General features: G+C 39.4%; 76 protein-coding genes and 1 tRNA gene. 34 read left to right on the top strand and 43 right to left on the bottom strand.

Annotated features, from left to right (window positions below; genetic code table 11):
- The 5 genes from ACIQXP_RS21940 to ACIQXP_RS21920 form a co-directional block, all read right to left on the bottom strand.
- A partial coding sequence (locus ACIQXP_RS21940; RefSeq protein ID WP_387507692.1) for a lantibiotic dehydratase family protein occupies positions 1–1,841 on the bottom strand: 1,841 nt, incomplete at its 3' end.
- A 5-nt stretch (positions 1,842–1,846) separates the two neighbouring features.
- Positions 1,847–3,028 carry a lanthionine synthetase LanC family protein gene (locus ACIQXP_RS21935; RefSeq protein ID WP_387507695.1) on the bottom strand — a complete coding sequence of 394 codons (1,182 nt, stop codon included), beginning with the start codon at positions 3,026–3,028 and terminating at the stop codon, positions 1,847–1,849.
- Between the two features lie 63 nt (positions 3,029–3,091).
- Entirely contained in the window at positions 3,092–3,406 is a 315-nt protein-coding gene (locus tag ACIQXP_RS21930; protein WP_387507697.1) for a hypothetical protein, read from the bottom strand.
- 135 nt (positions 3,407–3,541) lie between these two features.
- Positions 3,542–4,708 carry a lanthionine synthetase LanC family protein gene (locus tag ACIQXP_RS21925; protein ID WP_387507700.1) on the bottom strand — a complete coding sequence of 389 codons (1,167 nt, stop codon included), beginning with the start codon at positions 4,706–4,708 and terminating at the stop codon, positions 3,542–3,544.
- A 53-nt stretch (positions 4,709–4,761) separates the two neighbouring features.
- Positions 4,762–7,008, bottom strand: a complete 2,247-nt coding sequence (locus tag ACIQXP_RS21920) for a S41 family peptidase (RefSeq protein ID WP_387507702.1) — start codon at positions 7,006–7,008, stop codon at positions 4,762–4,764.
- A 570-nt stretch (positions 7,009–7,578) separates the two neighbouring features.
- Between ACIQXP_RS21920 and ACIQXP_RS21915 the strand changes: the two genes are divergently transcribed.
- The 5 genes from ACIQXP_RS21915 (at position 7,579) to ACIQXP_RS21895 (ending at position 10,950) form a co-directional block, all read left to right on the top strand.
- Entirely contained in the window at positions 7,579–8,340 is a 762-nt protein-coding gene (locus tag ACIQXP_RS21915) for a hypothetical protein (RefSeq protein WP_387507705.1), read from the top strand.
- Positions 8,341–8,551: 211 nt separating this feature from the next.
- Positions 8,552–8,812 (top strand): helix-turn-helix domain-containing protein, encoded by a 261-nt coding sequence (locus ACIQXP_RS21910; protein ID WP_387507707.1) that lies wholly within the window; start codon positions 8,552–8,554, stop codon positions 8,810–8,812.
- The gene (locus ACIQXP_RS21905) at positions 8,809–9,117 is read left to right on the top strand and encodes a hypothetical protein (protein WP_387507710.1); all 309 of its coding nucleotides are present in this window, start codon (positions 8,809–8,811) and stop codon (positions 9,115–9,117) included. Before ACIQXP_RS21910 ends, ACIQXP_RS21905 begins: the two co-directional genes overlap by 4 nt.
- Positions 9,118–9,425: 308 nt before the next feature.
- Entirely contained in the window at positions 9,426–9,974 is a 549-nt protein-coding gene (locus tag ACIQXP_RS21900) for a BfmA/BtgA family mobilization protein (RefSeq protein WP_387507712.1), read from the top strand.
- A 1-nt stretch (position 9,975) separates the two neighbouring features.
- The gene (locus ACIQXP_RS21895) at positions 9,976–10,950 is read left to right on the top strand and encodes a DUF5712 family protein (RefSeq protein ID WP_387507715.1); all 975 of its coding nucleotides are present in this window, start codon (positions 9,976–9,978) and stop codon (positions 10,948–10,950) included.
- A gap of 837 nt (positions 10,951–11,787) precedes the next feature.
- Here the strand turns inward: ACIQXP_RS21895 and ACIQXP_RS21890 are convergent.
- Genes ACIQXP_RS21890 through ACIQXP_RS21880 form a run of 3 tightly spaced genes read right to left on the bottom strand, consistent with a single transcriptional unit; the run spans position 11,788 to position 13,701 of the window.
- The gene (locus ACIQXP_RS21890) at positions 11,788–12,885 is read right to left on the bottom strand and encodes a hypothetical protein (protein WP_387507718.1); all 1,098 of its coding nucleotides are present in this window, start codon (positions 12,883–12,885) and stop codon (positions 11,788–11,790) included.
- A gap of 1 nt (position 12,886) precedes the next feature.
- The gene (locus tag ACIQXP_RS21885) at positions 12,887–13,108 is read right to left on the bottom strand and encodes a hypothetical protein (RefSeq protein WP_387507720.1); all 222 of its coding nucleotides are present in this window, start codon (positions 13,106–13,108) and stop codon (positions 12,887–12,889) included.
- A 2-nt stretch (positions 13,109–13,110) separates the two neighbouring features.
- Positions 13,111–13,701 carry an RNA polymerase sigma factor gene (locus ACIQXP_RS21880; RefSeq protein ID WP_387507722.1) on the bottom strand — a complete coding sequence of 197 codons (591 nt, stop codon included), beginning with the start codon at positions 13,699–13,701 and terminating at the stop codon, positions 13,111–13,113.
- A gap of 422 nt (positions 13,702–14,123) precedes the next feature.
- On the opposite strand from ACIQXP_RS21880, the gene ACIQXP_RS21875 reads away from it, so the two are divergent.
- Together ACIQXP_RS21875 and ACIQXP_RS21870 are read left to right on the top strand one after the other, a co-directional pair.
- Positions 14,124–14,333 carry a helix-turn-helix transcriptional regulator gene (locus tag ACIQXP_RS21875; protein WP_387507725.1) on the top strand — a complete coding sequence of 70 codons (210 nt, stop codon included), beginning with the start codon at positions 14,124–14,126 and terminating at the stop codon, positions 14,331–14,333.
- Between the two features lie 665 nt (positions 14,334–14,998).
- A complete protein-coding gene (locus ACIQXP_RS21870) occupies positions 14,999–18,019 on the top strand; it encodes a KAP family P-loop NTPase fold protein (RefSeq protein ID WP_387507727.1) in 3,021 nt (1,006 codons plus the stop codon).
- A gap of 256 nt (positions 18,020–18,275) precedes the next feature.
- Here the strand turns inward: ACIQXP_RS21870 and ACIQXP_RS21865 are convergent, their stop codons facing one another.
- The 6 genes from ACIQXP_RS21865 to ACIQXP_RS21840 all read right to left on the bottom strand — a co-directional run bounded on the left by ACIQXP_RS21865 (position 18,276) and on the right by ACIQXP_RS21840 (position 25,338).
- Positions 18,276–19,586 carry a DUF6602 domain-containing protein gene (locus ACIQXP_RS21865; RefSeq protein WP_387507730.1) on the bottom strand — a complete coding sequence of 437 codons (1,311 nt, stop codon included), beginning with the start codon at positions 19,584–19,586 and terminating at the stop codon, positions 18,276–18,278.
- 161 nt (positions 19,587–19,747) lie between these two features.
- Positions 19,748–20,074 (bottom strand): hypothetical protein, encoded by a 327-nt coding sequence (locus ACIQXP_RS21860; RefSeq protein WP_387507733.1) that lies wholly within the window; start codon positions 20,072–20,074, stop codon positions 19,748–19,750.
- Between the two features lie 737 nt (positions 20,075–20,811).
- Complete coding sequence (locus ACIQXP_RS21855; protein ID WP_391527804.1) at positions 20,812–22,011, bottom strand: site-specific integrase; 1,200 nt, start codon at positions 22,009–22,011, stop codon at positions 20,812–20,814.
- A 257-nt stretch (positions 22,012–22,268) separates the two neighbouring features.
- Positions 22,269–22,342, bottom strand: a tRNA-Asp gene (locus ACIQXP_RS21850).
- A 104-nt stretch (positions 22,343–22,446) separates the two neighbouring features.
- Entirely contained in the window at positions 22,447–23,520 is a 1,074-nt protein-coding gene (gene prfA / locus ACIQXP_RS21845) for a peptide chain release factor 1 (protein WP_090983623.1), read from the bottom strand.
- A gap of 1,068 nt (positions 23,521–24,588) precedes the next feature.
- Complete coding sequence (locus ACIQXP_RS21840; protein ID WP_387507739.1) at positions 24,589–25,338, bottom strand: UDP-2,3-diacylglucosamine diphosphatase; 750 nt, start codon at positions 25,336–25,338, stop codon at positions 24,589–24,591.
- Positions 25,339–25,596: 258 nt separating this feature from the next.
- Here ACIQXP_RS21840 and ACIQXP_RS21835 point away from each other — a divergent pair, with 258 nt between their 5' ends.
- From ACIQXP_RS21835 to ACIQXP_RS21825, 3 genes are all read left to right on the top strand, one after another.
- Positions 25,597–27,723 carry a prolyl oligopeptidase family serine peptidase gene (locus ACIQXP_RS21835; RefSeq protein WP_387507742.1) on the top strand — a complete coding sequence of 709 codons (2,127 nt, stop codon included), beginning with the start codon at positions 25,597–25,599 and terminating at the stop codon, positions 27,721–27,723.
- 344 nt (positions 27,724–28,067) lie between these two features.
- Positions 28,068–29,078 carry an NAD(P)/FAD-dependent oxidoreductase gene (locus tag ACIQXP_RS21830; RefSeq protein WP_090983616.1) on the top strand — a complete coding sequence of 337 codons (1,011 nt, stop codon included), beginning with the start codon at positions 28,068–28,070 and terminating at the stop codon, positions 29,076–29,078.
- Positions 29,079–29,114: 36 nt separating this feature from the next.
- On the top strand, positions 29,115–29,441 hold the full coding sequence (locus ACIQXP_RS21825) for a 2Fe-2S iron-sulfur cluster-binding protein (RefSeq protein ID WP_025141835.1): 327 nt from the start codon (positions 29,115–29,117) through the stop codon (positions 29,439–29,441).
- Positions 29,442–31,239: 1,798 nt separating this feature from the next.
- Here ACIQXP_RS21825 and ACIQXP_RS21820 read toward each other — a convergent pair.
- The 5 genes from ACIQXP_RS21820 to ACIQXP_RS21800 form a co-directional block, all read right to left on the bottom strand.
- Positions 31,240–33,846, bottom strand: coding sequence for a glycoside hydrolase family 2 protein (locus ACIQXP_RS21820; protein ID WP_387507746.1), 2,607 nt, complete (start codon positions 33,844–33,846; stop codon positions 31,240–31,242).
- A gap of 318 nt (positions 33,847–34,164) precedes the next feature.
- Positions 34,165–35,490: an alpha-L-fucosidase gene (locus ACIQXP_RS21815; RefSeq protein ID WP_387507749.1), complete on the bottom strand. Its 1,326-nt coding sequence runs from the start codon at positions 35,488–35,490 to the stop codon at positions 34,165–34,167.
- 24 nt (positions 35,491–35,514) lie between these two features.
- The gene (locus tag ACIQXP_RS21810) at positions 35,515–37,206 is read right to left on the bottom strand and encodes a S41 family peptidase (RefSeq protein ID WP_293742353.1); all 1,692 of its coding nucleotides are present in this window, start codon (positions 37,204–37,206) and stop codon (positions 35,515–35,517) included.
- Between the two features lie 191 nt (positions 37,207–37,397).
- The gene (locus ACIQXP_RS21805) at positions 37,398–38,249 is read right to left on the bottom strand and encodes a carboxylesterase family protein (RefSeq protein WP_293742354.1); all 852 of its coding nucleotides are present in this window, start codon (positions 38,247–38,249) and stop codon (positions 37,398–37,400) included.
- Between the two features lie 70 nt (positions 38,250–38,319).
- Positions 38,320–38,535: a hypothetical protein gene (locus ACIQXP_RS21800; RefSeq protein ID WP_145857900.1), complete on the bottom strand. Its 216-nt coding sequence runs from the start codon at positions 38,533–38,535 to the stop codon at positions 38,320–38,322.
- 243 nt (positions 38,536–38,778) lie between these two features.
- Between ACIQXP_RS21800 and ACIQXP_RS21795 the strand changes: the two genes are divergently transcribed.
- Positions 38,779–39,381, top strand: a complete 603-nt coding sequence (locus ACIQXP_RS21795) for a porin family protein (RefSeq protein ID WP_293742355.1) — start codon at positions 38,779–38,781, stop codon at positions 39,379–39,381.
- Between the two features lie 47 nt (positions 39,382–39,428).
- Here ACIQXP_RS21795 and ACIQXP_RS21790 read toward each other — a convergent pair whose 3' ends face one another.
- The 4 genes from ACIQXP_RS21790 to ACIQXP_RS21775 form a co-directional block, all read right to left on the bottom strand.
- Positions 39,429–42,059, bottom strand: coding sequence for a T9SS type B sorting domain-containing protein (locus tag ACIQXP_RS21790; RefSeq protein ID WP_387507754.1), 2,631 nt, complete (start codon positions 42,057–42,059; stop codon positions 39,429–39,431).
- A gap of 68 nt (positions 42,060–42,127) precedes the next feature.
- A complete protein-coding gene (locus ACIQXP_RS21785; RefSeq protein WP_293742357.1) occupies positions 42,128–42,934 on the bottom strand; it encodes a DUF4397 domain-containing protein in 807 nt (268 codons plus the stop codon).
- A gap of 20 nt (positions 42,935–42,954) precedes the next feature.
- Complete coding sequence (locus ACIQXP_RS21780) at positions 42,955–44,505, bottom strand: SusD/RagB family nutrient-binding outer membrane lipoprotein (protein ID WP_293742358.1); 1,551 nt, start codon at positions 44,503–44,505, stop codon at positions 42,955–42,957.
- Positions 44,506–44,516: 11 nt separating this feature from the next.
- Positions 44,517–47,600 (bottom strand): SusC/RagA family TonB-linked outer membrane protein, encoded by a 3,084-nt coding sequence (locus ACIQXP_RS21775; RefSeq protein ID WP_387507757.1) that lies wholly within the window; start codon positions 47,598–47,600, stop codon positions 44,517–44,519.
- A 237-nt stretch (positions 47,601–47,837) separates the two neighbouring features.
- Between ACIQXP_RS21775 and ACIQXP_RS21770 the strand changes: the two genes are divergently transcribed.
- Positions 47,838–48,584 (top strand): DeoR/GlpR family DNA-binding transcription regulator, encoded by a 747-nt coding sequence (locus tag ACIQXP_RS21770; RefSeq protein WP_293742360.1) that lies wholly within the window; start codon positions 47,838–47,840, stop codon positions 48,582–48,584.
- 140 nt (positions 48,585–48,724) lie between these two features.
- Here the strand turns inward: ACIQXP_RS21770 and ACIQXP_RS21765 are convergent, their stop codons facing one another.
- Positions 48,725–49,921, bottom strand: a complete 1,197-nt coding sequence (locus tag ACIQXP_RS21765; protein ID WP_387507761.1) for an anhydro-N-acetylmuramic acid kinase — start codon at positions 49,919–49,921, stop codon at positions 48,725–48,727.
- A gap of 151 nt (positions 49,922–50,072) precedes the next feature.
- On the opposite strand from ACIQXP_RS21765, the gene nagB reads away from it, so the two are divergent.
- The 3 genes from nagB to ACIQXP_RS21750 all read left to right on the top strand — a co-directional run bounded on the left by nagB (position 50,073) and on the right by ACIQXP_RS21750 (position 54,428).
- On the top strand, positions 50,073–51,998 hold the full coding sequence (gene nagB, locus ACIQXP_RS21760) for a glucosamine-6-phosphate deaminase (RefSeq protein ID WP_293742362.1): 1,926 nt from the start codon (positions 50,073–50,075) through the stop codon (positions 51,996–51,998).
- A 210-nt stretch (positions 51,999–52,208) separates the two neighbouring features.
- The gene (locus ACIQXP_RS21755; RefSeq protein WP_387507764.1) at positions 52,209–53,369 is read left to right on the top strand and encodes an acyltransferase family protein; all 1,161 of its coding nucleotides are present in this window, start codon (positions 52,209–52,211) and stop codon (positions 53,367–53,369) included.
- Positions 53,370–53,408: 39 nt separating this feature from the next.
- Complete coding sequence (locus ACIQXP_RS21750) at positions 53,409–54,428, top strand: LacI family DNA-binding transcriptional regulator (RefSeq protein ID WP_293742364.1); 1,020 nt, start codon at positions 53,409–53,411, stop codon at positions 54,426–54,428.
- Positions 54,429–54,434: 6 nt separating this feature from the next.
- Here the strand turns inward: ACIQXP_RS21750 and ACIQXP_RS21745 are convergent, their stop codons facing one another.
- Positions 54,435–55,979 carry a glycoside hydrolase family 10-like protein gene (locus tag ACIQXP_RS21745; RefSeq protein ID WP_387507766.1) on the bottom strand — a complete coding sequence of 515 codons (1,545 nt, stop codon included), beginning with the start codon at positions 55,977–55,979 and terminating at the stop codon, positions 54,435–54,437.
- Positions 55,980–56,183: 204 nt separating this feature from the next.
- On the opposite strand from ACIQXP_RS21745, the gene ACIQXP_RS21740 reads away from it, so the two are divergent.
- Entirely contained in the window at positions 56,184–57,086 is a 903-nt protein-coding gene (locus ACIQXP_RS21740) for a hypothetical protein (RefSeq protein ID WP_293742366.1), read from the top strand.
- A gap of 40 nt (positions 57,087–57,126) precedes the next feature.
- On the opposite strand, the gene ACIQXP_RS21735 is transcribed toward ACIQXP_RS21740, so the two are convergent.
- From ACIQXP_RS21735 to ACIQXP_RS21720, 4 genes are all read right to left on the bottom strand, one after another.
- Entirely contained in the window at positions 57,127–60,858 is a 3,732-nt protein-coding gene (locus ACIQXP_RS21735; protein WP_387507768.1) for a sensor histidine kinase, read from the bottom strand.
- An 89-nt stretch (positions 60,859–60,947) separates the two neighbouring features.
- Positions 60,948–61,829, bottom strand: coding sequence for an ACP S-malonyltransferase (fabD, locus tag ACIQXP_RS21730; protein ID WP_387507770.1), 882 nt, complete (start codon positions 61,827–61,829; stop codon positions 60,948–60,950).
- Positions 61,830–61,908: 79 nt separating this feature from the next.
- Complete coding sequence (gene folE / locus ACIQXP_RS21725; protein ID WP_090983580.1) at positions 61,909–62,544, bottom strand: GTP cyclohydrolase I FolE; 636 nt, start codon at positions 62,542–62,544, stop codon at positions 61,909–61,911.
- Between the two features lie 12 nt (positions 62,545–62,556).
- Positions 62,557–62,967 (bottom strand): 6-pyruvoyl trahydropterin synthase family protein, encoded by a 411-nt coding sequence (locus ACIQXP_RS21720; protein WP_387507772.1) that lies wholly within the window; start codon positions 62,965–62,967, stop codon positions 62,557–62,559.
- A 205-nt stretch (positions 62,968–63,172) separates the two neighbouring features.
- On the opposite strand from ACIQXP_RS21720, the gene mqnB reads away from it, so the two are divergent.
- Positions 63,173–63,796, top strand: a complete 624-nt coding sequence (gene mqnB, locus ACIQXP_RS21715) for a futalosine hydrolase (RefSeq protein WP_293742369.1) — start codon at positions 63,173–63,175, stop codon at positions 63,794–63,796.
- Positions 63,797–63,914: 118 nt separating this feature from the next.
- Positions 63,915–64,763: a menaquinone biosynthesis family protein gene (locus ACIQXP_RS21710; RefSeq protein ID WP_387507774.1), complete on the top strand. Its 849-nt coding sequence runs from the start codon at positions 63,915–63,917 to the stop codon at positions 64,761–64,763.
- 94 nt (positions 64,764–64,857) lie between these two features.
- On the opposite strand, the gene ACIQXP_RS21705 is transcribed toward ACIQXP_RS21710, so the two are convergent.
- The 3 genes from ACIQXP_RS21705 to ACIQXP_RS21695 all read right to left on the bottom strand — a co-directional run bounded on the left by ACIQXP_RS21705 (position 64,858) and on the right by ACIQXP_RS21695 (position 68,140).
- On the bottom strand, positions 64,858–65,553 hold the full coding sequence (locus ACIQXP_RS21705; protein WP_293742371.1) for a response regulator transcription factor: 696 nt from the start codon (positions 65,551–65,553) through the stop codon (positions 64,858–64,860).
- Between the two features lie 159 nt (positions 65,554–65,712).
- Positions 65,713–67,533 (bottom strand): sensor histidine kinase, encoded by a 1,821-nt coding sequence (locus tag ACIQXP_RS21700; RefSeq protein ID WP_293742372.1) that lies wholly within the window; start codon positions 67,531–67,533, stop codon positions 65,713–65,715.
- A gap of 241 nt (positions 67,534–67,774) precedes the next feature.
- Complete coding sequence (locus ACIQXP_RS21695) at positions 67,775–68,140, bottom strand: DUF3127 domain-containing protein (protein ID WP_293742373.1); 366 nt, start codon at positions 68,138–68,140, stop codon at positions 67,775–67,777.
- A 71-nt stretch (positions 68,141–68,211) separates the two neighbouring features.
- Between ACIQXP_RS21695 and ACIQXP_RS21690 the strand changes: the two genes are divergently transcribed.
- From ACIQXP_RS21690 to ACIQXP_RS21640, 11 genes are all read left to right on the top strand, one after another.
- The gene (locus tag ACIQXP_RS21690) at positions 68,212–69,390 is read left to right on the top strand and encodes a THUMP domain-containing class I SAM-dependent RNA methyltransferase (RefSeq protein WP_387507806.1); all 1,179 of its coding nucleotides are present in this window, start codon (positions 68,212–68,214) and stop codon (positions 69,388–69,390) included.
- A gap of 62 nt (positions 69,391–69,452) precedes the next feature.
- The gene (locus tag ACIQXP_RS21685) at positions 69,453–69,947 is read left to right on the top strand and encodes a hypothetical protein (protein WP_090983565.1); all 495 of its coding nucleotides are present in this window, start codon (positions 69,453–69,455) and stop codon (positions 69,945–69,947) included.
- Positions 69,948–70,240: 293 nt separating this feature from the next.
- Positions 70,241–70,516, top strand: coding sequence for a helix-turn-helix domain-containing protein (locus ACIQXP_RS21680; protein ID WP_293742374.1), 276 nt, complete (start codon positions 70,241–70,243; stop codon positions 70,514–70,516).
- Positions 70,517–70,587: 71 nt separating this feature from the next.
- The gene (locus tag ACIQXP_RS21675) at positions 70,588–71,238 is read left to right on the top strand and encodes an HD domain-containing protein (RefSeq protein WP_293742375.1); all 651 of its coding nucleotides are present in this window, start codon (positions 70,588–70,590) and stop codon (positions 71,236–71,238) included.
- A 94-nt stretch (positions 71,239–71,332) separates the two neighbouring features.
- Positions 71,333–72,589: a putative DNA modification/repair radical SAM protein gene (locus ACIQXP_RS21670; RefSeq protein ID WP_293742376.1), complete on the top strand. Its 1,257-nt coding sequence runs from the start codon at positions 71,333–71,335 to the stop codon at positions 72,587–72,589.
- A gap of 172 nt (positions 72,590–72,761) precedes the next feature.
- Entirely contained in the window at positions 72,762–73,523 is a 762-nt protein-coding gene (locus tag ACIQXP_RS21665) for a TIGR03915 family putative DNA repair protein (protein ID WP_387507781.1), read from the top strand.
- 233 nt (positions 73,524–73,756) lie between these two features.
- Positions 73,757–74,047, top strand: a complete 291-nt coding sequence (locus ACIQXP_RS21660) for a co-chaperone GroES (RefSeq protein ID WP_025141798.1) — start codon at positions 73,757–73,759, stop codon at positions 74,045–74,047.
- A gap of 104 nt (positions 74,048–74,151) precedes the next feature.
- Positions 74,152–75,786, top strand: coding sequence for a chaperonin GroEL (gene groL / locus ACIQXP_RS21655; protein ID WP_293742378.1), 1,635 nt, complete (start codon positions 74,152–74,154; stop codon positions 75,784–75,786).
- Between the two features lie 292 nt (positions 75,787–76,078).
- The gene (locus ACIQXP_RS21650; protein WP_293742379.1) at positions 76,079–82,042 is read left to right on the top strand and encodes a PKD domain-containing protein; all 5,964 of its coding nucleotides are present in this window, start codon (positions 76,079–76,081) and stop codon (positions 82,040–82,042) included.
- A 3-nt stretch (positions 82,043–82,045) separates the two neighbouring features.
- A complete protein-coding gene (locus ACIQXP_RS21645; RefSeq protein WP_293742380.1) occupies positions 82,046–83,059 on the top strand; it encodes a PorP/SprF family type IX secretion system membrane protein in 1,014 nt (337 codons plus the stop codon).
- 23 nt (positions 83,060–83,082) lie between these two features.
- Positions 83,083–83,742 (top strand): MgtC/SapB family protein, encoded by a 660-nt coding sequence (locus ACIQXP_RS21640; RefSeq protein ID WP_293742381.1) that lies wholly within the window; start codon positions 83,083–83,085, stop codon positions 83,740–83,742.
- Here ACIQXP_RS21640 and ACIQXP_RS21635 read toward each other — a convergent pair.
- Entirely contained in the window at positions 83,723–84,214 is a 492-nt protein-coding gene (locus ACIQXP_RS21635) for an RDD family protein (protein ID WP_293742382.1), read from the bottom strand. The genes ACIQXP_RS21640 and ACIQXP_RS21635 overlap by 20 nt on opposite strands.
- A 112-nt stretch (positions 84,215–84,326) precedes the next feature.
- On the opposite strand from ACIQXP_RS21635, the gene ACIQXP_RS21630 reads away from it, so the two are divergent.
- Positions 84,327–85,754: an L-serine ammonia-lyase gene (locus ACIQXP_RS21630; protein ID WP_293742383.1), complete on the top strand. Its 1,428-nt coding sequence runs from the start codon at positions 84,327–84,329 to the stop codon at positions 85,752–85,754.
- 111 nt (positions 85,755–85,865) lie between these two features.
- Positions 85,866–87,059, top strand: a complete 1,194-nt coding sequence (locus ACIQXP_RS21625) for a C1 family peptidase (protein WP_293742384.1) — start codon at positions 85,866–85,868, stop codon at positions 87,057–87,059.
- Positions 87,060–87,307: 248 nt separating this feature from the next.
- Here the strand turns inward: ACIQXP_RS21625 and ACIQXP_RS21620 are convergent, their stop codons facing one another.
- The 10 genes from ACIQXP_RS21620 to ACIQXP_RS21575 form a co-directional block, all read right to left on the bottom strand.
- Positions 87,308–88,219 (bottom strand): AEC family transporter, encoded by a 912-nt coding sequence (locus tag ACIQXP_RS21620; RefSeq protein ID WP_293742385.1) that lies wholly within the window; start codon positions 88,217–88,219, stop codon positions 87,308–87,310.
- A gap of 69 nt (positions 88,220–88,288) precedes the next feature.
- Positions 88,289–89,509 (bottom strand): DEAD/DEAH box helicase, encoded by a 1,221-nt coding sequence (locus ACIQXP_RS21615; protein WP_293742386.1) that lies wholly within the window; start codon positions 89,507–89,509, stop codon positions 88,289–88,291.
- Between the two features lie 184 nt (positions 89,510–89,693).
- Positions 89,694–90,146, bottom strand: a complete 453-nt coding sequence (locus tag ACIQXP_RS21610) for an Hsp20/alpha crystallin family protein (RefSeq protein WP_293742387.1) — start codon at positions 90,144–90,146, stop codon at positions 89,694–89,696.
- Positions 90,147–90,199: 53 nt separating this feature from the next.
- Positions 90,200–90,589, bottom strand: coding sequence for a glycosyltransferase (locus ACIQXP_RS21605; RefSeq protein WP_293742388.1), 390 nt, complete (start codon positions 90,587–90,589; stop codon positions 90,200–90,202).
- Between the two features lie 4 nt (positions 90,590–90,593).
- The gene (locus tag ACIQXP_RS21600; RefSeq protein WP_293742389.1) at positions 90,594–90,824 is read right to left on the bottom strand and encodes a hypothetical protein; all 231 of its coding nucleotides are present in this window, start codon (positions 90,822–90,824) and stop codon (positions 90,594–90,596) included.
- 5 nt (positions 90,825–90,829) lie between these two features.
- Positions 90,830–91,096 carry a hypothetical protein gene (locus tag ACIQXP_RS21595; protein WP_293742390.1) on the bottom strand — a complete coding sequence of 89 codons (267 nt, stop codon included), beginning with the start codon at positions 91,094–91,096 and terminating at the stop codon, positions 90,830–90,832.
- A gap of 513 nt (positions 91,097–91,609) precedes the next feature.
- Positions 91,610–91,960 (bottom strand): HMG-box domain-containing protein, encoded by a 351-nt coding sequence (locus tag ACIQXP_RS21590; RefSeq protein WP_293742391.1) that lies wholly within the window; start codon positions 91,958–91,960, stop codon positions 91,610–91,612.
- A gap of 10 nt (positions 91,961–91,970) precedes the next feature.
- On the bottom strand, positions 91,971–92,522 hold the full coding sequence (locus ACIQXP_RS21585; RefSeq protein ID WP_090983535.1) for an RNA polymerase sigma factor: 552 nt from the start codon (positions 92,520–92,522) through the stop codon (positions 91,971–91,973).
- 610 nt (positions 92,523–93,132) lie between these two features.
- Positions 93,133–93,894, bottom strand: coding sequence for a DUF4197 domain-containing protein (locus ACIQXP_RS21580; RefSeq protein ID WP_293742392.1), 762 nt, complete (start codon positions 93,892–93,894; stop codon positions 93,133–93,135).
- A complete protein-coding gene (locus tag ACIQXP_RS21575; protein ID WP_387507793.1) occupies positions 93,881–95,782 on the bottom strand; it encodes a vWA domain-containing protein in 1,902 nt (633 codons plus the stop codon). The genes ACIQXP_RS21580 and ACIQXP_RS21575 overlap by 14 nt, the downstream gene beginning before the upstream one ends.
- Before the next feature lie 102 nt (positions 95,783–95,884).
- Here ACIQXP_RS21575 and ACIQXP_RS21570 point away from each other — a divergent pair, with 102 nt between their 5' ends.
- From ACIQXP_RS21570 to ACIQXP_RS21560, 3 genes are all read left to right on the top strand, one after another.
- Entirely contained in the window at positions 95,885–96,463 is a 579-nt protein-coding gene (locus tag ACIQXP_RS21570; protein WP_145857969.1) for an RNA polymerase sigma factor, read from the top strand.
- Positions 96,456–97,760 carry a carboxypeptidase-like regulatory domain-containing protein gene (locus ACIQXP_RS21565; protein WP_387507797.1) on the top strand — a complete coding sequence of 435 codons (1,305 nt, stop codon included), beginning with the start codon at positions 96,456–96,458 and terminating at the stop codon, positions 97,758–97,760. Before ACIQXP_RS21570 ends, ACIQXP_RS21565 begins: the two co-directional genes overlap by 8 nt.
- A gap of 125 nt (positions 97,761–97,885) precedes the next feature.
- Positions 97,886–98,500 carry an FMN-binding negative transcriptional regulator gene (locus tag ACIQXP_RS21560; RefSeq protein ID WP_387507800.1) on the top strand — a complete coding sequence of 205 codons (615 nt, stop codon included), beginning with the start codon at positions 97,886–97,888 and terminating at the stop codon, positions 98,498–98,500.
- Positions 98,501–98,961: the final 461 nt, after the last annotated feature.

Below are 98,961 nucleotides of genomic sequence, written 5' to 3'. Positions count from 1 at the left end.
AATAAACCAGCTGTCGCTGGTAACCTTTGCGTCGGAAAACCTGGTAAGGTTTCAAAGCGGAAATACTGGTAAACTTTTCTCGGAATATCCAGCAAATCACAAAGAAACTTATAAATTGGAAGATTGCTTGCACTTTGAAAGTTGTGAGCAGTTGTTAGCCTTGGAATAATTTGTCTGTTATGTTTTTTACTTCTGAGCAGTACTTTTCCATCATTTATACTGATCATAATATCATCAATAGGAATCTGAAATTCCTCATTGATTCCAGATTTACCCAAATAAGGAATCTCGTATTGTCTTAGACGTGGGCGTAATAATACATTCCCCAATCTATCTTCCGGTAGGTGAACGATTTCAGCGTAAATGGCCTCTTGATTTAATGCTTCTTCACTTGTGACTATTTCTGAGCATAAGCCCTTTAGTTCATTACTACTAGCGGTAAATCGACCGATTAAATTTGCCGCAGATGGCCCCCCAACTCCTAAAAGGCTAAATAAAATTGGGACATCATGATTTTCAACAATATTAAAGAGACTTCCCATTAAGTACATGCTGTCAGGAAAAACGTGTAGTTTGTTATTATCTTCGAAATTTGTTAATTCTTCGTCCAAAATTTCAATAATTGTTCTTTTACCTAAAATATAATCCTCGTACTTTTTAAGCGAGAATTCTTTAATGAAATCAAATTCATTTAAGTGATTCGACGATACACTCGGAGACGGAGTCAGCTTATCAATCCATTCAGATGGGTTTCCTGTATTATCATCTATGCCAGCATAACCGATGCCAGTATCAGAATCAAGTGCCTGAACAAGGGATACCTCGCTTCTTTCATAAATTAAATCAAATCGTTTCTTAAACTCTTCAATACTGGAGTTTTTATTTTTTCTAGCAAAGCATGATAACTTCTTAATTTGTTGAAATATGGTCTCAATCAAATCCTTATTGATTTTCCTACATTCGGTATTGAGAAACAGATCGACCTGTAGTGAGTTTTTTATTGGCTTGTCAAAGATTGTTGATAGGTAACTTTCAATTTCATTATAATGGTCAACACCGAATTTTTCACTTTTAAAAAAGGCTACAAGCGTTGAAATGTGATTTTGTATATCCGATATCCCTTTGAACCTCTTAACTTGCTCCAGTAAATTTGTTAGGGGATCTTCTCCTGTAATAGTAACCTCTAACTCAGATATCAAAACTTGAGAAGAAATGATTTCGCTTGCGAAACTTTTTGCATCGTCATCGGTAACCTTTTCCTCTTTAATCAGGATACCGCAAATGTCTTCAAAAGAGATTCCCTCTTTTGCCTCCTCCAATATTCTTTCAATGTAAGTCGTTTTTTTAATAGAAACTAGTCCATATTTTCTTCGTCCGTTAATAAAAACATATTCAGCGTATCTAAATTCACCCCCTTGTTCATATAAACTATTATTCAAAAAAAATAGAAGCTGACTTTTAATTTTTTCTTGGCTTTCGATCCACTTTATTAGCATTATAAGTGTATTCATATCCAATCTAACAGAACGTTTGTGATGGCTCCGCTCTCCTAGTACTAAACTTGAATCTCCTTCAGTTATGTCAGCTAAAAAAACCCCTGCAAATGTCCCGTAAGGAGTACATCGAGAGATACTTCTGAGCCAGTACTTATGTAACGTGTTTTCTAGTTTGCTATCTTTAGGTTTGGAGAATTTAGTATGTTTCATTATTTCCTCCAAATAACTAGGAGAGGCTAAAAAAAGCCCCTCTTCAAAAGTATCAGGAAGGTTTGTAAGTTCTGGATTTTTGCTATCTAAACTAAATGTCGGTGTTCTAATCAGAACTTTATTAAAATGTATCATGTAATTCAATTTAACATTAAAGAGTAGTCCCAATGATGTTTTCCTGTTAGATAACTTAAATAAGCCAAGCCAACACCCGCTGTTCCATCTAGAATTGCATAGCTTTTCTCATAACCATCAGACGGTAGGTACCTATCGTAAAAACAAGAATCACCTGAGAATTTAGTGTATCCAATCGTCTTTTCTAACCAAAAAAGACTTGCCTGTTCAAAAACTGTTTCATTAGTTAGCTTCCATATTCTATTGTAAATGTGAAATAAACCTGCGCTTCCGTGGCAAAGTCCAGCATCAAGGATAGAGGCTTCGTAAGAAGTTTGCAAACAGTGCTTCCTTAAGATATTTAATGAGAATTTTTGGAGCTTTTGATCCTTAAAGCTATCGCCAGCTTGGTAAAGAATTATACCAATTCCAAGATCTCCATAACACCAGCTAGGCCTTCCTGAGACCTGAGATTCACTCCCTTTTACAATTACATTTGGAAAAAAGCTAAATGACGTGTCAGAATTTACATTTAGCATCAAATAACGGATTATTTTCTGGGATAAGTCGAGTGATTGCACTTGGCAAACATTCTTATTATAACATTCTATAGAAAATTTCAAAACACTGGTGATTCCATGAGCCAGTCCCAGATTAACTTTACCATTATCTAGTTCAAAATCATCAAAATCAAAATGAGGTATCATTCCCAATTCCTCATCTATCAAACTGTTTAAACCTTGGAATACTACAGAAAAAAAAGTATGATCAATTTGATTTTCCGCATACAAAATGAAGAAAGCTATTCCTAACCCGCCATGAAGAAAGTCGTAGTTACCACTCCCTATAAAAGCTAAGCATTCCCGTTTGTAAATGTTAAAATTATGTGAAATCAAATCATACACTTCATCATCTAACACTCCAGACTTTAAAAGGTATGATAAAAGCCATAACACGCCAGAACTTCCATTACAAAAACCAGTAAGAACAGAATTCTGTAAATTTTCCAAGAGATATTCTAAATCAACTAAAAAATTTTCAGACTGCTCTAACTCCCCAATAAAATCTAGATAATGGTATTTAAATAAAAGCTTGCCTGCCTCCCCGCCTAGCAGGCCAAAATTTGAATTACGCTCGTCATCTAGCCCGTTATAAATCTTCTCAAGTATTTGAATTATTTGATGATTATCCTTCAGTATATCAGTCATAGACTATAGATTAAGGGCAAGAATTTTAAAAATTCTTGCCCTTAATAAGTTAAAAGATAGAATTTAACAGCAGGTTGCAGCGCCTCTTTGAGTGTAGATACCACCAGCAATACACGCAAAATCTAGAGTATGCGAACTTGCACACTGAGATGTTCCACTACCACCGCCGCCAACGCAGTCGCCAGGACTACATGGGGTACCTATGCTTGTTCCTGAAGGTGTATTGGTTGAACAAGCAACTGAATCATTACAAACTGTAAAGCCAGAAGCTACTGGTGTATTACCCCCTAAGAAAGATTGTAAATCTTCCTTGGTTAAATTCGCTACAGTTTTTTTCCCTAAGTCTAATTTTTTTGCGTTTAATTTGAGTTTTTTCATTTTGAAGAGATTTAATAAGTATATATTGTTTTGTAGTAATAGGCTTTTTTTTGCTTACATTAATCTGATATAATTTAGACCACGAAGTACAAATACAGCCACAATATAAATACTTCTTTTAAATCAACCAAATTTTTAGTTTAAAAAAAAGCAATCATCCCATTCTGTGTCGGAATTTATGTAAGAAAGCAAAGCGAGTCCAACTCCGGCGGAGCCAAATATGAGAGAATAGTCATCAATATTTGAGGTTTCTTTTATAGTCAATCTACTTTTAATCTGATTAAATTCCTTTAATGTTTTTTTTACACAAAAAGTACTTGCTTCCTTAAAGCTAAATCTTCCTGTCAATAACCACATTTTATTGAAAATATGTAGAATTCCAGCCCTTCCATGGCATAGCCCTATGTCATTAATCTCATTATTGTTAGCAATATTAATGGCGTGCTTTTCCAGGATTTCTACAGCGAAAGACATGAGTTCCGTATCTTTAAAACATTTACCTACCTGATACAGAATAAAGGAGATTCCCAAGTCCCCATAACACCAACTAAGCCTGCTATTGATTTCTTCACTTTTAGCTCGCGTATTTATCATTTTTGGAAAATAAGAAACACTATGGTTCTGATTTACGTTTTTCCTTAAATAGAGAACGAGTTCCTTGCAAAGTGATGCAGATTCATTTTTGCATACCCCTCTTCGCTGACATTCAATACAAAACTTTATGATTCCTGTTATCCCATGAGCTAATCCCAAATTAACTCTAGTTAAATCCTGACTCAAAATACTAAAATCAAAATGATGAACCAATCCATTGTTTTCTAAAAGATTCGTGCGGATGCGCTGAAATAAATCCACGAAAAAACTCTCATTATTAGATAGGTTTGTAGAGTTTAGTATAGCATAAGCAACACCAATAGCTCCATGGAGAAATCCATAATTCCCCATTTGGGCAAGGCGCATACACTCCATTTGGAGTTCATCATTTTTAAATCTAATGATCAAATTATCTTTTTTTTCTAGAATATTATTAAAGGTAAGATAGGAAAACAGCCAGTTTATCCCAGATCGGCCTGTACAGTGGCCAGGATAGGTGATAAAATTTAGGGATTCAGTTAACCTACCAAAAGAGTCTGAAAATTTTTGGTCTTCATTTATATTATGATAATTCAAGTAGTTACACATAAATAAAATATGCCCGGCTTTTCCGTTCATCAGCGAGTTGTCGGAAAATGAAGGTGTATCCAATGTGTCAAAAATAAATCTTAAAATGTGCTTTATTTCGGATGTTAACTGATTTTCCATTGTACTGAATTATCTAATGTTTGAAGGTTCAAAATTCTTTAGTGACTAGATCTTCAATTTGTTATTTTTTTTATGGCAAAATCTAGAACTTCGTCATTACCTTTGATGATTCCGTTAATGGTGGGACTAACCTCATAATCAATTTTAATCCCTTTTTGCTGTGTTCCAATAAGATTTGGATAATAAATACCAGTTCCCGAGATATAGGTATCTATCCGACCTGGGAGAGAGATTTTTGATATGTCCCCATCTGCGCCTGCTGTCTGACTCCCTACAACATAAGCATTTTTTGCAGATCTTAATGCCATAACCGTAAATTCAGCTTGACTTTGAGTTTCTGAATTCACTAAAAAAAATAGTTTACCCATATAATTTTTTGAAGAAAAATCACCATTTGAAAAATAGTTTGAGTATACTATTTTACCTGGCAGATTAATATCAATTTTTGATGCCCTTGCAAAAGGCGAAACATCTGCTTTTACCCATGCTCCGTAGGTATATGGCATAAAAATAGCTGGAGCTGTTCTAAAATCGAAAATTATCCCTTTTGTATCTTTCATTAATTTAATGACATTTTGCAGATCATTGTTTTTCAAATTATTAACATTGATCAAACCGATATTCTTATTGATAAGTCTATACCCTTGTACCACTGCATTTCTACTAAAATATTTACGAAGATAAACCTCTAAATCCTTGATTTTAAAACATCTAACCCTTGTTTTAAATGATTTTTTTTCTCGCTTAAAATTTAAAGAAGCGAAACCCTCATGAGATCTGGACAAAAAGCCGTCTACCGACGCTAAATTTCTTTCCTTTACGGAGATATTAGAGCCTGGGGTTAAAGGAATATATTTGTGATATAATTCATCAATGGAAATACCGTTTATATGAGTTATAATATCTCCTCTTTTTAATGGCGTTTTATTGACCTTCACATCCTCATAGCTTGATATCACAACTAATTTTTTCTCAATGAATTTCATTTCGATTGGCATGAAATTTGTCCCTTTTATCGAATCTAATAATTCATTAGGGTGGCCTATAATGGCGTGTGAATCGTTAAGGGTCGTAATTAGTTTAAGACAGCAAATAAGATACTCCTCTTTATTTCTTGCATTCAAAAATTCCGGAATGTATTTCGATAGTCTGCTGTTCCAGTCATTTATAAAAGGTCTATAAGGGTAAAAATATTGTATTTTATTCCAATAACTGAATAAGGACAGTAACCTCAATCCTGCATCGGGGTATAATTCTCTATTATACTTCAGTTCGTTTGTGAAAATCGGGTTCCCTATGCGATCGGCTTGTTTTATATAATAACTTTCTGAGGAGATCTGATAATTTTCACGAATATTTTCCAATTTTAGAGCAAGCGATTTTGGCAAGTTATGTTTAGAAAAAATATAACCGTAGTCAGGCTTAGCTTGATCATCTTTGCTATTGGTTTTATTGCTTTTACTTTTTATCGGTATTGGCCCTAAGCCATCTATCCACCTTTCGACGACAGCATATCTTGAATCATCGGATTTTAGTCTCGAAACTTTCGGGATCAATCTAAATAATGCTGCGTCCCAGTTATATTTCCCCTTTATTATGGCTGGATGATAGTACTTTAAAAATCCCCAGATCATCCCCAAATTTGCATAAAAATGGACGTCATTCTGGTTGATCTTTAAATTCTCTATACCTGATTTATCGCGAAATTCGTTATCAAAATCGGCATCAAAATGGACATTGTTTTTATTGTCCAGAATGTTAATGTCATCAACAAATAAATTTAAATTATCCGCCCAGAGCTTACCCTTGCCAGCTATTTGGGCTCCTACTAAAATCTTTTTTGCTCCTTGGGGCACAGGAAAACTAATTTTATAATCTTTCCATTTCTTGCCTATGATTTTTTCACTAATGATTGGTTTTTCAAACATTTCATCCCCAAGTTCATCCTCAAAATTGATTAAAAGACTCGCATATCCTCCTATAACATCCTCCTTAAGGGTACCCTTAAATAGGACTCGTCGCGAATTCTCTGGGATCCTAATAAACTGCTTTAGTATAATGTTATTATTATCTGCTCCACTTACTAACAAGGCAGAATATCGCCCCTTCAAACTCGATGAATCGTGCGTCACAAAGCCATTTATCTCAGTCTCTAAGCTATTTTCGACCTCCCAATTTGAAAATGTATTTTTGTTTTTTAATGTTTCAAAGTCAAAATTATAATTTGGTTTCTCTTTCTTAACAAAATCACATCCGCAAGATAAAATAACTATGAATAAAAGAAGTTTATAAAGTCTCATCTCTAAATTTATATACAGATTCAAAAATAGCCTTTAGTTTTTAATAAAAATAATTCCCGCTATTATGAGTATGAGATCAAATTTGTTCATAAGTTTTTCTGTCTCAAATAAATTAAGTATGCGCCATGCCAACAAATGGAGGTGTACGTAGACTAATTTACTTGCGCCAAATTTATCTGATTACAAATCACCCTTCGTTTACCCCCGCCTCTCCCAACAATTTTTTCTACACTATAAAAATTTTCTAAAAAATTCTGTGAGTTCAATCTCTTGCTTTAAAAAATATGTACCGCATAGTGCACCACTTGATTTTAAAAAAATTAAAACAACGATTGTATAATCATGATAATCTATTTATAAAGATGGTTCTTTTCAAATTTATGATGATTTAAATGCAGAAAAAAGTTTAATTCAATAAAAGTAATTTTTTCTTCAACTTTAAGTTCTAGTTTCGATATTGTTTATTGTAAATTGGGACACATAGTAACATTAACTTGCCTCATACCAAATGAATAAAGCTAATGTGACCTAAATAATTGAACGCACTATAGATTGACATAAACGATAATTATGAGTATTAATTATTTCAGGCCTCGTGACTGTTTTGATTTTGCGGCAGACACATTAGATGTTGGTAACCCAATTACCTGGAAGCGTTCGCATTTCCTAAAACATTTTTTCAAGAGGATTTTTGCAATACATGAAACCCGCCTAAATGAATTTTACCATCACCATCTGAATTATTATTTGGCGAACAACGCTGATGTTAATGAAGAGCTTTTCTTTAAACACCTTTGGGAGATTATCGAGCGGCAATTGAAAGTGTTAATGGGTAGAGATATCTATGGACAAAACCACGCCAGGACGCAGAGGGAAATTGAACACTTAAGAAAATTTACAATCCTCTTGATCTCGTTGGATCAATGGAATGTACACAAGTCTAATGACTCGGTGATTGCTAAACAGGAGTCTGAGATCCTCGCCCTAAAGAAACAAATAGTAAAGTTAAAGTCAGATTTACAAATAGCGACCAATCTCGAAACTAAACAATATATAAATATTCCCAAGGGCGGTCTTCTTAGCTTTCTTGATCTGTGTATCCAGATGCAGGATATCAAACTTCCTACCGGGAGGGAAATAGTTTTTACAGAGTTTCAAATTGTGTGGGTCAAACTTATATGCAGATATTTCCGGGAGGAAAATGAAGAAATCGACTTTAACCGTGTACGACGATATTTCCCAAAGGACAGACGAAATCCCGGCAGCCGTTCATCCGCCATACCTTTAGATCAACATCTATTTGAGATCAAAGGAGTAAAAAAAAGAAATTGAGAATCTTAACTCAAATAGTCAATATCAGAATGCATTAATTGGTGTAAACTAATATTGGGTAATTTTACTCCAATAAATTTTAGTCTGATACCTCACCAAATTACCATGCAGATCTGCGTGGTAATGGAAAAACATTCTATCTTCATTTCTTTGTTCCAGAAAGACTGCTAAAGCATCATGCAGTTTTCAAATTCAATTAAGGAGGAATAAAATGAATGTAGAACTTATCACAAAAGAGGATCTAAAAAACTTAAAAGCAGAAATACTAAATGAGATCAGGGAGCTTATTAGACCGGGGCAAACTGAACACAGGCAGTGGCTAAAAAGTGTTGATGTGCGAAAGCTGCTCAACATTTCACCAGGTACCCTGCAGAACCTTCGAGTAAACGGAACACTGAGGTATACTAAGATTGGCGGAATGATATATTATAAGATGGAGGATATAACCAAGCTGCTTGAGGGAAATCAATGATTGATGAAGAAACCAAAAGAAACGAAGGTTTCAGCATTTCCAGGATTGCACAATTGGAATCGGACAGCAGATTGCTATCAACCCACATCAGTATCCTCACCGCAATATTTATATGCTGGCAGCATAACGCTTTCCGAGAGCCATTTTCAGTTACAAGGAGAAAACTGATGGCTCTCTCAAAGGTAGCCTCGATTGCCACCTATCATAAATGCATGCGGGAACTGATTGCTTTTGGATATATCACCTATCAGCCATCTTTCCACCCGCAGAAAGGAAGCCTGGTCGGGTGGTCAGAACCAAAATAAAGTTTCTAAATTGATTTGTGAGATATATAGACATCAACCTATTCAAATATCTACATATCTCCGGGATAGTGTTGAATCTAAACTTTGAGGGGATTTTGGATCATGCAGAAAGGTCCTTTTTCATTTTCAGTCAAAGGAGCAAGCGGAAGTTGGGCAGAGCCCTACTTTGCTTGCCGTGTGCTACGCAAACGGGTTTAAAAGAACCCTCCAGGGGTTCTTTGCCTTTATTGAATGATCATGAGGCTTAAAAAAGGGATTCCATTAGGAGTCCAAAATAACAGGATATAAAGCTAAACAGATATACGGATATGCAGCAAAGTTTGAGAACGGTAAAATACTCGGTGCAGGATGATGCCAAATTTGAAAAGATAGCGCTTAAACTCGGGAGGTCGAAACGGCAGGTATTCTCTCAGATGATTGATTACTTCTACCGTAGCAAAAAGGATCCGCTCGATTTTAATGACGAGCTTTTAAAAAACACAATACTGAAAGGCCAAAAGGAATATATAGGATTTATCAAAACACAGGAAAAAGAGCTGCTCATACCGATAAAAAGGGATGCGGTAAGAATGATCGAAACGCTGAAAAAGATCGTGGACTGTTTTAATGGCCAGGTACTGAAACATAATGATGAGGTTATCGGAAACCAGTTGGCACAGGCGAAAAACCTGTCCGCCCTGAATATGTCAGTGGAAAGAATAGAAATTAAAATGGAAACCAAGCAGAAGTTGAAGGAAAGGTTTCTTTTTCTCCTGAACAATTACATTAAAGAAAGGGACTCTTTTAACATGATGACGTCTTCGAAGGAAAAAGAGGAACTCGCAAAACTGACACGTAAACAGATAGAACTTCTTTAAAATGTTTATTAATATCACAGATAGTGCAACGGCAAAAAATAAGGCCAGCAGCGGAGAGCTTGTTAATTATCTTGAGAAAGAAAATAGGCTCCTTAACAAGAATGAACCGGAAAACTGGTTTAACCATACCGCAGCCAACATAGAACCTTATGAGGTGAGGCGCTCTATAGACAACAATATTGCAAAACTCTGCAAGACTGATGCAAAGTTTTTTTTGATCAACATTAGCCCAAGCCAAAAGGAACTGAAACACCTTACGGATGTGTTTGGGGCATCTGGGGTAAAAGACCAGATGAAGTTCTTTGCCGAAAAGATAATGGACGAATATGCTAAAAACTTCAAACGGGACGGGATTAGTTCGGCGAAAGACCTTTTATGGTTTGGAAAAATAGAAAACAACCGCTATTACACTTATAAGGACAAAGAAGTTGTTAATGGTGATAAAAAACGTGGCGAGATTAAAGGCGGCAACCAGATGCACATACAGATAATTGTTAGCCGTAAGGATATAAATAACAAGCTAAAGCTTAGCCCGATGAACACTTCCAGGGGGAAAAACCTGGAACACTCGAAGAAGTTGGGCCAGTTTAACCGTCTAGGTTTTAAGCAGTCAGGTGAAACGCTCTTCGATCAACTGTTTGGCTTTGACAGGAAGTTAAATGAAACACTTGCCTTTGCCAATATCCAACAAAACGGAAATATTGCGCAGAGAGAGCAGCTGGATCTATTAGAATTTGGGAATGCACAAAACAACAATGCCAATTCGTTTACTAACAGACTGGCAGGGGATGTATCGTTGGGACTATTCAATAGCACAAATGATTTGCTACAGACAGTGGGAAAAACGGTTTCGGGTTTTATAGAAATCATGATGGAACCTGTTTATCCCTCTTCTCTCGGGCCAGGTTCAGTTGACCAGGCTGAAAAGAAGAGAAAGAAAAAACGCAAAGGGCAAAATCAGGGAATTAGTAGGTAACCGGACTACTATGGACAATAGATTTCCCCCCCCGCGCATCTGCGGCCTGCAAAAACCCTTGACACTTAGCCCGCCGCTGGTTTTTGCTTTTGCATTTACGGAAAAAACTTGAGGAACAGCAGCATCTCTTATATATTAGAATTGGGATGATATTTCAACATCCCGGCCGGGGTCATCCCTGCCCTACCCTATGGTTTTCAAAAAGCTCCCAATTTTTATATACGTAATCGTAAAGCTTAACTTTTTCTCTACGGTTTTATTCCATCTGTTCTAACATGAAATCCGCCATTGCATACCTTGTAATTAGGCCCATGAGTACATAGCTGTCTCACTCTACGGTTCTGCAAAAAACCTCTCTTTTTTTTATCGTAGTCTATATAATTATTTGTACCACATTATAGCTGAGCTTTCATTTATAACTAAGCGCATCATTACCAAATATACTCTAATATTTTGCTACTAACTGATAGGTAAACAGCCTGATATCAATATCGCTCTCGGTTTCTCACACGAAGCCCGCCATTGCATGCCTAGGTATTAGGCCCGTGAGTACATAGCAGTCTCACCCTACGGTTTTGCAAAAAACCTCTTTTTAATTCTATTGTCAACTATGAGCGTTCTTTTGCATTATCATAGCTGAACTTTCCTCTATAACTGACCGGGCGTTAATAGATTTATCTCGATATTTCTACAATTATCCCTCTCGATCTGGAGACCGTTTGCCATCAAAATCATTCATCATTTCTGACATGAGAGTCGCCTTTGCAATGCCCTATCTGTGGGCTTGTGAGCACTTAGAGTCCCACCCTACGGTTATGCAAACAACCTCTTCATTATCTATTCGGTGATGACCTGTATGCCTGCCAATGCTGCCTTGTAGCTAATCTTTTCCTTAAGGCTGTAATAGCTCCAATTGTGCAGCAAATAATGGTCTTCCTTTGCGAGTTCCTCTTTCTCTTCCTGGTTGAGGAGCAGAAGCGTTGCAGCGCCGTGCTTAATGCAGAAATCGATCAGCATTCGGCTATAAACATGAAGCTTCTGCTCTACGTAGCGTTTTTCCATGTGCCTATAATCTTGCACGCTTTTTATTTTCTTTTTTTTGCCGTGACCGCCACTGTTGAAGGGTACTGCCCTTTTAACCCTGTTTACTGCGGCCTGTATAGCCAGCCTGCGGTGGAGGAACTCTTCCCTATTGCCGATTACACGTTCATGTTGCCCGATCTTTACCGTTACCGGATGTTCGATGGAAAGAGAAGCTTCGGCAATGACCGCAGGGTCAAGGGAATGATGTTCTTTTTCTATCGGTACGGATGCGAGCAGAAATATTTTCCCTTTATCAAGTTGTATTTGGCTTGCACGAAGTTTTAATGTGCCGTTGATCATCCGCTCAAATATCTTCTTTTTGCCCGACCTGTCCTTTCCAAGGTATGTCTTAAACGGGATCTGGAAAAGCTTAAAGGTGAAATCACGGTTGTCGGCCGTCCTAGACAAACGGCAGATGATCTCTGCGCCAAAGGGCAGCGGTATGTTACGCTGGTAATTGCGCAGGGATTTTTCACCTCTCCAGTAGGCATCCTTTTCCTGATTAAAATAGGCAATCAGCGTATTATTGAGGTTGCTCAGTATGTTTGTTGGTATCTGCCCCTTGAAATGGTCGGAAAGCAATCGGTATGTAGTATTTTGCCGCGAGGATTTTAATATGCCGTTTTCCTCTTTTTTTGCATCGGCAATCTTTAGTTTGATCTCTTCGGTCAGGTAGAAAAAGTCCTTCACCTGTTCCTGTATAAACTGGTGGCTCATGATCATATTGGCCGCCCGGTAGCAGATCGTCTGCCAACCGTAAAGCTGTCCGAGCGTCTGCTTTACCATTTCCTTATCAACGGAATCGATCCGAAGCTGTATCTTTCGGGTTATGATCATCATGTTCTTTTCCATATTATTTGGCCCTGTTTTTTTTGATCCTGAGCGAAGCTGCGGCGAATGACCGCTGTATATGGCCTTGGTCAAGGTTTAATGCTTCTGCGATTTCGCTAAAGCTGTATTGAAGTTCATAGCGCATATTGAGGATTATGGATTCTTCTTCGCTCACCTCTCCCTCGAAACTGAATCTACTGGTATTCTCTAGTTTATTGAATTTTTCAGTATCGCTTATAAGCACTTTCAGACATTCAAGTGTGCACTCAACCTTTCTTGCCACCTGATAATCGGAAATACCACCGATATGCCAAGCAATACGTGGATAGTCAAAAGAATATTTGATGCAGAGGCGGATAAAAAGCTGTGGTCGGGGCTCAGGTTGGGCAGAATAGCCTCTACTCTCTCCCATTGTTTCTTTTCTTCTTCCCATTGCTCATGGTAATAAACGACATCAGTTTCCAAATCGTAATCCGGATTGTAACCACCAATAAAATCCTGATAATCTTCTATTCCATCCAGTCTAAGCATACTGCGCTGGAAATTGTTGGCATTGGTTTTATAATATGCCCTGCAACCATCAGCAGTAACCTTTCTCAGGAAGGTTTCGATGTGCTCGGGACAGCTAATATTTTTCCGGCATAACCAGAGCCTGAGGAAAGCTTCGCTTACGATGCAGTCCGCACTGATATCATCCTTGATGTACTTAAAGCCGTAGAAGTATACCCACGGGTATAACCGATTATAAAAGAATTCAAATCCTTTTTCATCACCTTCCTTGAATCTGTTGAAATATTTTTTCTGATCTGATACGGCTGAAACCCTAGTTGATTGCATGCTGGCCTTATTTAATGTTTATCAAATAAGCCTCAACTTAGGATTTACCAGATTAAATAGGGCTGGTAACTCACTTAGTACGCTGCAGCATGGTTCTGGTAAACCGCCAAACCTTACGGATTGGATCTCAACAACAGACATAAGCGAGCACCAGCCCTATTTTGTATAGGGTGGCATTGCTACACTTACGCTCGCTGAGATTAAATTTACCAGATTTAGCTGCGAGGCTCGTATGCAATCCTTCTAGTTCTCGGATTGCAAAAGTATAACTTTAATTTATTATCATTTTTTTCAAAACTAAAAATTAATAATGTAAAAGCAAAATTTAAAAATTTAAAAACATATTTTATTGACTTATAGCATTATTTGATGCGATTAAAACATAATTTTTCTAATCTTATATTTGTTTCACGACAGCTACAATGAGTAAAACAATCTATAATCGCATCAAATCGGTACTGGCCGAAAAGGGAAAGACAAATAAGGATTTGGCCGATGCTTTAAAGATAGCACCCGAAACTGTTTCCAGTTGGTGTACAAATTCAGCCCAACCCTCAATAAAAAGATTGTTTGAAATTGCTATATATCTAGATACTCAGGCTGGAGATTTGCTCATTTCAATCAAAAAATAGGCGAGCTATCGGTGACCTTTAACTCCATTCTGCCAACAGTGGGGATTTCGCTAAAAGTGTGCAGTTATTCTCATTTCAAACTGTAAACCCCGTTTTTTACCATCTAGTCTTAATGATATCCTAAAGACTGACCCAAAGATATCCAATCAGGCAAAATCTGATCTAGTCATTTTTGAAAAGTATTCGTAGTTGTTGGTATATTGATCCTTCGCCTGATTCCTTAGAAGGCAATATTCAGCTTCTAGAAGGTCTTTTTAGACTTGGATTAACAGAAAATAACCGTCTATAATAAATACTCCAACAATAGATTTATAAGTTCGATTTTAAGGGCTTTAGCGCATCCACAATTTAAGTTGTCGAAGAATACACTCAATGAGTCTGGTAAGGCTTCCGAAAAGGTTAAAACTGTTTAAAATAAGTCGATCGGGCATTTTGGAGCGAAATAGAGTGAACGATGTAGTCCGAAAAAACTGGCCATAATGCACGAAACAGAAGGATACTATTGCCGAAATCCCTAGTCTTCCCAAAAGCATTAAATTCAATCTGAGTAATTAAAAAAAAGAGATAGCAAAATAATAGTATATTTAGTTGAACCTTATGACTTCACAATGCCCATCGCATTTGGTCGCGCTTTTTTGAGCTGAAGGTCTTTTTAAGATATTATTATGAATATTTCTTTTGGCGACTTTTTGAAAATCGAGGCGGACATCTTCGTTATTCCGCATTCAACAGAAGGACTAATGGACGAACTGTCACGTGCCTGGCTTTCCGAACGCGACCTAGAAGGATCTATTCCCGTCAATGTCGCGCTCGGACATGTACAATATCTGCAATTATCTGATAAAAGCAAACCTAAGTTTATCGCATTTGCATGCACGATACAAAATCAGAAGAGTAGTTATTCGGCCCTGCGCCAGATTGCTCGTGACCTGATTCGCTTATGGCCAGACGCTTTATGCAAAACGATAGTTCTGCCCGTTTTGGGGGCCAGTGGAAAAAATGTAAAGGAAGTCCAGTGTTTTCAAATATTAAAAGCCGCTTTTGAGGAGTCTCAAGTACCCGGCTATAATGTCGAGATGTATTGTTTGAGTAGAGAATCTTACGAAAGTTTATCATCTTTACCGAATAAAAGCCGAGGGCCAAGCGCTCTGATTGTGCTGGAGCTACTTGCCAAGGAAGTCATGGCTGCCAAATGGGTAACCGAACTCACTCATCCGAATACATACTATTTTGAACACGCACTCAGAAAGTTCAACGACTACCTCAATTTTGACGCACCTCCGGATTTTTTTTACAGCTTACTAAATAAATTTCAAACTGCGAAAACGACTTTCAGCAAGTTCATTCAGTTTCTTCCGGCGAACGAAAAAAATACGCAGTTTCTGGTTATTTGTGGCCAACTGATCGCCTATATTGATAAACATGCCTATTTGAAAAAAGAGTGGAACGAATATGAAGATAAACGAACGATGGCTGCATCTTCAGTCAACCAAACCCGTTGGATAGAAGGCCTGATCAGATACCGCATGAACGGAAACACTTTTGAAAATATTTCTCCAAGCATTGTCCACGCGCTTAGTTATTTACAGGTTCCCGAGAGTAACTTGACCATGTTGTCTTTGACACACCGTACTCTCTGCTTCCGTGCCTTGCTGAATATCCGGTACACCACTGAAGAACTTCCGACCCTATTTGAAATGTTCGATAAATTAGGTTTCGTCTGCGAAAACCCACTAAATAAGGGGTATCTGATCAGCAGGATATTATATTCACCTGAAATTAAGGCCCTTTGGCTGGAAAAAAGTGAAGATATATCAGAAACGATAACAATCACTGAGACTACAACTACCACAATGCTGCCTCCTAACGATCCGCCGGCTGAAAAGCTACGGTTAATGGCGTTGAGCATGCACCCAGATGTTTATTCAAAGATTGATCTTTTGAATTACGAATCTTATGCTACTGTGATTGCCAGAATGATAACTTCTGGCTTATCGAAGCCTCCGTTGAACATCAGCATTATGGCTCCATGGGGAAAGGGTAAAACCACGCTCATGCGATTTATCGCGCAAAAGATTAGTCAAACCCAGGCAGAAAAAAAACGTTTTGCCGGAGAAAACACAGGCGGTCCAGTAATCAAAGAATGGCCAAAAGTTTCCGTCTGGAATTTATTTCAATGGCTCGGAAAAAAAGGTGAAAATCTTTTCACCCCCAACAAACTGAGTTACCCTGTAATATGGTTTAATGCATGGAAGTTTCAAAAAAACGAGCAGATATGGGCAGGTCTGGCACATGAGATTATTACTCAAATGGCAGACCAGTTGCCAGATCTGGAACGAGAAAAATTTTGGCTTCGGCTTAACATTAAGCGGCTTGACAGGGAAAAAATTAAACGCGAAATTATCTTCCAGGCTATCCAAAAGTCCTGGTTCCCTTTAGTGGTCACATTATTGTGCGCTGCTCTCGGGGTCGTCGGCGAACTAAAAAACTGGTTGCAATCGTTGCCCCAGGTCGCCAACTGGTTACCACTGGTGGGATCAGCGATCTGGCTAACCACCACCCAAGTGAAAAAATGGAAAGCTCCGCCAGAAATTGAGATCGGAAAATATGTATTACAACCAGAATACAAAAGCAAAATGGGCTATTACAGCGAAGTAGAAGAAGACCTACGGCATGCTTTTGAACTGCTCGCCAACCCTAAAGAACCGCCAGTGATTTTTATTGATGATCTTGACCGCTGTTCACCACCGACCGTTGCAGAGGTAGTGGAAGCAATCAATCTTTTTATCAGCGGCGATATGTCGGATTGCTATTTCATCTTGGGACAAGATGCACAGATCGTGGCCGCTGCGCTGGATGTTGCTTACGAAAATGTTGCTAAAAAAACTGTGAATATCGAAAAACACCATGGCTCGATGGGTTGGTATTTTATGGAGAAATTTATCCAATTACAACTGAATATTCCCACAATGACCTCCCAGCAGTCAAGCCAGGTACTTCAAAATCTGTTTGCGATCCGAGATGAAGAAGCATTATTGGATGAAGCCACGAAATATAAGTATTATAAAACGTATGAAGCTTTGGAAGAGCGAATAGCCAAAGACCCAGATTTGGATGAATTGTTGGATGAAGCTGAACGCGAAAACATTTATGCGAACATATTACTCATAGATGCCAAGAAAGTACAGGGATTTCAGGAAAAGATAATCGATCGGGTGATTGCTAACTGTGAAGTAGATGATAACGAACTCAAAGATATAATTACTTGGGCTGCTCCATTTTTGAGTAATTCGCTTAGGGAGATCAAACGTTTTGCAAACTTATTCACTTTTTACAGTATCCTGAAATATACTGCCAGCGGTAAAAGTTTAAGAGAATTTGAACCCGAAGTTTTAAGTAAGTGGATACTAATTATGATTCGCTGGCCCCAGTTAGTTCGCGCCATCCAGTGGGATACCGAGAAAACAATGCTTTCAGGTGAAACACCATTGGAAAGAGCAAAAGATTTTGAAACGTTAATTATAGATTGCGTAAACCTCGACTTGTGGAAAGCGAAATTAAAAACCCGTATAATGGATGAAAAAGACATCACTTGGCAACATGATGTCCAACTCGTTGAGTTTTTTAACGAAAATATTGATAAAAATTGTAACACGGTAAAAGCCGTTGAAGTCGGATTATGGTAACAAAAAAAGAATCGAAATAAAGCATTGAGTTGCTACATTTGACTAGAGGGATTTAGTCGTCAGATCTAGAAAGAAGCTTTTAAAGTTGATTATATGAGCAGATGAGTGTTTAATTGATCCTGAAACCCCATCACCTAAATCATAAATTAAATAGTTTGCGAGTTTCTGGCCTAATGGCGTTATTTGGAAAATGAGTGCTGGATGGATCAGCCAAAAAGTTATTTTGCCTAGGCTATTGAAATACTTCAAAATTGTCTTACCAATTTGGTTTAGGGTAATTTTTAGCAAGCCATCTCGTTAATCTGCCCGTATTATTATCGGCACAAAAGATACCGTCTCTGGTCACCCTAGCTTGACATTGCTTAGTGGCCAAAACAATAGTTTTTTGATCTATCAGGTAAACCAACCCAGTTGCCATGAACTCTTCAATAAACGAACCCACATCTACTTTCAAATTATAGTCATGCAGATAATTATTAACTCTATTGATTGCGAGCTTTCCATTTTCGCACAGATATTCAATGATACGGAATTGTTCTTTAGTAAGTTTCACAGGTGCCCACTCTTTATCTGCCGACACTTTTGACAATCTCTCTTTAGAAACATTTTGATATTGAAAACACCAGCCACGTTGTCCATCAATGTTTACCACGTTAGCCTTCATGAAATTATTAACACCTTTGATGGTCAGGTCTTCACCGAAGATAAGGGGATCCAGACCATACATATGGCACATTCTAGCCCAGATTACCTCAATCAAGTGCCGCATGGGATTGCCAAAGGTAGAGGTGTAAACCGTCCATTGGTCATCTTTCATTGGCATGGTGTAAGGAAGCGCATTGTTCTTAATAATAGCGGAATTACCACTGATAATCAGATTTGGAAAATGTAATGGACTGTAGCCATGAGTTCTTACCTCACCAGGGGTCTTTTTTGATGTTAGAAATTTGGTAAATGCGTCACGCAGCCCACCTTCTGTTTTATAGCCATCATAGGATAGCAATATCCTGGCAGGCATAAGCGCCTCCCATTTCATCGCATAGAATACTCCTTCCTTTGTTACGCTACTGAATTGATTACGCAGCTTATTTTTTAACACCAGGCTTTCTCCTGTAATGCCATGGTATGCACCTTTGTACATATCGAACTGATATTTTGTTGAAATGTCAAGATCTGTATGATCAAGTATTTCAAAAATACTCCTTAGGTTCAGAAAGCCCTCTTCCAACTGCTTTGGGTTTAGGGTTTTCTTGACCTGAATGATTGCAATAACCTGCAAGAATTTTACCTCGAACTGGCTTTCTGTGTGGGGTATTAGTCTGCCCTCACCCTCAATAATCATAATATCAAATTCTTTACTTCGCAATCCCTGTCCATATTCTATAAAAGAATTCTTAATCACGCTCATTCCAAGGCCATCGAAAAGGGTTTCATTCAACATCGCCTGGGTTAATCCTTCATACATCGCACCGATGGTGGGTGCGTGTTTAAAACCTTGGGCATCTATAATTGTCCTTTCTGCATCACAAATTTCAATAAGTAAATCAGCTACGGTATTGATGACCATATTATATAATTGATTAAAGCCTAAGCAACAACATATTTGTAAACTTCACAACTCATAATATAATGTGATTGCTCCATCTGAAACTCTTAAAAATCGTAGAAAGCTTAAATACCCATGTCATAATGGTCTTCTACCTTTTGACAGGTTGTTATAAAGAAAAACTATTCAGTTACAAAATAATTTGTTAATTCAGCAAGGTTTTGCATAAACTTTTCGCTGCGAAATCCAACAAGTATAGCGTTGAGGTCATTCTCGGCATCAATCGGCTCCCATTTATAATCTCTCCATGTAATTTCTGACCATAGTGGACGGCCCTCACCGTACATCCTAAGGTCTTCACCCTTATATGATTTCATTTCGACTGGGGATGTATTTGCAATTGTATAAACTTCAAATTTATCAATCACTTTTGACTCATCTTCGCCAACAATAGCCAGAACCTGTCCGGCATCTTCCCCAGTTGCTTTCCTATATAATTTATATTCCATGTAACAAATTTATTTTTTTTTAATTGGACAATCCACTAAAAGTGATATTAATTTGAGAACACTATACTCGATTCACCCTAAATTATACATTTTTTTTACTGGTGCTATTTTGTCTACCCTTCAGCGCTTTTTATCCTTTTTTTATAAATTTTCTATGCTTAAAGAATAAGTATTACTCCTGTCTGCCATCCAATCAATAAGCTTCAAGATCCCGACATAATTTAAGGCAATGCCAAGCGGAATTCGAATTAAGTAGTTATTCAAACTAATCAGACCTTCGGAATAGACAAGTGAACGGAAAAAACAAAAGTTAAATTTGATTCATTTCAGTGAAAATTGTCCCTTTGCTCTGTAAGATTCAGAGTTACTCTATATCAAGATAATGGTGAGTATTTCGGTGCGTAGAAAATCGAAAGCCATTTAAGAAGTTGAAAACCATTAGGTTAAAATAACTAGGTTATTTCCCTACGAACCATGTAAGTCAGGGAGATTCCAACGTAATCGGCAAAGCTTGCCGAACTTAAAATATTAGCAGCAGTAGCATTGCAATATCAGATTAATATTTACATATTGCGAAAGCAAGGGGTGAGAGCCTTGCATCAATCATAGATTGAGAGCGTTAATTTAGATAAAAAGGATGCAACAGCGAGTGTTACATCCTTTTTTGCTAATAGATTCTGATGGCAGATTTAAATAAAACATCGGGGAATACAGCCTTATTTGCTGAAAGCTTTAGATTACTCTACTTTTCCAATGATTTTCTGCATATCAGAACCAATCTTATGGTCCAACACCTTTGCGTAAATCTGCGTTGTTTTAATGCTGGTGTGGCCGAGCATCTTCGATACACTTTCTATAGGGACGCCATTATTCAATGTTATAGTCGTGGCAAAGGTGTGCCTAGCGATATGAAAAGTCAGCAACTTATTGATATCACATAGATCTGCTATCTCTTTTAAGTAAGCATTCATTTTCTGATTGCTCATCATGGGAAGCAGGGTATCTTTGACAATACACTGGGGATGGTTTTCATAAGTTTTGATTATGGACAGAGCTGCCGGCAACACGGGAATCCTTGAAAGTACGTCGGTTTTCTTTCTGCTTGTGTATATCCATAAATTACCATCAGCGCCCTTAACCAGTTCAGAACGTTTTAATTTACATACATCTACATAAGAAAGCCCTGTGTAACAACTGAAAACAAACATATCCCGGACTGTACCAACCCTCTCCATACTGAACTTCTTGTCCTTAATACGGCTTAGCTCTTCTTTTGTGAGAACTTCACGATGAACCGCATTCTGTTTTGGCTTGTAATTGAGATACGGGTCAATAGCCAACCATCCGTTACCTAAACATATGCGAACAATTTTGCCGAGGTTTTTGATGTATTTGATTGCAGAGTTATTGCCGCAGTTTCGGACGCTCTTAAGATAGTATTCAAAATCGACTAAGAAAGTAAAGTTGATCTTTGTAACGGGGATATCTGAAAGGTGATAATCTAACTCCATAAAGTCTTTAACATGCATTAGGCAGGTTTCATAGCGCTGAAGGGTACTTTTTTCATATTCCCTTCCGATGAGGCTTTTCATTTTTGAGTTGTGATCTTCAAAAACAGTAACAAGAGTTCGTGATTGCAGAGCTTTTCCGATAAAACGATTTTTAACCGTTTCTGCCGTTGCGGTTTCGTTTGCTATCGTCATTACCTGGTGAAGCTCCTGAGCCTTTGACTGCAACTTATCCAAATAAGCATTCAAAACCCTGGTATCTTCTTTGGTACCAGCGGCCCGCCCAGCCTGTGCGTTCCAGCGATTGGGATCACATGACTTTCCCGTTGAGATTTCTGCCCGTCTACCATTTACCGTAAACCTTAAATAGATGGTTACCGGACCGTTTTTGTAAGTGGAGCGCTTTTTTAAATAAAAAAGCAAATTCATGTTTGTTCTCATGACAAATGATTAAAATGAAACAAAATTGTTAATTCTGTCACTTACAGTCAAGATGTTTAATGATTGAACTAGCTTATAAACAACTGTTTAAGCCAAAATTGGTGAGCATTTATGTCGTTTAATGTGCTCACCGAATTGCTCACCTTTATCTTGCAAAAAAATGAACAATTTGGTGCTTCCAGAAAACGAAAAAGCCTGTAAACATATAATTTACAGGCTTTTAGTCAAATTTAAAACTATTTTTGCGGAATGGACGGGACTCGAACCCGCGACCTCCTGCGTGACAGGCAGGCATTCTAACCAGCTGAACTACCACTCCTTTTGTTCTTCTTTAAAGTTCGAACCTCTTGTCTCTTTCGAGGTTGCAAATATAGAGACTATATCTTAATTCGCAAACTTTTTTTTTAAAAAACATTTAACTCCTTAACCAACAGCACCTTCCTGCATCTTCTCTGCGTTTTCTGCAAATTGAAGCGCATCAATAATTTCCTGGATGTCGCCATCCATAATCGCCGGCAGGTTATACATCGTTAAGCCGATACGGTGTTCGGTAACACGGCCCTGAGGGTAGTTATAAGTTCTGATCTTGGCCGAACGATCTCCGGTTGATACCATTGTTTTACGCTTAGCAGCAATATCGCCATTCTTTTTCTGCAATTCGATATCGTAAAGCTTACTGCGCAGCATCTCCATTGCAATTATACGGTTACCTAGTTGCGAACGTTCACGCTGGCAAACCACTACGATACCCGATGGTTTATGTGTTAACTGCACCTTGGTCTCCACCTTGTTTACATTCTGCCCACCAGCACCACCTGAGCGTGAGGTCTGCAGTTCAATATCAGCAGGGTTAATATAAAGATCAATTTCTTCTGCTTCCGGCAAAACAGCTACCGAGGCAGCTGAAGTATGCACACGGCCCTGGGTTTCGGTATCCGGTACACGCTGCACACGGTGTACACCACTTTCGTATTTCAGTTGACCATAAACATCCTCACCGCTCACTTTTAAGATAACCTCTTTGTAACCACCCGCTGTGCCTTCAGTCACATCAACCACTTCAACATTCCAGCCTTTAGATTCGAAATATCGGGTATACATGCGGTACAAATCGCCGGCAAATAAAGCTGCTTCATCGCCACCCGTACCACCGCGGATCTCAAAAACGGCATTTTTAGCATCTTCCGGATCTTTAGGAATCAACATCAAACGGATATTACTCTCCATTTCTTCCTGTTGTTTCAACAGCAGATCGAGTTCCTCTTTTGCCATTTCGCGCATTTCGGGATCCTTTTCAGTAGCTAAAATTTCTTTGTTGGCATCGATGTTGCTCATCACATTTTTGTAGATTTTGTACTCGTCTACAATCTTGCCCAAGTCTTTATATTCTTTATTTAAAGCTGCAAAACGTTTCATATCCTGAATTACATCCGGATTGCTCAACGATTCCTCTACATCTTCCCAACGCAGCTTTATAGCTTCTAATTTATCTAACATATTTATTGTTGTTGAAATTCCTGATGGTTGGCAAAAGCCCAAAAATTCAGGAAATGCAAAAATAAGGAAAAAAGATGAATTAGTTAGTTGGAGAGAATGGTTAATTGGTTAACTGTTCAAATCGGTTAACTGTACAGGCACTCAGCAAAGGAATGGAAAAAAGGAAAGTTATTTTAAAGGTTTTGGAAATGAGCAGTTCCTCCGGCGACCAGCAATTCCGCGATCCCTTCAGGTCCTCGCTGCGCTCCGGGCTTTCCGTTCTATCCGGTTTAGAAAATACGAATGGTTCAAACAGGCACCATGCAACTCCAAATAGTAGTACTTACCCGACTAACTAAACGGGATTGCAGTGGCAGCTTCCGATTTTTCATCGGAACTATAACGGAAAGCCCGACGAACGTTAAACAATGCTGCAGACACTGCTTTCCAAAAAACACATCAGTTTTCAGTTTAAAGATCGATTAACAGGTGAGGCATTATTTTAGCAGTTTTGAAAATGGACGGTTCCGACACTATGGCGGCCAGCAGTCCCGCTATCCCTTCAAGTCCTCGCTGCGCTCCGGGCTTTCCGTTCTATCGGGTTTAGGAACAAAGTATGGTAGATTTTAGGCTTAATACAACCTCAAATAGTAGTACCAGCCTGCCTTAATAAACGGCATTGCAGTGGCAGCTCCCGATTTTTCACCTGGACTATAACGGAAAGCCCGACGAACATTAAACAATGCTGCAGACACTGCTTTCCAAAAAACACATCAGTTTTCAGTTTAAAATCGATCAACAGGTAAGACATTATTGTAGCAGTTTTGAAAATGAGCGGTTCCTCCCCTATGGCGGCCAGCAGTCCCGCTATCCCTTCAAGTCCTCGCTGCGCTGCGGGCTTTCCGTTCTATCGTGTTTAGGAACAAAGTATGGTAGATTTTAGGCTTAATACAACCTCAAATAGTAGTACCAGCCTGCCTTAATAAACGGCATTGCAGTGGCAGCTCCCGATTTTTCACCTGGACTATAAAGGAAAGCCCGACGAACATTAAACAATGCTACAGACACTGCTTTCCAAAAAAATAGAAGTCATGGTTTTGGCTTATAGTATTCAAGTTTTAAATCTACCCCATCAAACACCCCGTAAGAGTTATAATTAAGCCATTCGCCAATATTTACATACCGGCTACCATTGACTAAATCAATATCAAGCGGCAGGTGTCTGTGTCCGAAAATAAAATAATCGAAATGTGCTTTCTGGAGTTGCTCTTTAGCATAAATGGCCAACCACTCTTTATCTTCTCCTAAAAACACCTCTTTTTCCGTTTGTGCAGCCCTGCTACCCTGGCTCCACGCGCTTGCGATACCAATCCCGAGGTTTGGATGCAAACGCGCAAATAACCATTTGCAAAACCTGCTCCTGAAAATCTTTCTCAAAAATTTATATTTATGATCTCCAGGCCCTAAGCCATCGCCATGGTGAAGGTAAAACTTCTTCCCACCCCGCTCAATCACCAGTTCATCACTGATGATTTCCATGCCAATTTCCTGAGTGAAATAATTACGCACCCACATATCATGGTTACCCTTAAAAAAATAGATTTTTATTCCCGCATCAGTCATAGATGCCAATTTACCCTGTAAACGAATAAAACCCTTGGGGATGACTTTAGCATACTCGAACCAGAAATCGAAAATGTCGCCCATCAAAAACAACTCACTGCAATCTGGTTCGATAAAATTCAACCAATCTACAATCCGCGCTTCACGGGCGCGGCTTTCAGCATAATTGGGTGTTCCTAAATGAAAATCAGAAGCGAAATAAATATTTTTTGTCATGGATTCCTCAAAGTTAAGGGAAAAAGATTAAAGCGGAAAGATGAAAACCTAAAGGTACAGGATTCTGTGTGCACTTAGCCCGGTATAAATCTGTGTTTTCGTAGCTAAAAAACACCTACTTATCAGAACTAAACAATCTCAAATCCGTACCATGATTCCGAAGACAAAAAGCTTAGCTCTTAAGCTGTGTAATCTTAAAATCTGTGTAATCAACCCGAAGGAAAAAAGACATATATTAGTAAACAAATCTCGCTAAAAATGAAAAAACAAATTCTATTGAGCTTATTTGCATTAAGTATGTTTGCCTGTAACCAGGGTAAAAAACCTGCAGAAAAAATAACATTGATGAAATATCCTGAAACAAAAAAAGACAGCACAAAAGATAATTATTTCGGTACAACCATTGCCGACCCCTACAGGTGGTTAGAGAACGACACCTCGGCAGAAACAAAAGCCTGGGTAATGGCCGAAAACAAAGTCACTCAAAATTACCTGGAGCAGATTCCCTATCGTGCCGATATAAAAAAGCGGCTAACTGAATTATGGAACTACCCGAAAGAAAGCGCCCCGTTTAAAGTTGGTGAGTATTATTTTTTCACCAAAAACGATGGTCTTCAAAACCAGAGTATCTGGTTTATTAAAAAAGGGTTAGAAGGCAAAGAAGAAGTTTTTCTCGATCCTAATACACTTACCAAAGATGGTACAGCGGCCGTTTCACTACTCGGTTTCTCGCACGATAAAAAATACCTGGCCTATTCGGTTGCGCAGGCCGGATCAGACTGGAGCAAAATTTATGTAATGAATATTGCAACCAAAACCAAATTAGCCGATGAGTTAAAATGGACCAAATTCTCAGGCGCAGCCTGGAAAGGTAATGGCTTTTATTACAGTAAATTTGACGAGCCTGCCAAAGGAACCGATCTTTCTGCAGCCAACAAATCGCAAAAGGTGTATTTCCACAAACTGGGTGATGAGCAGCAGCATGATCAGTTGGTCTTTGAAGATCAAACCAATCCGAACCTCTATCTGGGTGCTAGCGTTACAGAAGACGAACGCTTTTTAATCGTTTATGCCAGTGCGGGAACCTCTGGGAATGCGCTATATTGCCAGGATTTAAAAACGCCAGATAGCAAAATTGACTTATTGATTAAAGGTTTTGAAAACAACCACAGTGTTATTGACAATGTCGGAGATAAATTATTGGTCAATACCGATCTTGGTGCTGAAAACAAACAGGTTGTTTTAGTCGATCCAAAAAATGCAGATCCTAAAAACTGGCAGAAAATTATCCCTGAATCCAAACTGGCTTTGGAAGGTGTTGGAACTGGCGGAGGGTTTCTTTGGGCAACCTATTTAAAAGATGCGAGTACCAACATTATTCAGTTTGATTTAACCGGAAAGAAAATCGGCGAAGTAAAACTACCGGCAATCGGAACCGTGGGAGGTTTTGGGGGTTACAAAGAAGATAAAGAATTTTTTTATACTTTTTCTAATTTTACCACTCCTGGCAACATTTACCGTTACGATGTAGACAAGAACGAATCAGTCTTATATAAAAAGTCAGAGCTAAACTTCAATACAGATAATTATGAAACCAAACAGGTATTTTATCCCTCGAAAGATGGCACCAAAGTACCCATGTTTATCGTGCACAAAAAAGGCATCAAACTGGATGGCAATAATCCGGTTTACCTTTATGCATATGGTGGTTTTCAGGTAAGTTTAACACCAGGATTCAGTCTCTCCAGGATGTTGTTCCTGGAACGGGGAGGCATCTACGTTCAACCTAGCTTACGTGGAGGTAGTGAATATGGCGAAGCCTGGCACAAAGGCGGCATGTTAGCTAAAAAACAAAACGTTTTCGATGACTTTATAGCCGCAGCGGAATACCTCGTAAAAGAAAAATATACCAATCCAGCCAAAATTGCGATTTCAGGCGGGTCAAATGGCGGTCTGCTGGTTGGGGCTTGCATGACCCAACGGCCTGATCTTTTCAAGGTAGCTTTACCTGCCGTTGGTGTGCTTGATATGCTTCGCTACCACAAATTTACCGTCGGCTGGGGTTGGGCAGTTGAATATGGCAGCAGCGATAAAAAAGAGGACTTTGATTACCTAATCAAATATTCGCCGTTGCATAACATCAAAAGCGGCGTTAATTATCCGGCAACTTTAATAACCACTGCGGATCATGATGACCGTGTAGTACCGGCACATTCATTTAAATTTGCAGCAACACTACAGGAAAAATATAAAGGTAAAAACCCGGTTTTAATCCGGATAGAAACCAATGCAGGACATGGGGCAGGTAAACCCACAACCAAATTGATTGAAGAAGCAACCGATGTATGGAGTTTTGTATTTCAGAATTTAGGGATGAGTTGGTAGAACTTACGAGACATCACCCTGATCCGATAGCAATCGGATTTATTTCAGGGTCCTTTCGCGAGAAGATGCGGACCAGCAACTAGCTGCAAGGCAGGTGAAAATACCAGTTCTAACTTGTGAAATAAATTTAGCATACGTTTATTGATGACAAAACATTATCCCACTAAACCTATAGACCAATTATAATTTGCTTTAAAACATCAAAAACCTTTAACTTTTGCTTTCGGTTAGCTCAAAGCATATAAAATACTGAATATAATAGGATTGCAAAATTATCTAGAATATTTCTAAATAGCTGATTTGGTAAGACTTTATTTTGTAACTTTGCGTCAAATTTTTCTTTAATGATCACTACTGATATAGCCGTAATAGGCGCTGGTCCGGTTGGTTTATTTGCCATTTTTGAAGCCGGTTTATTAAAAATGCGTTGTCATTTAATTGATTACCTTCCTCAGGTTGGTGGTCAGCTGTCTGAAATTTATCCTAAAAAACCGATTTACGATATCCCTGGTTATCCTTCTGTACTGGCACAGGAACTTATCGATAATTTAATGGAGCAGGCCAAACCTTTCCATCCTACGTTTACTTTAGGTGAGCGTATTGAAGGTTTGGAAAAGCGTGGTGAAGCTGATTTTGTTTTAACGACCAATATGGGTACCGTTATCGAAGCTAAAGTTGTAGTTATTGCAGGCGGTTTAGGTTGTTTTGAGCCGCGCAAGCCTGCTGTAGAAAATTTAGAAAACTTTGAAAATGGTAAAGGTGTAAACTACATGATCCTTGATCCGGAGAAATACCGGGATCAGAAAATGGTGATTGCCGGCGGTGGCGACTCTGCTTTAGACTGGACCATTTACCTGGCGGAAGTTTGTTCTGAACTGACTTTAGTGCACAGAAGCGAAAGTTTCCGTGGTGCCCCTGATTCGGTTGCAAAAGTAATGGCGTTGGCAGAAAGTGGAAAAATCAATCTGATTTTAAACAGCAACCTACAGGCCGTACACGGAACAGATAAATTGGAAAAAGTTGAAATTGTACAGAACCGTACCATGGAAAAAACAGTTGTTGAGGCCGATCACTTAATTCCTTTGTTTGGTTTGAGCCCTAAATTAGGTCCGATTGAAGACTGGAACTTAAACATCAGCAAAAGTGCAATTGAAGTAAATGTTGATGATTACTCGACCAATATCCCAGGTATTTACGCTATTGGTGATATCAATACCTATACCAACAAGCTCAAATTGATTCTCTGTGGTTTCCACGAGGCGGCATTAATGAGCCACAGCGCTTATTCTTACATGAATCCTGGTGTGAAATATACGATGAAATATACCACTGTAAACGGAGTTTCAGAATTTTAAGCTTTCTGTTATATTTGCGATAAGAAAGAAAGCAAAATGGAAAACAACATTAATATATATATGCAGGAGCCGGATGGCTCAGTTACAGAACACGTTGCCCCAACCGATATGGGCCTGAGTCTGATGGAGTTCTTAAAAGCATCAGAATACGATATTCTTGCTACTTGTGGCGGAATGGCTTTATGTGCAACCTGCTGTGTTGATGTATTGGAAGGCGAAGAAAAACTTAATGAAATGACAGATGATGAGTATGCCATGCTGGATACTCTACCTGACCTGTTACCAAACTCACGTTTAGCCTGCCAATTGCAATTAAACAATAATATGGATGGATTAAAAGTGAAATTGCACGGCGTAAGTTAAGTGGTAAAAATCATAACAAGAAAATGGCGATATCAAAAGTATCGCCATTTTTGTTAGCTAAAATTAGACCTCCCAGGTTTAAAAAACCTGAGAGGTCTGGAGCATTTGGTGCAGCTGCCCTTGTTGCTAAACCTGATAAAGCGAAAAGCCCGGAGTGCAGCGAGGACTTGCAGCGATAGCAGGACTATCATCCGCCAAGACACCAGAACCCATCATTTCCAAAAAACAAATCACGCTATCAACTTTGAGGATTAAAAATCTTTAAGTCTACAGCCGGGATTACAAATCCCGACTAATAGTGTACACCTACAATTCCTTACGCAAATCCAGCGCGACTTGAGTTTACAATCCCGGCCCTTCTTATTATGGAATTTTAATCCCCACGAAATACAGCAAAAGTTCTTGAGTACCGGCCTTTGTTGCTAAACCTGATAAAGCGAAAAGCCCGGAGCGCAGCGAGGACTTGCTGCGATAGCAGGACTACAATGCGCCAAGACAACAGACCCCATCATTTCCAAAAAACAAATCACGCGATCAACCTTTGAGGATTAAAAATCTTTAAGTCTACAGCCGGGATTACAAATCCCGACTAATAGTGTACACCTACAATTCCTTACGCAAATCCAGCGCGACTTGAGTTTACAATCCCGGCCCTTCTTATTATGGAATTTTAATCCCCACGAAATACAGCAAAAGTTCTTGAGTACCTGCCTTTGTTGCTAAACCTGATAAAGCGAAAAGCCCGGAGCGCAGCGAGGACTTGCAGCGATAGCAGGACTACCATCCGCCAAGACAACAGAACCCATCATTTCCAAAAAACAAATCACGCTATCAACCTTTAAGGATTAAAAATCTTTAACTCTACAGCCGGGATTACAAATCCCGACTAACGGTGTACACCTACAATTCCTTAAGCAAATCCAGCGCGACTTGAGTTTACAATCCCGTCCCTTATTATTATAGAATTTTAATCCCCACGAAATACAGCAAAAGTTCTTGAGTACCGGCCTTTGTTGCTAAACCTGATAAAGCGAAAAGCCCGGAGCGCAGCGAGGACTTGCAGCGATAGCAGGACTACCATCCGCCAAGACATCAGAACCCATCATTTCCAAAAAACAAATCACGCGATCAACCTTTGAGGATTAAAAATCTTTAACTCTACAGCCGGGATTACAAATCGCGACTAACGGTGTACACCTACAATTCCTTACGCAAATCCAGCGCGACTTGAGTTTACAATCCCGGCCCTTATTATTGTAGAATTTTAATCCCCACGAAATACAGCAAAAGTTCTTGAGTACCGGCCTTTGTTGCTAAACCTGATAAAGCGAAAAGCCCGGAGTGCAGCGAGGACTTGCAGCGACAGCAGGACTATCATCCGCCAAGACACCAGAACCCATCATTTCCCAAAAAAAAATCACGCTATCAACTTTGAGGATTAAAAATCTTTAAGTCTACAGCCGGGATTACAAATCCCGACTAATAGTGTACACCTACAATTCCTTACGCAAATCCAGCGCGACTTGAGTTTACAATCCCGGCCCTTCTTATTATGGAATTTTAATCCCCACGAAATACAGCAAAAGTTCTTGAGTACCGGCCTTTGTTGCTAAACCTGATAAAGCGAAAAGCCCGGAGCGCAGCGAGGACTTGCAGCGATAGTAGGACTACAATGCGCCAAGACACCAGAACCCATCATTTCCAAAAAACAAATCACGCGATCAACCTTTGAGGATTAAAAATCTTTAACTCTACGGCCGGGATTACAAATCCCGACTAACGGTGGGGTTCTTTGTTATTATTGAATATTTACTTTCTGCTTTTCTACATTCCAGCCATATACCTCTATCGCCAGATTACTTTGTTTACCTGCATATTCTACATTTATCGTTTTGCTTTCTCCAGGTAAAATGCTTACATAGTTATCATTATAAAATGCCGGGAGTATACGTTCGCCGGTATTCCCATTTATTAACGCAATCCGGTTAAAAAATGCTACAGGATTTCCGGCTGCATTACTTAAGGTTGCCGATACTTTTCCATTTTTCTGATGGATAGCCGCAATTTTTAAAGGCGTTCTTTTGATATTTTTCAAGCCCGAATACTCGCCATCTTTTCCGGGGAGCCAATATAAATTCTCGCTTAAAATATTTTGCTTCTGATCTAAAATTCTTAATGAAACAAATACACCCTCCTTTTTATCCAGTTTGGTTAAAAACTCATTCATAGGAAAAAGTCTTCTTACTGAAGATGGACCAACGGAATTAAAGACCTGAGAATAAAAATAATCTTTGCCGTCCATATCGTAAGCTTTTGCCTGGACCATCAGGTTATTTCTTGTAGAAAACCCATTATTCACAATCGTAACCATGCTATCCAAAGGGTTCATCATCACGTGCAAAGGCTCACTTCCTTTCCTTAAGCCATATAAACACGCATTAGGATCAAGGTAATAATCATACATCTGCCCGCGCATGGCCGTCCATGGGTTTTGTGTTTTCCAGATGATGGAGCCGGTATACCAATCCCACATTTTGTTAGAGAAACCTTCCATCAAAGCCCGGTATTGATCGTAATTAGCCAGTTGCGCCTTCATTGCAAAATCTTCGGCACTTTTTGGCTTACCATATGGGTTCAGGTATTGCTCATATGAGATATATTTATGATAATCCCACACCGAATCGGGTTTAGATTTGTATTGTGGTGCAATCAGGTTTTCCTCTGGAATAAAACGGAGCAAGGAAGCATAATCACCCACCCCTACAGAACCGACCTCCGAGTTGTAAGGAAAAGTTCGCGTTCCCCAGAAAGTTTTAATATCCTGAATACCGTACGGACCATCGCCGTTTCCGCCAATGGAATTATACGACATTTCATCACTGTTAGAAAAATCGAAAAATTTCCTGGTACCATCCAGGCGTGGCAGTATATCGTTTTTCAATGGCTCTAAAATATCTTCGGGTGGGGTAATTTCATTCCCTCCGCACCAAAAAGCAAGGGAGGCATGATTTCGGATCATTTTGATCTGATCTTCCATAGCAGCTAAGGTTAGATGATGGTCATCCGGATAATTTCTGCGTGTCCACTGGTCTTCCTTTTTCATTGGGTCTACCCAGCGGCCGTTACAATCGCCACTAAACCAGAAATCTTGAAAAACCAGCAAGCCATACTTATCACATGCATTGTAAAACTCAGGTCTTTCAAGAATCGCCCCACCCCAGATTCTGATCAGGTTAAGATTCATATCTTTATGGTAACGCACTTCTGCATCGTAACGGGCATCGCTAAAGCGTAACATGGCATCACTAATGATCCAGTTACCACCTTTAATAAAAATTTTTTGTCCGTTTACAAAAGCACCCATACTCCCGGTATGCTCATTCCAGATGTTATCAATCTGGCGGACCCCAACTTTAAGCTGATCCTGATCCAATACCTGATTGGACGCTATAAATTCAATTTTCACATCATACAGATTCTGCGGTCCATATCCGCTCGGCCACCATAATTTCGGATTTTCGAGCTGTAAATCAGGAAATTTAACCGCTGTAGTTTTATTTGCGGCAATAGTTGCACGCTGTTTAACCAATTTTCCAGCAATCTGGTATTGTAAAATACCTGAAACAGATTGATTGGTTGGGTTTTCTACTTCAACCGAAACTTTAATCGTGGCAGGGCTTTGCTTGCCTTCCGGCAAACGTTTACCCGGCACCAAAGTGATTACCTGCGGATTTTGAATGTTGATGCTTTTGGTTTTCTCGATGGTTACCTTATCCCAGATGCCCGTGTTGCGATCTCGGGTAGGCCGAATCCAGTCCCAGCCTGCAGTATATTGGGTGGTTAAACCCTTGGCAATCATTCCATCGCCCCCCTGGCCACCATTCGGGTTGCCGGGAAAATCTGGCGGGTAAACAATTACAGCAAGCCTGTTTTTTCCATTGGGAGATAACAATCTGGTAATATTATACTGCGCCCTGAGGTGCATGCCCACCTGCGTTTTCGGATTGACCTTTTTCCCGTTTAAATAGATTTCGGCTTTATAATTTATCCCCCTGAACTGTAACCAAACCTGTTCATTCCCGATTGCGCGCTCCTGAAAATCTTTTACAAACCAATAGGTATAATAGTCGTTGCCTGTGTGATATACATCAGGAATCTTTTCGTTATTCATTCCATAAAATGGATCAGGCACTTTTTTATTGTTCAACAAAGTGGTTAAAACCGTTCCAGGCACCGTTGCGGGCATCCAGCTGTTAAGCGAAAAACTAGTCTTAGAAATTTCCAGACCGCTGGATTGGGTATTTTTGATGTTGGCACAAACCCAGCCCGAGTTTAACTCGTATCGTTGCTGTGCATTGACTAAAAAGGCTGAACAACATATGAACAGTAGAAATATATTTTTCATTTATTTAAAGTAGAATCGATAATGTTTTTTGAATTGATGTATGCTTATGGTTTCCAATAACAGATTAACGCGCTAAAAATAAAACGTTTTACCTTTATTTTAACTTAAAAGGATCAAAAATTGTGGGTTTTACTTAAAAGCCTTGGTTCTTAACCCTTTTTGAAAGAAAAAGATTATTAACTGCAGGCGACTACTATTAATAAAACGATTGATTTAAAATTGAATGCCATATTTTACGATATGAAAATATTTAAGCTGGCTGGCCGTTAAAAATATTGGTAAAAAGATCCTTCACTATGTTCAACGATTACAAATGCCTTACTCAATATCCAAAACAATCACCTGATCTGGTGCATCTGTATTTGGTACCGTATCAATAGTGAGTTTCGATTTTTTGAAAACAAAGTTTACTCCGCTTTTATCTTTTAGCAAATATGCTTTTTTTATTTTCTTTACCGGAATGTTTTCCAAATCAAGCCTGGTGGTTTTGCCATCCAGAATGTGGATATAAATTTTCTTATTGGTTTGCGTAATGCTTCCCCAGTTCTGAGGTTTAATATACCCTGCTTTTGTCCCATAAATGCTTTCACCGTAAATTTTAAGCCAGGCACCTAAGCCCGCCAAACGGTCTTGAAATTCCGGCTGGATTTTGCCACTCGGCATCGGGCCGATGTTCAGTAAAAGATTGGAACCCAAACCGGCTGCTTTAACCAACATATGCACCAGCTCTCTATCGGATTTGTAGTAGGTATCGCTCAAATTATAACCCCACGAATTTGAAATGGTTTCACAGGTTTCTAATGGCAGCTTATCTGATGCTTTTTGAAAACTTAGCCCGGATTTATTCTCGCCTGGAAGATCGCGTTCAAACATCTGGAAATCCTCACCTGGAAATGGCGTTAAGTGGTGGTTATTACCGATCATGCACTGTGGCTGAAGTTTGTGGATCAAACCATAGATCTCATTGTATTTCCAATCAATCCTGGAGGTTCTGTCTTTCGATCCTTCTGGTTCGGTCTGATCCCAGTGCCCATCAAACCAGATCCCCCCTATTTCGCCGTAATTGGTCAAGAGCTCGGTTAACTGGTTTTTCATAAACTGCAAATAACTGGCGTAATCTCCTTTACCGGTCCGGCCTGAATGCTGCCCTGTACGTCCGGTTTCATGCGGATAATCGTCTCTGCGCCAATCTAGAAGCGAATAGTATAAATACAATTGTACACCTTGCTTATGGCATTCATCAGCCATCATTTTAACAATATCTTTTTTATAAGGGGTATTCATGATATTGAAATCAGAATATTTCGTATCCCACATGCTAAAGCCATCGTGGTGACGGGTAATTAATGTAATGTACTTCATTCCGGCATTTTTTGCCATGCTTACCCATTCTGCCGCATTAAATTCTACAGGGTTAAAAAAATCTTTAAGGTTGGTATAATTATGAACGGTAAGCTTTCGATCATTCATTACCCATTCGCCACTTCCGGGTATACTAAAAGGTCCCCAGTGGATGAATAAGCCGAACCGGGCTTCATTAAACCACGCTCTTTGTTTTAAATTAGCGGCTGTTGGTGTATAATCCTGCGCATTTAACTGTAATGCAATAAATAGCACAAGGCCCAATAAGGTCAATTTCTTCATAAGAAATGGTATAGGTTTTTAGGTTTAATCTATTGACGCAGTGGCTCTGGTTGGTTTTCCGATCACCTTATAGTTCCCATCGCCTTTCAAAATGGCCAGCATTTGCGATTGATTAGCAAAAAGATTCTTCGCCGCAGCCAATTCTTTATCGTATTGAAAGCTCTGCTCAATCCTTCCTTTCTCGTAAAAATAACGACTTACGATCTGTGTTTCCAAAACCCGCTTAATTTCTGCTTTATGGCTTACGAGGTCGGTTTTTTTAGACGAAGTAAGTTTATATTTAAGATTTTCGAGATCGGTTTTTACTTCTTCAGATTTATTTTCTTTTTCAGCCTCTGCACGCAGATCGGATAGTAACCGCTCGGTCCGGCTTTGGTAAGACAGGTCTTTATCGGCAAGGCTACTGGAGAAGGCGGCATAATCTGCATCCGACAACCGGAAGGTTTTGGCCGAAGCTAATGTTGGTTTTTCTTTCCTGTATTGATTGGCATAATTAAAGAAAAGGCTTTTATTGATCATCGAAATGGTAATTGGGCTTAACTTGGCAGCATCCACCACAATATCCGGGTAAACGCCATTGCCGCTATATACATTTCTACCTGCTTTAGTTGGATACATTACCATGGTAGAATCGGCAAAACGCTCCGCTACACCGTCGGCATTTTTATGTGCATAATCCAACTTTTGAATGCACCTGCCGGAAGGTGTATAATATTTGGCAACCGTTACTTTAACCAGGCTGTTGTAAGGGAGATTAAATGTTTGCTGAACCAGGCCTTTACCATAGCTCCGCTGCCCGATCACGATGGCACGGTCTAAATCCTGCAGAGAACCCGCCACAATTTCTGACGCTGAGGCAGAATTTCCGTTTACGAGCACCACCAATGGAACTGACGTTGAAACCGGGGTTGAAAGTGTTCTGTAGGCAATGGTTTTCTCAGCATTTTTACCCTTTTGGGTTACAATAAGCTGATCTTTATCTACAAAAAGGTTCACAATTTTAACTGCTTCCTGCAAAATGCCACCTCCATTGTTTCTTAAATCTAAAACAACTCCTTTTGGATTTTCTTTTTGAATGGCTAACAAAGCATCTTTAACCTCTTGTCCGGAATTTTCCAAAAATTTATCAAGTTTGATATAACCGATTCCATCACCTACCATTCCTGAATAAGAAACATTGGGCTGTTTGATTTCCTCTCTTACCAGTTTTTTCGTTATTTCCTTACCCTCTCTAACCACCAGCAAATCTACCGCTGTGCCTTTGGGGCCACGTAAAAGCTGACTAATTTCCTGACGGTTTTTGCCCTTTACCGGGATTCCGTTAATGCTCACCAGCTGGTCGCCTGCTTTAAGCTCGCTTTTATTAGCCGGATAACCTTCACTGATATCGTTAATAAAAAGCTTCCCATCAATAAAAACAGTACTGGCACCAATACCACCATACTGCGTGCTTACATATTTCAGCTTATAATCTTCAATTTCAGATTCAGGCACATATTCGGTATAAGGATCCAAACTATCCAACATGGCATCGATACCGGTTTTCATCAGTTGAGGAGCATTGGTATCATCAACGTAGTTGATATTGATTTCTTTGTAGAGCGAAGCAAAAATATCGAGGTTTTTAGATACCAGAAATAAATCTTCTTTAAACGAAAAAGATAAAACAGCCACCCCAAAACCTGCTGCTAAAAGACCGTATTTTAGTTTCTTCATTCCCCTTTTATTTAATTTCGCTGATGCGGGCCAATAATCTACCGCCTTTTTGAAAGATATTTAGTGTTATATACAATGTAAATGTACAAAAAGCGATAAATATAAAAAACGACCGCTAGAGGGCAAAGCGTAAATTGAGCGTTACGCAACAGGCCATTTAAATACCAGCTTCAAGGCCAAGGCAGTGTATTCTATTGATGCTGGGAAAACAACCAGGCCGGTATTTGAGGTGTAAGCAATAATGGAATTGTAATCAGGTTATGATCTAACTTATTATAAGTCGTAAACAATAGATTACGATTGCCTTTTAAAGCGCGATATAAATACTCGCTCCCCTCATAAGGATTGTCATAATCCTGCCTGCCATGAATTAACCAGATCGGCTTCTGACCTATTGCTTTTATATTAACAAAATCGGGAACTGCAGCAATTGAAAGCATGGCGGCAAAAGTTTCAGGAGCCATGTTCATCAGGTTCTGTGCCGTAGATGCCCCCATAGAATAACCGACCAGATAAATACGGTTAGTATCTATCTGAGGATATTTATTTTTTACCTCACGGATCAAATCCAATAATAAATGTACATCGTCAGATGGCTTCGAGATTAAGCAATTTCTTACAGAATCCGGATAATAATTTGATGACCGTGTTTGAAACTGCGGAGCAATTACAAATGCCTGGTACCTCCGGCGTATGTCTGGCCGTAACCAGATCCTGGCTAATGGTTCTAATTGCTTTTCATTATCTGTCCCTATCCGTGTTGAGTTGTGAAACGTAATCACCAGTGGATACTTCTTCTGATTGCTGTTCTTCGCCGGCAATAGCAATCTGTAATTAATCGATTGCTTTCCTTTTCTTAAAGTTTGCTTAAGGTAGTCATTGGCAGATAAATTATTTAATTCTTTTCTTGTCTGCGCTGAGGTTAAACTATCTGTGAAAGCATCGTTAAACACCTGTTTTTGTGCGGTTGCTGTAAACGCCACTAACCAAAGTAAGAATGCTAATGTTAAAGTACTTCGTTGTATAACAAGGGCAAAATACATGGAGCGGCTTACGTGTTAAATGGCCAACAGAAAGTTTAAACAAAAATGAGATGCTGAAAAAATGAAAATCTTAAAGCCTGTTTCCTTTAGTATCGGCAAGTGCTTTTTGGATGGTAAATTCGATGTAGGTACGGTCGCGTTTTACCAAACGCATTAAATCTTCAACCAATTGATCTTCTTTGCCAGGTGTAAATTCCAAAGGCTCATTTGCCAGATCGCGGTATTTTCTTAAAAATTTAGTTTTTACCTTAAATGCGGTTTCGGGAGTAAGTTGAAAATTAGCCATGGCATATTTTGTTTGATGCAAAAGTAAAAATTATTTTTTCAGGTTGATACCTTTTTATGTAACGGAATAAAAAAAGTAGCTATCCGCAAAAAAAAATTGCACGATAATTGTGTTAAATGCGCGTTATAAAACCAAATCCCGGAACAGAAAACAGCAAGGATATAAAAGAAACCATGAGCGCAAACACACATAAAATCTCTTGAACACTGTTTTGGTATCACAACTAAAAAACAAATTAACAACATGAAAAAAATCATTTTCTCCATTGTTTTCCTAACCCTGGGTTGGGCAACATCAAAGGCACAAACTTTTAACCTTGGGGTTAAAGCAGGTGTAAATCTGGCTAAGTTAAATGCAGATTTCGCAAGTGAAGAAAACCGCTTAGGTTATCAGATCGGTGCCTGGGCGCGTATTGGTGGCGCCAGTTTTTATGTACAGCCTGAGGCTTATATTGGCAGCAAAGGCAATAAATTTATCAGCATTCAACAGGATAATGGCAATGAGGTATCTGCAGAAGGGAAAGTAAAATTCACGACTTTGGATATCCCTGTTTTATTGGGAACAAAATTTGGCGCTAAAAATTTAAATTTCCGTTTAATGGCCGGTCCGGTTATTTCATTTGTTCTGGATGAAAATTCTTCTTTTAGTTCTGCCTATCAGCAAGCCACAGATTTTAGCAATTATAAAAACCAGGCATTGGGTTTACAAGCTGGTGCAGGTGTAGATGTGGGTAGCATTTCGGTTGATTTACGCTACGAGGCTGGTTTATCAAACATCAGCAAAAGCGAAAAATACAGCCAAAAACCAAACCTTTTTCAATTGAGTTTAGGGTTTAAGATTTTGTAGTTTTTACAAGAGAACAAGTAATAATAGGCGGCTAAGGGCTGCCTTTTTTATTGCAAAATGGTCAAACTGCCGCTAATGATGCCACAATCTGTTTTCAAATCAATTACATAGTAGTATACGCCAACAGCAAGTAGCTGATTTTGATAAACCCCATCAAAAGGTTTAGGATATCCTTTAGAATAAAATATCCGCATTCCTAATCTGTTATAAATAGAGAATTCAGCGTTTGGATAATTATCTGATCCGGTGATCTGCCAGGTATCGTTTATACCGTCTCCGTTAGGTGTTATAGCATTCGGTATCTGAAGCGGTATATTTTTAATCTGGTTAAAATCAATAAACCTACTCCTTACTTCGCAACCAAATTTATCGGCTACAAGAAGCTGGTATTTACCGATTTTCAATCCCTTAAAGAGGAGTTCAATAGAAACAACGTCATTATTTTCATCAATCCACCTGTAATGATATGGTGCCGTAGTGCCATTTACCTCTATTCCCGTTATACTTAGATTTTTTCCATCGCAGCTATTGTGAGACTGTAAGTTCGTTAAATCAATAATTGGCAATATTTCATCCCCCACCGTAAAAGTACCTGCAATGTCAGCGCAATTATTGCCATCAGAAACATTTAAAGTATACGTACCCGGAAGAACATCAATTAAATTTTCATCATTTCCAACAAGTTCTCCGCTTTGACTGGTCCACTCAAATTTCGTTGGTATATCAGCTTGATAGTTGCTGATTATTATTTTCCCATTTTTTTTACCACAACTAGACGGAACTATTTCAAAATTTTTAACCTTAAAGTTTTTAATGGTGTTTTTAACCATGTATACTTCCGAAGTAATCTCACAAACACCAACGCCTGCTTTAAAATAATAACTGCCTGCCGGCACATTTTCAAGATCGTCAGCTGTAGTCAGAAAATTTCCAGAAGCACTATACCACCTTTTTGGAAGATCGTTAACTATACCAATTCCTTTGATACTTCCATTTGATGCACCACAAAGTTCATCAGTAATTATTTTCTTCGTATCATCTATCCCATTATCTTTCGCATCAATGGTATACGACGCCGATGTTACATCGCAAGCCCCGTCTTGTCCTGCTTTCAAGTAATATGTACCGGCAGTAACACCTTCCAAATTTTTTGAAACACCAACCAAATTGCCAGCTGCATCGTACCATCTGAAAATGTTTGCATCATATACTTCTAAATTTTTAATAGCTGCCGTTGATAAACCACAATAAGTGCCAAATTTCTGAACTCCGCTATCATTGATAAAAGGCTTTGAAAAAGTAGAAGTTGCACCGTCCTGATTGGTTCCTGTACTCGTAACTTTACCCGTTATTGAACCGCTGTAAGCCCATTTGCCTACATTATCTGTCGCGATGGTGGCAATCCATGTCTTACCTTCGCAATCGCCACAATCATCAACATAAAATAATTCAATTTTCGAATTAGGCAGGTAAGTCCCGCTAACAGTTGTAGCATTTATCGTTGTAATCCTCGACCGGGTAACTACCTTACCCAAAGGGAGGTTTTTTAAAGTAATGGCTGCATCATTACAATATATACTATTTTTTAAAATGGAAATAGGATACGATATCTCAACTATCACAGCTGTTTTATTAAAGGCAATTGTATTTGCATCCGAATTATTTAATCCGCCAATCGTTCCAGCTAAACAAAAATTAATATGAATACCAATTTCATTAGGGTAGCTTTCTGTACCTAATAACCCGGTCCCAATATGATTATCAACGATGGTGAAACCTCCATTTACATAATCAAGTAAAATACCCTTTGCCTGACCTGCAATTGTATTGTTAAAAATATTGGGAATACAGGTTGAACCATTGACATAAATTCCATTTGCTGCCATTGATGCTTTGAGTACAAGGTTTTTATCCAGCCCAACAATATTATTGGCTATTTTAATTGTTCCGTCTGCACCTCCAAGTGCAATGCCGTTTCGGAGATTGTTCGCAATCAGATTACCTTCTTGTGGGCTATCTCCACCAATCACGCTGTTTTTTAAAAAACTGACATCAATTCCTGATTCGTTGGCCACATTATTGATCCCATTTTCCCCTAAACCGAAGATATTGGAAGATATTTTAATCCGCTGAACATCTTTACGTGGAATAACAAAGGGAGACAGAATTCCGGCATAATTTCCCCCAAAGCAATTTGGTTTACCGGGCGCGCCGATAATGATATCTGCCGAATTGTAAAGATAAATTGCACCTTTTTTTTCCTCGATAGGACCCAAAGGATCAGCTCTGAAATTACTGAAGCTAATTCCGTATATTTCTACATGATTGGCATTATCCAGTCTTAAACCATTAAAGTAAGGGTCAACAACCCTCAACAAAGCAATTTTAATATTCGGATTCAAAAATGCAGAAAAAGGCTGAGAAGTGCCGTCAATAATCAGGTTAGAACTCAATATAGGAAGTTCGCTCTCTAAGGTGATGGTTACATCTGATGCATTGTTTCCAGACAAATTAAAATGGATATAATCGGTAACAGTTGTTCCATTTGCATTTGCCAGACTAATCGCTTCACGCAGGCTTCCTGCACCGTCATCTGCATTAGAGACCACAGTGAAAACGGCAGCATTTAAGCTTTTGCTAAAAATAATCAGAAGGAAAATCAGCAATAGTTTTCTCATGTAATCATAACCTTATACAAAAAAACCAAGACGATAATCGACTTGGTTTAAAACAGAGACAGTTTTAACTAATAAAATGTGGTGTAACTGGTAATGGTTGGCGGAAAAGCTGTATTACCAACTACTCCTTTTAGATACAGTGTATAAGCTCGCCCCTTTGATAAAGACAGGGTAAATGTACCTGCAATAACCGCTCCTCCCGTTGCGGTGTTATATAAAAGATATTTAATGCTTGGTGCCGTGCCAGAACCTGGGTTAGGTACTTCTGCCCAGCCAGAAGATGTTCCATAAGCCACGTTTGAAATAATTTTTGGTCCGGTAGGAACATCACCTTTAATCAGATCAACATTGGGGCTACCATCATATAAGTTAATAACACGAACAAAAACCTTCGAGGTATCCAAAGCTGGCTTGATATCTTCAACTACCAGCGATGACGGTATTTGCTTTGTGGTGGTATTGTATTGCCCTGTAGTAAAAATTGTATAATATTTTCCTGCCTGCGGATTTATCGAGGTATTAAAAACCTCCAATCCTGCATCGGTTTTTGCCGAAGCTATGATTTTTGCTGTTAACTTGTGTGATCCTGGAGTGGTAGTTGCGTAACCAAGATCTGGAAATAAGGACGTAGCTGTTGCGTAATTATACCCTGCATTTTCGACACCCAAAGATGAAAGTCCTGCAGAAAACTTGGTCCCATCTACAAAAAAGTTAACGGTTGGGCTATTTGGCGTTACATTCAAAATTTTTATGTAAGAATATTTCGGATCACCCGGCTGGATTTTTTCGTATACGGTATTTTCAACTAAAGCCTGCTTTTTACATGCGGCACATAATAATGTAGAAACCGCAATTAAGTATAATATTTTTTTCATTTTCTTTTATTTATGATCCGTTACGGTTGAGAAAACCACATTTTAAAAGTGTGATAATTAGGTTGGTCGCCCCCTATTTTTTTAAGCGCCTCTAAATTCCAGATGTACTCCGAATTGTAACGTGGGCGGTAGCGCTGAATTGGCTTACCTCCGTTATCAGCATAAAACGAAGCAGGAAAAAAGAAGGTGCCTAAATATGGATTATTTCCTTTAGAATCACCATCAAAATAGTTGTACTTACGCAGATCGCTCCACGTTTCGACGAAACCATAAGCATAAAGTGCCAAATATTTCTGCAACATGATATCCTTTAATGTCAATGTTGCTGCCGTTTGTTTTACCGCCGCGCTGGTTAAATAAGCCGTTTTATCAGCAGAAGTAATTGGTGTACCCAACGCGCTAACAAAATCTATACTGGCCGAAATCCCTTTGGTATAAGCATCTAACGCTAAGCTTGTATTTCCACTTCTGAATGCAGCCTCTGCCTTAATAAACTGCATTTCCGAATAGGTCATGATTGGAAAGCCTGCATTATCTTTAAACAGGTATTTACCAAAAGTAGGACCAGGATTAGCCGAGCCTAAACTACCCCAGGGATTAGGAATTTGGTTTTTAGCAGCAGCAGTTCCAGGATCTGAAGTATTTGGTGCAGTACCCCTGAAAACACCATCAGCAGAAGCGGTAATCATATTGTTTCTACGTGGATCAATCACGGCGCCCGGTGTTCCAACCAGATAGGTTCCATCTAACAAACCAACAATAATTCTCGTTTGGCGGTATGATGCTAAATTCGCTCTTAATGGGCCAAAGAAATTACCATTTGTGGCTGTTGTGCCCAAATTCGGAACGATAAAATTATCTGCATTGCTCGTTAGGGATTTATCTACATACTCAATAACCTTAGCTGGATCATAACTTGCTTTATTAATAAGGTTGTTGGCGTTTCTTGCCAAAATACCGTAATTAAACCTGATCCATTTGGCGTTGTCTCCTGCATATATTAAATCAGCTGGCGCCAATTTAGCTACAGTTCCAGCGCCATCCGTTCTGCTAAAATTAGCAATTGATAGATTAGCTAATCTTACCACTTCAGCGTACACATCAGATTGTGGGTCGTAATCAAACACATAACGGTTTGGCTCGTAAGCCTCTTTCAGGATAATATCGCCATGGTAATCAGTTGTAATCTGCCAACTCCAGGCTTTAAGGGCCTGAGCCAAGCCTACGTAGTTCCACTCTGTTTTAGCCGTTGATTTATCAATAATCAGGTTTAAATTAGCGCCTAAACCATAATAATTTGTCCGCCAGATTTCGCCTGCAGCATCACTCGATGGGATCCACCCGTGAGATTCTCCAACATTTACAGCGCCACCGAAGTACTGGATAACGCCTCCCAGATACCTGGAGTCGAACTGAACCCCTCTTTCCATCTGCGCAAATAACGGTGGCGTCAATGTCCTGCTTTCAGGATCCTGTGGTGTTGCCGGATCGGTGTTAATATCCAAATACTTTTTACAACCCGAGCCGATCATGATTGCGGTAGCGACAAATAATATATATATCTTTTTCATTTTAATTCGAATTAAAAACCAAGTCTAAGACCAAAATTATAACCTCTTGGCTGACCTGCAGAACCATAATCGATTCCCGATCCACCTAAACCACCTGAAGATGCATTGAGCCCGTTTACCTGAGGATCTACTCCATTATAATTAGTGATTAAAAGCAAGTCCGTACCCGTAAAGAAAACACTTGCATTTTTAACTACTTTACTTTTTGTAAATAAGCTTTTAGGAAGGTTGTAGCTCAAGGTAATATCTTTTAATCTGATCCAATTCACATCTTTTTGAAGAAAATCGGCAGTATTAAAGTAGGTAGAATAGTAAGAGGTAGTGATATAAGGAATTACCACTATATTATTTTTTGTTGGATTAGCGCTATTTTCTAAACCATCTCTGAAAACCCCTTCAATAATGCGTGGCGTTTCGCGATCTAAACTTAACTTAGACAAGCCTCTTTGATAGAGATATTCTTCTGTCGCATTATAAATATCACCGCCTTTCCTGATGTCGAGCAGAAATGATAAGTTAAAGTTTTTATAAGTGAAGCTATTGGTGACACCAGCACCAAAATCAGGAGCCCGATCGCCAATAGGTGTAAAATTGGTATCGCGTATCGGCATACCGTTACTCGGATTGATCAGCACCTGACCGGCATTATTACGAAGATAATTCTGACCTGCAAATGCTGAAATTGAAGAGCCTACCGTGTATTGCGCCCTAACGTCATCTGTTAGCCAGGTATCTGATAGGTAGAAAACATCCTGGCCAGCTGGAAGAGACAGAATATAACCGCGGTTACGTGAAATATTTGCAGAAATATCCCAGGTAAAATCTTCGGTTTTAATAGGTGTTCCTTTAATCAGTAGTTCGAATCCCCTATTCCTGATTTTCCCACTATTGATATAGCCTAAAATTGCACCTGTTGCATAACTTAAACGTGGTGCAGTAATTTGCTTATCAGAAAGGTTTTCATACAATGAAAAATCGAACGACAATCTATTATTAAAAAAGCCCAATTCCATACCCACCTCTTTTGAGGTGGTAAATTCTGCAACCAAATCAGGGTTGCCTGCCGTTACATCTGTAGCGAAACCACCGCCAGTTGTGGTTTGTGCAATAAGCTTGGTTTTGGTAATGTAGGCTGTTCTGGCATCTTTGCCAGACTGACCCCACGAAGCTCTTAATTTACCAAAGGATAGCCAGTTTAATTTTTTTACGGCAGGCAGCTCTGTAAAGACAAAACTTAAAGATGTTGCCGGATAAAAGAAACTATTGTTTTTAACCGGAAGTGTTGATGAAACATCTTCACGACCAGTGAATGTTAAGTAAAGAAATTCATCATAACCCAACTCTGCCTGTGCAAAACCTCCAAATTTACGTTTAACAAAATCAGAATAGGCTACACGCTGGGTTGTTGGATCGGTATTATTGATACTGTAATAATCCTGTTCAAAAAATCTTGTTCCAAACTGAGCGTTGGTAGCATCGTCATCATCGGTTAAATCCCCCCCTATCCTCAGAATAGGTTTAAACTTACCGAAATCCTTTCTAAAGGTACCAACAACTGACGCGTTAAATAAACGCTTGATATTCTGATAAGTGTTAATACCTCCTCCAGAATAGACCGTACCACTCACATTAGATGCGTAGGATTGCGGGTGATAAGCAGATAAACCTGTCTGGGCATACATATCTGCGCCAACCCTACCTGTAACTGAAACCCATTTGGCTGGTGTATAATCTAAACTCACATTGGTTAAAACGCGGTTTAATTTGTCGTAATTAGGATTTTTATTTACGCCCCAGTAAGGATTATCCAATTCAGCACCTAAGCTTGTACCTAAAATTCTCCTACCTCCGGTTTGAGGATCGATATAATTGCGCATATCATCAACCCTGGGCCATGATAATGAACTTAACATCGGGCTACCTGCCCCCCTATATGTTTTATCTGTTTTGGACGAGATGAAATTTAAAGATGCATTAAGGCTTAATTTATCACTGATTTTCGAAACACCACTTAACTTAAAGTTCAAACTGTTAAAACCGGTACCAGGAATATATCCTTTCTGATCTGTATAACCTAAACTGGTTCTTACAGATAGTTTTTCTGATCCACCTTCTACAGAGGCATTGTGTTTTTGCGTGAAGCCTGTTTGGTAAAAATTTTGAAGGTTATCATAGGTCGGCAGCTTTTCTGGATATTTTGCTCCAAAATAAGTTCGTGTCCTTACTTCTTCATCAAATATACCACCAGCACCGCCGCCATAAACTGTTTGATAATCAGGAAAACGATAGATATTTTCTACCCTGAACGAGTTGCTATATGTAGCCCTCGCAGTACCCGCTTTAGCTTTTTTTGTGGTAATCACAACTGCACCTGAAGCCCCTTCCGTACCGTACAATGCAGCCGCTTCAGGTCCCTTCAAAATGGTTATGGATTCAATTTCTTCCGGGTTAATATCCATTACACGGTTACCGTAATCATTAGTACGGTTAAAACTACCTTGTCCAACCAAACTGTAATCAGAAAACGTTTTGTTAGAGATTGGTAGCCCATCTACCACAAACAAAGGTTGATTATCGCCATCCAGTGAAACACCTCCCCTGATGATAATCTGCGAAGAAGATCCCGGCAAACCGGTTGTAGGTGTGATAATCGCACCAGCAACCCGTCCCTGCAACGCATTAAGAAAGTTGTCGCGTTGTGTATCAGCAATTTCAGCCCCCTTGAGTATCTGAGCAGAATAACCCAACGCCTTTTTGTTACGGGTAATTCCCTGACCAGTAACCACCACCTCTTCAAGGTTGCTGGCATCGCTGGCCATCACTATATTGATGGAAGCATTTCCCCCAACCGCTTTCTCCTGTGTTTTAAAACCTATGTAAGAGAAAACAAGTACATCGGTTTTTGACGCTTTAATGGAATAATTTCCATCTGCATTGGTTTGTGCAACCACAGTGCTTCCTTTCACACGTATAGAAACACCAGGTATAGGCCCGTCAGTAGACGTAACCTTACCGGTAACGGTTATTTGTTGCGCGAAAGCATGGGCCAGCAACAAAAACGTACCAATAAAAATTAGTAGTAATTTTTTTTTCATAAACTGCCTGTTTAAGGAATGATTGATTTGTTAGTTGTAGTTAGTTAAATAGTTGTTTGCCAAACACGCATAATAACGCATTTTTATGCTAATATCATAAATGTTTTGGAATAAAAAAACAATTTAACAAACTATTTACCAGCACCTAATCCCATTAACACGCATCAACACGCAAAAACGCGCAGCATGTAGAAAATCTAAAAATCTTTTATACTTTCGCTTAAGCCAAACATCACTATGCTAAAAAAAGAACGCCACGACTTCATCATGCGACAGATTAATTTGCACAACCGCGTGTTAACCTCCGATCTGGTGCAGCAGCTTAATGTTTCAGAAGATACCATCAGAAGGGATTTACAGGAACTTGTTGACGAAAACCTGCTCTATAAGGTTCATGGAGGTGCATTATCCAAGTCGTATCATAGTTCTTTTGATGACAGTACGGTATATGCCCGCGATAGCAAAATTGCTATCGGCAAAAAAGCTGCTCGCCTGATCAAGGATGGAATGGTGATTTTAACCGGTGGCGGAACAACAATTCTGGAGTTTGTAAAGCTGCTTCCGCAGGGATTATCAGCCACTTTCTTTACCATTAGTCCGCTGGTTGCTGTAGAACTGGCGAAATACAACAATATTGAAGTGATTTTGATTGGCGGCCTGTTTTCAAAAAATTCACAAATAACTTACGGCGGACAAGTAATTACTCAACTATCGGAAATTAAAGCCGATTTATGCCTGATGGGAACAAGTGCCATCCATCCTGAAGAGGGCTTAACCGACACCTACTGGGAAATTAACCAACTTAAAAAAGCCATGTTGGCCTGCGCAAAAAAAACAGTAGTACTTTGCATTTCAGAAAAACTCAATATTGCTTTACGCTTAAGAGTTTGTCCGATAGAAAGCATTAGTTATTTAATTACCGAGCTGGATATAGATCATGAATCGCTTTCGGCCTACCGCCAAAAGGAGCTGAATATTTTATAAACTTAATTTTCCATCTTTTACTGATCTACCGATAGTTGAAATGATTGAAAAGTCAAAACAGCTGAAAGTACGAGGTGCCAATCTGAGTGTCAGCTCAACTTTCGAATGAACACTAAGATACTGAAAACTAGTCCACAAACCTACTTTGGCAAACTGATTTTACCCATGCAAACCGATGGCACACCTTGCCGGTTGCCGAAATCAATCGGCTCACCGCATAGCGTTTCATTGGCCAGAACAGCGAATAAAACAGCCTCTTTTGCATCAGGATTAACATTAAGATCTTCAGTGCTTAAGAATCTGCAAAATGGCAGCTTGATTTGAAGAAGCTGAATAAGCAGCGGATTGTGCATCCCGCCCCCGCTCATAAAGACCTGCAACGTGGCGTCGTCTCCAAAACAACGTTTTATCGCATTGGAAATAGCTTCTGCGGAAAAATGACATAGGGTGGCCATTACATCCTCCTGACCTAAATGCGTTGTTGCAGATTTTTCTTGCGCCTTTACCAAATATTCCAGGTTAAATAATTCCGGCCCGGTAGTTTTCGGAAAATCCAACATGAGGAATTCACAATCGAGCAATGCCGCCAATAGGCCGGGATTTGAATGACCGCTCCGGGCAACAGCCGCATGCTTATCATAAAATTGATTAAACTGTTGTTGCATATACTGATCCATCAACGTATTACCTGGCCCAACATCTGTCGAAAAAATTTCGCTGGCATCGGTGCTCCCGGGCAGGTAAGTGAAATTTGCTATTCCTCCAATATTTAACATTACCCGATCTTCCCCCGCTTTTGAAAACATCAGATAATCACCATAAACAGCTAAAGGAGCACCTTCACCACCTGCAGCCAAATGTTTCTGCCTAAAATCAGATAAGGTTATTATTCCGGTTTTAACAGCCATGTGGTCGCCATCTCCAATCTGTAACGTACCATTAGGATAATCGGCCAGTTGGTGCAAAGATTTTGGTGCGTGGAAAATAGTTTGTCCGTGGCTGGCAATAAAATCGATGTCATCACTTTTATACCCCCATTCCTTTAGGGCTTCATTGATTAATTGGGCATGGGTGTTTGCAATGTACTCGTTCATCAGGCAAACCAATTGTAGATCAACTTCCTTTTTAGAGAATATGGCTTTTATTTTCGCCCTGAAATCAGCTGTATAATCACCTGTTTTAAATTTTAAAACCCTGATATCGGTTTCGGCACCACTTTTCTTAACCGAACAAAGGGCAATATCCAGCCCATCCATAGAAGTTCCACTCATCAACCCGATAATCAGCCGTTCCGGCTTGCCTGCTTTAGAATATAACTTTTGGATCTGTGCGTTCATATTGATTTTATCGTAAAAAGATCAAACGTTTGTGTAACCCCATTAATGGATTTTATGCAAATACTCGCAATAAATGTAAATAACCTTTATTATAAATTGGGCATAACTCTTTATATTTACTGCTCCGTACATTAAAATCCATATAAAAAAAATGGCTAGATTAAATCTACTGGAGGAGACACGTTTTGAGAAATTACCCGTAAGCGTGTTCGAAAATCCAAAAATTGCTTCAATTAATGTTGCACATCGCATTGCCGGGCTCATTAAATCAAAACAAGCAAACAACGCACCTGCAGTACTGGGCTTAGCAACAGGTGTTACCCCAATTGCAGTTTATGCCGAACTGGTTAGACTGCACAAAGAAGAGGGCTTGAGTTTTAAAAACGTAATCACTTTTAACCTGGATGAATATTATCCAATGGCGCCAACTGCGGCACAGAGTTATGTGACGTTTATGAACGAAAACCTTTTCAATCATATCGATATTGACAAAAAAAATGTCCACATCCCTGATGGTACGCTTGCACTGGAAGATATTCCGGCTTTCTGCGTGGAATATGAAAAGAAAATAGGCGATCTTGGCGGCCTTGACATCCAGATTTTAGGAATCGGCCGTACTGGTCACATCGGGTTTAACGAGCCAGGTTCTGCACCAAATTCTGGCACCCGTTTAGTTACTTTAGATGACTTGACACGCCGGGATGCGGCACGCGATTTTGGTGGAAAAACTTTTGTACCAACAAAGGCTATTACCATGGGTATCGGTACAATTTTCAAAGCAAGAGAAATTATATTAATGGCCTGGAGCCGTAAAAAAGCTTCCATTATCAAAAAAGCTGTTGAAGGCGAAATTTCGGGTGAAGTTCCGGCAACATACCTTCAGCTTTCTGATCATGTAGAATTTATACTTGATGCTCCCGCAGCTTCAGAACTTACCCGTTTTGATACCCCATGGCTCGTTAAAGATTGTATATGGACAGATGCTTTGATCCGAAAGGCAGTAATCTGGCTGGCCAATACATTAAAAAAACCTATCTTAAAATTAACTGAAGACGATTATAACAATAATGGTATGGCGCAACTGGCTACTGAAAAAGGACCGGTTTATAACATCAACATCCATATCTTTAATAAGTTACAACACACCATAACCGGGTGGCCGGGAGGCAAACCAAATGCCGACGACTCCCAACGTCCGGAAAGAGCCATACCTGCTCAAAAAAATGTGATTATATTCTCTCCTCACCCGGATGACGATGTGATTTCGATGGGCGGTACTTTTTTACGCCTGGTTGATCAGGGGCATAATGTACATGTAGCATACCAAACTTCAGGCAATACTGCCGTATGGGATGACGATGCACTTCGTTTTGTGGAATTTAATGTAGATTTTACAGAGAAAATGGGCATGGACAATACGCAGTTAAAGGAGCTTTATAACAATATGAGAACCTTTATTGAGCAGAAAAAACCAAACCAGATCGACACTCCTGAGATCCAGACGGTTAAAGGGCTTATCAGAAAAGGTGAAGCAATTGCCGGGGCAAGATATTGCGGCTTGGAAGATGATCACATCCACTTTCAGGCACTTCCTTTTTATGAAAGCGGAAAAGTTCAGAAAAACCCGGTAACCGACGCCGATATCGAACTTACAATAGCCCTGTTGCAGCAGGTAAAACCTCACCAGATTTATGCTGCCGGTGATTTTGAAGATCCTCACGGAACACATATTGTTTGTTTCAAAATTGTTTTAGAAGCCCTGAAACGCTTACGTAAAACCGAAGCCTGGGCGCAGGATTGCTGGCTATGGATGTATCGCGGTGCATGGCATGAATTTGAAACCCATGAAATCGAAATGGCTGTTCCAATCTCTCCGCAAGAGCTTGAGCGCAAAAAATATGCGATTTTTAAACACCAGAGCCAGAAAGACAGGGCGGTTTTCCCTGGCGATGACGCAAGAGAGTTCTGGCAACGGGCTGAAGACCGTAACCGGGATACGGCAAAAGCTTATGACGAGCTTGGACTAGCAGAATACGAAGCGATGGAAGCTTTTGTTCGCTGGAAATTTGAAGATTAATAAAAAATAATTCAATCCTGCTTTGTTAGCTCAAAGCAGGATTTTTTTATCCTCCGAAGTTTCAAAGACCGTGGACGGGGAAAGACTTCGAAAATTTTTCATAGACTTACGAAGTTTACTGCTCACTGCTGTCCGCCTAAAGTTTGCAAGTAATTTCTCATTCTAAGAACAATAGTCTAAATTAGTTTGCTAAACCAAACCCAGCTAATCATGACTGAACCTAAACAACGCTTGCTATCTCTGGATTTTTTTAGAGGTTTAACCGTAGCCGCGATGATCTTAGTGAATAACCCTGGTAGTTGGGGCCACATTTATGCACCTTTGGAGCATGCAGAATGGAACGGCTGCACACCTACCGATTTAATTTTTCCGTTCTTTTTATGGATTGTTGGTGTTTCCATCGCTTTTGCCATGAGCAACAGTAAAGCAGATCACTCTACACATCAAAAAACAATCATAAAAGCGGTTAAGCGTGGTATTATCCTATATTTACTGGGCTTCTTTCTAGCTATCTTCGGGAAAATCATCGGTGCATTAACAACCGATAGTACCATTGTCGAAGCTTTTAAGACGGTTAGGTTACTGGGTGTTTTACAAAGAATAGGAATTGTTTTCATAATCAGCAGTATCATTTTCATTAAATTTTCGAACAAAACAATATTTAAAACATTAATTGTGGTACTTGCCGTTTACTGGGCATTAATGACTTTTATCCCAGTACCGGGAGTTGGATACCCGAATTTGGAAAAAGAAACAAATTTAGCAGCCTGGATTGATCGTGGAATTTTAACAGAGGCACATACCTGGGCTTCATCTAAAACCTGGGACCCTGAAGGAATTCTAAGCACATTGCCGGCAACAGGTACCTGTTTATTTGGCATTCTGGTTGGCGTTTGGATGCGCAGAAAAGATGTAGATAATCCAACAAAAGTGGCCTGGTTGTTTACCACTGGAATTGTTGCAGTTATTTTAGGCTTACTCTGGGACCTCCAGTTTCCGATTAACAAATCGTTATGGACCAGTTCTTTTGTGTTATATACAGGTGGCCTGGCCTCTATTGGATTGGCGCTCTGCTACTGGATCATTGATGTGCAGGGTTACAAAAAATTCACTACCCCTTTTGTTGTGTATGGTGTAAATGCCATTACAGTTTTCTTTCTGGCCGGATTAATGCCCAGAGTATTAAACCTCATTCGGATTACCAAGACAGATGGCACCAAAAAAGGCATCCTGGTTTGGGTTTACGAGACTTGTTATACACCATTTTTCAGCCCGATAAATGCTTCACTGGTTTGGGCCATAACCTATATACTTGGTTTTTATGTATTATTATATTTTATGTACAAAAAAAACATTATCATTAAGGTTTAGTAAAAAAATGCTATAATTGATTGTCCCTCTCTTACCCAATTGAAAAAGAAAACTACCATATACGACATTGCCAAGGCGCTTGACATTACAGTGTCAACTGTTTCCCGGGCGCTCAGTGGCTTTCCGGCGATAAGTGATACGACCAGAAAAGCCGTTGTTGAAATGGCTAAAAAATTAAATTATAGCCCGAATAAACTCGCATCGGCATTAAAATCCGGCAAAACCCATATTATTGGTGTAATTGTGCCAAGTGTACAGGCACATTTTTTTGCATCCATTATCCACTGCATAGAGGATGGCCTGAAAGACAGCGGCTACCGCGTGATTATCTACCAGTCTAATGAATCAGTTGAAAATGAAATTAATGGCGTAAGAACTTTATTAGAAGCACAGGTAGATGGTATTATGGCTTCAATGTCTTTAGAAACAGAAGATACGGCCCACTTTAGCGAAATTATCAAGCAAAACAAGCCCCTGATTTTATTTGACCGCGTAAACACCGATTTAAAAGTACCAACCGTTACACTCGATGATTTTAAGGCCGGTTATATTGCTACAAAACACTTAATAGATCAGGGTTATCAAAAAATTGCGTTTGTAACCACTGTTCACCAGATTAAAATATTTAACGATCGGTTAGAAGGGTACAAAGCAGCTTTGGCAGACCATAACCTTCCGGTAATAAAAAACCATATTATTTTTGGCGGTTTATCTATCAAAGATGGTCGGTTTGGCGCAGGAAAATTAATGCGCAGCAGTGATAAACCCGATGCAATTATTGCGGGTGATGATTTTACGGCTTTAGGCGTAATTAAAAAGTTGAAAGAAATAAATGAAACTCCACCTCAAATAGGGGTAATCGGTTTCGCAAATGAAGCATTTTCCGCTTACATTACACCCAACCTGTCCACTATTGATCAGCATGCCTCAAAAATCGGCCAGGAATGTGCTAAAATGTTTCTGAAAATGATTAATCAGGAAAGCCCATACGCCAACATGGAACATATTGTGCTCGATCCGGGTGTTGTAGAAAGAGAATCGACCAATAAAAAAAACTAAGAGCTTTTATTCCTTTGCCAGCGGAATTTCTACACCAACAGGCCCACTCGGCTCGCTTTCATTCTTTAACCGATCTAATGCCGTTACAAGATAGCTGTACCGTTTTCCGCTTTCTACACTCGTATCAATAAATGAAAGATAATCTTCAAAGCTTATTTTAACAATGTTCTTCGGGTCGAGTATCGAAATTTTCTCTCCTTCATCAAATCTGTAAATCACAAATCCCGAAGCTGTTTCTCCATCCTTTGCCTTCAATGGAAGCTGCCATTTTAAATGTACGCCATCTCTCAATGCATCGGCAGTTAAAACCTGAGGTTCGTTTGGCGGCACTTCATCCAGCCATGGCATTTGCGGCGGCAAAGCAGGGTATTTATAAAAGTCGTTCTTTAACGAATCCCCAACTGCCTTAGCAACTGTACTTAATGATTTTGAACTGAAAAATACGCTGCCCTGAATGCGGCTATTCTCTCTCAGATATCTAATCTGTCTCGGTATTTCGCTCAGGTTTCTCCACGCGGCTTCTGCCCTTGAGTTTACCAGGTAAGCGCCCTGCCCGATATAAACATGTCTGCCAAAAGTATTATTGCTCCACCAGTCAACCAAAACGCCATAAGGCGCCACTCTTCTGGTGAACGTAAAGTAAATCTGAGGATTAATGTAATCCACCCAACCTTCTCTCACCCATTTACGGCTATCGGCAAAAAGTTCAGCATAGTTAGATAGCCCGCTGGTAGCAGAGCCTTCGGGATCCTCATTTTTATTTTTCCAGATACCAAACGGACTGATCCCAAATTTTACCCATTTTTTATAGTGGTGGATACTATCATCAAGTTGTTTGATAAGCAGATCGACATTATTGCGCCTCCAATCTTTTATGTCTGAGAAATTATTAAGGTATTTGTTAAAAGTATTGTTATCATTAATGGTTTGCCCTTCTAATTTATATGGATAAAAGTAATCGTCGAAGTGAATACCATCAATGTCATAGCCTTTTACTACATCTAAAATTACCTGTACGATATATTCCCTCACTTCCGGAATACCCGGATCGAACTGCTTTTTACCACCATAGGTAAAAAACCACTCGGGGTGTTTACGATAAGCATGGTTTTCGCTTAACACGGCCGAGCTACTCATGCTGGCTCTGTAAGGGTTAAACCAGGCATGCAGCTCCATTCCCCTGAAATGGGCTTCTTTGATGGCAAAAGCCAGAGGATCATAACCAGGTGCCGGCGCCAAGCCCTGCCTACCCATTAACCATTGGCTCCAGGGCTCTCTGGATTTCGCGTAAAATGCATCGGCTGCGGGTCTGACCTGCAATATAATGGCATTCATTCCCTGGCTTTTATGTCTTTCTAAAATACCAATCAACTCCTGCTTCTGCTGATCAATGGTCAACCCAGGCCTAGACGGCCAGTCTATATTGGTAACAGTAGCCACCCAAACGCCTCTAAATTCCCTTTTTGGTGCAATTTTTGATAAAGGTTGTGCATTTAATATATATGGTATTACAGTTAGCGATAAAAGTGCGTATAGGAAGTTTTTAAGCATTATTTCTTATCTTATTTTTTTCAGGTTGTGTGTTTGTGTAGATTTGTATACAAATTGAACATTAGCAAGTAAACGATTTTTTTTAAAAACTCTTATAACTTTATTAAAAATTTTAATTTGCGCCTTGATAAAATTAATTGTGTACCCCCATTTACCTATGGAGAACAAAAGTATATTAATTTATAGAAGATACAGTGTTATTAAATGGAACCACAAAAGATTAATAAGGGTGATAGAAACAAAATTTACTTCCTTGTCATCGTTATTGCCGCTCTAATTGGCACAAATGCTTACTTGTTTTTTAAAGACCGAAAGCAAAGTGAAAGATTTGTTACCGTTAGTGCAGAAAAAGATAAACTCCGGCTTGAAGTAGAAAAGATTGAGGTTGAACTTGATAAGGTTAATGCTTTGAATCTTGATTTGAACGAAAAACTCATTGAGGAGCAGAAGCTTGCGCGAACAAAAATAGAAGAGTTAAAGAAAGCTTTAGAAAAGAATCAGATTACCCAGGCCGAAATCGACAGGGCCAATGCAAAGATTAATGAACTGAAAACATTTGTAAAAAACTACAACGATCAGATTATTCAGCTACAGAAAGATAATATCTTCCTAAAAAACAGCCGCGATAGCTTACAAAATACGCTCAGAAACATCAGTAACAAGGCGGCGAACTTAGAGAGCGAAAACTCCAATTTAAATGCAAAAGTTAAAACGGCCGCAGCATTAAAGTTACAATGGGCCGAAATTATTGCTTTCAGAACAAAATCAAGCGGCAAAAAAGTTGAGGTTACCAAATCATCTACTGCCCAAAAGTTAAGCGTACGTTTTAACATTGTACCTAATCAGTTGGCAGAAAAAGGGCATCATAACATTTATCTTCGGGTATTTGATCCGGCAGGAAACCTGCTTGCCAACGAGGAAAACCATTTTGAGGCTGACGGACAGGATATGCAGTTCAGCCATTCTATTTTTATCAATTACAATAATGACGATAGCACCTACGTTATCGATTGGACAAATCCCAAGCCATTTATAAAGGGGATATATACCGTTATTTTATATGCTGATGGCAATACCATGGGCAAAGCGCAAGTGGAGTTGAAATAACATATCCACCATCAGATTAATCCATCTACCTTATTTTAACTTAAATCAAAGGAAAGTTCAGATAGAATGTTGTTCCTAAACCGTTTATTGAGGTAAACTTAACTGAACCGCCAGCATTTTCTACAGCCTGCTTAACAAAAGCCAAGCCTAAGCCTGTACCCGATGTCTTAGTCGTGAAATTCGGCACAAATATTTTATCTTGCAGTGAAGGTGGTATGCCTTTCCCATTGTCCTTTATTTCTATATATGCATTTTTCATATCGGCATATATAATGATGGTAATGCAGCATAACGATTCTTCGTCTATAGCTTCTATCGCATTTTTAAGCAGGTTGTTAAATGTTCTTAGCAGCTGATCATGGTCTGCCAGGATCATGATATCCTTTTCGCTCTTGTTCTGCACGTCGATAGTTACATTTTCAGTACTTTTAAATACTTCTCTTGCCTGTTCGATAATTGGAAGTAAAGAAAGTCGTTCCAGATTGGTATCGGGCATTTTGGCGAAATTAGAAAACTCGGAAGCAATTTTAGAAAGGCTGTCAATCTGTTCTATAAATGATTTGCTGAACTTATTAAACTTTTGTTCGAAATTTGGATCTTTCTCTCTCCATGATTTTTCCAACAACTGAACACCTAACTTTAACGGGGTTAGCGGATTCTTGATTTCATGAGCCACTTGTTTGGCCATTTCACGCCAGGCACTCTCTCTTTCTGATCTGGCCAGTTTGATTGCACTCTCTTCCAAAGCAGCAATCATATGGTTGTATTCCTTTATTAAAGACCCGATTTCATCATGCCTCCGCCAAACAATGGGCTCGTTCTTCTGCCCTATTTTGGTCTTACTGATACTCTCCTGAATGAAGGTTAAAGGATTAGTAATCTGATTAGCTAAAAATACAGCCAATACGCCAATAGCTACAAATACCAGCGCGTACAGATTAATCAGGTTACTTACAAAAAGTGCCAGTTTATCGCTATACTCCTCTTCGTTAGAATAGTTCGGCAAACCGATATAAGCAATCGTTTTGTTCTGGGCATTCCTGATGGGGGCATAGGCGGCAGCATAAATTAAGCTTCCAATGTTCTCCTTAGGGTTAATATATTCTGAACGGTGCAGACCACTTAATGAAAAGAACGCTTTTGGTCCCATTTTCTTACCAATAATTTTATAATTATACAGCTTGGGATAAGTGGTCATGATCAGGTTTCCCCTCAGATCGTACAAGTTTAAATCAGCATTATTGATATCGGCAAAATTATTAAAATCTGCTGCGGCATTCTCATCGTTTGCAATAATACCATTGCTGAACACCTGCTTTTCAAAATTCTGCTGAACTTTTCTTATCTTATCTTTTAATATCGTGTCTTGCTGTCCGCGATATTCATTGTTCATATAGTAGTAGGTTCCCCAACCCACAATAACCAATGTGGCCACTACAGCCAATACAATAGATACCTGGATTCTGGTTTTATACAAAATCTTATTGGCATTAATCATTAAAGACCTGTTGATGCTAAACCAGCCTACTTTATCATCATCGAGATTTTTGATTAACCATATTAAACCATAGAGCACCAGGGAGAAAATGATAAATATCAAAAAGAAAAACGACAGGGCGGCCAAACGTTCTACATAATCTACTTTCTCTTTGCTAATCACAACCATTTTGCTTTCAGTAGGCTTATAGATCAAATGGCTGTAATGCTGCTCATCATCATTATTAATGATGAAATCGTCCTTTTTACCTTTAAATATGCTTCCATCTAAAGGATAGGTATAGTTTCCCGACTGATTCAGCAATTTATTATTGCTGTATAAAGCAATAGAATAACCTTTAAAATCTTCGTCTTTGATCATTTTCTGATCTCCGAGAAGATCGGGTAGCCGGTTATTATAATTATATGGTTTGGACCTGAGTTCGATAACCAGTGTACCCAGTAAACTACCATTGTTTACCACTGAGATGATTCCAAAATAATCCTGATAACCAAATGTATTGTTTACCTGATAAAAAAAGTTAGATCCATCTATTTTAACTGAACCAGCCTCCACTAGCTTTTTATACTTATCGATCGGGGGTGTATCAGCGTTTTCGATTGCTGCCCCCAGTTTGTTATAGGGATAGATCTGATAGTCGTAGCGGCTTAAATAGCCATCTAAATAATCTTTAATGTGATTTTTGAGCACAGCATAATTACCTTCCCTATTTTGACTAAAGTAGCTCGTCAGAAAGCTATCTTTAACAATTTCATTGCCTAAAGTACCTAAAGCAACAATAGCATTCGGATCTTCAGAAGATTGTACTTTTCTGGCCAGAGGTTCACGTAAACTTCTTTCTTTAATGTCTTTATACTTGGTATACTTAATAGATGTATTGAAAGCGAGACAGAAAAACACAATGGCAAACATGCCGATTGAAAAGTTCTTCTCCTTTAAATAAACAGCCCTCGCCACAATAAATAATACGAGTGAAAAAACGATAAAAAATGCATTGAAACCTACCACTAACTTGTAGATAAAAACGCCAGTAAAGCCGAACAGGAAGATAATTACGCGCATCCTGTTGCTTACGTTTAACTGGCTGCTTACCGTTGCTGAGATAGCGGTGATCAGGTAAATCTGAAACCATGCCAAACATAAAATCACAATACCTACCCAGCTTGTTCCGCTAAGCTTAAGGATATTAACGATATCAAAATTAATTTTCGAGTTAAATATCAATCCAAAAAAGATATCATCTGTATCCCAAACAATTCGCCCTATCAATACCATTAACACAGCCTGGATAATAATTCCGATTGTTTTACTCCGCTTAATCCATTCCGGAAATTTGTATTGTTCCTTATGATTATACATAAAAAGGAGTAGCCAGGTGAGCGCGATAACGTTTAAGAGAAAATCGCCTAAAGAAGGCATCAGAAAATTATCTGCATATATCCTCGGATCAAACAGATCCAAGGTAAACCGGTGGTTGAACCATCCATAATACAGATCTGTTAACCGAAAAGCCAAAAAGAAAAACAACAGCAAAAACGTACCCCAAACAATATGGCCACGCCTGGCAATGAATGAACTTAAAGAATTGAAGAACATGCAGATGCACAACATGCCCGCAACAAACAACCACAATTGTGTACCTGAATAATGGGTTTCAGCATAACCAGGTTTTACCTTTAATCCGAATAAAAACTTATTTTCCAGATTTTTGATAACATAAACATCCTTATCTGTAAAAGAGGCAAAGGTTAGTATTTTTGTTTTGGATAAAATAGGGTCAATATCACTCTTAAAATACTTGGTTTCTTTAAAAGGATATTGTGATTGAATGGAAATCAGGAAAACAAGACTGAAATTGCCCTGCGTACTTTTAATGACCTCATACCAGCCATTATAAAAAAACAGTACCGAACTGCCTTCCTTTAAAGTAGCCGGGTCTATTTCAGAAACTTTATAAGTACTCCAGAACTTGAGCTGGTTATTTTCAAAGGTCAATAAATTTATTCCATTACTCTCGCGATAGGTTGTAATGAAATCAATGGCATCTTTAGGGTTCAGATGAAACTGTTTGGCTTTAGCCACTTCCTGCTTATTGGCCAAAAATGTTTGTACGGCTTTTTCTTTAAGCAAAAGGTTTTGCTGGATTTCCGCTCCATCGTGTTCTAACAGTTCACTTTTAGTGGTAAACCTGCTCAGCGAAATAGAGGTTACAATAAGGCAACAGCCCAAAACAAGCAATAGAAATCTTATTTTTATACCAAAGCTCATTTTCATCTACGGATAAAGATATTAAATATTGATAAAAAACAACGCCATAAACTTCTCGTTTATGGCGTTGGCACTATTCATTCTATTTGAATAAATTAAGCTAAAACAGCACTGCTTGTCTGTACTTCGCGGCTTACTTTTTTAACCAATCCCTGCAATACATTGCCCGGACCAACCTCTACAAATTCAGTTGCGCCATCTGCAAGCATGTTGCCTGCTGTTTGTGTCCAACGCACAGCACCGGTTAATTGTTTAATTAAATTGGCTTTTATTTCAGCGGGGTCTGTATATGGCCTGGCATCAACATTCTGATAAACCGGGCAGATTGGAGATGCGATGTTAGTGGCTTCAATAGCAGCCTGTAATTCAATTTTTGCCGGTTCCATTAAAGGGGAGTGAAATGCACCGCCAACATTCAACTTTAACGCTCTTTTTGCTCCTGCTTCCGTTAATTTGGCACAAGCCAAATCAATACCTTCAATACTCCCTGAAATAACCAATTGGCCAGGGCAGTTATAATTTGCTGGCACTACCACGGCATCAATCTCTGCGCAGATTTTTTCAACCACCTCATCAGCTAAACCCAAAATTGCCGCCATGGTTGATGGTTGTGCCTCACATGCTTTTTGCATAGCATTTGCACGTGCAATAACCAATTTTAATCCATCTTCAAAGCTCAATGCATTTGCAGCAACCAAAGCCGAAAATTCGCCTAGAGAGTGACCCGCAACCATATCCGGTTTAAAATCATCACCTAAAACCTTGGCTAAAATAACCGAATGCAAAAAAATTGCCGGTTGGGTTACATTTGTTTGTTTAAGTTCTTCATCTGTTCCGCTAAACATAATGTCGCTAATGCGGAAACCAATAATTTCGTTGGCCTGTTCAAATAATGCTGCAGCTTTTGGGTTTTCATAAAGATCTTTACCCATACCTACAAACTGTGCTCCCTGTCCGGGAAAAATGTATGCTTTCATACCCTTAATCCCCTAAAGGGGAAATTAAATATTTAATTAAAATTACTGTTAAATCCATACCCCTCTATGGGGATGGGGGTTAATCTAAACTCGCGGTAATTAACCTCAAAAACTCGGCTCTTGTTTTATCGTTACTTAAAAAGGTGCCCGTAAAGGCCGATGTTGTGGTGACCGAATTTTGCTTTTGCACTCCACGCATAGACATGCATAAGTGCCTGCACTCCATCACTACCGCCACACCCATCGGGCTAAGGGTATTCTGGATACAATCTCTGATTTCATTCGTTAAGCGTTCCTGTACCTGTAAACGACGTGCAAAAGCATCAACCACACGAGGAATTTTACTTAAACCAACAATATGCCCGTTAGGGATATAAGCAATATGTGCTTTGCCAAAAAATGGCAGCATGTGGTGTTCGCACATCGAATAAACCTCAATATCCTTAACCACCACCATTTGGCTGTAATCCTCTTCAAACATGGCTGACCTTAGGATTTCATCTGGCTTTAAATCGTAGCCATGTGTTAAATACTGCAATGCTTTAGCTACACGCTCAGGCGTTTTTAGTAAACCTTCGCGCTCCGGATTTTCGCCCAACTGACTAAGAATATCTTTATAATGTGAGGCTACCGCTTCAATTTTATTTTCGTTATAGCGGTCTATTTTTACATAGCCGTCTCTCGATTCGCCTTTTAATATGTCTTTACTGCTCATTAATTTGGGTTTTTAACCAAAGTATTCAACAAAATTATTTTCGGTTTCATAGATTTTTACGCAATGCAGAACTGCGCCGCTAGCTTCGATCGGCCCCCAAAGCTGTTTCCAGATTTCGATGGCCAGATTTTCGGTCGAAGCCAGTTTGCCTTTCATAAAATCCACATCAAGATTTAAATTTTTATGATCAACCTTGTCTACCACATAGTCATTCATTACGTCTTTCAGCCATTTTAAATCAACCAGAAAACCTGTTTCCGGATTTACTTCGCCCTTAACGGTAACATATAACCAGTAATTATGGCCATGCCAGTTCGGGTTGGCACATTTACCAAAAACTTCATTGTTTCTATCATCATCCCAATCGGTACGCGCCAATTTGTGCGCCGCATTAAATGATGCTTTTCTCGTTATGTAAATCATTACTATAAAATAAAATACAAATATACGGATAAAATGGATGATGTTTGGCGGATAATGGATGATGTAGATGTGTCTTGCCGAAATTCATCCTAGATCTGTTCACATTCCATCTTCCATCTTACATTTTACATTTTTTATCACAGGTTATACTGGTCCTGTTTTCCTCATCCATCTTACATTCCACTTATTTCGTTAACTTTACTTAATGAAAACCTTAGTTGTTGCGGCTACAAAAGCTGAACTTACCTTCTTATACCAGCACTTTAATTTACCCGACACTGATTTTGTTGAAAGTAAAAATTTTGACCTGCTGATTACCGGAGTTGGAATGGTAGCAACAGCCTTTGCCTTGGGAAGATATCTTTCATCTAAATATAGCCTGGTGGTCAATTTAGGCATCGCCGGCAGCTTCAACCGTGATATCGCCTTAGGTACCGTACTAAATATTACTGAAGATACCTTTGCTGAATTGGGTGCAGAGAATGAAGATGAATTTCTGACCATCGTAGATTTAGGTTTTGGGGAGAACCACTATACTTCAACAACAACAGAAAACATTAGCCTGCCCACTGTTAGCGGCATTACCGTAAACTGTGTAACAGGAAGTGAGAAAAGCATCAAAAATTTGATAAACCGGTTAAATCCAACTACTGAAAGCATGGAAGGTGCTGCTGTTTTTTATGCCTGTAAACAGTTAAACATTAAAAGTTTGCAGATCAGAAGCATCTCTAATTATGTAGAACCCAGAAATAAAGACAATTGGAAAATTGGCTTGGCCATTAAGAACTTAAACGACTGGGCCATCGCGTTTATTGGAGAAATGAACTGATTATGACCAATTAGTTTGCCGCAGTACTTAATTTTGGTTTATGAACCAAACACAATTGAAATAATTATTTTAATTGTGTTTGGTTCCATCTAACAACTGAAAACAAAAAAATAAATAGATGAAACTTACACTTGGATTTTCTCCCTGCCCTAACGATACATTTATTTTCGATGCGCTCATTCACCATAAAATTGATACGGAAGGATTAACATTTGAGGTTTACTATGATGATGTTGAAACCCTAAACCAAAAGGCACTTAGGGGCGAATTAGATATTACCAAGTTAAGTTTCCATGCATTTGCCTACGTAGCTAATCAGTACGCTTTATTAGATGCCGGCAGCGCCCTGGGCTTCGGTGTCGGCCCCTTACTGATCAGCAAAAAACAATTTGAAGGTCCAGATGATCCTCAACTCCAAACGCTAAACAATAAACTCAAAATCGGGATACCCGGAAAATATACTACCGCCAATTTCTTATTGGGAATTGCCTATCCACACTTGCAAAACAAACAAGAACTTGTATTTTCAGAAATTGAATCAGCCTTGATTAATGAGCAGATTGATTTAGGCCTGATCATCCACGAAAACAGGTTTACCTATCAGGACAAGGGTTTGACCAGGATTGTTGATCTGGGTGATTATTGGGAAAAACTTACCGGTTGCGCTATTCCATTAGGGGGAATTGTGATTAACCGCAATTTAGACCGCGAGGTACAGCTAAAAGTTAACCGCCTGATCCGCCAATCCGTTGAGTTTGCTTTTGCCCATCCAAAATCAGGTATCGATTTTATCCGCCAGCATGCGCAGGCCATGGAAGAAAGCGTGATGTACAAACACATCGAACTGTATGTAAATAAATACAGCATCAACCTTGGCGAAGAAGGCCGTAAAGCAGTTGATACCTTGTTTAAACTGGCACAGGAACGTGGCATGATTCCGGCTATTCAGGAGAACCTGTATATTTAAGAGGAGTAAAAAGTTGTAAGGTTTAATGTTTGGAAAGTTGATTTTGGCGCCAAGAACATGTTAACTTTACAACATTCCAACATTTAACACTGATCTAACTCACCAGCAACTTATAACCTTTTCCGTGTACGTTAATAATTTCAACCGAAGGATCGGCCTTGAGATACTTACGCAGTTTACTTAAAAATACATCCATGCTTCTTCCGTTAAAGTAATTGTCATCGTGCCAAATGCTTAACAGGGCTTCCTCACGGGTTAAAACGGTATTCTTTTTCAAACACAGTAGCCGTAAAAGCTCAGCCTCTTTGGTAGATAGTTTTTGCTGATGATCATTATCGGTGATAATCTGAGTGGTATAATCGAAATGATACCGACCAATAGAAAACTGCGTTTCGGCCACCTCATCATTGTTATCTGTTTTATTTGCTATCCGCTTAAACATCGCGTTAATGCGCAATAAAAGCTCCTCAATTCGAAAAGGCTTGGTAATGTAATCATCTCCACCTAGATCATAAGCAGCAGATTTATCTTCTAACATGGTTTTAGCCGTTGCAAAAATAATAGGCACCTGTGTGTTTACCTTTCTTATATCTTTACCTAAGGTAAAGCCATCTTTTTTAGGCATCATCACGTCCAGAATGCATAAGTCAAAATTTTGCTTATTAAATGCTTTTAACCCATCTTCCCCATCAGTACAAAGCACCACATCAAACTTACCTTTCAGCTGCAGATAGTCTTGTAACAATAAACCTAAATTTGGGTCGTCTTCTACCAGAAGTATTTTTTTCATTTTCTTGTTTTTATTACATAAATGGCTTTAAAGCCAAATTAGTATTGGATTGAGGATATGTGATGGTTTTACCATTATGATCAGATTAATACGCCACTATATAGCCTCCTTCATTTTTGCTGTACCTATAAACTTAGCCTTCGTATCAACATTTCTGTGTTATAAAGGTAAAGATATTTCGAACGTTGTTCCTTTATCCTTTTCACTACTAACCTTAACCGTCCCGTTCAGTTTTTTAATAATATCGTGAACATAATTTAAACCCAGGCCAAAGCCTTTAACATCATGTAAATTACCGGTTGGCACCCGATAAAACTGATCAAAAATCCTTTTTGACTGCTCTTTGGTCATGCCAATGCCTTTATCCGTTATTTCGATAACTAAATTATTACCAGCATTACGGGTAGTAATGGTAATCTCAGGGGTATCACGACTGTATTTGTTCGCATTATCAATCAGGTTATAAATGACATTAGATAAATGAAGCTCGTCACCATATACCACAGCATTTTCTGCATCGGTATGCACATTAATTATGGCATTCCTTTTCTGTAGCTGCAACTCCATGCTATCCAATACAATCACAATCAAGTCGTTTACGTCTACTTCTGTATTCTCCATTTTAAGCTCTCCCTTCTCTAAACGGGCAATGCTTAAAACACGCTCAATATGGCTTCCCAGGCGAACATTCTCGTCATAAATGATCCCGGCCAAACGTTTCAACCGTGCCTTATCTTCTGTCACTTCCGGATCTTTTAAGGCCTCACTGGCAATCATAATCGTTGCTACAGGCGTTTTAAACTCATGCGTCATGTTATTAATGAAATCCGTTTTCATTTCCGACAGTTTCTTCTGCTTCAAAATAGCATAAAGGGTATAAGAAAAGATGAAAACCAGCACCAACAACAAACCAATTGACGATGCAAGCGTAGCACTCAAATTAGCGATAATAGCTGAATTTTTGTTTGGAAAACTGACGACTAGCATGCCGGGATCGCGAAAAATATCATTTCCGAACAAAGGCGTTTTATACGTATTTTCCGGCAAAAACGCTCCTTTAACATGAGATGCCATCATAAAAATGGTTGAATCTTTCCGGGCAAGCGAAATCCGGTAAGAAGGCACTAACGTAATGTTATTGGCTAAGAGTTCCTGTTTTAATAAACGGCCCAAAGCGCTAAAATTAATGCGCTTATAAATAGGCACATTGGTTTCCTGCATTTCTTTGGATACATCCTCAACTACACTTGAACGGGTATACGAGAAAGTATCCTTACCTAGCGCTGCAATTTTAAGCGCCAATTTTTTACGTTCAATTTCATCCTCACGTTGAAATTTTTTCTGTAAATCGTTCGGAATTTTTGGAACGTTTGCAAAACCCGGGCTACCATCCCTCGGATCAAAAACCAGATATCTCAATGTATCAGGTAAACTCTGTAGACTTTTAAACTCGAATGTTTTGGGTGGCGCGGTGAAAGGCTTGGTACGCATGCTATAACCCTTCAAGATCAGGCTCTTAATGTCAATGATGGCATCCATCTGCAAATCCAGTTTATCGCCGTTTTCCGAACTCAATGAGGTATATTCCCGTTCAGAAATCACATTTGGTGCACGATAAGATACCCGGATAATACTGTCCTGTTGGTTCAGGTAGCTCTCAATCTGGTTTTCGCGCTCCGCCTGCCGCAGTTCTGCTTCCTGCGCATACTGTTGCCGTAAATCCTTAATATCCAGTGCACGCTGTCTGGAATCCTGCAACTGCTTTAACTTATTCTCAGCATCTTTGCGGTTTAAGTGGTCGGCAACATTTCTACGCTGTAGTTTATTTACAACCGACGTTAGTGTTTGATTTACCTGTTCATCAAAAAGCTGTGATTTGAGTTTATACGATTCCCGTATGTAATACAATTGCATTACGAATACGCCAAGCAGCGCAACCGTCATTAAAACCGTAATTAGCCAAAAACTTCTTTTCTTCATAAACCAGATCGGTTTTTAAAAACAAAAAAACCGGGCATAATCTTCTTAAATTTAAACAGATATCAAAAATACTGATTAGTAGAGCGAAGTGTTTGTTTTTAACATATTTTAACAGCGGGAAGACTTCCGATGTCTATCCGGCGTGGGGCATATAAACTCCGAAGGTCTGGCGGGTCAAAAAAAATGCCGAAGCTAAGCCTCGGCATGGTTCAAAATTGTTTGCTTAAAAAAGAATCTTTATTTAGAAAGGCAAATCATCATCTTCTCCTGGCGCATTGCTTACATCAACCGGAGCTGCATAAGCTGGCGTGGCTGCCGGAGCGCCTGCAGCAACTGCATTGATACGCCAAATAACCAGGCTGTTAAAATATGATGTTTTACCCGCTTTATCTGTCCACGGACGACCACGTAAATTAAAGAAAACCTCAACCTCATCGCCTGCTTTGAATGTATCTAATAATGCAGTTTTATCTTGTAAAGCCTCAAAACGGATATATTCTGGGTATGTTGGATTTTCTGCGTATTCTACTATTAAATCACGTTTTTTAAACGTTTCACTTATCTGTTGCGTGGCACCTACTTCGTGTATTTTTCCTTTAATTTCCATAACTAATACTACTTAATGTACTATAAACATCAAATCTCTATAATTTTATTGATAACTTCGCATATATTATGATGCAAGTTTTCCACAATAAAAGCAAGGTAATTATTACCTGCAATAAGCGCCTTTCGCCCTACTTACAAGAGGAAGTTACGGCTTTAGGCTACACCATTGAGCGGTCTTTTGCTACCGGCGTTGAACTCAATATCACCCTTACAGAGTGTATTAAACTAAATCTGAACCTGCGCTGCGCCAGTCAGATTCTATATGCCATAAAAAGTTTCAAAGCCATTACTCCAGATGATCTCTATAATGAAATTGCAGCCATTGAATGGGAAGAACTGATTGATTTTTCGGGTTATTTCTCCGTAACCTCAAATGTTGATAACCCCAATATTACTACACCACTTTTTGCAAACCTAAAGGTAAAGGACGCAATTGTAGACCGCATGAAAGCGAAAAAGGGCATTCGTCCGAACTCAGGATCGGATGCCAATAAAACGGTTGTGCATTTATATTGGAAAGATGCTGATGCTGATATTTTTATGGATACATCTGGCGAAACCCTTGCTAAACATGGTTATCGGAAAATACCAGGGAAAGCCCCGATGTTAGAGGCCCTGGCTGCCGGAGTTATTTTAGCAACTAAATGGGATAAAAAATCAGCATTTATAAATCCCATGTGCGGATCAGGTACTTTGGCTATTGAAGCCGCCCTTTTGGCCACCAACCGCGCTCCTGGTTTATACCGCATGAATTATGGCTTTATGCACATATTGGGTTATGATGAGGAAGTTTTTTTTGCCGAACGCAGAATCCTAAAAGATCAGGTAATTAAAAGCGTTGATTTCAAAATCGTAGCTTCCGATTTGTCGGAAGATGCGGTAGAAGTAACGCGTAGAAACGCAAAAACAGCAGGTGTTGATACATTAATTGAATTTCAGGTTTGCGATTTTGAATTAACACCTGTTCCTGAAGATGGCAAAGGTGTTGTTATTTTTAACCCCGAATATGGTGAACGTTTAGGTGTACACAGTAAGCTGGAACTGACCTATAAAAGAATGGGTGATTTTATGAAGACAAAATGTAAGGGTTACGCTGGTTATATTTTCACCGGAAATCCTGATCTTGCAAAAAAAATTGGGTTAAAAGCGGCTAAAAAAATTGAATTTTATAACGGTAAATTAGATTGCCGTTTATTAGAGTATGAATTATATGAAGGATCTCGCAGGGCACCATTAACCGATGCATAGCCTTTTTACTGGAAATTAATATATTACGCTTTGTTACGTATCAACGCAGAAATTTGACAAGTATGGAATTTGATGACATGGATCATATGCCCGAATGGGAACATTTTAGCCGATTTGGCCGGGACGATGAGGCGGATGAAAGCCTTTCAAGCGATGATGCTGAAAAGGTTAGGTTGAAAGTGACAAGGGCTAAAAGCCTTTACAATCAGGCCAGAGCCCTTTACAAATATGCTGCCCTGTTCTGCGAAACACTTGAAGGAGAAATGGCTGAAATGACTGCTAACCTGATTATGCAAAATGCCATGATGTTATGCCCCAAAATTGTTGGTGCAGAAGGTGCAGACATGTATATTTTGAGGATGGAAAATGCCTCTATCATCAGAACCAACTGCCGCGAACTGGAAACCCAGGTAAGAGCTGCAGACATGTTTGAAATATGTACCCCGGAATATAAAGACATCGTTTTAGACGAAATTGAAAAATTTCGTCTACTTTTTATAGAGTGGGTTAAATATTTTGAAAAAGATGAGTTTGAAGATGACTGGGGCTTATATTAATCCTTCATCATAACTTTATCTTTAGCTTTCCTTAATTTGTTGACCGCTTCTCACTTCATATCTTTTATTATCATACAGCTTCCATCCGGCTTCAGCAATTTCAAGAAGATTAACTTTTACAAAATCTAACCCCTGGCTAAAATAACACCAAACATTTTACGCCTGACTTTGTTACCCATACAATTCATCCCCTTTACGTGTAATTCTTAACTGCGCTAAAAGTTATGCTCTTAAAATCTATAGGAGTAAAACTTTCGTACATAAGTAAAAAATATTAAAAATTTATCCGATTTATGGAAGATGTATTAGCTTTAAAAACAAGGAATGTTGCGGGGAATATTAGAAAAATTAGAGAATACAGAGATTACACTCAAGATTATCTGGCAGCAAAACTAAAAATATCCCAAAACGCTTACAGCAAAATTGAGCTCGGTTATAGCAAATTAACTATCGACCGTTTATTTCAGATTGCAGCCATTTTGGAAGTTGATGTAGCACACTTATTGACCTTAAATCACAGTGATTTGATAAAAATCATTGCTGATGACGAGAAAAGAACAGCAAGTTAAACTTGTTGCTGTTGATATCATTTCTTGTGCCCTGCAGATAATTCCAATACCTTTGGAGCAAAATTTCAACTATGCAGGTCTCCATTCAAAAAACCATCGACTTTGTAAAAGAAACATTAGCTAATGCCGAAGCAGGTCACGATTGGTTTCATATTGAGCGTGTTTTCAAAACTGCGCAAACCATCAATCAACAGGAAAATGGCGATGAACTTGTGGTTTGTTTCGCCGCCTTACTGCATGATATTGCTGATCCTAAATTCAATAATGGTGATGAAGAAATTGGACCGAACATAGCTGCATCGTTCCTGTCGTCGATTAATATTGATGCTGATATCATTGCTCATGTTAAACTGATTATCCAGAACATGTCGTTCAAAAATAGTTTTGATGGTGCAGGTTTTATTTCGAAAGAACTGCAAATTGTACAGGATGCAGACCGTTTAGATGCCATAGGGGCTATCGGTATCGCCAGGGCTTTTACCTATGGAGGATTTAAAAACAGAGTGCTTTACGACCCTGCAATTTTACCGGAAAAACACCTCAATAAGGAAAGCTATAAAAATACAACCGCACCAACCATTAACCACTTTTATGAAAAACTGCTTTTATTAAAAGATCTGATGAACACCGGAGCAGGAAAAGCAATGGCAACAGAAAGACACGATTTTATGCTACTTTACCTGGAACACTTTTACAAAGAATGGGAAGGTAAATTACATTAACTGCATGCGATTATTCCCTATTCGAATGGATTAAACTAATTTATTTACTAATATTTTTAGTTATTAAGCTATCTTTGTTAGTAAAATATATTTTATGTTTGATCGTATCCGTGAAAAATTAAATATTCTTGCCGACGCTGCTAAATATGATGTTTCCTGTTCATCAAGCGGCGGCACGAGAAAAAATGACACCAAAGGACTCGGAGACAGCCACAGTTCGGGCATTTGCCATACCTACACAGAAGATGGCAGATGTGTTTCGCTATTAAAAATCCTGCTCACTAACCACTGCATTTACGATTGTTTATTTTGCGTTTCACGTAAAAGTAATGATATAAAGCGTGCGGCTTTTACTGTAGATGAAGTAGTGGAACTGACTATGAATTTTTATCGCCGCAACTATATAGAGGGCTTGTTTTTAAGTTCGGGGATTTTTAAAAATGCCGATTTTACCATGGAACGACTGCTTTTAGTGGTAAAAAAGTTACGTTTAGAGCAAAATTATAATGGTTACATCCATTTAAAAACCATTCCCGGCGCCAGCGATGAATTAATTAAAGAAGCGGGTTTGTATGCCGACCGGATGAGCATCAATCTGGAAATGCCTACCGAAGCCGGGCTAAAACTTCTGGCCCCTGAAAAAAACCATGCAGACGTAATTAAACCACTCGACTTTGTGCAAAAACAGATTTCCCAGTTTTCAGCAGATAAAAAACTGATCAAACATATCCCGAAATTTGTCCCTGCAGGGCAAAGCACCCAAATGGTCATTGGCGCCACACCGGAAAGTGATAAAGACATTATGTACACAGCTAATGCCTTTTACAAAAATTTTTCTTTAAAACGGGTATACTATTCCGGTTATGTACCCATTAGCAACGATACCAGAATGCCAATATTGGGTACCCAACCACCATTGTTACGGGAAAACCGTTTGTATCAAACCGATTGGCTGATGCGTTTTTACGGGTTTAAAGTACAGGAAATTTTAAACGATGCCAATCCTAACCTTGATATTGATATAGATCCAAAATTAAGCTGGGCAATCAGAAACATGCAACATTTTCCGGTGGATATCAACACCGCTGATTATAAAATGATACTGCGGGTGCCTGGAATCGGCGTAATGTCGGCAAAGAAAATTGTTCAGGCGCGTAAATTTGGTAAACTCAGGATTGATCAGCTCAGGAAAATAGGTATAGCCTACAATAAAGCCAAACATTTTATTGTTTGCTCTGATAGCCCTTATCAGTTAAAGGATTATCAAGGTACGCAGATCAAGGCTTTTATTCTGGCCGAAAGCAAAAGTAAATATCTAAAAACCGATAGTAACCAAATGATTTTGTTTTAATTGCGCTGTCCGCGCAGGGAGATGCACCAGTTCCAAATTGATCGGGAACACGACAGAGTGATCCTGAATGCCCTTGAGACAAGGGAATACTTATCAATAATCTTAAAGCTATTGCACTAATATCCCCGCTTGCGCTGGAATGACGACTGATGTAAAACCTGTAAAGAAAAATATGACCTACATTTTTGATGGTTCGCTACAAGGACTTTTAACAGCCGTTTTTGAATGGTTTGAACGCAAACCAGGCAAAGTGATGCTCAAATCAACCGAAATGTTCCAGCCGGAAGCTTTTGCAGAAAGTTTTACGGTAATTACAGATGGAGCCAAGGCCGACCGTGTTTGGGCCGGACTTCAGAAAAAATTGAAGAAAGACTGGCTCCGCAAATTTTATTGCAGCTATCTATCCGAAATTCCCGAAGCTTACAATCATCTTTTTCAATTTTCAATTTACATTTTTAGCCATGCTTCAGGTGCAGAAAGCAATTATGGAAACGAGCATATAATTGCCCTTTCTAAATATGCTAAAAGCGTAGAACGGGAAAAACACCGGATGGAGGCCTTTATCCGCTTTCAGAAAATCGGAGACGGGATATTTTATGCAGGTATCGATCCTGATTTTAATGTGCTACCTTTAATATCCAATCATTTTAAGAACCGGTATGCCGACCAACAATGGGTTATTTATGATTTAAAACGGAAATATGGTTTGCATTATAATTTAACCTCGGTTGAAGAAATTACGATCAGTTTTACCAATGGAATAAACAAACAGAGTCCGGCAACAATTTTAATGGATGATAGCGAAGCTCTGTATGCAACGCTCTGGAAAGATTATTTCAAAAGCGCCAATATTATAGCCCGTAAAAATACTAAACTGCATGTGCAACATGTACCCAAAAGGTATTGGAAATATTTAACTGAAAAGGAACTATAGATAGGATTATACTATTATTAATGCCGATTTAAGCAATGCGTGATCTCCTGCCTCATCGAACGACAGATTAGCTAAAAGCCGTAACAAACTGCCATGCTGACACACCCATAAACCATTAGCATGAAAAGATTGACAGTTTGGTGAAAATTTGTCCCTGAAAATCACTTGGCATAAAAAGTGTTAATTGTATGCATAGTTAAAAATTCAAATCAAAATAAAAAATAATAAAAGTTATGGCGTTAAACCTTAAACCAATTGCTGGCAGTTCGAACAGAGTAATCGTTGAACCGGCTGCAGCTGAAGAAAAAACTGCATCAGGTTTGTATATCCCTGATACTGCAAAAGAAAAACCATCTAAAGGAACTGTAGTTTCTGTTTCTGAAGAAGATTCTGAAGGTAAAAAAGCGAGCGTAAAAGTTGGCGATGTTGTAATTTATGGTAAATATGGTGGTACAGAGTTCCCTTATGAAGGTAAAGATTACCTGATCATGCGCGAAACCGATATTTACGCTGTTGTTGGGTAGATCAATTGAAATACTGTAACGTTGAATGTTACAATGTTGTATAAACCGGATGGATTGAAACATTTCAACCTTCCAACATTAAAACTTTAAAAACAAAATTTAAAATGTCTAAACAAGTAAAATATAACGTAGAAGCACGCGACGCCCTGAAAAGAGGTGTTGATATTCTTGCAAATGCAGTAAAAGTAACCTTAGGTCCAAAAGGACGTAACGTAATTATCGATAAAAAATTCGGATCACCAGCAATTACCAAAGATGGTGTTACGGTAGCGAAAGAAATCGAATTAAAAGACGCGGTTGAGAACATGGGGGCTCAAATGGTTAAAGAAGTAGCATCTAAAACAGCTGATATTGCGGGTGATGGTACTACTACTGCAACTGTATTGGCTCAGGCAATTATTACTACTGGTATTAAAAACGTTGCAGCTGGTGCAAACCCAATGGATTTAAAACGTGGTATCGATAAAGCGGTTGCTGCTGTTGTGGAAAATTTGAAAACACAATCACAAACTGTAGGTGAAGACAATAATAAAATTAAGCAAGTTGCGTCTATCTCTGCTAACAACGATGAAGTAATCGGTGCTTTAATTGCTGAGGCAATGGGTAAAGTTGGTAAAGATGGTGTAATTACTGTTGAAGAAGCAAAAGGTACTGAAACTGAAGTTAAAACAGTTGAAGGTATGCAATTTGACAGAGGTTACTTATCTCCATATTTTGTTACGAATGCAGATAAAATGGAAGCTGAATTAGACAGCCCTTACATTTTAATCTACGACAAAAAAATCAGCAACATGAAAGAATTGTTGCCGGTTTTAGAAAAAACTGTTCAAACAGGTAAACCATTAGTAATCATTGCTGAAGATTTAGATGGAGAAGCTTTAGCTACATTGGTAGTAAACAAAATCCGTGGGTCATTGAAAGTTGTGGCTGTTAAAGCTCCAGGATTTGGCGACAGAAGAAAAGCAATGTTAGAAGACATCGCGATCTTAACCGGAGGTACTGTTATTTCTGAAGAAAGAGGTTACAAATTAGAAAACGCTGATTTAACTTACCTAGGTTCTGCAGAGAAAGTTGTTGTTGATAAAGACAATACGACTGTAATTAACGGTTCAGGCAACACAGACGATATTAAAGCACGTGTTAACCAGATTAAAGCGCAAATTGAAACTACTACATCTGATTACGATAAAGAAAAATTACAGGAGCGTTTAGCTAAATTAGCTGGCGGTGTTGCAGTACTTTATGTTGGTGCAGCCAGTGAGGTTGAAATGAAAGAGAAAAAAGATCGTGTTGATGATGCTTTACATGCAACCCGTGCGGCTGTAGAAGAAGGTATTGTTGCAGGTGGTGGTGTGGCTTTCATCCGCGCCGTAGCTTCTATTGCTGATTTAAAAGGTGTTAACGAAGACGAAAACACAGGTATTCAGATTATCCGCCGTGCTATTGAAGAACCATTACGTCAAATTTGCGAAAACGCTGGTATTGAAGGTTCAATTGTAGTACAAAAAGTTAAGGAAGGTACTGCTGATTTTGGCTATAATGCACGTACCGGTGCTTACGAAAACTTAATTGGCGCTGGTGTTATCGATCCTACCAAAGTAAGTCGTGTAGCTTTAGAAAATGCGGCATCAATTGCAGCTATGTTATTAACTACAGAAGTTGTTTTAGCAGACGAACCTGAAGAAGGTGGTGCTCCAATGCCTCCAATGGGCGGCGGCGGTATGGGTGGTATGATGTAATACCATTCTATTGCAGCGAAATAATTTCGTGTAAAAAAAACCCTCCGGTTATAATAACCAGAGGGTTTTTTTATGCCTTATTATATCAAAAAGACGCTTTATTGCTCTTGCACCTTCAGCTCTAGCATTTTTGGTGTAAAATTTTGGAGATGTAAGGCAAAAACTACTTACTTTAATGCGAATATTTATTGATGTGTCTTAGGCCTAGTACTCATTTATGACATTGGTTAAATCAGGTAGTTAATGAAATCTTCCGGAACGCAATAAAATCAATCCTTATTATTAAATGTCTATGAAGATTCGTTGTAAAAGGAAATGGCTTTCTTTTGTCCTGTTTTTTTGGACATTTTTATCCACGTCGAACGTTTTTGCTCAGGTAACTATCGGACAGGTAGATCCGGGACCATATACCCCAGGCAGCACCATTGCTGTTCCATTTAAAGTGCCAACAAGCTGCATAGCCCAAGGCAACCAATTTCAGCTCTACTTATCAGATCCGAATGGAAATTTCGCCACAGAAACCCTTATAGGAAATTATGCAGGTTTTTATAGCACTTACATAAATGGGCTGCTTCCCAATACCCTAACGGCGGGTACGGGCTACCGGGTTCGGGTAAAAACAACCATCCCCGCTACAACGAGCATTGCCTCTTCGCCTTTTGAAGTAAAGGCGGGCGCTGCGGTAGAAGCAAAATTAACATCTACTCTATTAAATGAGAATGTGAATAATGAAACATTCGGTAACTGCACCAGCAGAGCCAACAATACTTTTTCACTAAGGAACGAATCTACTGCAAACACCTCGGTAACTGCAACAATTACCGATGAAATGAGTGGCTCTGCATCAGCCACTATTTCTTTTGCTTCACCTCTACAAACCTTTACGGCGCAGCAATCACATTATACCATTTATACAAAAGCAGTAATGCCCGATGGAACAGTTGCTACCAAGGCTTATCTTTTGATCAATAACAAAGCGATTACAGCTTTTGCTAATTCAGGAAATGACGTATTATGTCTCCCATCTGCTACTTTTAAATTTAATGTTGATGTAACTTCTGCCTCGGGCATACAAAACAACTTCCCGGGTGATATTTATACCATCGCTTGGGGAGATCAAACCACTACAACCTATACGCTCTGCGAAATTATTAATAACAATGGCTTAGTTGAACACCTCTACAAACGCTCCTCCTGCGGCAGTGTTTCCAGCTCCAGCTCGGGAACAATTTATAATGCTTTTGATGTATCCATCAAAGTGTCGAATGCATTTTGCCCAACGATGGGCACACCAGTTTCTTCTTCGGCTAAAGTGGTGACAAAACCAGTAAACTCGTTTACTTTCACTAGCCCGGGTTGCACCAATGCCAATATTGTATTTACCAATACCTCTGTTTTGGGCGAAAATCCAAACACCAACACCGCAGCCTGCGCACCAAACAATGTAACTTATAACTGGTATGTAGACGGTGTACTTAAAGAGGCAGACAAACCAAAATCTTACAACTTTCAACATGTTTTTACCAGTCATGGCGAGCATGTTATTCGATTGGAGTCAAAAAATATCACCGGTGAATGCGACGCTGATCCTGTAGAAATGAAAATATGCATTCAGGATCCTCCCAAACCGGATTTTAGTTTACCGTCAAATACAATTTGTGCCGGAACAACATTAAAAGCAACTGATCTTTCAATTTTCGATAATATCTGCGACGCCGCTAACACGTATTCATGGTCTGTAAGTCCGGCTGTAGATTTCGCAGGAGGCACAAGCGCTGCAAGCAAAGAACCTGTATTCAGCTTTCCTACGGCAGGGACATATACCATCACCTTAAGTACCGCTACTCCGTCTTGCGGTATAATTACCAGCCCGCCACAAACTGTTGTAGTAAACGAAGGTCCAAAGGCCACACTTTCGCCCGATATTACGCTCTGCAACCTGGCCACTTACGATTTTAACAATACCACCACGGGACCCACGCAAACTTTACTTACAGGTACTACACAAGATCTACCCGATACTTATACCTGGACAGTTCTTCCCTCGGGAGCTGGAACTTATAGCTTTACAGGTGGTACAACTGCCAATTCAAAGTATCCATCGATAAAATTCGATAGCTACGACTCTTATACCGTAAAAGTTGTTCATAAAAACAACTGCGGCACGGCCGAAGATACCCAGGTATTAACTTTCAGTACCGCTCCTATAGTTGATGCCGGCCCAGACCAAAACATCTGCTTTAATGATCCAAGCTTTACTTTAGGCGGCACCATAAACGGAACTACAACCACACAAACATGGATTGGGGGTGAAGGTCAATTTAATCCAAGTAGAAACGACCTGAACGCAACCTACACCCCTACTGCTGCCGAAAAAGCAGCTGGTATGGTTACCTTAACATTAAGGGTTACCACCGCATTGGCTGCTCCGTGCAACCAGATCGATGATGAGATCATCCTAAAAATCAGACCGGATATTAGCTTAACAAGTAGTGCAAGCAAAACCATTTGTACAGGGAATAGTGTGGCTTATACCCCAACCTCCGCAGTTCCAGGTGTTACCTATACCTGGACGGCCACAGGAACAGCATCTGCCACAGGCTACACGACTACAACCGGAACAGGTGATATTAATGATGTATTGACTAATAACGATATCAATGCAGATGCCAACGTTACCTATACCATCACACCTCATTTGGACGGATGCAATGGCAAACCTTTTTCACTGCTCGTTGTAATTAAACCAAATCCTATTGCAACCGCAGCGGCAGCAAAATCAACAATCTGTACCGGCACTTCATCTGCCATCACTTTATCAGCAAATCTAGCAGGCATAAATTATACTTATACCAGTACAGTTACAGGTGCAATAACGGGTAATAGCGAAAGAGCGACGGCATCTGCAGATACCGGGATTAATGATATTTTAACCAATTCGGGTACCACATCAGGTACAGTAACTTATACCATCAGCCCAATATCTACAAACGGCTGTCCCGGCACACCCACAATCATTACCATTACTGTTTTACCCAATGCAACACCAGCCAATGCGGGCCCGGATGAAGCAGTATGCAATGCCACATCTTACGCCTTAAAAGGAAACAGTCCGGTAGTGGGAACAGGTAAATGGACCGTGGTTTCTGCACCAACAACTGTAACATTCGCTGATGACACGCAGCATAATACAACAATCTCTGGATTACAGGCTGGAAACAGCTATACTTTAAAATGGACGATAAACGATACCAATTGCTCCACATCAAGCGATGATGTACAGATTACCGTAAATCCAATCAGTGTTGGTGGCACAACAACAGGCGATGTAAATGTGTGTGCGGGTGCAAACGGTGGAAATATCAATTTAAACGGGCAGGTTGGCAACATTATCCGCTGGGAAAGCTCCATAGATAATGGGACAAACTGGTCGACCATTACTTCAAATGCAAATCCCTATGTCTTTTCTAACCTTTCCACTACCACGCAGTATCGTACGGTAGTACAAAGTGGCAGTTGTGCAGAAGCCGTATCAACGGTAACTACCATCACGGTTAATCCTGGCACAGTTGTAGCAAATGCCGGCTCAGACCAAAGCTTATGCAGTGGCAATGGCATCACATTAGCCGGCAACGATCCATTGTCCAATAGTGGTATGTGGACACTGGTATCTGCACAAACTGGCGTGACCATCATTGAGCCCACACGTAGAAATACTGATGTGACGGGCCTTGTACCTGGTCAGACCTATACTTTCAGGTGGACGATTACTGGCTTTAGTGGTTGCCCCCCTTCTACCGATGATGTGGTCATCACTTATTATTCGCCGGTTACCAATAACATTTCCGCATCTGCAGCTCCGGTTTGTGCCGAACAAACGATCACTATTACAGGCGATAAACCAACCGGAGGTACAGGAACATTTGCCTACCAATGGCAAAGCAGTGCCGATGGCAATACATGGGCCAACATCCCATCGGCTATTAATAAGGACTTAACCACAACAGCCACAGTTTCTACTTATTTCAGGAGATTGGTTAACAGCACCATTTGTACTTCGATCAGCAATTCGGTACAGGTTACCGTTTTACCAGGGCTAACCAACAATACCATTTCTGCCGATCAAAACATTTGTGTAGGCACAGCTGCTGCAACATTAACAGGCTCTACACCCAGCGGCGGTAGCGGAACTTACACCTATCAATGGCAATCAAGCCTAAATGGAACTGCCTGGAGTGATGTACTGGGCGCTAACAATATAAACTTTACCCCGCCAACACCAACAGTGAGCATTTATTACCGCCGATCGGTAGCCAGTGGCGTTTGTAGCAACATTTTAAGCAACCAAATTAAGATAACGGTAAACCCAAATGCAAAAGCCGAAATAACCTACAATACTAAAACAGGTTGTGCTCCTTTTAAACTCGACGCTAACAATATTGCTGCAATCTTATATCCTGATAGAAACAATACTTATACCTGGTTTGCCAATAATGTACAAATCGGAGTAGGGCCAACATTTCCAGGTTATACCATTGCAAATGGAAACGAAAGTGTGACCATAAAACTTGTTGTTACCAGTAGCCTGGGTTGTACTTCAGATGAAAAAAGCGAGGTATTCAGCACTTTTCCTGTTGTTACCCCAGCGTTTACACAAAGCGTAACAGAAGGTTGCGGACCTCTTAGCGTTACTTTTACCAATACCACCAGTCCGCTTAATAGTGCCACCTATACGTGGGATTTTGGTAATGGACAATCTTCTAACCTCGCGCAACCTGCAGCAATAACTTTTCTGGCTGACCCTACCGGGAAAGATAAAACCTATAAAATTACGCTAACCACAACCTTACCATGCGGTCCGGCTGTGGTTACATCGGCAACGGTTATTGTACATGCCAAACCTGTTGCTATATTCTCGCCTGATAAAACAAGAGGATGCGCTGATCTCCTTGTTACTTTTGTAAATAACAGCCCGGAAAGTGCAGGCACAACATATACCTACGATTTTGGTGATGGCACTTCGTCAGGCCCCCTAACAGATAGAAGAACAATAAGTCATACCTTCAAAACGCCTGTAGTAAAGGATTTTACGGTAACCATGACCGCTAAAAGCAGTTGCGGCGAGGCAAATGCGATCCCAGTAATCATCAGGGTTTCACCGAATGATATCACTCCAGGACTCGTAGTAAACGGTAACGAGAAGGTTGGTTGCGTACCATTTACCGTTAACTTCATCAATAATACACGCGGCGCAAGCAATTTTACCTACACATTTACGAATGACGATACGGGCGAAATCAGCACAGCGTATTCCAATACTACAGGTGTTTTTCCAAAAACTTTCGACAAGCCCGGGAAATACACCATTAGATTAGATGCAGAAAACGACTGCTCAAAAAGCTCAATAAGCGAAACCGTTACAATCCTGCCGCAACCAACTGCTGGTTTTATCGCCGATAAAACAATTAGCTGTTCTAATCTTACCGTTAACTTTAAAAATACCAGCGTTGGTGCAGTTGCCTATGTATGGGATTTTGGTGACGGTTCGCCAACCTCGACAGATTTTGAGCCACAGCATACCTACACCGGTTCAGGTGTAAACTATAAGGTTACCCTTACGGCCATCAATAGCCAGCGCTGCCAAAACACATTAAGCTTGACTGATTATATTCAGCTTGTAGCTCCTCCTGTTGCTACGTTCGTAGTAGTTCCAGGCAATGAACTTTCCGCTCCAAACTATAGCTTTGGCTTTAAAGATACCAGTACAGGAGCGGTAAGCTGGGAATGGTCTTTTGGCGATGGAACTACATCTACCTTGCAAAACCCTAACCATACTTATGCCAACGAAGGCACTTATACAGTAGCCTTAAAAGTATTAAATAAGGAAAACTGTTCAGCTAACACATTTCAATCAGTAAGGATTATTAGTGTACCTGGCAACTTAAGTATTCCTAACTCTTTTATGCCGGCGAGCGCTAAAAATGAAATTAAAACCTTTATGGCCAAAGGTCGCGGCATTAAAGAATGGAACATGTCTATTTTCAACAAATGGGGCAAGTTAATCTGGGAAACACGCAAACTGGATGATGGTGCTCCTGTAGAAGGTTGGGATGGAACTTATAATGGCCAGGATCAGCCGCAGGGTATTTATTACTGGAAAGTTGACGTAAAATTTATTAATGGAAGCGATTGGAGAGGCATAAGCCACGATTCATCTCCTCCGAAAAAAACAGGTGTAATATATTTAATCAGATAGATAATGAGGAGAAGGATAATCATAATTTTATTTTGGTTACTGCCAATTGTTTCATGGGCACAAGACCATATTTACTCTCAGTTTTATAATGCGCCAATTTACTTAAATCCGGCACTTACAGGGCAGTTTGAAGGCGACATCAGGTTTAATGCGCTTTACCGTAACCAATGGACAGGCTTGGCCAGTGATTATTCGTACATGTCTGCTTCCGGAGATCTTAACCTGAGCAGCCTAAACAGTGGCGTTGGAATTATTTTTAACCGCAGCAGCGAAGGAACCGCCTACCTGGTGAAGAACAACATTGCCTTAAGCTATTCCTATATCATCGGAGGAGACGATTTTGCCCTATCATTTGGATTACAGGCAGGCATTACCAACCAAAAGCTAAATTGGGATAAACTCGTATTTGGCGATCAGATCGATGTCATTGGCTATATTCCGGGCAGTATTTCGGGTGCAGAAAGGCCAAGTGTAGATAGCCGATATTATTTCGATTCAAATGCGGGCGCCAATCTCGTGGTCGGAAAATTCATGATGGGATTAGCCATGCATCACCTTAATCGTCCGGATGAATCTTTATCTGGTTTTCAGGCTAAGTTACCCATGCGCATATCGAGTAATTTAAGTTACAAATTAACCTTGGTGCCGGATGAGTACGACCGGGATGGAAATTACCTTATCCCATCCATTATTGCTTATAAACAAGGTAACATTAAATCGTTTAGCGCGGGCATGCAATATAAGTATGCAAGTATAAATGCAGGCATCTGGTACCGCAATGATGGCAGTTCGAACGGAAATGATGCAATTGTATTTTCGGTAATCTTCGATATTTTTAACCGCAGAACCAATGGTGAAAAATTCAGGCTAGGCATCAGTCACGATGCTACAACTTCAAAAATTAATTATAGCAATACAGGAGGAACATCCGAAATTGGTGTAGGTTACGAAAAATATTTTCCAAATAGTTCAAACGGTGGCCGCGCAAACGGACTGAGATGTTATGATTTTTATTAATTTGCCGTTGATAACAAAAGGCGATGAATGAAATTATAGATCAAAACCATTTCATTACCCAAAGTGAAATCAATAAATTTTTATTGGCAACTCTACTTTGCGGTATAATTGGAGCAGAACGCGAATATAGAAGTAAATCTGCCGGATTAAAAACCATGATGATGATTGGTTTAGGCGCCACCCTGTTTACTATTTTATCCATCAAAATAGGCCCTACCAGCCAGGATAGGATTGCTTCAAATATTGTTACAGGCATTGGCTTTCTCGGTGCTGGGGTAATTTTTAAGGAAGAAAACCGCGTGAAAGGATTAACTACGGCTTGTATCATCTGGATTGTGGCGGCCATTGGCATGGCGGTAGGTTCTGGTTATTACGAACAGGCGATCGGTGTGACCGGTGTGGTAATGCTGGCTTTGATTATCTTCCCTTTTTTAGAAGAAATAGGAGACCGGCGCTTTACCAAACGCATCTACCGCATCGTTAAAAAACAGCATACAAACAGCGATTTAGAGAGTTACGAAGAAGTTTTTAAGGAGAGTAAACTGAAACCCCAGCGTGGCAAGCATCAGTTGGTCAATAACATCATTACCGGAAACTGGACGGCTACCGGCACACCGCAAAACCACCAGAAATTCGTAGAGCGGATGTTAAAAGACGATGATATTATTGAGTTTGATTTTTAACCGAATCAAACAGATCAACCCTTTGCGTTTGTAAGGACAGTTTTTTCTCGTCAACCACCATCGTGTCCGACAAGCGATCGTGCCATGGATCACAAGGACTGCTGAGGCCGCTAATGGCATTAAAAGGAATTACACGGATCATATTCCGAGTAAATGCTTTTGCGAAATTGATCTCACTACCATCCAGGTTTACAGCTTTAGTTCCGGTGATCAGCTTTCCGATTGATTTTCCACGTGAAACAGCTTCTATTAAACACATGAAAAAGCCATAAACAACCATCACAACCAACCTGTTTATAAGATCATTGATTCCGTCTAAAATTCCAGAAAATAAAATGCCGATACAGATGTAAACGCCAAAAAGAATGACGTAAAAAACAATTAAATCGATGATATAATTTGCAAGTCTTTTGCCCGAGCTGGCACGGCAGTAGCTTAAATCAATTTCTTGATAATGATTGTTTAAGTCCATTTTTGAAGCGTTTGGATTAGATTGTTCTAAAGTAAAATATTTCGGTATTCAGTCAAAATAAATTTAGCCGAAATCATAAAACAATCATAGCTTTGTATAACTAACTTTCATCATGATTAAGGAACAAATCTCGGTTTTCGATATTTTTAAAATTGGTATCGGACCATCCAGTTCACATACTTTAGGTCCGTGGCGGGCTGCCCAGCAGTTTACAGCTTCCCTTACACAGCAAAACCTGATTAACAAGGTTAAAGGTATCAAGATATTGCTATATGGCTCTCTTGCAAAAACGGGTAAAGGCCATGGAACTGATGTGGCCATTCTATTGGGTTTAACAGGCGCCGATCCGGTTACGTTTGATGTAGATGCGGTTACCCCTACCTTCGAAAGTATCCAAAGAGATAAAAAATTAAATCTTGCTGATCAATTAATTATTGATTTTGATTACGATCAAGATCTGCTTTTCCTTTTTGCCGAAAGTTTACCCTTCCATCCTAATGCGGTAACTTTTCAGGCATTTTTAAAAGATGGAAAAGCCTTTTCAGAAACTTATTACTCCATAGGCGGCGGCTTTGTGGTAAAAGAAGGCGAAGACAATAGCAAAAAAGTTCAGGTAGACCTTCCCTTTCCTGTAGATAAAGCAAAAGATCTTTTACATTGGTGTTTATCTACCGGTTTAAAGGTGAGCGAAATTGTGATGGAAAACGAACTGGCCTGGCGTACCGAAGCGGAGACAAAAAAAGGCATTTTACAGCACTTTGCCGTAATGCGCGACTGTATTTATCGTGGATGCCATACCACAGGATTTTTACCGGGAGGTTTAAATGTAGCCAGACGGGCATTTCCACTAAATAAGCGATTAATTGGCAAAAATGAATATTCAGATTATACTGGCTGGGTAACAGCCATCAGAAAAGGCGGAAACGGCTTTAATTATATTTTAGATTGGGTAAGCTGTTTTGCATTAGCCGTTAATGAAGAAAATGCTTCGTTTGGCCGTGTGGTAACTGCACCTACAAATGGTGCCGCAGGTGTAATCCCTGCAGTATTACAATATTTTATCACCTTTTGTGATGGTTATAGCGAAGAAAAAATCATCCAGTTTGTTGCCTGTGCTTCAGAAATTGGTAGTATTTTTAAAAAAGGGGCAACAATTTCAGCCGCTATGGGTGGATGTCAGGCCGAAATCGGCGTTTCTTCCGCCATGGCTGCGGCAGCCCTAACCGAGTGTTTAGGTGGTTCGCAACGTCAGGTCTTAATGGCCGCAGAAATTGCTATGGAACATCACCTGGGCTTAACCTGCGATCCGATTGGAGGTCTGGTACAGATTCCTTGCATCGAAAGAAATACAATGGGAGCCATTAAAGCAATTACCGCCAGCCAATTGGCACTACAAAGTAATCCTGACAAGGCAAAGGTAAGTTTAGATGCCGTAGTAAACACCATGTGGGAAACGGCTTTAGATATGAATGCGAAATACAAAGAAACCTCTGATGGCGGGTTAGCAACGAACATCCCAATCAGTTTACCAGAATGTTAATTCAACATTGTTGCAATAAAATGACCGATGTTATTGATTTATTACAAAAACTCTTGGTACTAAATCGACAAGTATTTTTACATTCGCTCAATTATTAATTATTCATAAAAAATGATCAACTACACCAAAATCAGTGTGATTGGTTTGGCTTTGTCGTTATCTATATCGGCGACTTATGCGCAAGACAATCTCGTTAATTCGTTAAAAAACAACCAAAGTGAAAACAGTGCAGCTTCTTTTAAATTTACAGAAGTTATTAACCTGGCCAATACCCCGGTTCAAAATCAGGGGTCTTCAGGTACGTGCTGGAGCTATTCTACCAACTCATTTTTAGAATCAGAAATGATCAAAGCGGGCAAGCAGCCTGTAACCCTATCTCCGCTTTTTTCGGCCCGTAATGCTTATGTAGAAAAAGGTAAAAATTACGTGCGCATGCATGGTGCGGTTTCATTAGGAGATGGCGGTGCTTTGCACGATGTAATCAACATGTACAGAAAATATGGTGCAGTTCCACAAGAAGTATACACCGGGTTAAACTATGGTACTAAAATCAATAAAACTGCAGAACTTGGCGATATTGAAAAAGGCGTTTTAGAAGCTGTCGTAAAAAATGCAAACGGAGAATTGACACCAAACTGGTTAAAGGCTTATACAGGTGTAATTGATGCTTATTTAGGCACTGTGCCAGAAAACTTTACTTATAATGGCAAAAAGTACACCCCAAAAACTTTCGCTCAGGAAGTGGTGGGCTTAAATCCAGATAACTATGTAGAACTTTCATCGTTCAATGACCATCCTTTTTATAGCAAATTTACCCTATTGGTGCCTGATAACTGGTCTTTCGATCAGGTTTATAATGTAAAAGTGAATGAACTAACAGACATTATTGATAACGCTTTGAAAGGTGGTTATACAGTAGCCTGGGCTACAGATGTTAGCGAAAAAAACTTCAGCTGGAAAAATGGTGTAGCCTTTGTACCGCAAACGCCTTTCGCTGAAATGACTGCAAAACAAAAAGCAGAAATGTTTAATGGTCCGCAACCGGAGATGGAAATTACGCAGGAAAACCGTCAGCTTGCTTTCGATAACTATCAAACAACTGATGATCATGGTATGCACATTGTTGGTTTAGCTAAAGATCAGACCGGAAAAGAATATTATATCGTTAAAAACTCCTGGGGTGCCAGCAACGATTACAAAGGATATTTATACGTAACTAAAAACTATGTGAAATATAAAACAACAGCAATTTTATTAAACAAAGCAGGTATGCCATCTGCAATTGCCAAGAAATTAGCTTTGTAATTCAATCAAAATCATTTAAGGAGCCGCAGAAGAAATTTTGCGGCTTTTTTGTTAACCACAGAGTTCACCGAGTTTTACACAGAGGAACACTGAGAAACCCTGTGAAGTAGCCTACTTCTCTCACTTTGACGTCTATAATAAATTAGAGTTTCTATCTGTGTCCATCCTTTCTATCTGTGGTTAAAATATATAAACCTCTGTGATCTTCGTGCCTTTTCTCTTCAGCCTCTGTGGTAAAAAAGTAAATATTAAACTACCCCTGAATAATTCAGCACCAGCCACCATAAACCCGTGGTAATAAACGAGAGCAATATCCCGATCCCCACCACCAAATTGGAAAGTTTTGGATTAAGATTGTACTGATCGGCTACTACGCCTGCCGTTAATAAAGTAGGCATGGCCATCTCGAAAATGGTTATTCTTGTAATGGTGCCACTCATTCCTAAAATTATTGCAACCAGCATCACCACCAAAGGGGCTAAAATCAGTTTATATAATAAAGCAAAACTAATATGTTTCCATTCACTAAACCAACCTCCAAACTTTAACTGTAAACCTATTGAAAATAAAGCCAGTGGGCCAACTGTAGCTGCTAGCTTTTCGAATAATGGATCTAGTGACGTAATATCTATGAAACCCGGCAGCGTTAGCGCCAGCACACAGCCAATAAGCGGCGGAAAGGTTAATACCTTTTTCAACACCATTTTTGCGCTTAATTCTTGATTTTGTGACGACCGGATGGCCACAATAATGCCGATGGTAGATAGCAGCGTAAAAGTAACCTGATCGCAGATAATGGCGATACCCAATTCCTTTTCACTAAAATAGGCTACAATTAAAGGGAAACCCACAAATGAAGTATTGCTTAAAGAACTGGTTAATTTTAAACCTCCGGAGCTTGCTTTGCTGATATTCCGGATGTGGCTGTAAACGGTGATGAATAACCATCCAAATAGCCAGATACAAACAGGAGCCAAAGCTGGAAAAAGCAGGTCTTTGGTCCAGGCAATGTGTGGCAGGTATTTAAATGAAACTGCTGGCAGCGCAACGTAAATAATCCAGGCATTGATGCCTTTGTGTGCATCTTTGGGCAACGATTTACTTTTTCTGAAAAGAATGCCCGCCAAAATGCATAAACCGATGAGAATAAAATTTGCCATTTAATAGCGCAAAAATAATCTATAAAAGAAAAACGCCAATAAGAACAGTCTTATGGCGTTTTAGATACTTTAAACTGAGGGTTTCGGCTTTTTCTTTTTGTGCCAAACCTTTTTCTTTCCTTTATGCGGCGCCTTTTTTTCCTCTACATGTGTAATTTCTATTGCAGCTATACTTTCTGGCAGTGGCATACGCGGAACCGCTTTCTCAATTAACTGTTCAATATTATCAAACTTGCGCTTATCCCTTCCGTTAACCAACGTAATGGCTGTACCTTTTGTTGCCGCTCTTGCGGTACGGCCTATACGGTGTACGTAATCTGCAGGGTCTCCAGGAACATCATAATTGATCACCAGATCGATTCCCTCTACATCAATACCGCGCGACAATACATCCGTTCCGATCAAAATAGGCAATCTACGGTTTTTAAAGGCCAAGAGAATATCTTCGCGTTCTTTTTGCCCCAAATCGGAGTGAAAAGCTTCAGCCTTAATGCCTAAACCCTTAAAAGCTTTATACAATGCCTTTACCTTTTCTTTTGTGGAGGCAAAAATAATACTACTCTTGTATTGGTCGCTTTTGAAAATTTCCGTTAATAAAGCCTGTTTTTGCTGATCATGAATGTTATAGGCCTGTTGATCAATCCCTTCAGCCGGTTTAGCAATTGAAATGGTAATCTGTTTCGGTTCGTGCAATATCTTACCTGCCATGGTCCTTATCTTCGGTGCCATTGTAGCGGAGAACAAAAGCGTTTGCCTTTTCTTCGGCAGATAGCTAATGATGCGGATAATATCATCGTAAAAGCCCATATCCAACATCCTATCTGCTTCATCCAAAATCAAATGCTGTAAATGTTCCAGTTTTAATACACCTGAAGATAGATGTGCCATTAACCTCCCCGGAGTGGCAATAATAATATCTACACCTTCGCGCATCGAGCGTTTTTGCTGTTCGTAAGCAATACCATCTCCCCCACCGTAAACCGCCAATGAACTGATATTGGTAAAATAAGCTAAGGCTTCTACCTGTAAATCAATTTGTTGCGCAAGTTCTCTGGTTGGCGCCAAAATTAAGGTATTGTTGTGTCTAACAGCAGCTTTACTGATTTTATCCATTACGGGCAAGAGGTAGCTGGCCGTTTTTCCTGTACCCGTTTGCGCGCAGGCAATCAGATCATGATGATCTAAAATTACCGGAATGGCCTGTTCTTGTATTGGAGTCGCGCTTTTATACCCCATGGCCATTAAGCCTTCGTATAAATCGGGGTTGAAATTAAAGTCGTTAAAATTCAATCTATTGTGTTTATGTCTTTTAGCAAAAGTACCTTAAAATACCGCCAATAACAAACCTACATTTAATTTCTGCCTTCTTAATTACAACCAGGCATGATCTGGTAATTTCTTATCTCCGTTTCAGCAAACAAAATAGCCCCAATTGTGCTAAACAATCGGGGCCTGAAATTATAATAGACGAAACTTAGTCTACCAGAATATCTTTCTCCGGTGTATTCGTTTCGGGGTTTTTAGGTAGGGTAACCTTTAAAATTCCATCAGTGTAACTGGCCGAGATATTTTCGACCAAAACTTTTCCGTTTAAGCTGAAAGCCCTTTCGAAAGTGCCGTTGCTATATTCTCTACGATTATACTTTTTACTGGAATCGGCATCTTCTTTAGGTTGGTAAGAAATGGTCAATATGTCATCCTTGGTTACTACCTTTAAGTTTTCTTTTACCAAAGCAGGCGCAAAAAGCTCAATAATAAAGCTACTTTCGGTTTCTTCTATATTGGCAGGTACCTTTCTAAAGCCCTGATTAAACATGCTATGTTTGTGTTGACCAAATGGACCGCCAGAGTGTCCGCTAAACCTGTTAGCTCCCCGGGCAAAACGGCCATGCATCTTGTCTGAATGGCATCTATGTTCGTTGTACATTTTATTTATGTTAATTGTTTATTATTCTGTTAATTCGTCGGCCTGAGCCAATATTAATGGCAGGCTATCTGTTCTGTTTTCGGGATATCCAACAACCGTGTAATGATATTTGCATATGGATAAGAGGGTGAGAAAACGGCATAATCAAATTTCAAGCCCCTTAACTGAACCAAAATGTCATCGATAAATTTCATCGGTTCCAGCAATGCACTGATCAATCCTGATTTAGGATTTTCTTCATTAAGAGCCCTGCTTGCCCGAAAAATATTCAACTCCTGATTATAAGCCTTAAAGTCTGCGCCGATTTGTTCTATAGGCTCCTTAAATTCATCTGAACTGAAGAAAGTGACTTGCTCTCCCTTAGTAATCATTTCATTTGCCATACCCAAAATCGGATTAACATCGGCTTGAGATGGATCGCTTAAAAAAAGTATTTTTGACATCAGCTTATCTATCTAAATTATTTGTACTATCTGTCTGGACGATGGTATCGGCCATTGGCATGCGATGATGGCTGAAGCTACGCTTGCTGTGTTGCCCGTGATTACAATCCCCATGGTAATGCCTGTTTTTAAAATCTAACCGATCTCGGTATCCATATTGAACAGCCAGTGCATTTAAGCTGTAAAAAGTTCCTGCGGCAACAGCCAATGCCAGTAATATTCTAAATGTTCTCATGGCGGTTAATCATTTATATTAATGTGGTTAACTATTCCGTTACCTTGTACATTTGGCCTGTACCATTGGTTATCGATTGGCACAATCGGACTGTAATGATTCTCGAAACCGTTATATCGGCTGTGGAAATAATGACGTCTTCTACTGGTAAATGTCCTGAACATTAAACCGATCAGCATAATGGCCAATATAAATTTAAACACCAATGGGGTGAAGAAAGCAACCGCTCCAAGTACTATCCCGAATCCTATCGTTTTTATTATTTTTTTCATCTGTTGTATATGTTTTTATTTGTGATCAAGCTATCATGATTTTTCTGGTTATTTTGGCTTTTGAAAATCATGATGGTTTCATTTTATTATAATTATCAAACGTTGTAACCGATTCGCGTTAAGCGATTTGATATACAAATACTGTTGTTTTGGTTAATTATTTAGGAAGACGGAGCAGCTTTGTTTTTACTTTAAATTATTTTGATTTTTTATTAGGTATTTTATCATCCGGAATGCGATGAAGGATCTTTTTAGTAGATTAACTCGTTGGTCGGAAAGACACCAACAAATAGAGTAAGTAGAAAGTCGTTATTAGTATGACGGTTAAAAAAATCGCCTTCATTTCGACTGAAGCGCAGTCCCGAACGTTCGGGCGAGAAATCTGTCTTGATAGATCTATATACTCCGCGTTTCTGCGGTCGAGGACGGTTCACGGAAAGGCTTTCCAGATGTTCAAAATAACGGAGAAATAGATAAAACAAAAAGCCCCGAATTTATTTCGAGGCTTTCAAACTATTCTTTATTGCGGTAGTGGCCCCATCCGCCACATCTCCGCTTATACTCATCTTTAAATTTTGCCCGTTCCTCTTCGTTCATTGAATCCCATTTAGCACGCATCTTTTGCGCACGCTCACGGAAGCCGCCTCCCCGGTGTCCTCCTTTATTAAAATTTCCGAACAGTATTCTACAAAGCACAAGCAAACCGAGGGCCTGCCAATAACTCAATCGCCCCGTGTGGGCAACTTCCGGCAAAATCGAGTTCCACAAATACATAACTACATAACCCAGAATAGCTGCAATAAGCACCGCTACAGGGAAAAAGAACATGAATTTCTTACCACGATTAAAATTTCTATTCATCATGTCTGTAAATTTAATAGTTAATAAACTCCTGATATAAATTTTGTAAACGGTTACGCAGGTGTTTTACCGCATAACCTTTTCTTGATATTAATGTTTTGATGTTTTCGCCGCTTTCATCGGCCAGTTCCTGAAAAGTACGTTCCTCCAATTCATTCTGAACAAATACATAGCGCTGATTTTCAGGTAATTCCTGCAGAGCCAAAAACAATTGGTCCCAGAACAGCTTCTTTAAACTTTCTTCCTCCGGCGAGTAAGCCTCCGCCAGTAAAATTTCTTTAAAATTAATTTCTCCATCTTCGCCTTCAAAGCTGAAGTCTTCCAACGATTCTTCCTTTTGCTTGCGGTATTTATCGGTAATCTTATTTCTCGCTACCCGATACAGCCAACCGCTAATCTGCTCAATGGCCCCAGCTTCTGGCTGATTGCTGAGTTGAAACCAAACATCCTGTAAAATATCTTCCGCATCCTCATCCGTATTCACCCGGCCGCGGATGAAACTAAATAAGCGCTTACCATAATTGGCAACCGTTGAAATGATATTTTGAGGTTCGTTTGTTGGCACTAAATTTCGCTTGATAACCCAGTAAACGGATGAAACTCAATATTACTTTAAATTTCTTTAATTTTTTGTGCAACCGTTTAAGTGTAGTATTGGAAATGCGTCGCGCAAAATCAACAGGCTAAAAAACTGCGGGTACAGAAAATAAGTGATATCTTTTTTTGAAAAGAAACAGAGAAAGCTCTTGACTGCCGGCAGCCCCGCTTTTCATTTCAAGTCCGCACTCGTTCCTCGTTTACGGGCTTTTCATTACATCAGATAGCTGTCGGATCGGGTTTAGGCACAAAGCTAGTGAACATTTTACCGCTGAAATGAAATGTTATTTTTGCCACTTAGCCCTGGGTGAAGCGGTACCCTGAAAGACGCAGGAACGGAGTCTGAAGTGTATAAGCGGAACACGGGAACCAACTTATTTTCTTGTACTGGCATTGCGCTCCAAAAAAACTAACCATCAATTTCTATGCAGCCTTAAGAAGGTTTCCGACACATGTGGCAACACTAAGATTTCGTAAGTCTCTCCTACTCCGATCTGGTCTTAACATCTCGCTTAGACCTTAAACCTAACATAGCGAACTATCCGCCAGGGCTTGTGTCCTCATGAAAATACACTAAACTAATTCTTTTTCCTGTCTGCGTATCCAAATACCTTTTGGAGCAATGTGGTGCTTCTTGAACTCAGGTTACTTCTGATTTTCAACTCTTCCTTGGCTATTTCAATAAACAAGCCATCAATCGCTTTCTGCGTAACATATTCGGTTAAGTTAGTATTAACCGGCTTTACTAAGGGCAAGCGATTGTATTGCGTTGTTAAATCACTATAATATTTAGTGGCATTTACTTTATTCAAGCTAGCCGCTACAATCGGGCTAAACTTCTGCATTAATTGAGTAGTAGTTACCCTTTTAAAATATTCGGTGGCTGCATCTTTGCTACCCAAAAGAATATTTGTTGCATCGGTTAAGGTCATCTGTTTAATGGCCGATATAAAAATAGGTTTTGCTTCGGTAGCGGCATCTTCAGCAGCACGGTTTAAACTTACAATTACATTATCACACAGTTTGTTCAAACCTATGCTACGCAATGTTCTTTCAACCTTTTGCGCTTCAGGAGGCATCAGTATTTTAACGGCCAGATTGCCTAAAAAGCCATCTTTAACCGAAAGCCTGTCTGCACCGGCAGAAACACCGATCTGTAGCGCTTCTTTAATTCCCTGTCCGATTTCGAAAGTGGATGGTGTTCCGGTAGCGGCTGTTGTGGTACCTTGCTTCCCGGTAACCTTTTTAAATATATCGCTCAGTTTAATCTGTGCGCCAGCATTTAGGCTTGTTAATAATATTAATACCAGGGCTGCAGATACAACATTAATTTTTTTCATTCATGATGAGTTTATCTTTTATGCTTAGCAAATCTTTGGCCATTAATTTCGCAGATTTTACTATGCTTAAAAATTCTGAGCGATACCCCTCTTTGTCTTTACCTTTTGCTGTTTCTGCCAAAGCGATTACCTGCTCAAAACTAGCCTTTTGTTTGAATGCTGAACCTTTTAAAATCATACCAAATTCGGCAACTGCAGCAGCAAACCTGAAATTATCGCTTGTTGAATCAATGCCTGATGTATTGGTGGTTACTGCTTTCATCAATAACCTACTTCTACCACCAGAAGGTTCTTTATAACGAAGTTTAATGGTAAGCAGTTCATTTGAGTTGCGGGTGTTTGACGGCATTATTTTTTGATATTTCAAATCGTCTACACTTGTTGTAAAGCTGTCTTTAACTCCTGTCGGAATAATTTCGTAGAGTGCAGTAACACTATGGCCTGAGCCTATTTCGCCGGCGTCCTTTTCATCGTTATTAAAATCTTCTTTAGCAAGGAGCCTGTTTTCATATCCAATTAAACGGTAAGCCTGAACCTCAGCCGGATTAAATTCAATTTGTAATTTAACATCTTTGGCTACTGTAAATAAGGTTCCGCCAAACTCATTTACCAATACTTTTCGTGCTTCAGTTAAATTATCAATGTAGGCGTAATTACCGTTTCCTTTATCGGCAAGTATTTCCATTTTACTATCCTTATAGTTACCCATACCGTAACCCAAAACGGTTAAAAATACACCACTTTTTCTCTTGCTTTCAATCAGTTTTTCCATATCCGAATCACTGCTTGCCCCAACATTAAAGTCACCATCGGTAGCTAAAATTACCCGGTTGTTTCCCCCTTTAATAAAGTTTTCTGAAGCAATTTTGTAGGCAAGCTCAATGCCCTGTCCACCGGCGGTAGAACCGCCGGCGCTTAATTTATCAAGGGCATCTTTAATCCTGATTTTTTCATTTCCATGTGTTGCAGGTAAAACCACGCCAGAATTTCCGGCATAAACCACAATTGCAACTTTATCTTTTTCTCTAAGCTGATTTGTTAGTAATTTGAATGAGGAAACCAATAAGGGCAGTTTATTAGCCGCATTCATTGAACCGGAAACATCAATCAGAAAAACTAAATTGGATGCCGGTAACTTTTCAGTCGCAACAGTTTTAGCCTGTAAACCAATTTGCACCAGTTTATGGGTGTTGTTCCAGGGCGCAGGGGCCATTTCGGTGATGATATGAACAGGATCTTTGCCTTTTGGTAGCTCATAGTCGTAATCAAAATAGTTGATCATTTCCTCAATCCTAACCGCATCCGTTTCGGGCAGGCTACCTCCGTTGATGAACCGCCTTACATTGCTATACGATGCCGCGTCAACATCAATTGAAAAGGTAGACAATGGGTCGTTTTTTGCTTTATGGAAGGTATTTTCAGTAATACCTTTATAACTTTCTTCGCTTCTGTACGCCATACCTTTTTTCCCATGCGAAACCATTACTCCCGCAACTTTTCCGGCTAAAAACCGATTGGAAAGCACAGCAATAGATGACGTCGTCATACTTTTTGGTTGCATTCCATAACCAACAACCGCTACCTCATTTAAAGTAGTCGTATCTGCAACCATTATGATGTTTATCGTTTTGCGTTTTCCAATTTTTATGGTTTGGGGCTTATAACCAATGTATAAGATCTTGAGCTCCGTATCTTTCTCAGTTACCTGGATGCTGTATCTGCCTTTCAAATCAGCGGCAACCACCTGTTTACTATAATTTGTAGTAACTGATGCCCCCGGTAAAATAGATGTTGCATCAGTAATTACACCGGTAATCGTTCGGCCATCAAACTGTTTAAAACTCATCAGCAAAAAAATTGCAATAAGAGAGAATAGAAGCTTTTTCATAGTCTTAATTTTTTAAGGATGATGTAGTTCTTCAGGGTTTTCCATATCGATACTCAGAAATATTTTTTATACTTGGAAGATAATTCGAAATAGCGACCATTTTTGAGGTTTATAAAAAACACAGCTGGAAATGCCCAGCACGACGATGCTAAATTAATTGCCGATTATAAAAATACGGGCAATTTGGACGCGTTGGGTACGCTTTACAATAAGTATATGCATTTGGTGTTCGGGGTTTGCCTAAACTACTTTAAAGATGAAGAGCAAAGCAAGGATGCGGTGATGCAGATTTTTGAAGAACTGGTAACAAAGTTAAAAGTACATGAAGTACAGAACTTTAAGAGCTGGCTTCATGTTTTAACGCGCAACCATTGTTTAATGGCCTTACGAAAATCGGCAAAGCAAAATAATGTTTCCATAGACGATACTTTTGTGGAAAATACTGATTTTGTGCATCTTGATATTGACAACACAAAAGAAACGCAGCTTACCATTATGGAAAAGTGTATGGAAACTTTGCCTGAAGAACAGCGAAAAAGCGTAGATTTATTTTATTTACAAGAAAAATGCTATAAAGAAGTAGCCGATATTACGGGTTACGATATGCTTAAAGTGAAGAGTTACATCCAAAATGGCAAGCGGAATTTAAAGATTTGTATAGAGAAAAACAGTAGTGAATAACGATTGGTTAGATATTGATGTACTGGAAGATTACCTGGATGGTAAACTTGATGCCAAGGCTATGCATTTTGTAGAAAAACAGGCGCTGGACGATCCTTTTGTTGCCGAGGCGTTGGAAGGTCTAAAGCAATCGCCGAAACGCAGACAGACGCTGTCTCTTTTACAAAAACAACTCTATGATCGCGTATCAGAAAAGCCTGTAAAGCGCAAGCTTTGGAGCGTTACTACCCAGAGGTTAAGTATTGCCGCAACTGCAACTGTAGCTTTTATTGCGGTAAGTATCTTATTCTTTATGCGCGAAACCAACCGCAGGAATGCAGAACTCGCTTCACATAAAAAGGAAGGGGTAATGGTTCACTTAGATAGTACCACGGGCATAGCTTCTGCCCAATCAAAAGCTAAAGCAGAGACCATTACCCGGATCGCTACTCAAAGAGCTTTGATTGATAAAGCAATTACAGCTTCAAAAACAGTAGATCTTGCAAAAAACACCAAAACTAATATTGTTTCGAAGACTGCAGCAGCACCAATTACCGAAGTAAAAGCGGCCAAAATCGCATCTGATAATAGTCGCACAAAAGCAATGAGCCGTGTAAGCCTTAACGATTACAAATCGGGCGGAGTGATGTTAAATGAGGTTGCGTTGGCAGCAGAACCGGCAGTAGGCTCGAACAAAATTGCATTTAGTGGTAATGTGGTAAACCAAAGTGACGGACAGCCTGTTCAGGGAGCAGTGGTAAAGTTAGCCGGCTCTAAAAATGTAACGGCTACTGATGCCAAAGGCTATTTTTATTTACCTGCTGACAGCAATGCTAAAGATAAGGACTTACTGATTAATGCTATCGGCTTTAAGGAATTACCTGTAGCTGGTCTGCAGGATCCTAATGCGATCCGAAATGCATTGAGTGGCGATAAATCATTGAATGAGATTGCGTTGATTACAGGTTCGAACGGGCGTAAAAAAGAAAACATTGCCGCGCCAAAAATTACATTGCGTGCAGAACAAAACCTGGATGGAAAATCGGCCGATGAAATTACGAAGCCCATTCCGGTTTCTACCGTTAACTATAACCAGTACTTAGTACACAACAATAAACTTTATAATCCTAAAGGACCGGAGCAATTTGTGATTTTGAGTTTCAAAGTTAAAAGCAACGGACGGCCAACCAATATCACGGTTATAAAATCGCTGAATAAAAAAGCTGATGCAGAAGCGAAACGGTTGATTCAGGAAGGTCCGGATTGGGTATTGCCTAAAAAAGGCACGGATTCGGTAGAGATCAGCGTTAAATTTTAGGTTCCTTCAGCCGCCAAGTACGCAAAAAATACACTGAGATTAAGGAGATAGGCGTACAAATACTATTATAATTCTTCAAATTTACGTGTAGAACTCAATGGCTTCTTTATTAAAAAGCATCATTCATGTACAGAACAGCATATTCTAAAGCAGGCAATCAAGATGAAATTCTTGAATTTATGCAACAAAATAACTTTATCACACTCATTGGTTTTGATGGCGAGTATCCGGTTGTTACGCAGGTACCGGTTCAAACCATAACCGATGGCGACTCAATCAAACTTATCGGCCACATTATGACGAAAACCGATCATTGTATGGCCTTTGAGCAAAATCCAAACGTAATGGCTGTTTTTACTGGTGCGCATGCTTATATCAGTGCTTCAGTTTACGAAAAACCAGCTTCAGTATCTACCTGGAATTATAAAACGGTTCAGGCCAAAGGCAAAATCAGGCTGATGAATCCGGAAGAAACTTACCAGGTGATCAAAGAACTGACGGATCATTATGAGCACCCTGAAACAAGTCCTGCTGCATTTAATAAAATGGATGAAGCATATATCCAGAAGCATTTAAAAGCAATTACAGGATTCGAGGTTTCGGTAAAGCATCTCGACCATGTTTTTAAAATGAGCCAGAACCATTCCACAAAAAATCAGGAAAGTATTGTAGCGAACCTGGAAAAAAGTGAAGATCCGGTTGCAAAAGAAGTAGCGAAGGAAATGAAGGGGAATTTCTAAAACATCACCTGTTTTTTACCACAGCGTGCGCAGAGAAAATATGCAGAGGATACGGAGTGGCTTTTAGTCAGTCTGAGCGGAGTTGAAGACTTGCCACGAAAACACAGATTATCACAGCGTATTTTACTTATAGCGCGCTCCCCAAAGTTCGGGATTGTGACTACATCTGATAGCTATCTGATCATGATGACCTTCTCTCTGTTGCTCCTTGCAAACTCAATTCCCTCTGTGGTAAAACAAAACATCGCTTTGCGAAAACTTAGCGTTCTTTGCGGTAAAAAAGATATCGAGTAGGAAGATAGGGATTATTTCCCTATCTGTCCTCTCACACCACCGTACGTACCGATCGGTATACGGCGGTTTGCTAGAATAACTTCGTTTGGTGTGTCGTTTTCCAATAGTAATAATTAGCGAATCCATCTAGTCCAAGGCCAATAAAGAACTTTTTGTCGAGGGTTGTA

The sequence above is a fragment of the Pedobacter suwonensis genome, from assembly GCF_044762335.1.
In the GTDB taxonomy this organism is placed as follows: Bacteria; Bacteroidota; Bacteroidia; order Sphingobacteriales; family Sphingobacteriaceae; genus Pedobacter.
Note: the sequence above shows the minus strand (reverse complement) of the source record. Positions and strands in the feature narration are given on the sequence as shown.

Coding starts and splice junctions, on each gene's coding strand:
- ACIQXP_RS21935 (WP_387507695.1), bottom strand. CDS start 3,028: ATGACTGATATACTGAAGGATAATCATCAAATAATTCAAATACTTGAG.
- ACIQXP_RS21930 (WP_387507697.1), bottom strand. CDS start 3,406: ATGAAAAAACTCAAATTAAACGCAAAAAAATTAGACTTAGGGAAAAAA.
- ACIQXP_RS21925 (WP_387507700.1), bottom strand. CDS start 4,708: ATGGAAAATCAGTTAACATCCGAAATAAAGCACATTTTAAGATTTATT.
- ACIQXP_RS21920 (WP_387507702.1), bottom strand. CDS start 7,008: ATGAGACTTTATAAACTTCTTTTATTCATAGTTATTTTATCTTGCGGA.
- ACIQXP_RS21915 (WP_387507705.1), top strand. CDS start 7,579: ATGAGTATTAATTATTTCAGGCCTCGTGACTGTTTTGATTTTGCGGCA.
- ACIQXP_RS21910 (WP_387507707.1), top strand. CDS start 8,552: ATGAATGTAGAACTTATCACAAAAGAGGATCTAAAAAACTTAAAAGCA.
- ACIQXP_RS21905 (WP_387507710.1), top strand. CDS start 8,809: ATGATTGATGAAGAAACCAAAAGAAACGAAGGTTTCAGCATTTCCAGG.
- ACIQXP_RS21900 (WP_387507712.1), top strand. CDS start 9,426: ATGCAGCAAAGTTTGAGAACGGTAAAATACTCGGTGCAGGATGATGCC.
- ACIQXP_RS21895 (WP_387507715.1), top strand. CDS start 9,976: ATGTTTATTAATATCACAGATAGTGCAACGGCAAAAAATAAGGCCAGC.
- ACIQXP_RS21890 (WP_387507718.1), bottom strand. CDS start 12,885: ATGGAAAAGAACATGATGATCATAACCCGAAAGATACAGCTTCGGATC.
- ACIQXP_RS21880 (WP_387507722.1), bottom strand. CDS start 13,701: ATGCAATCAACTAGGGTTTCAGCCGTATCAGATCAGAAAAAATATTTC.
- ACIQXP_RS21875 (WP_387507725.1), top strand. CDS start 14,124: ATGAGTAAAACAATCTATAATCGCATCAAATCGGTACTGGCCGAAAAG.
- ACIQXP_RS21870 (WP_387507727.1), top strand. CDS start 14,999: ATGAATATTTCTTTTGGCGACTTTTTGAAAATCGAGGCGGACATCTTC.
- ACIQXP_RS21865 (WP_387507730.1), bottom strand. CDS start 19,586: ATGGTCATCAATACCGTAGCTGATTTACTTATTGAAATTTGTGATGCA.
- ACIQXP_RS21860 (WP_387507733.1), bottom strand. CDS start 20,074: ATGGAATATAAATTATATAGGAAAGCAACTGGGGAAGATGCCGGACAG.
- ACIQXP_RS21855 (WP_391527804.1), bottom strand. CDS start 22,011: ATGAATTTGCTTTTTTATTTAAAAAAGCGCTCCACTTACAAAAACGGT.
- prfA (WP_090983623.1), bottom strand. CDS start 23,520: ATGTTAGATAAATTAGAAGCTATAAAGCTGCGTTGGGAAGATGTAGAG.
- ACIQXP_RS21840 (WP_387507739.1), bottom strand. CDS start 25,338: ATGACAAAAAATATTTATTTCGCTTCTGATTTTCATTTAGGAACACCC.
- ACIQXP_RS21835 (WP_387507742.1), top strand. CDS start 25,597: ATGAAAAAACAAATTCTATTGAGCTTATTTGCATTAAGTATGTTTGCC.
- ACIQXP_RS21830 (WP_090983616.1), top strand. CDS start 28,068: ATGATCACTACTGATATAGCCGTAATAGGCGCTGGTCCGGTTGGTTTA.
- ACIQXP_RS21825 (WP_025141835.1), top strand. CDS start 29,115: ATGGAAAACAACATTAATATATATATGCAGGAGCCGGATGGCTCAGTT.
- ACIQXP_RS21820 (WP_387507746.1), bottom strand. CDS start 33,846: ATGAAAAATATATTTCTACTGTTCATATGTTGTTCAGCCTTTTTAGTC.
- ACIQXP_RS21815 (WP_387507749.1), bottom strand. CDS start 35,490: ATGAAGAAATTGACCTTATTGGGCCTTGTGCTATTTATTGCATTACAG.
- ACIQXP_RS21810 (WP_293742353.1), bottom strand. CDS start 37,206: ATGAAGAAACTAAAATACGGTCTTTTAGCAGCAGGTTTTGGGGTGGCT.
- ACIQXP_RS21805 (WP_293742354.1), bottom strand. CDS start 38,249: ATGTATTTTGCCCTTGTTATACAACGAAGTACTTTAACATTAGCATTC.
- ACIQXP_RS21800 (WP_145857900.1), bottom strand. CDS start 38,535: ATGGCTAATTTTCAACTTACTCCCGAAACCGCATTTAAGGTAAAAACT.
- ACIQXP_RS21795 (WP_293742355.1), top strand. CDS start 38,779: ATGAAAAAAATCATTTTCTCCATTGTTTTCCTAACCCTGGGTTGGGCA.
- ACIQXP_RS21790 (WP_387507754.1), bottom strand. CDS start 42,059: ATGAGAAAACTATTGCTGATTTTCCTTCTGATTATTTTTAGCAAAAGC.
- ACIQXP_RS21785 (WP_293742357.1), bottom strand. CDS start 42,934: ATGAAAAAAATATTATACTTAATTGCGGTTTCTACATTATTATGTGCC.
- ACIQXP_RS21780 (WP_293742358.1), bottom strand. CDS start 44,505: ATGAAAAAGATATATATATTATTTGTCGCTACCGCAATCATGATCGGC.
- ACIQXP_RS21775 (WP_387507757.1), bottom strand. CDS start 47,600: ATGAAAAAAAAATTACTACTAATTTTTATTGGTACGTTTTTGTTGCTG.
- ACIQXP_RS21770 (WP_293742360.1), top strand. CDS start 47,838: ATGCTAAAAAAAGAACGCCACGACTTCATCATGCGACAGATTAATTTG.
- ACIQXP_RS21765 (WP_387507761.1), bottom strand. CDS start 49,921: ATGAACGCACAGATCCAAAAGTTATATTCTAAAGCAGGCAAGCCGGAA.
- nagB (WP_293742362.1), top strand. CDS start 50,073: ATGGCTAGATTAAATCTACTGGAGGAGACACGTTTTGAGAAATTACCC.
- ACIQXP_RS21755 (WP_387507764.1), top strand. CDS start 52,209: ATGACTGAACCTAAACAACGCTTGCTATCTCTGGATTTTTTTAGAGGT.
- ACIQXP_RS21745 (WP_387507766.1), bottom strand. CDS start 55,979: ATGCTTAAAAACTTCCTATACGCACTTTTATCGCTAACTGTAATACCA.
- ACIQXP_RS21740 (WP_293742366.1), top strand. CDS start 56,184: ATGGAACCACAAAAGATTAATAAGGGTGATAGAAACAAAATTTACTTC.
- ACIQXP_RS21735 (WP_387507768.1), bottom strand. CDS start 60,858: ATGAAAATGAGCTTTGGTATAAAAATAAGATTTCTATTGCTTGTTTTG.
- fabD (WP_387507770.1), bottom strand. CDS start 61,829: ATGAAAGCATACATTTTTCCCGGACAGGGAGCACAGTTTGTAGGTATG.
- folE (WP_090983580.1), bottom strand. CDS start 62,544: ATGAGCAGTAAAGACATATTAAAAGGCGAATCGAGAGACGGCTATGTA.
- ACIQXP_RS21720 (WP_387507772.1), bottom strand. CDS start 62,967: ATGATTTACATAACGAGAAAAGCATCATTTAATGCGGCGCACAAATTG.
- mqnB (WP_293742369.1), top strand. CDS start 63,173: ATGAAAACCTTAGTTGTTGCGGCTACAAAAGCTGAACTTACCTTCTTA.
- ACIQXP_RS21710 (WP_387507774.1), top strand. CDS start 63,915: ATGAAACTTACACTTGGATTTTCTCCCTGCCCTAACGATACATTTATT.
- ACIQXP_RS21705 (WP_293742371.1), bottom strand. CDS start 65,553: ATGAAAAAAATACTTCTGGTAGAAGACGACCCAAATTTAGGTTTATTG.
- ACIQXP_RS21700 (WP_293742372.1), bottom strand. CDS start 67,533: ATGAAGAAAAGAAGTTTTTGGCTAATTACGGTTTTAATGACGGTTGCG.
- ACIQXP_RS21695 (WP_293742373.1), bottom strand. CDS start 68,140: ATGGAAATTAAAGGAAAAATACACGAAGTAGGTGCCACGCAACAGATA.
- ACIQXP_RS21690 (WP_387507806.1), top strand. CDS start 68,212: ATGCAAGTTTTCCACAATAAAAGCAAGGTAATTATTACCTGCAATAAG.
- ACIQXP_RS21685 (WP_090983565.1), top strand. CDS start 69,453: ATGGAATTTGATGACATGGATCATATGCCCGAATGGGAACATTTTAGC.
- ACIQXP_RS21680 (WP_293742374.1), top strand. CDS start 70,241: ATGGAAGATGTATTAGCTTTAAAAACAAGGAATGTTGCGGGGAATATT.
- ACIQXP_RS21675 (WP_293742375.1), top strand. CDS start 70,588: ATGCAGGTCTCCATTCAAAAAACCATCGACTTTGTAAAAGAAACATTA.
- ACIQXP_RS21670 (WP_293742376.1), top strand. CDS start 71,333: ATGTTTGATCGTATCCGTGAAAAATTAAATATTCTTGCCGACGCTGCT.
- ACIQXP_RS21665 (WP_387507781.1), top strand. CDS start 72,762: ATGACCTACATTTTTGATGGTTCGCTACAAGGACTTTTAACAGCCGTT.
- ACIQXP_RS21660 (WP_025141798.1), top strand. CDS start 73,757: ATGGCGTTAAACCTTAAACCAATTGCTGGCAGTTCGAACAGAGTAATC.
- groL (WP_293742378.1), top strand. CDS start 74,152: ATGTCTAAACAAGTAAAATATAACGTAGAAGCACGCGACGCCCTGAAA.
- ACIQXP_RS21650 (WP_293742379.1), top strand. CDS start 76,079: ATGAAGATTCGTTGTAAAAGGAAATGGCTTTCTTTTGTCCTGTTTTTT.
- ACIQXP_RS21645 (WP_293742380.1), top strand. CDS start 82,046: ATGAGGAGAAGGATAATCATAATTTTATTTTGGTTACTGCCAATTGTT.
- ACIQXP_RS21640 (WP_293742381.1), top strand. CDS start 83,083: ATGAATGAAATTATAGATCAAAACCATTTCATTACCCAAAGTGAAATC.
- ACIQXP_RS21635 (WP_293742382.1), bottom strand. CDS start 84,214: ATGGACTTAAACAATCATTATCAAGAAATTGATTTAAGCTACTGCCGT.
- ACIQXP_RS21630 (WP_293742383.1), top strand. CDS start 84,327: ATGATTAAGGAACAAATCTCGGTTTTCGATATTTTTAAAATTGGTATC.
- ACIQXP_RS21625 (WP_293742384.1), top strand. CDS start 85,866: ATGATCAACTACACCAAAATCAGTGTGATTGGTTTGGCTTTGTCGTTA.
- ACIQXP_RS21620 (WP_293742385.1), bottom strand. CDS start 88,219: ATGGCAAATTTTATTCTCATCGGTTTATGCATTTTGGCGGGCATTCTT.
- ACIQXP_RS21610 (WP_293742387.1), bottom strand. CDS start 90,146: ATGTACAACGAACATAGATGCCATTCAGACAAGATGCATGGCCGTTTT.
- ACIQXP_RS21605 (WP_293742388.1), bottom strand. CDS start 90,589: ATGTCAAAAATACTTTTTTTAAGCGATCCATCTCAAGCCGATGTTAAT.
- ACIQXP_RS21600 (WP_293742389.1), bottom strand. CDS start 90,824: ATGAGAACATTTAGAATATTACTGGCATTGGCTGTTGCCGCAGGAACT.
- ACIQXP_RS21595 (WP_293742390.1), bottom strand. CDS start 91,096: ATGAAAAAAATAATAAAAACGATAGGATTCGGGATAGTACTTGGAGCG.
- ACIQXP_RS21590 (WP_293742391.1), bottom strand. CDS start 91,960: ATGATGAATAGAAATTTTAATCGTGGTAAGAAATTCATGTTCTTTTTC.
- ACIQXP_RS21580 (WP_293742392.1), bottom strand. CDS start 93,894: ATGAAAAAAATTAATGTTGTATCTGCAGCCCTGGTATTAATATTATTA.
- ACIQXP_RS21575 (WP_387507793.1), bottom strand. CDS start 95,782: ATGAAAAAGCTTCTATTCTCTCTTATTGCAATTTTTTTGCTGATGAGT.
- ACIQXP_RS21560 (WP_387507800.1), top strand. CDS start 97,886: ATGTACAGAACAGCATATTCTAAAGCAGGCAATCAAGATGAAATTCTT.